Source organism: Corynebacterium sp. MSK204, assembly GCF_030229885.1.
GTDB lineage: Bacteria > Actinomycetota > Actinomycetes > Mycobacteriales > Mycobacteriaceae > Corynebacterium.
Genome location: NZ_JASPGQ010000001.1, coordinates 171,860 through 264,576, shown reverse-complemented (window position 1 = coordinate 264,576; position 92,717 = coordinate 171,860). Strand labels below are relative to the sequence as shown.

At 58.6% G+C, this 92,717-nt stretch carries 84 protein-coding genes, 7 tRNA genes and 2 pseudogenes (1 of these 93 cut by a window edge); 32 read left to right on the top strand and 61 right to left on the bottom strand.

Annotated elements, in window-relative coordinates; translation table 11 throughout:
- The first annotated feature begins 217 nt into the window (after positions 1 to 217).
- Both QP908_RS01280 and QP908_RS01275 read left to right on the top strand, forming a co-directional pair.
- Positions 218 to 709 (top strand): YbjN domain-containing protein, encoded by a 492-nt coding sequence (locus tag QP908_RS01280; RefSeq protein WP_005283185.1) that lies wholly within the window; start codon positions 218 to 220, stop codon positions 707 to 709.
- On the top strand, positions 702 to 1,223 hold the full coding sequence (locus QP908_RS01275) for a YbjN domain-containing protein (RefSeq protein WP_284771495.1): 522 nt from the start codon (positions 702 to 704) through the stop codon (positions 1,221 to 1,223). Before QP908_RS01280 ends, QP908_RS01275 begins: the two co-directional genes overlap by 8 nt.
- 134 nt (positions 1,224 to 1,357) lie before the next feature.
- Here QP908_RS01275 and QP908_RS01270 read toward each other — a convergent pair whose 3' ends face one another.
- The 16 genes from QP908_RS01270 to aspS form a co-directional block, all read right to left on the bottom strand.
- Positions 1,358 to 2,212 (bottom strand): PPK2 family polyphosphate kinase, encoded by an 855-nt coding sequence (locus QP908_RS01270; protein ID WP_284771494.1) that lies wholly within the window; start codon positions 2,210 to 2,212, stop codon positions 1,358 to 1,360.
- A gap of 90 nt (positions 2,213 to 2,302) precedes the next feature.
- A complete protein-coding gene (gene nusB / locus QP908_RS01265; RefSeq protein WP_284771493.1) occupies positions 2,303 to 2,941 on the bottom strand; it encodes a transcription antitermination factor NusB in 639 nt (212 codons plus the stop codon).
- Between the two features lie 9 nt (positions 2,942 to 2,950).
- Entirely contained in the window at positions 2,951 to 3,514 is a 564-nt protein-coding gene (gene efp, locus QP908_RS01260; RefSeq protein ID WP_023017433.1) for an elongation factor P, read from the bottom strand.
- Positions 3,515 to 3,653: 139 nt separating this feature from the next.
- A complete protein-coding gene (locus tag QP908_RS01255) occupies positions 3,654 to 4,760 on the bottom strand; it encodes an aminopeptidase P family protein (RefSeq protein ID WP_284771492.1) in 1,107 nt (368 codons plus the stop codon).
- Positions 4,761 to 4,893: 133 nt separating this feature from the next.
- A complete protein-coding gene (gene aroQ, locus QP908_RS01250) occupies positions 4,894 to 5,322 on the bottom strand; it encodes a type II 3-dehydroquinate dehydratase (protein WP_284771491.1) in 429 nt (142 codons plus the stop codon).
- Between the two features lie 2 nt (positions 5,323 to 5,324).
- On the bottom strand, positions 5,325 to 6,395 hold the full coding sequence (aroB, locus tag QP908_RS01245; RefSeq protein WP_284771490.1) for a 3-dehydroquinate synthase: 1,071 nt from the start codon (positions 6,393 to 6,395) through the stop codon (positions 5,325 to 5,327).
- Positions 6,396 to 6,450: 55 nt separating this feature from the next.
- Entirely contained in the window at positions 6,451 to 6,990 is a 540-nt protein-coding gene (locus QP908_RS01240; RefSeq protein WP_278724120.1) for a shikimate kinase, read from the bottom strand.
- Positions 6,991 to 8,202 carry a chorismate synthase gene (aroC, locus tag QP908_RS01235; protein ID WP_284771489.1) on the bottom strand — a complete coding sequence of 404 codons (1,212 nt, stop codon included), beginning with the start codon at positions 8,200 to 8,202 and terminating at the stop codon, positions 6,991 to 6,993.
- A 61-nt stretch (positions 8,203 to 8,263) separates the two neighbouring features.
- Positions 8,264 to 8,665 (bottom strand): prepilin peptidase, encoded by a 402-nt coding sequence (locus QP908_RS01230; protein ID WP_284771488.1) that lies wholly within the window; start codon positions 8,663 to 8,665, stop codon positions 8,264 to 8,266.
- Positions 8,666 to 8,736: 71 nt separating this feature from the next.
- Positions 8,737 to 9,555: a shikimate dehydrogenase gene (locus tag QP908_RS01225; RefSeq protein WP_284771487.1), complete on the bottom strand. Its 819-nt coding sequence runs from the start codon at positions 9,553 to 9,555 to the stop codon at positions 8,737 to 8,739.
- A 35-nt stretch (positions 9,556 to 9,590) separates the two neighbouring features.
- Positions 9,591 to 10,784: an endolytic transglycosylase MltG gene (mltG, locus tag QP908_RS01220; protein WP_284771499.1), complete on the bottom strand. Its 1,194-nt coding sequence runs from the start codon at positions 10,782 to 10,784 to the stop codon at positions 9,591 to 9,593.
- 37 nt (positions 10,785 to 10,821) lie between these two features.
- Positions 10,822 to 11,373 carry a Holliday junction resolvase RuvX gene (gene ruvX, locus QP908_RS01215; RefSeq protein WP_284771486.1) on the bottom strand — a complete coding sequence of 184 codons (552 nt, stop codon included), beginning with the start codon at positions 11,371 to 11,373 and terminating at the stop codon, positions 10,822 to 10,824.
- A gap of 9 nt (positions 11,374 to 11,382) precedes the next feature.
- A complete protein-coding gene (gene alaS / locus QP908_RS01210; RefSeq protein ID WP_284771485.1) occupies positions 11,383 to 14,067 on the bottom strand; it encodes an alanine--tRNA ligase in 2,685 nt (894 codons plus the stop codon).
- A 127-nt stretch (positions 14,068 to 14,194) separates the two neighbouring features.
- Positions 14,195 to 15,580, bottom strand: coding sequence for a replication-associated recombination protein A (locus tag QP908_RS01205; RefSeq protein WP_284771484.1), 1,386 nt, complete (start codon positions 15,578 to 15,580; stop codon positions 14,195 to 14,197).
- A gap of 31 nt (positions 15,581 to 15,611) precedes the next feature.
- Complete coding sequence (locus QP908_RS01200; protein ID WP_005279032.1) at positions 15,612 to 16,826, bottom strand: phosphotransferase family protein; 1,215 nt, start codon at positions 16,824 to 16,826, stop codon at positions 15,612 to 15,614.
- A gap of 125 nt (positions 16,827 to 16,951) precedes the next feature.
- On the bottom strand, positions 16,952 to 18,778 hold the full coding sequence (gene aspS / locus QP908_RS01195) for an aspartate--tRNA ligase (protein ID WP_023030669.1): 1,827 nt from the start codon (positions 18,776 to 18,778) through the stop codon (positions 16,952 to 16,954).
- Between the two features lie 241 nt (positions 18,779 to 19,019).
- On the opposite strand from aspS, the gene ypfJ reads away from it, so the two are divergent.
- From ypfJ to QP908_RS01175, 4 genes are all read left to right on the top strand, one after another.
- Complete coding sequence (ypfJ, locus tag QP908_RS01190; RefSeq protein WP_284771483.1) at positions 19,020 to 19,889, top strand: KPN_02809 family neutral zinc metallopeptidase; 870 nt, start codon at positions 19,020 to 19,022, stop codon at positions 19,887 to 19,889.
- A gap of 96 nt (positions 19,890 to 19,985) precedes the next feature.
- Entirely contained in the window at positions 19,986 to 21,098 is a 1,113-nt protein-coding gene (locus QP908_RS01185) for an LLM class flavin-dependent oxidoreductase (protein WP_284771482.1), read from the top strand.
- Positions 21,099 to 21,101: 3 nt separating this feature from the next.
- Entirely contained in the window at positions 21,102 to 21,770 is a 669-nt protein-coding gene (locus tag QP908_RS01180) for an FMN reductase (protein WP_284771481.1), read from the top strand.
- A 169-nt stretch (positions 21,771 to 21,939) separates the two neighbouring features.
- The gene (locus tag QP908_RS01175) at positions 21,940 to 23,349 is read left to right on the top strand and encodes an L-serine ammonia-lyase (RefSeq protein ID WP_284771480.1); all 1,410 of its coding nucleotides are present in this window, start codon (positions 21,940 to 21,942) and stop codon (positions 23,347 to 23,349) included.
- A 65-nt stretch (positions 23,350 to 23,414) separates the two neighbouring features.
- On the opposite strand, the gene hisS is transcribed toward QP908_RS01175, so the two are convergent.
- The 3 genes from hisS to tpx form a co-directional block, all read right to left on the bottom strand.
- Positions 23,415 to 24,698, bottom strand: a complete 1,284-nt coding sequence (gene hisS, locus QP908_RS01170) for a histidine--tRNA ligase (protein ID WP_284771479.1) — start codon at positions 24,696 to 24,698, stop codon at positions 23,415 to 23,417.
- A 5-nt stretch (positions 24,699 to 24,703) separates the two neighbouring features.
- The gene (locus tag QP908_RS01165; RefSeq protein WP_239268252.1) at positions 24,704 to 25,339 is read right to left on the bottom strand and encodes an MBL fold metallo-hydrolase; all 636 of its coding nucleotides are present in this window, start codon (positions 25,337 to 25,339) and stop codon (positions 24,704 to 24,706) included.
- A gap of 169 nt (positions 25,340 to 25,508) precedes the next feature.
- Complete coding sequence (tpx, locus tag QP908_RS01160; protein WP_239268254.1) at positions 25,509 to 26,006, bottom strand: thiol peroxidase; 498 nt, start codon at positions 26,004 to 26,006, stop codon at positions 25,509 to 25,511.
- Positions 26,007 to 26,162: 156 nt separating this feature from the next.
- Between tpx and QP908_RS01155 the strand changes: the two genes are divergently transcribed.
- Both QP908_RS01155 and QP908_RS01150 read left to right on the top strand, forming a co-directional pair.
- On the top strand, positions 26,163 to 27,047 hold the full coding sequence (locus QP908_RS01155) for a peptidylprolyl isomerase (protein WP_239275217.1): 885 nt from the start codon (positions 26,163 to 26,165) through the stop codon (positions 27,045 to 27,047).
- Positions 27,048 to 27,366: 319 nt separating this feature from the next.
- A complete protein-coding gene (locus QP908_RS01150; protein WP_284771478.1) occupies positions 27,367 to 27,714 on the top strand; it encodes a hypothetical protein in 348 nt (115 codons plus the stop codon).
- 102 nt (positions 27,715 to 27,816) lie between these two features.
- On the opposite strand, the gene QP908_RS01145 is transcribed toward QP908_RS01150, so the two are convergent.
- From QP908_RS01145 to QP908_RS01085, 13 genes are all read right to left on the bottom strand, one after another.
- Entirely contained in the window at positions 27,817 to 28,389 is a 573-nt protein-coding gene (locus QP908_RS01145) for a DUF421 domain-containing protein (RefSeq protein ID WP_410755690.1), read from the bottom strand.
- Between the two features lie 109 nt (positions 28,390 to 28,498).
- The gene (locus QP908_RS01140; RefSeq protein WP_239275215.1) at positions 28,499 to 30,583 is read right to left on the bottom strand and encodes a bifunctional metallophosphatase/5'-nucleotidase; all 2,085 of its coding nucleotides are present in this window, start codon (positions 30,581 to 30,583) and stop codon (positions 28,499 to 28,501) included.
- Between the two features lie 193 nt (positions 30,584 to 30,776).
- Positions 30,777 to 33,071, bottom strand: coding sequence for a RelA/SpoT family protein (locus QP908_RS01135; protein WP_284771477.1), 2,295 nt, complete (start codon positions 33,069 to 33,071; stop codon positions 30,777 to 30,779).
- 85 nt (positions 33,072 to 33,156) lie between these two features.
- A complete protein-coding gene (locus QP908_RS01130; RefSeq protein ID WP_239268264.1) occupies positions 33,157 to 33,702 on the bottom strand; it encodes an adenine phosphoribosyltransferase in 546 nt (181 codons plus the stop codon).
- Positions 33,703 to 33,752: 50 nt separating this feature from the next.
- Positions 33,753 to 35,528: an ABC transporter substrate-binding protein gene (locus QP908_RS01125; RefSeq protein ID WP_239268266.1), complete on the bottom strand. Its 1,776-nt coding sequence runs from the start codon at positions 35,526 to 35,528 to the stop codon at positions 33,753 to 33,755.
- Between the two features lie 72 nt (positions 35,529 to 35,600).
- The gene (gene secF / locus QP908_RS01120; protein WP_239268268.1) at positions 35,601 to 36,773 is read right to left on the bottom strand and encodes a protein translocase subunit SecF; all 1,173 of its coding nucleotides are present in this window, start codon (positions 36,771 to 36,773) and stop codon (positions 35,601 to 35,603) included.
- 2 nt (positions 36,774 to 36,775) lie between these two features.
- On the bottom strand, positions 36,776 to 38,659 hold the full coding sequence (gene secD, locus QP908_RS01115; RefSeq protein ID WP_284771476.1) for a protein translocase subunit SecD: 1,884 nt from the start codon (positions 38,657 to 38,659) through the stop codon (positions 36,776 to 36,778).
- A gap of 280 nt (positions 38,660 to 38,939) precedes the next feature.
- Positions 38,940 to 39,290: a preprotein translocase subunit YajC gene (yajC, locus tag QP908_RS01110; protein ID WP_239268272.1), complete on the bottom strand. Its 351-nt coding sequence runs from the start codon at positions 39,288 to 39,290 to the stop codon at positions 38,940 to 38,942.
- 89 nt (positions 39,291 to 39,379) lie between these two features.
- Positions 39,380 to 40,459 (bottom strand): Holliday junction branch migration DNA helicase RuvB, encoded by a 1,080-nt coding sequence (ruvB, locus tag QP908_RS01105; protein WP_239268274.1) that lies wholly within the window; start codon positions 40,457 to 40,459, stop codon positions 39,380 to 39,382.
- Positions 40,460 to 40,495: 36 nt separating this feature from the next.
- Positions 40,496 to 41,104, bottom strand: coding sequence for a Holliday junction branch migration protein RuvA (ruvA, locus tag QP908_RS01100; RefSeq protein WP_239268276.1), 609 nt, complete (start codon positions 41,102 to 41,104; stop codon positions 40,496 to 40,498).
- A 59-nt stretch (positions 41,105 to 41,163) separates the two neighbouring features.
- Positions 41,164 to 41,757, bottom strand: a complete 594-nt coding sequence (gene ruvC, locus QP908_RS01095) for a crossover junction endodeoxyribonuclease RuvC (protein WP_284771475.1) — start codon at positions 41,755 to 41,757, stop codon at positions 41,164 to 41,166.
- Between the two features lie 193 nt (positions 41,758 to 41,950).
- Positions 41,951 to 42,706: a YebC/PmpR family DNA-binding transcriptional regulator gene (locus tag QP908_RS01090; RefSeq protein ID WP_023022595.1), complete on the bottom strand. Its 756-nt coding sequence runs from the start codon at positions 42,704 to 42,706 to the stop codon at positions 41,951 to 41,953.
- Positions 42,707 to 42,799: 93 nt separating this feature from the next.
- Positions 42,800 to 43,678 (bottom strand): acyl-CoA thioesterase, encoded by an 879-nt coding sequence (locus tag QP908_RS01085; protein ID WP_239268278.1) that lies wholly within the window; start codon positions 43,676 to 43,678, stop codon positions 42,800 to 42,802.
- Positions 43,679 to 43,821: 143 nt separating this feature from the next.
- On the opposite strand from QP908_RS01085, the gene QP908_RS01080 reads away from it, so the two are divergent.
- Positions 43,822 to 45,216 carry a DUF2029 domain-containing protein gene (locus QP908_RS01080; RefSeq protein ID WP_239268280.1) on the top strand — a complete coding sequence of 465 codons (1,395 nt, stop codon included), beginning with the start codon at positions 43,822 to 43,824 and terminating at the stop codon, positions 45,214 to 45,216.
- A gap of 4 nt (positions 45,217 to 45,220) precedes the next feature.
- Here the strand turns inward: QP908_RS01080 and QP908_RS01075 are convergent, their stop codons facing one another.
- The 15 genes from QP908_RS01075 to QP908_RS01005 all read right to left on the bottom strand — a co-directional run bounded on the left by QP908_RS01075 (position 45,221) and on the right by QP908_RS01005 (position 54,393).
- Positions 45,221 to 45,682 carry a hypothetical protein gene (locus QP908_RS01075; RefSeq protein WP_239268307.1) on the bottom strand — a complete coding sequence of 154 codons (462 nt, stop codon included), beginning with the start codon at positions 45,680 to 45,682 and terminating at the stop codon, positions 45,221 to 45,223.
- Complete coding sequence (locus tag QP908_RS01070; RefSeq protein ID WP_284771474.1) at positions 45,682 to 46,785, bottom strand: glycosyltransferase family 4 protein; 1,104 nt, start codon at positions 46,783 to 46,785, stop codon at positions 45,682 to 45,684. Before QP908_RS01070 ends, QP908_RS01075 begins: the two co-directional genes overlap by 1 nt.
- Positions 46,785 to 47,687: a phosphatidylinositol mannoside acyltransferase gene (locus QP908_RS01065; RefSeq protein ID WP_239268284.1), complete on the bottom strand. Its 903-nt coding sequence runs from the start codon at positions 47,685 to 47,687 to the stop codon at positions 46,785 to 46,787. Before QP908_RS01065 ends, QP908_RS01070 begins: the two co-directional genes overlap by 1 nt.
- Before the next feature lie 84 nt (positions 47,688 to 47,771).
- Positions 47,772 to 48,380: a phosphatidylinositol phosphate synthase gene (gene pgsA, locus QP908_RS01060; RefSeq protein WP_239268287.1), complete on the bottom strand. Its 609-nt coding sequence runs from the start codon at positions 48,378 to 48,380 to the stop codon at positions 47,772 to 47,774.
- Positions 48,373 to 48,942, bottom strand: a complete 570-nt coding sequence (locus QP908_RS01055; RefSeq protein ID WP_005283324.1) for an HIT family protein — start codon at positions 48,940 to 48,942, stop codon at positions 48,373 to 48,375. The genes pgsA and QP908_RS01055 overlap by 8 nt, the downstream gene beginning before the upstream one ends.
- Positions 48,929 to 50,992: a threonine--tRNA ligase gene (gene thrS, locus QP908_RS01050; protein ID WP_239275209.1), complete on the bottom strand. Its 2,064-nt coding sequence runs from the start codon at positions 50,990 to 50,992 to the stop codon at positions 48,929 to 48,931. Before thrS ends, QP908_RS01055 begins: the two co-directional genes overlap by 14 nt.
- A gap of 77 nt (positions 50,993 to 51,069) precedes the next feature.
- A complete protein-coding gene (locus QP908_RS01045; protein ID WP_239268293.1) occupies positions 51,070 to 52,296 on the bottom strand; it encodes a Dyp-type peroxidase in 1,227 nt (408 codons plus the stop codon).
- A 2-nt stretch (positions 52,297 to 52,298) separates the two neighbouring features.
- On the bottom strand, positions 52,299 to 52,970 hold the full coding sequence (locus QP908_RS01040; RefSeq protein WP_239268296.1) for a copper chaperone PCu(A)C: 672 nt from the start codon (positions 52,968 to 52,970) through the stop codon (positions 52,299 to 52,301).
- Positions 52,970 to 53,542: a copper resistance CopC family protein gene (locus QP908_RS01035; RefSeq protein ID WP_239268297.1), complete on the bottom strand. Its 573-nt coding sequence runs from the start codon at positions 53,540 to 53,542 to the stop codon at positions 52,970 to 52,972. The genes QP908_RS01040 and QP908_RS01035 overlap by 1 nt, the downstream gene beginning before the upstream one ends.
- A 223-nt stretch (positions 53,543 to 53,765) precedes the next feature.
- Positions 53,766 to 53,841 (bottom strand) — tRNA-Gly (locus QP908_RS01030).
- A gap of 38 nt (positions 53,842 to 53,879) precedes the next feature.
- Positions 53,880 to 53,951, bottom strand: a tRNA-Val gene (locus QP908_RS01025).
- Positions 53,952 to 53,977: 26 nt separating this feature from the next.
- Positions 53,978 to 54,048, bottom strand: a tRNA-Cys gene (locus QP908_RS01020).
- A 30-nt stretch (positions 54,049 to 54,078) separates the two neighbouring features.
- Positions 54,079 to 54,154: transfer RNA gene (locus tag QP908_RS01015), tRNA-Gly, on the bottom strand.
- Positions 54,155 to 54,192: 38 nt separating this feature from the next.
- Positions 54,193 to 54,264 (bottom strand) — tRNA-Val (locus tag QP908_RS01010).
- A gap of 53 nt (positions 54,265 to 54,317) precedes the next feature.
- Positions 54,318 to 54,393 (bottom strand) — tRNA-Gly (locus QP908_RS01005).
- Between the two features lie 257 nt (positions 54,394 to 54,650).
- On the opposite strand from QP908_RS01005, the gene QP908_RS01000 reads away from it, so the two are divergent.
- The 5 genes from QP908_RS01000 (at position 54,651) to msrB (ending at position 58,044) form a co-directional block, all read left to right on the top strand.
- Positions 54,651 to 54,725 (top strand) — tRNA-Val (locus QP908_RS01000).
- Between the two features lie 87 nt (positions 54,726 to 54,812).
- Positions 54,813 to 55,715: a DMT family transporter gene (locus tag QP908_RS00995; protein WP_239269816.1), complete on the top strand. Its 903-nt coding sequence runs from the start codon at positions 54,813 to 54,815 to the stop codon at positions 55,713 to 55,715.
- Between the two features lie 45 nt (positions 55,716 to 55,760).
- Entirely contained in the window at positions 55,761 to 56,459 is a 699-nt protein-coding gene (locus QP908_RS00990; protein ID WP_284771473.1) for a pyrimidine reductase family protein, read from the top strand.
- A gap of 6 nt (positions 56,460 to 56,465) precedes the next feature.
- The gene (locus tag QP908_RS00985) at positions 56,466 to 57,617 is read left to right on the top strand and encodes a glycosyltransferase family 87 protein (RefSeq protein WP_284771472.1); all 1,152 of its coding nucleotides are present in this window, start codon (positions 56,466 to 56,468) and stop codon (positions 57,615 to 57,617) included.
- Between the two features lie 10 nt (positions 57,618 to 57,627).
- Positions 57,628 to 58,044, top strand: coding sequence for a peptide-methionine (R)-S-oxide reductase MsrB (gene msrB / locus QP908_RS00980; protein WP_005278963.1), 417 nt, complete (start codon positions 57,628 to 57,630; stop codon positions 58,042 to 58,044).
- 86 nt (positions 58,045 to 58,130) lie between these two features.
- Here msrB and hemQ read toward each other — a convergent pair whose 3' ends face one another.
- Positions 58,131 to 58,832 carry a hydrogen peroxide-dependent heme synthase gene (gene hemQ / locus QP908_RS00975; protein ID WP_284771471.1) on the bottom strand — a complete coding sequence of 234 codons (702 nt, stop codon included), beginning with the start codon at positions 58,830 to 58,832 and terminating at the stop codon, positions 58,131 to 58,133.
- Between the two features lie 150 nt (positions 58,833 to 58,982).
- On the opposite strand from hemQ, the gene QP908_RS00970 reads away from it, so the two are divergent.
- Entirely contained in the window at positions 58,983 to 59,657 is a 675-nt protein-coding gene (locus QP908_RS00970; RefSeq protein WP_284771470.1) for a DUF3000 domain-containing protein, read from the top strand.
- A 1-nt stretch (position 59,658) separates the two neighbouring features.
- The gene (locus QP908_RS00965; protein WP_284771469.1) at positions 59,659 to 60,879 is read left to right on the top strand and encodes an HRDC domain-containing protein; all 1,221 of its coding nucleotides are present in this window, start codon (positions 59,659 to 59,661) and stop codon (positions 60,877 to 60,879) included.
- Here the strand turns inward: QP908_RS00965 and dxs are convergent.
- From dxs to dut, 5 genes are all read right to left on the bottom strand, one after another.
- Positions 60,876 to 62,774 (bottom strand): 1-deoxy-D-xylulose-5-phosphate synthase, encoded by a 1,899-nt coding sequence (gene dxs, locus QP908_RS00960; RefSeq protein WP_284771468.1) that lies wholly within the window; start codon positions 62,772 to 62,774, stop codon positions 60,876 to 60,878. The genes QP908_RS00965 and dxs overlap by 4 nt on opposite strands.
- A gap of 106 nt (positions 62,775 to 62,880) precedes the next feature.
- Positions 62,881 to 64,137 carry a class I SAM-dependent RNA methyltransferase gene (locus QP908_RS00955; RefSeq protein ID WP_284771467.1) on the bottom strand — a complete coding sequence of 419 codons (1,257 nt, stop codon included), beginning with the start codon at positions 64,135 to 64,137 and terminating at the stop codon, positions 62,881 to 62,883.
- Positions 64,130 to 64,837, bottom strand: a complete 708-nt coding sequence (locus QP908_RS00950; RefSeq protein WP_284771498.1) for a DUF3159 domain-containing protein — start codon at positions 64,835 to 64,837, stop codon at positions 64,130 to 64,132. Before QP908_RS00950 ends, QP908_RS00955 begins: the two co-directional genes overlap by 8 nt.
- Before the next feature lie 29 nt (positions 64,838 to 64,866).
- Positions 64,867 to 65,838, bottom strand: coding sequence for a DUF3710 domain-containing protein (locus tag QP908_RS00945; protein WP_284771466.1), 972 nt, complete (start codon positions 65,836 to 65,838; stop codon positions 64,867 to 64,869).
- Positions 65,839 to 65,850: 12 nt separating this feature from the next.
- Complete coding sequence (gene dut / locus QP908_RS00940) at positions 65,851 to 66,324, bottom strand: dUTP diphosphatase (protein WP_023022645.1); 474 nt, start codon at positions 66,322 to 66,324, stop codon at positions 65,851 to 65,853.
- A 103-nt stretch (positions 66,325 to 66,427) separates the two neighbouring features.
- Between dut and QP908_RS00935 the strand changes: the two genes are divergently transcribed.
- Complete coding sequence (locus tag QP908_RS00935; RefSeq protein WP_284771497.1) at positions 66,428 to 66,898, top strand: DUF3093 domain-containing protein; 471 nt, start codon at positions 66,428 to 66,430, stop codon at positions 66,896 to 66,898.
- 702 nt (positions 66,899 to 67,600) lie between these two features.
- Here the strand turns inward: QP908_RS00935 and QP908_RS00930 are convergent.
- Positions 67,601 to 67,891 (bottom strand): DUF4193 domain-containing protein, encoded by a 291-nt coding sequence (locus QP908_RS00930; RefSeq protein WP_023022651.1) that lies wholly within the window; start codon positions 67,889 to 67,891, stop codon positions 67,601 to 67,603.
- Positions 67,892 to 68,002: 111 nt separating this feature from the next.
- Positions 68,003 to 68,889: pseudogene (locus tag QP908_RS00925) on the bottom strand (inositol monophosphatase family protein).
- On the opposite strand from QP908_RS00925, the gene ppgK reads away from it, so the two are divergent.
- Positions 68,888 to 69,646, top strand: a complete 759-nt coding sequence (gene ppgK, locus QP908_RS00920) for a polyphosphate--glucose phosphotransferase (RefSeq protein ID WP_239269826.1) — start codon at positions 68,888 to 68,890, stop codon at positions 69,644 to 69,646. The pseudogene QP908_RS00925 and the gene ppgK sit on opposite strands and share 2 nt — an antisense overlap.
- Before the next feature lie 197 nt (positions 69,647 to 69,843).
- Positions 69,844 to 71,322 carry an RNA polymerase sigma factor gene (locus tag QP908_RS00915; RefSeq protein WP_239269827.1) on the top strand — a complete coding sequence of 493 codons (1,479 nt, stop codon included), beginning with the start codon at positions 69,844 to 69,846 and terminating at the stop codon, positions 71,320 to 71,322.
- Between the two features lie 148 nt (positions 71,323 to 71,470).
- Here the strand turns inward: QP908_RS00915 and QP908_RS00910 are convergent, their stop codons facing one another.
- On the bottom strand, positions 71,471 to 73,234 hold the full coding sequence (locus tag QP908_RS00910) for a DEAD/DEAH box helicase (protein ID WP_239269828.1): 1,764 nt from the start codon (positions 73,232 to 73,234) through the stop codon (positions 71,471 to 71,473).
- Positions 73,231 to 73,482 (bottom strand): DUF3039 domain-containing protein, encoded by a 252-nt coding sequence (locus QP908_RS00905; protein WP_005278940.1) that lies wholly within the window; start codon positions 73,480 to 73,482, stop codon positions 73,231 to 73,233. Before QP908_RS00905 ends, QP908_RS00910 begins: the two co-directional genes overlap by 4 nt.
- A 138-nt stretch (positions 73,483 to 73,620) precedes the next feature.
- Between QP908_RS00905 and QP908_RS00900 the strand changes: the two genes are divergently transcribed.
- The 9 genes and pseudogenes from QP908_RS00900 to galE all read left to right on the top strand — a co-directional run bounded on the left by QP908_RS00900 (position 73,621) and on the right by galE (position 83,289).
- A complete protein-coding gene (locus QP908_RS00900; RefSeq protein ID WP_284771465.1) occupies positions 73,621 to 74,004 on the top strand; it encodes a DUF3099 domain-containing protein in 384 nt (127 codons plus the stop codon).
- 48 nt (positions 74,005 to 74,052) lie between these two features.
- Positions 74,053 to 75,629, top strand: a pseudogene (locus QP908_RS00895) (DUF7782 domain-containing protein).
- 51 nt (positions 75,630 to 75,680) lie between these two features.
- The gene (gene dtd, locus QP908_RS00890) at positions 75,681 to 76,124 is read left to right on the top strand and encodes a D-aminoacyl-tRNA deacylase (RefSeq protein ID WP_126319197.1); all 444 of its coding nucleotides are present in this window, start codon (positions 75,681 to 75,683) and stop codon (positions 76,122 to 76,124) included.
- A gap of 360 nt (positions 76,125 to 76,484) precedes the next feature.
- Positions 76,485 to 77,879: an SLC5/6 family protein gene (locus QP908_RS00885; RefSeq protein ID WP_284771464.1), complete on the top strand. Its 1,395-nt coding sequence runs from the start codon at positions 76,485 to 76,487 to the stop codon at positions 77,877 to 77,879.
- A 37-nt stretch (positions 77,880 to 77,916) separates the two neighbouring features.
- Positions 77,917 to 79,290: an L-serine ammonia-lyase gene (locus QP908_RS00880; RefSeq protein WP_284771463.1), complete on the top strand. Its 1,374-nt coding sequence runs from the start codon at positions 77,917 to 77,919 to the stop codon at positions 79,288 to 79,290.
- A gap of 128 nt (positions 79,291 to 79,418) precedes the next feature.
- A complete protein-coding gene (locus tag QP908_RS00875; RefSeq protein ID WP_023022681.1) occupies positions 79,419 to 80,183 on the top strand; it encodes a helix-turn-helix transcriptional regulator in 765 nt (254 codons plus the stop codon).
- A gap of 193 nt (positions 80,184 to 80,376) precedes the next feature.
- Positions 80,377 to 81,390, top strand: coding sequence for a sigma-70 family RNA polymerase sigma factor (locus tag QP908_RS00870; protein WP_005278926.1), 1,014 nt, complete (start codon positions 80,377 to 80,379; stop codon positions 81,388 to 81,390).
- Between the two features lie 234 nt (positions 81,391 to 81,624).
- Positions 81,625 to 82,302: a metal-dependent transcriptional regulator gene (locus tag QP908_RS00865; RefSeq protein ID WP_023017369.1), complete on the top strand. Its 678-nt coding sequence runs from the start codon at positions 81,625 to 81,627 to the stop codon at positions 82,300 to 82,302.
- Positions 82,303 to 82,305: 3 nt separating this feature from the next.
- A complete protein-coding gene (gene galE / locus QP908_RS00860; RefSeq protein ID WP_284771462.1) occupies positions 82,306 to 83,289 on the top strand; it encodes a UDP-glucose 4-epimerase GalE in 984 nt (327 codons plus the stop codon).
- A 9-nt stretch (positions 83,290 to 83,298) separates the two neighbouring features.
- On the opposite strand, the gene QP908_RS00855 is transcribed toward galE, so the two are convergent.
- On the bottom strand, positions 83,299 to 84,384 hold the full coding sequence (locus tag QP908_RS00855) for a DUF4192 domain-containing protein (protein ID WP_284771461.1): 1,086 nt from the start codon (positions 84,382 to 84,384) through the stop codon (positions 83,299 to 83,301).
- A 260-nt stretch (positions 84,385 to 84,644) separates the two neighbouring features.
- On the opposite strand from QP908_RS00855, the gene QP908_RS00850 reads away from it, so the two are divergent.
- Together QP908_RS00850 and QP908_RS00845 are read left to right on the top strand one after the other, a co-directional pair.
- Complete coding sequence (locus QP908_RS00850) at positions 84,645 to 85,664, top strand: PAC2 family protein (RefSeq protein WP_284771460.1); 1,020 nt, start codon at positions 84,645 to 84,647, stop codon at positions 85,662 to 85,664.
- Between the two features lie 34 nt (positions 85,665 to 85,698).
- A complete protein-coding gene (locus QP908_RS00845) occupies positions 85,699 to 88,242 on the top strand; it encodes a DEAD/DEAH box helicase (protein WP_284771459.1) in 2,544 nt (847 codons plus the stop codon).
- Positions 88,243 to 88,362: 120 nt separating this feature from the next.
- Here QP908_RS00845 and ahpD read toward each other — a convergent pair whose 3' ends face one another.
- Together ahpD and QP908_RS00835 are read right to left on the bottom strand one after the other, a co-directional pair.
- Positions 88,363 to 88,887: an alkylhydroperoxidase, AhpD family gene (gene ahpD, locus QP908_RS00840; RefSeq protein ID WP_239269837.1), complete on the bottom strand. Its 525-nt coding sequence runs from the start codon at positions 88,885 to 88,887 to the stop codon at positions 88,363 to 88,365.
- Positions 88,888 to 88,991: 104 nt separating this feature from the next.
- Positions 88,992 to 89,585 (bottom strand): peroxiredoxin, encoded by a 594-nt coding sequence (locus QP908_RS00835; protein WP_023017366.1) that lies wholly within the window; start codon positions 89,583 to 89,585, stop codon positions 88,992 to 88,994.
- Between the two features lie 162 nt (positions 89,586 to 89,747).
- Between QP908_RS00835 and QP908_RS00830 the strand changes: the two genes are divergently transcribed.
- Positions 89,748 to 90,695 (top strand): hydrogen peroxide-inducible genes activator, encoded by a 948-nt coding sequence (locus tag QP908_RS00830; RefSeq protein WP_239269838.1) that lies wholly within the window; start codon positions 89,748 to 89,750, stop codon positions 90,693 to 90,695.
- Between the two features lie 64 nt (positions 90,696 to 90,759).
- Here the strand turns inward: QP908_RS00830 and QP908_RS00825 are convergent, their stop codons facing one another.
- A complete protein-coding gene (locus QP908_RS00825; protein ID WP_284771458.1) occupies positions 90,760 to 91,692 on the bottom strand; it encodes a hypothetical protein in 933 nt (310 codons plus the stop codon).
- Between the two features lie 121 nt (positions 91,693 to 91,813).
- On the opposite strand from QP908_RS00825, the gene hrpA reads away from it, so the two are divergent.
- On the top strand, positions 91,814 to 92,717 hold the 5' end (the start) of the coding sequence (hrpA, locus tag QP908_RS00820) for an ATP-dependent RNA helicase HrpA (protein ID WP_284771457.1). Its footprint extends 2,999 nt past the window's final position; only the first 904 of its 3,903 coding nucleotides appear in the window; it begins with the start codon at positions 91,814 to 91,816; its stop codon lies off the right edge, out of view.

Genomic DNA, 92,717 nt, shown 5'->3' with positions numbered 1-92,717 from the left:
AACCAGAAACGAAGAAAAAATCGCTGCCTAACCGCTAGGTAGCTCTACTACGTGTCCACGATTTGCGGGCAACCCCAGTCACGTACTTCGGTCCGCGTGCCGGACTGTGAACAAGACCTGCCGCAATCCTCACTTGCCAGAAAGCGCCGGTGTAGTTAGGTAAACTAGAAAGGGTTGACCATTATCCCCGATTAGTACATGGATTGAGACTACTTACGTGTCTGAAGAACCAACCCTGTATCCCGATACGCCCATTGAGGATGTCACCCTCGAGCGCATCGGTGAGATTTTTGACTCCGAAAAGCTCGAGTACCGCGTAGAAGAACAGACCGTCGGCGAAGGTGAAACGGTAAAGATCCTGCGCACCGGCTTTTCCAATATCGCTATTGCCCTGCAGGTGCGTGACGATGTCCTCGTGGCGGACTCCGTCTGGCGCGGTAATGCCCCAGCCTCGGAGGGCCCACAACTGCTCATGGTTCTCAACAAGTGGAACCAACAGCACTTCGCGCCGACCCTGCGCTTTTTTGAATCGTCCGAAAATAATCTGGCCGTCTCCGGCGTGCGCGAAATCAACATTTCCCATGGCCTGTCCCGCAACCAGATCGGTGCCTTCGTGATGTCCACCTTGGACTCCATGCTGCAGTCCATGGCTTTTGTTGAAGAGCACTACCCACAGCTTGTCACCTGGGAGGAGCATAACCATGACTAATGCATCCACCGCATCTACCGAAAACAATTTGCCCGAGGTCGATCTGGACCGCGTCGTTGCTGCCATGGGCACCTTCGATATTGAGCTAACCAAGGTGGAAGGCGAAATCGACGCCGCCACCGCCAACCTCAATGGCCTGCCCACCATGTTTGCGGTCTTGGATTCCGTTATCATCGTGCGCTGCGACGTGCCAACCGATGCCTCGTTCTCCAAGGCCGATGCCGGGCTCTTCCTCGCTGCCAACCAGATCAACTCTGTCGCATTCGGCGCGCGAGCCGTTATTTCTGAGCACGACGATATGCTCGTCGTCCGCACCGAGCGCGATATTCCCGCCGCCGCCGGAATGACCGATGAGCAGCTTACCACCGCTTTGAAGAAGGCCGTCGACGCCGTCATCAACGGCCAGGACGCCATGGTGTCTGCCGCCGAGGAAATGGCCAAGCTCGGATCTGAAACCGCTGCGAAGGCCGGAAACGGCAGCGAGGAAAACTCCACGCCGTCCGACAACGCTTAAGCCGCCTTACCTATGGCCTTCTCCCCCGCACTTGTTTCGCCCCGCCTCGCGCATTCGCGTGCTAGGGCGCGGCGACGGTGCGGGGATTTTTGGGGCGCCTTGCCCTCTTGGGCTCTAGGCGCCGCGGCTAGTGCCTAGTCCGCGTCGAGGATGCGCTGCTTTTCTGCCTCCGGATCGAATTCGGGCGCAGGCCACGACAGGTTCAGGTGCCGCAGTGCATCAACAATGAGGTACTTCAAGGCCATGCGCGCGTATTTCTTATTATCCGTGGGGATAACAAACCACGGCGCCCAAAGCTCATCCGTCCGGCGGATGGCATCCTCATAGGCCGCCATGTATTTATTCCAATAGCCGCGCTCTTCAAGATCTGAAGGATCGTACTTCCAGTACTTATCCTCGCGCTCGGTCCGCTCAATGAGGTTTTCCTTTTGGAACTCCGGCGAGATGTGCAAAAAGACCTTCAAGATCTTTACCCGCTTTCCGGCGAGCTCTTGCTCATACTCACGAATCGCCTCAAAGCGGCGGTCGATCTCTTCCTCATCCACCCACTCGTGCACGCGTTGAATCAGCACGTCTTCGTAGTGGGACCGGTCAAAGGCCACGACTTGCCCAGGAACCGGATCGTGTTTGCGGATGCGCCACAGGAAATCGTGTTTCATTTCCTCTTCCGTCGGCTTGCCAAAACCGACGGTCTTCGTGCCCTGCGGATCAAAGACGGAAAAGACATGGCGAATGGCCCCGCCTTTGCCGGAGGTATCCATTCCTTGCAGGACTACTAAAAGCGAGGGTGCATCATCGGCATGCGCCCTGCCATTAGCAAAAAGGCGCTCCTGCAAATCATAGAGCTCATCGTCATAGTGTTTGAAGCGGTCTTCTAAGTCAGACTTTGAGCCATCGAATCCTGGAGTCGCCGTGGGATCGACATCGGCAAGCTGAAAGGTCTTTCCGGCGCGGAGGTCGAGCGCATCTTTGATCTTAAATTTACCCATGGCAATCATTGTACAAACGCCACGGTTGGGGCCGTGCGAACCGGCTGTCTCCCGCGGCATAGCGCAGCGGGAGACGGGGAACGGTTTGATTTAGGAGTTTTCCTCTTCCGCGTCTGCTTCCGCTTCCGCAGCCGGGGCTGACTCTTCGGGCTCCTCTGACTCCCCTGGCGCCTCTGCGTGCGTCGAAGCCGCAGGGTCCGCATGGGAGTCTTCGGATCCCGCGGCGTCGCTTTCTTCCTCATCGCCGCCGTTATTCATCGGGCTTAGCTCGGAACGAGATTGCGCGACGTCATCCAAGACCGCGTGGATATACGGTGCGGCTTGATCGTGGGAATACTGCGAGGCCAGCTCCACGCCCTCCACGACGGCCGTCGCGGTGGGAACATCCGGATTAAACAATAGCTCCCAGACCGAAAGGCGCAGGATAGCGCGGTCGACGGCGGGGATGCGGTGCAACTCCCAATTCTGGGAAAGGTAACGCGAGATCGTGTCATCGATAGCGTCTAGCTCTTCTGCTACGCCTTGGACGATGACCTTGGTGTAGTCCGCGATGGGCGCTACAGCGTGGCGATCCTCGCGCGCCAAAGCAACGCGATCCTCAACAATGGCGACGGGATCGACGTCCCGGTTCTCCGCTTCATAGAGGATATCCGCTGCGCGCCGGCGCGCCCGGTAGCGCGCGGTATGCCGTTTATGATTGATATCCCGCTTAGCAGTGTTATCAGACAAGATAAGGCCCTAGTTGTTGACGCGGGACAGGTACTCGCCGGTGCGGGTATCGATCTTTAGTACATTGCCGATTTCAATGAACAGCGGGACCTGGATCTCGGCGCCGGTCTCGAGCGTGGCGGGCTTGGTGCCGCCGGAGGAACGGTCACCCTGCAGGCCTGGCTCGGTGTGCTCTACCTTGAGGTCGACGGAGATAGGAAGCTCCGCGAACAATGCCTCATCCTCGTAGAAGGAGACCTGCACGCGCATGTTTTCCAGCAGGAAACGTGCGGCATCGCCGAACTTATCCGGCGAAAGCTCAAACTGCTCGAAGGTCTTTTCATCCATGACGACATAGCTGGTGCCGTCGTTGTACAGGTAGGTCATGTCGCGGCGGTCCACCGTGGCGGTTTCTACCTTGACACCCGAGTTCCAGGTCTTGTCCACGGTCTTTCCGGAGACGACGTCCTTCAGCTTGGTGCGCACGAATGCTGGGCCCTTGCCCGGCTTAACATGCTGAAACTCGGTGATCTGCATCAGCTTGTTGTCAATCTTGAGAACGAGTCCGTTCTTGAAATCAGTAGTATCAGCCATTGCGGTTAAACTCCCGAATATTGTGGTTGAAAGGTTGAAAGCAAAGTATAAGCCTACCGGATAGCCCGCACCCGCAGGCCACCGGTACCCCCTAAAATCTCTTCCCAAGAAAGGGAGGAGCCGCAGGGGCCAAGCCTACCTATGCGGGCAGCTCAGTAAAGTCCTTGGAGGCGGCGGTAATGATCTTCGGGGCTCCATCGGTAATAATCAGCGTATCTTCGATGCGCACGCCGCCCTTGCCCGGCACATACACGCCCGGTTCGATGGTCAGCGTCATCCCTGGCGCCAGCTCGCCCTTACCGGTCGTGGCGGCAAAGGGTGCTTCATGCACGTCCAAGCCCACGCCGTGCCCGGTGGAGTGGACGAAGTAGTCGCCGTATCCGGCATCGGCGATAACGTTGCGGCAGGCGGCGTCGACATCGGAAAGCGACGTGCCCGCTACCGCAGCCTCGACGCCGGCCTGCTGGGCGCGCAGCACCACATCGTAGATCTCCTTGGCAAAGTCGTTTGCCATACCCACGACATAGGTGCGGGTGCAGTCAGAGTTAAATCCGCGCAGGTGAGCGCCAAAATCGATGGTAACCAAGTCCCCATCCTCGATCACGCGATCGTCCGCGCCGTGGTGTGGCATGGCAGAGTTCGGGCCAGAGGCCACGATGGTATCGAAGCTCACTCGCTCGGAACCTAGGATGCGCATGCGGAATTCCAGATCGGCGGCAACTTCGCGTTCCGTGCGACCCGCCCGCAGCTCGCCGGCGGCAAGAAGGTCTTCCAAGGCCTGGTTAGCAAGCGCCGCGATCTCCTCCAGCTTTTCTAGCTCTACCGGATCCTTCGTGATGCGGATGTCCTCGATGATTCCAGAAATCGGCACCAAGGTGACCCCATCCGGTGCGGAATCCTTCAGATCTTCCAGTTCCGACACGGACATGTAGTCGGCTTCGAAGCCGACGCGAACCGGGGTCTCATCCTTGTCGAATTGCTGTAGGAGCACCTTGCCCACAGAACGGCCCTCGACCGCCTCAAGATCCGGAACTTCCTGGGCAATCTGGGTGGTATAGCGGCCATCGGTAGCCATCAACGCGGAGAGATCCTTGCGCAGCAGCATCCCGCCGTTGGAACCGGAAAATCCGGACAGGTACCGGACGTGGATCAAGTGGGTTACCAATACCGCATCAATGCGCTGACCGGCTAATTCGGCGGCTAGCTTCCGGCGGCGGTCACTGAAACGGGTATCTGCAAGTGCCATAAAATCATCCTTTGCGGGAACGTAGTGAAGCTTAAAAATTTATTCTTCCACTATAACTATTTCCGCGGCACAGGTGGCTAGGTTCGATGCCTTCTTTCCATCTGCGCCCGAGGGGCATCGGTCTGGCCGGTGATTATTGGCATAGATAGTCCACCGCGGCGCAGTACCCAAAGACTCCCAAACCGGCGACGACGCCGCGGGCAATGGGGCTCAAATAAGAATGGTGCCTAAACTCCTCCCGGGCGTGCACGTTGGAGATATGCACCTCCACGAAGCCGGCGCCATCGGCAATCTCTGCCAGGGCGTCGCGCAGAGCAACGGAGGTATGCGTCAGCCCACCTGGGTTAATGATGACTGCACTTCCGGCATCGGCGGCCTCGTGGACCTTCTCAATGAGCTCGCCTTCAAAATTCGACTGGAAAAACTCGACCTCTGCCCCGTGCTTCTCGGCACGCTTGGAAACCAGTTCTTCGACATCACTTAGCGTCGTGGAACCATAGACGTCCGGTTGGCGCTTGCCCAACCTATTTAAGTTCGGGCCATTGAGAACAACGATTTTCATATCTACTCCGTAATGGCGGCATACGCCGCTTCTAGTTCTTCGCGCGTGGGGCCCTCTATCCGCGTCGTCGCACCGATTCCGGTCAGCGCCACGAAGCGGATCTTCCCGTCGCGGTTTTTCTTATCGTGGGTCATCGCCTCATATAATTCCGCGAATTTCCCGGGTTGATACGCCGTAGGCAGGCCGATATTGGTCAGGATGCTGCGGTGCAATTCCACGAGTTCCGCATCTATCAGGCCTCGCTGGTGGGAAAGGTGGGCAATGAACATCATGCCTACGGCTACCGCATTGCCGTGGCGCCACGCATAGTTTTCTTGCCTTTCTATGGCGTGGCCAAAGGTATGCCCATAATTAAGGGTCTCGCGCAGCCCGGCTTCCTTGAGGTCTTCTCCCACCACCGCTGCCTTCACCGCGATGGAACGCTCAATCAATTCCGGCAGGACACCGCGTGGGTCAAGGCAAGCACCTGGATTTTCCACGTAGCGTTCCACGATGACCGGATCATGAATGAACCCGGTCTTAATGATCTCTGCGGAACCAGCCACGATTTCTGCCTGTGGGAGGGTGTCTAGGCGTTCCAGATCGACGAATACAGAATCCGGCTCGTGGAAGGCGCCGACGAGGTTCTTCCCGACCTTCGTATTGATTCCGGTTTTCCCGCCCACCGCGGCATCAACCATGGCGAGAAGGGTCGTAGGAACCTGAATGACCTTAATGCCGCGCATCCATCCGGCGGCGACAAAGCCTGCCATATCCGTAGTTGCCCCGCCGCCTACACCGATGACGACATCGCTGCGGCTAAAACCCGCCTCACCAAGGCGGTCCCACACGTTTCCCACCACGCTCAGTTGCTTGGCCGCCTCAGCATCCGGCACCTCGCACAAGACGGGGGTGACGCCCTGCGCTTCTACGGATTTCGCGAGTTCTTCTGCGGCGGTACGCAGGGCAGGCTGGAAGATGACCGCCGCCTTATCGGCACCCGTGTCCGCACAACGCCGCGCGATATCTTCGCTAAGACCCGCTCCGATGCGGACCTCATACGGGCTCGGTCCGTTAACGGCGATGGTGAGCATTGGACTGTCCTTTCTACGCAGCGATAACCTGCAGGGATGCGGGTGGGGTTCCCGGCTAGAGGGTTTCTAAAAAGCCCAGGATATCGCCCACGACCTGCTGCGGGGAGCGAGTATCCGTGCGTACGCGAAAATCGGCCACCTCAAGATAGAAAGGCCTGCGCGTTTCCACGATTGACCGGTAATGTTCAACCGGGTTATCCGCCGCCAGCACCGGGCGATTGCGGTCGCCGGCCGTGCGGCGCGCGCCTTCTTCTGCGGAAATATCGAGGAAGACGACGGTGTGGCGCTCCAGAAGCTCGCGCGTGGAGGCCGTCATCACCGCGCCGCCGCCCAGGCTTACTACCCCACCCTTCTGCAAGGCTTCAGCGACATGTTCGGCCTCGAGCTCGCGAAACGCCGGTTCGCCTTTCTCACTAAAGACCTCGCCGCAGGGTTTTCCCTCGGCCATTTCAATTAGGTGATCCGAATCCACCAGATCGCAATTCAGCGCATGCGAAAGCCGGCGGCCAATCGTGGACTTTCCCGCCCCGGGCGGGCCAATCAAAACGACGCAAGGATGTGGCTGTCCCGTTACATCGGTTGGCGTTGTCATCATTTACTCCTGGTTAAAGGCGAGTCGCTGCGAAACGTATTCTTCATATGCAGCAATGGCACGGCAGGTCTCGCTCAAGCTATCCCCGCCAAATTTATCTAAAACTGCGCGCGCTAGCACGAGTGAGACCATGGCCTCAGCCACAACTCCTGCTGCCGGAACGGCGCAAACATCTGAGCGCTGGTGAATTGCGGTGGCATCGGCACCGGTTTCCATATCGATCGTCTGCAAGGCGCGCGGCACCGTGGAAATCGGTTTCATAGCGGCGCGGACCCGCAATTGCTGCCCGTTAGTCATGCCGCCTTCCAAGCCGCCGGCCCGGTTGCTCAGGCGAGTTACGCCATCCTCGGTGCGGACCATCTCATCGTGGGCTTCGGAGCCGCGTCGACGCGCTTCATCGAAGCCATCGCCGATTTCTACGCCCTTGATGGCCTGAATACCCATCAATGCTCCAGCCAGCTGTGCGTCCAAGCGGTCATCGCCCGAGATGTGTGAGCCGAGGCCAATGGGGAGGCCATCGACGATTACCTCGACGATGCCGCCCAAGGTATCTCCCTGCTTCTTTGCGGCTTCGATCTCTGAAATCATCGAAGATTCGGCATCCTTACCAAAGGCGCGCACCGGAGAGTTATCGATGTCCTCGATATCCGCAAAACTGGGGGAAGGACCGGCATAGGGCTGCGATGCGCCGATAGAAATCACGTGGGAAAAGACCTCAACGCCCAACGTTTCCCGCAGGAAGTTCCGCGCTACGGTCGCGGCGGCAACCCGCGCAGCGGTCTCGCGCGCAGAAGAACGCTCCAAGATGGGTCGGGCCTCGCTGTGGTTATATTTCACCATGCCCGCAAAATCGGCGTGGCCTGGGCGCGGACGCTGCAAGGGCGCACCTCGGCCCGAATTCATCGCCTTTGCTACGTCCTCATCCTCCATATCGATGGGATCTGCGGACATGACGGTGGTCCATTTCGGCCATTCAGTATTGCCGATCATGATGGCAATCGGGCTACCAATCGTCAGCCCATGGCGGACGCCGCCGAGCAGCGTAACCTCATCGGCCTCGAACTTCATGCGCGCACCGCGGCCATATCCTAGGCGGCGCCGCGCCAGCTGATGAGAAATCTCAGCACGGGTAATGGGTACTCCGGCCGGCATGTGCTCCACCATGGAGATAAGTGCCTGGCCGTGGGATTCACCAGCGGTAGTCCAACGAAGCATGCGGGTATTATCGCACGGCACCTATGCACACGGAGCAACTAGGCACCCCAATATATTCGCCTCACCCCTCAAAGAGGGGATACGCGGCCATAACCAGCCCAGCCGATAGCACCATCGAGGGCCCGTGGGGCACACCGCCCTTGGCCCGCGCGATGCCGCTTGCGAGCAGCGTGAGTACAGCGGAACCGCCGCAGGCGATAATAACCCCCAGTGGGCCTGCCGTGGCACTAACGAGCATGCCCAGCGGCAGGGCCAATTTAATATCTCCCCCGCCGATGCCGGCGCCACAAAGCGCCACTAGGAGGTATAGCAATGGCCAGGCTAACCCACCCCAAGTGGCAAAGGTGACCGATAACACCCCAACGGGGATGGTCAGTGCATCGGGCAAGCGCCGCTCGCGAATATCCCACCAGCACAAGGCGGCTGCCCACAGGCCATAAAGTATTCCCCCGAAAATCCCCATGGCATAAGGCTAAGCGCCGCTTTGCCACTCTTCATGGCAAGGCGGCGCACATGGGCGTATCCCCAGCGTGCTTAGAGGTTGCGCAGGCGAAGCTCTTCCTGCAGGGCCGCGACCATTTCTTCGCGCGGTGCGGAAAGCCCGGTGAATTGCTCAAATTGGCTAAACGCTTGATGCGCCAGCATGACGTGCCCACCCACGGTGAAGTAGCCATTCGCGGCGGCGCAGGCGGCGAGCGTCGTAGGCCACGGGTGATAGATCACATCGAGCACTGGGGCGTGGGCAAGCTGGAAGCGATAATCCTCCAACGCAGCCGAAGGCACGGTGGAAATAATCAAATCCGCGGAGCGGGAAAGGTCCTCGAGGTCATCGTCAAAGGTTGCATACTGCAAATTGAGCCCGAGCCGCTCGGCCAAGGGCTGCAGCTCCGCTTGGCGGTTGGAACGGTTCAAGATGGTGACCTGATCGATCCCGCGTTCTGCCAGCGCCCACAGCGCCGGGCGGGAGGTTCCGCCCGCGCCGATGATAAGCGCCTGGGAGACTGGGCGGAGCCCAATGAGTTCTTGCAGGGCGCCGCGCACGCCCTCGGTATCGGTATTATCCGCGCGCCACCCATGTTCGGTGCGCACCAAGGTATTGGCGGACCCGATAAGCCGTGCCCTATCACTTTGTTCCTCTGCTACCTCGAGCGCGGCGAACTTACCGGGCATGGTCACGGAAAAGCCGCGGTACTCGGGGCCGCATTCTTCCAAGAATGGGGCAAGGGTATCGGCCGTCACCTCAAAGCGGGTATAGGACCACTCCTTGAGCCCCACTGCGGTATACCCCGCGTTGTGCAGGATAGGCGATAACGAGTGTGCGATGGGGCTACCGAGTACTGCGGCGCGCGGCATGGAGAGCGTCTACCTTTCTGGCTGCGGCCTAGTGCCTACTCAGCCGGTTGGTCCGAGGCGGCATCGCCGTTGCCGGCTCCTGCTCCCTCACCCTCGCGCTGAGAGTCAAGGACGCCGGAGCGGATAGCATCGTCCACACGGTCCAGGTGCTCATCGTAGGTATCGGAGAACACGGTGGTGCCGTCCTTATCCACGGTGACGAAGAACTTCCAGTTACCATCGGCAGGTTCTTCCATCGCGCGGATTGCCTCATCAGAAGGCGAGGAAATCGGGGTATCCGGAAGGCCTTCCTTAGCGTAGGTATTCCACGGAGTCTTCTCACCACGCGCCTCATCGGTGGTGGCCAGCTCGACATCCTCCAGACCGTAGTTCACGGTGGAGTCGAACTCGAGGCGCATGGGCTCGTCCAAGCGGTTCAGGATAACGCGGGCTACCTTGTCGAATTCGCCGGCGGGTGCCTCACGCTCCACCAAGGAGGCAGAGGTCAAAAGCTCGTACGGCGAAAGCCCAATGGCCTTGGCGCGGTTTTCGATATCGGTTTCCTCATAACGCTTGGCAGAGCGGGTAATGAGATCCTTCAGGATGTCCTTGGCGCTCATATTCGGGTCCAGAACGTACTGGCCAGGGGCAATAAGGCCCTCAATACGCTTCGGGTCATTGCCGCGTTTCTTAATGGCATCCAGTGCCCAATCCGGTGCGCCGAGCTCCTTAGGATCGGTTTCTGCCGCCGCCTTTTCCAGCTCTTCCTTCTCCAAGCAATTGCCGTCATCGCAGCTGACTTGGGAAATCAAGGAGTAGATACCGAAGCGCACGTCACCGCCGACGACCTTGACGTCCTCCAAGGTCGCACCGCCTTGAACCTCAAGCATGTCCACGCGGTTGTTTTCATCAAGCAACGCCTCTACCGCATTCGCCGCGCTCATTTCTTCTTGCAGCCGGTAGAAGCCAGGTTGAATCTGGCTGGCGCTGTGGTTCATCGATGCCGCGGAGTCGAATGCCTCTTGGGTCTTGACCACATTCTTTTCCACGAGCGTGGGTCCCAGCTCGGACATGGAGGATCCTTCGGGGACCTCCACCAATTGCGTGGTGCCGTTTCCGGCCCCTTCGTAGTCGGCCGAAGAAGTGCCGATGCGTACTCCGATGTAGATCAGAGCTCCTAGAATGACGATGACGGATGCGACCACCACGGCGATGCCGCGCTGGCGCCGCTTGACGTACTTATCATCCATCGATCGCCCGAGGCGTTGTTGGTTACGGCTCACGTGTTTAGTCTCCTGAGTTTGAAGGCTGGGCTACTGCATCATCCGAGCGGAGCGCGTTAGCACGCCCATCCAGCCAGGACTGTAGTATTTCCACCGCTGCAGCTTGGTCAATGATTTTTCTGCCCTTCTTTTCGGACACGCCGGACGCGCGCAGCGCGGTGGTTGCCGCTACCGTCGTCAAACGTTCATCAGCCAAGCGTACTGGTGGTGGAACTTTATCTATATTTTCATCTTGATTCAAGCGGCGTCGAATCCGAAACGCAATTTCTTTCGCGTGTTTTACACTTTTTGACCCATTTCCGTGTAAATCACGCGGCAAACCAACAATGACTTCTACCGCGGAATATGCCTCAATAAGCTCGAGAATTCGATCAATGTCTTCTTGATCGCGGTCTTTGAAGCCGGTCTTCCTGGGAACGGTTTCCACAGGGGTAGCGAGGGTGGCCTCGCGGTTGGATGCCGCGACGCCAATTCGCACTGTGCCCACGTCGAGTGCTAATCGGCGGCCCTCGCCTGGGTCATCCACTCCGGGGGAATCTGGTTCAACCTTTGCCACAATGAATCCTTATCGCGACTGCAACAGATCCTTGACGGCCTCAAAGCCCCGCTGCGCACCTTCCGGCGCGGTACCAGAGCCCTGCGCCATGTCTGGCTTGCCGCCGCCGCGGCCGTTGACGTATTCGCCAAGGCGCTTGACGATGTCCCCAGCTTTCACGCCCTCGTCCACCGCCTTGCCCGTAGCGGCGGCAATGAACGGGAACTTGCCCTTATCCACCGCGCCGAGCACGATGACCGCGGCCGTATCCTTCATGCGGTTGCGGATATCGGTGGCCACGGTCCGCAGGTCGCCGCCCGAGGTGCCATCGGGAAGCTGGAGCGTAATGGTCTTGATGCCATTGACCTCGGTAGCCGAGTCGATGATTTCAGAGGCGCGCGCGGTCAGTTGCGCCTTGCGCAGGCCCTCAATTTCCTTTTCGGCCGCCTTGAGCCGCTCCGAAAGCTGCGAAATCCGCTCCGGAAGTTCCTCAGACTGCACCTTTAGCTCGCGGGATACGCCCTCTACCAGCGCGGTTTCCTTGGAGTAGTACCGGAAGGCATCCATGCCGGAGTAGGCCTCAATGCGGCGGGCGCCGGAGCCCACCGAGGACTCGCCAAGCACGGAAACCAGTCCAATTTCTGCCGAGGAACCCACGTGGGTACCGCCGCAGAGCTCGATGGAAAATGGTCCGCCGATTTCCACCACGCGCACCTGGTTGCCGTAGTTTTCACCGAACAGGGCCATGGCGCCCATCGCCTTGGCCTCTTCCAGCGAGGTCTCAATGGTGTTGACGGCCATATTGGAATCGATCGCCTGGTTGGTAATAAGCGCGATTTCTTCCATTTGTTCCTGGCTCAACTGCTCGGTGTAGTTGAAGTCAAAGCGCAGGTAGCCCGGGCGGTTCAGGGAGCCCGCCTGCACTGCGGTGGGTCCCAGCACCTGCCGCAGGGCCGCGTGGATGAGGTGGGTAGCCGAGTGGGCCTGGGTCGCACCGTGGCGCCACTTCTCATCTACGGAAGCCTCAACGGACATGCCCAGGTCGAGCCCACCGGCGGTAACGGAAGCCTTGTGTACCCACAGCTTCTTGCCAATCTTCTGGACGTCATTGACCTCCAAGAGGGATTCGCCCGCGGAAATGCGGCCGCGGTCAGCCATCTGTCCACCGGACTCAGCGTAGAGCGGCGAGTGGTCCAAAATGACCTCAACCTCATCGCCCTCGTGTACCTCGTTGACCTTTTGGCCATCTTTGACCAGCCCGATGACGTTGGCACCCGAGACCAGTTCCTCATAGCCGGTGAATACGGTGGGGTTATTATCCACCCAGTCGCGGTACAAGGAGAGGTCGGTGTGACCGTGCTTCTTGGCCTGGTTATCGGCCTTGGCGCGGCGGCGCTGCTCGCCCATGGCGGCATTAAAGCCGTCCATGTCCACGTCAAGGCCGGCCTCTTGCGCCATTTCCAGGGTGAGGTCGATGGGGAAACCGTAGGTATCGTGCAGCTCGAAGGCCTTGTCACCGGAGAGCACCTTTTGGGTCTTGGCGCGGTGGGTGGAGCGCAGGTCCTCCACGGCTTCATCGAAAAGCTTGGTGCCAGACTCCAGCGTCTTCAAAAACGCCTTTTCCTCGTTGATGGCCACGCGCAGGATTCGCTCGCGGTTATCCGCAATCTCTGGATAGGACGGGGTCATGGTATCCATGACGGTATTCATGAAGCGCTCCATGGTAGCGCCCTCGGCACCCAGCAGCTTTGCTGAGCGAATGATGCGGCGCAGCAAGCGGCGCAGGATATAGCCCCTACCCTCGTTTCCTGGGGTAACACCATCCAAGATGAGCATCATGCCGGTGCGGGAGTGGTCAGCCACCACGCGGAAGCGGATATTTTCCTGCTGCGTTGCCTTCTCGCCGTAGGTGGCGCCGGTAAGCTCCTCGGCGACGTCAATGACCGGGCGCAGCAGGTCGGTCTCGTAAACGTTGTCTACACCCTGCAAGAGGCAGGCGACGCGCTCGATGCCCAAGCCGGTATCGATGTTTTTCTTCGGCAGCTCGCCGACGATCTCAAAATCGCCCTTTCCGGTTCCCTCGCCGCGCTCATTTTGCATGAACACGAGGTTCCAGATCTCCATGTAACGGTTATCGTCCGCAATCGGGCCGCCGTCCTTGCCGTATTCGGGGCCGCGATCGTAATAGATTTCCGAGCAGGGGCCACACGGCCCCGGCACGCCCATGGACCAGTAGTTATCTTCCATGCCTAGGCGCTGGATGCGCTCTTCTGGCACGCCGATCTTATCGCGCCAGATTTCCGCTGCCTCATCATCATCGAGGTACACGGTGACCCACAGGCGCTCCGGATCCAGGCCAAACCCGCCGTCTTCTACGTCTTTGGTCAGCAGGTTCCATGCATTGGAAATGGCGCCTTCCTTGAAATACTGACCAAAGGAGAAGTTGCCCGCCATTTGGAAGAAGGTGTTGTGGCGGGTGGTAATGCCCACCTCCTCGATATCCAAGGTGCGCACGCACTTCTGGATAGAGGTGGCAAGGCCTTGCGAAAATGGTGGGGTCTGCTGGCCCAAGAAATAGGGCTTGAAGGGCACCATGCCCGCGTTAACGAAAAGCAGGTTAGGGTCATCCAGGATCAAAGAGGCGCTGGGGACAACCTCGTGACCAGAATTGACGAAGTGCTGGGTAAACCGTTCCCGGATCTCATGAGTCTTCACGAGCAATAATCCTAACTGTCTAAGCTTTTATCTTCCATCAAGAAGCTTTCTAACCCACCCAACTTTACCTACAGGTAGGCAGGCTGTGCCCATCGGTGGGGCCAAAACCGGTCGAGCCGGTTCGCACTTAGCGGCGCTTGCCGCGAAGTATCCTGCGCAAACGGCCAATATAGTCAAAGATTCGCTTTTCCGCACCGTGCTCGGTGGGCTCATAATATACGGTGCCCTCGAGCTCATCGGGCAGGTATTGCTGCTCCACTACCCCGCGCGGGTCATCGTGGGGATAGGAATACCCCGTGGCATTTCCCAGCCGCTTGGCGCCCTCATAGTGCCCATCACGCAGGTGCGGCGGCACGTGGCCCACCTTGCCGGCCGCGACATCGGCCTGCGCCTTAGTAATAGCAGCGATGACGGACGGAGATTTCGGCGCCGTCGCCAAGTGAATCGTTGCCTGCGCCAGTGGGATGCGCGCTTCTGGCAAGCCGATCAGTTGCGCCGCCTCTGCAGCGGCAACGGCGACTTGCAAGGCGGTGGGATCTGCCATGCCAATATCTTCTGAGGCGTGAACCATCAGGCGGCGGGCGATAAACCGGGGATCTTCGCCGGCTTCCACCATGCGCGCTAGGTAGTGCAGCGCGGCATCGACATCGGAGCCGCGGATGGACTTGATGAACGCAGAAGTCACGTCGTAGTGCTGATCGCCGTCACGGTCATAGCGCACCACCGCCCGATTCACGTTATCCGTAATCGTGGCCGCGGTGATCTCGCCGCCATCGTCGACTGCTTCCGCGGCCGCCTCGAGGTAGGTCAGGCTGCGCCGGGCATCGCCACCAGAGAGCACGACAAGCTGGTTGAGCGCCTCATCAGTAATGCTTAGCTCGCGCTCGCCTAGCCCCCGATCGCTGTCTAACGCGCGGCGGGCTACGCCCTTAAGATCCTCCTCGCTCAGCGAGTGCAACTGCAAAAGCAGCGAGCGGGAAAGAAGCGGCGAGACGACCGAGAAGGATGGGTTTTCGGTCGTCGCTGCAACCAGCAGGACCGTCCGGTTTTCAACCGCCGCCAGCAAGGCGTCTTGTTGGGTTTTGGAGAAACGGTGCACCTCATCGATGAAAAGGACCGTTCGGCGGCCGTGGATGAGTTCCTGCCGGGCGTGGGTAATGACTTCGCGCACCTGCTTCACCCCTGAGTCAAGGGCGGAGAGGCCGACGAAGTTTTGGCCCATCTGGCTGGCTATCAGCGAGGCAATCGTCGTCTTGCCAGTACCCGGCGGCCCATACAAAATGACCGAAGCCTCGCCGGACCCCTCGACCAAGCGGCGCAGCGGCTTGCCGGGGGCAAGGAGGTGGTCCTGGCCCACGACCTCTTCTAGAGTCTGTGGGCGCATGCGAGCGGCCAAGGGCGAACCGGAGTGCGTGGCAAAGAGATTGGCTGTGGGAAAAGACGATGGCGAGCCTTCGCCGCCCATAGTGCCACCGGCATTGGGAGAGGCGCCGAAGAGAGAATCCTGGCTCATGTGGTTTTAGCTCCCCAGAAAGGTGTAGTGATTATTCGTCGTGGACGCGGCGGGCAACGATGGTGCCAAACTCCGCGATGGACGTGCACGGTGCGGTCCCGCATTGGGCGGCGTAGCGCGCGAGCGCGTCAAAGGTTTCGTACAAATCTTGGCGCACCAATAGCTCGTCCTCATTAAAAGGGCCGCTTTCCGGCGGGCGCAGGATCGAACGCTTTGGGTCATGGACAATCTCCGCGTCACCGCTAGCAAGGGCAACCAGTCCCTCAATTCCGCCAGCGTGCATCGTGGTCACGCTCGACAAGGCCCAGCCAATGAGGGAAGCGACGATAAGCCCGTGCAGTTCGTCTTCGTCGGCAAAGCGCGGCCACACCTCAGATACCTCGCGCGACCATGCGGCGAGGAATATATCTGCTTCCTTATCCGTAATTGGCTTAGAAAACAGGAACTGCGGGAAGCCCGCGATAACGCACGCGACGTCAAAGCCCACGTTCCTAAAACCGGCCCATTCATAGTCCAAGAAGTGCAGGCGCTTGGAGACGATGATGTTATCCGGCGATAAATCGAAGGGAGTAAAGGCCCTATCCTTGCCGGAGGCGAGGGATTCAGCGGCTTGATCGGCTAAACTGCGGAAGCTTTCGGGGGCTTCAAGCCCCGCCTCATCAAGCAGGCTCAGCCCGATGCCGATGGAGCGATACAGGGACTGATCGCGCACAGATTGGTGATCGGCGTATTCCGGGTTATGCCGCAAGGTGCGGTTGAGCAGGGTCTCGAAATCCTGCTCATGATCCGCGGTGCCTACGTGGATATGCCCCAATGCCGTGCCCAAGGAGCGCAGGATCCGAATGCGATCCTCATCGCCGGATTCTAAGAGCACATCCGCAAGGGTCTCGGCCTCCCCCAAATCCGTCAGGACGATGATGCGCCGGTCTAAATCATGCGCAAGCAGCACCGGCCCTGGGCGCACGTCTTCTGCTAAGGCGGTGGTGAATTGATAGGCCACGACCTCGCGCAGCATTGCCGCGTCATCCACGCCGTAGCCGGTGACCGGATTGTATTTGATGACCACAGAGCGATGCGGCAAAAAGGCGCTAGGGGCAACCTTCGCGCGCAGGACTAAAGCATTGCCGGATCCGCCTAGATCCTCAATGTCTGACATTTCCGGCGTGCCACCAAAGCGGCGCGACAACATTTCCGATGCGGCACCAATGACCTCATCGGCCGAAAGCACTGTCTGTGTATCAACCATAGTTCTATCCAGTATGCCCGCCAACACAAAGCGGGGGCTACACCCTCGCCGCACAAGTTTCCGCTGCGGCGAGGACGCGCGCCCCGCTTACCCTAAAAATGGTGTCGTGATAGCGAGCCTAAGAGCTAGTTCTCCTGCTCTGATTTCGCGGCCTTAGCCTCTTCGCCGTTCTTTTTCTTCTCCGGCTTGAAATCCACGCCGGTCTCCTTGCGCTGTGCGGCAGGGATGGGCGCGGGGGCATCGGTAAGCGGATCCACGCCGCCACCGGACTTCGGGAAGGCAATGACGTCGCGGATGGAGTCAAAGCCGCCCAAGAGGGACACGATGCGGTCCCAGCCAAAGGCGATGCCGCCGTGTGGAGGTGCGCCGTAGGAGAAAGCGTCAAGCAAGAAGCCGAACTTTTCTTGTGCTTCCTCATCGCCGATGCCCATGACCTCGAAGACACGCTTTTGCACATCTTCTTGGTGGATACGGATAGAACCGCCGCCGATCTCGTTGCCGTTGCAGACGATGTCATAAGCGTAGGCCGTGGCCTCGCCCGGGTTCTCGTCGAAGGAATCGATCCACTCCGGCTTCGGCGAGGTAAAAGCGTGGTGCACCGCGGTCCACTTGGAGTGGCCCAAGGCCACGTCGCCGGAAGCGGTGGCATCGGCAGAAGGCTCAAAGAGCGGGGCGTCAACGACCCAGGTAAAGGCCCAGTCACCTTCCTTGATGAGGTCGAGCTTCTTGGCGATTTCACCGCGGGCCGCACCCAGCAGCGCGCGGGAAGACTTGGTATCGCCGGCGGCGAAGAAGATGGCGTCACCAGGCTTTGCGCCCACGTGCTCGGCGATGCCCTCGCGCTCCGCGTCGGTGATGTTCTTGGCTACTGGCCCGCCCAAAGTGCCATCTTCTGCAACGGTGATGTAGGCAAGGCCCTTGGCGCCGCGCTGCTTGGCCCAGTCCTGCCATGCATCAAACTGGCGGCGCGGCTGCGAAGCACCGCCGTCCATGACTACGGCGCCGACGTATTCGTTCTGGAAGACGCGGAAGGTAGTGTCCTTGAAGAACTCCGTGCACTCGACGATCTTGATGTCGAAGCGCAGATCCGGCTTATCGGAGCCGTAGTACTTCATGGCATCGGCATAGGTCATGCGCGGGATCGGGGTCTGAATGTCATAGCCGATGAGCTTCCACAGCTCTTTGACAATCTCTTCACCAAGCGCAATGACATCGTCTTGATCCACGAAGGACATCTCCACGTCTAGCTGGGTAAATTCCGGCTGGCGGTCGGCGCGGAAGTCCTCATCGCGGTAGCACCGCGCGATCTGGTAATAGCGCTCCATGCCCGCCACCATCAGCAGCTGCTTGAACAGCTGCGGCGACTGCGGCAGCGCGTACCAGGAGCCCGGCTTCAGGCGGGCAGGGACCAAAAAGTCGCGGGCGCCCTCAGGGGTGGAGCGGGTCAAGGTAGGGGTTTCGATTTCGGCGAAATCGTGCTTATCCAGCACGTTGCGGGCCGCGCGGTTGGCAGCGGAGCGCAGGCGCAGGGCCTTTGCCTGGCGCTCGCGGCGCAGATCCAAGTAGCGGTACTTCAGGCGGGTCTCCTCGCCTACCTCGCCAGAGGCGGAAGGATCATCTACCTGGAAGGGCAGCGCTGCGGATTTGTTGAGCACCTCCAGGTCGGTGACGTTGACCTCGATGTCTCCGGAAGGCAGGTTCGGGTTTTCGGAGCCTTCTGGGCGCGGTTCCACTACGCCGGTTACCTTGACGCAGTATTCCGAACGCAGGTCGTGGGCGCGCTCTGCCACATCGGATTCGCGGAAGACCACCTGGGCAATGCCGGAACGATCGCGCAGGTCAATGAAGATCACGCCGCCGTGGTCACGGCGACGAGACACCCAACCGGTTAGGGTTACGGTCTCTTCTGCCAGTTCTTTGCGGAGCTCACCGGCCAAATGGGTACGCAGCACTATAATTCAATCCCTTCTGAAATGGAGTTACTTGCGGGTCCAGCCACGCGTAAACAGCGCGCGCCCAACCAAGCACAAGACTAGGAACTTGGCCAATTCTACATCCCATCGCCGTTTCTTCTCCTATTAAGTCCATTTAAGGCACTAGGCATGGGTGCGAACCGGACGCCGCTGCCAGTACCGCGCATAAATGTGGCCGGTACGCACTGAAGACGCCGAAAAGGTGTGGCACTATTTAGGCATGACGTTTAAATCTGGTGCCGATTTCGATGGCCAGCGCGCAACCTCCGGCGGTGGCGGCGGCCTCGCTTTAGGCGGCGGCATCGGCTCCGTCATGCTCGTCGGGCTCTACCTCTTATTGGGAGGAAACCCCTCCGATATTGGCGCCCTCCTGGGCAATGAGCAGTCCCACTCCGGTGCCGATGATTCTGCCTTCGATCACTGCCAAACGGCAGAAGACGGCAATAAATACGATGACTGCCGGGTCATGTTTACCGCCATGAGCGTGGATAACGTCTGGACCGCCGAGCTGCCCGAGCAAGCCGGCATCGAATACACCAACCCTGGCCGGGTGATTTTTAATGGCTCCACCAATTCCGGTTGCGGCACCGCCTCTTCAGCCACGGGTCCCTTTTATTGCCCCGCCGACCAATCGGCGTATTTCGATACCACCTTTTTCGATTCCCTGAGCAACTACGGCGCGCACAATGCCCCATTCGCGCAGATGTACATCGTCGCCCACGAGTTTGGCCACCACATTCAGCAGCTCGAGGGCACGCTGCAGCTATCTGACTATAACGACCCCGGCGCGGATTCCAATGCGGTAAAGATCGAGCTCCAGGCAGATTGCTACGCAGGTATTTGGGCTTCTCATGCAGATAAGGGCGAGGATGCGCTGCTGGAACCGATTTCCCAGCAGCAGGTCGCTGACGCAGTCACCGCGGCGCAGGCTGTGGGCGACGATAATATCCAGCGGCGTTCCACCGGGCAGGTCCAACCCGATGCGTGGACGCACGGCTCCTCCGAGCAACGCCAGCGGGCTTTCCTTGCTGGTTATAATTCCGGCCGGATGGCTGAGTGCGACACCTTGGGGCGCGGGGTCTACAGCTAATTCCCGTCCCCCTCTTTACTCGTTTGGGAACAATCTCCCCTCCCACGTTGTTGACATGTCACGTACTATGATTATAGGTACGTAGAAAGGGACACCATGCAATTTGGCATTTTCACGGTCGGAGATGTGACCACCGATCCAACGACGGGCGAAACCCCGTCAGAGGCGGAGCGAATCCGCAATATTACGGAAATCGCGCTCAAGGCGGAAGAAGTGGGCCTCGATGTCTTTGCCACAGGCGAGCACCACAACCCGCCCTTCGTCCCCTCCTCCCCGACGACCCACCTGGCCTATATTGCGGCGCAGACTAAGCGCCTGCAGCTTTCTACCTCCACGACGCTAATTACCACCAATGACCCGGTAAAGATCGCGGAAGATTACGCCTTTTTGCAGCACCTTTCCGGCGGCCGTGTGGACCTGATGATGGGACGCGGCAATACCGGCCCCGTCTACCCGTGGTTTGGCAAAGATATCCGCCAAGGCATCCCCTTGGCCGTGGAAAATTACCACTTGCTGCGCCGCCTGTGGCGCGAAAATAGCGTCAACTGGGAGGGCAAATTCCGCACCCCGTTGCAGGCGTTTACCTCTACCCCGGCGCCCCTCGATGGCGTCCCGCCGTTTGTATGGCACGGCTCAATTCGCTCTACACAGATTGCAGAACAAGCGGCCTATTATGGCGACGGGTTCTTCCACAATAATATTTTCTGGAATCAGGAACACACGGCCAAGATGGTCACCATGTACCGGCGCCGCTTCGCCTCCTATGGCCACGGTCAGGCCGACCAAGCCATCGTGGGTCTCGGCGGCCAGGTATTCATTGGCGATACTGAAGAGGAAGCCAAGAAGTTCTTCCGCCCGTACTTCGATAACGCACCCGTGTACGGGCACGGGCCTAGCCTGGAGGAGTTTACTGACTACACCCCGCTGACCGTGGGTACCGCAGAGCAGGTTATTGAGCGCACCCTGAAATTTGCGGACTACGTGGGCGATTACCAACGCCAGCTCTTCCTCATCGATCACGCGGGCCTGCCGCAAGAAGTGGTGCTCAAGCAGATAGAAATTCTTGGCACTCAAGTCGTCCCAGAGCTCCGCCGACGCTTTGAGCAGCGGCGACCAGACCATGTACCCTCAGACCCACCAACGCATGCCACGCTCAAGCAGCACCCAGATTCCCCACACTTTCGCGTAAGCCCTGGAAAGGAGGACTAAACAATGCGATCTTTGGTTGTCCTCACGGCCGGGCTATCGGAGCCATCATCTACCCGGCAATTAGCTGAGACTATTGCAGAAGCCACCGAGGCAAAGATTTCCGCACGCGGTGAAGGCGTGAACACCCACATCATTGAGGTGCGCACCCTTGCTTCTGAATTGGCCACGGCCATGACCAATTGGGCGGCCCCGACGCCCCACTTGGATGAAGCGAAAGAGCTGCTGTCTACGGCCGATGGCTTTATTGCCGTCACGCCCGCGTTCCAAGGAAGCTACTCCGGGCTGTTCAAGATGTTTTTTGATGTTCTGGATTCGCACGCCTTGGAGGAACTGCCTACCATCGTTGCCGCTACGGGCGGTTCACCGCGCCACGCGCTCATCTTGGACTATGCGCTGCGCCCCCTATTGAATTACCTGCACGCCCACGTCGTTCCCACCGGCATTTTCCAGGCAACAGAAGATCTGGGCACCGCCGAGGGCGCGCGCATTCGCAGCCGCATCGAGCGCGCCGCCACCCAGCTTGCAGATCAGATGATCCGCCCAACGGATCGGGTCGCCGGGCTTGCCGATGCCCCTAAGCCCGGACCCCATTCCCGCCCCACTGGGATCGGAGTGGACGAGGAATTTCTGCCTTTCGAGGAAATTTTGTCCCAATACGACGGAAAGCACTAGCGCCGCAATACCTATCGCATATTCTAAAATTGATACATGTCACATATTTCTCTACGCTTGAATTTTAGAAATGTTCCACTTGAATCCCCGCGCCTGAGAAAATCTCTTTTTCATGCTCTTGGACTGATAACTCTCTTGCTACCAAGAAAGGTTTCTTAAGGCTTTCACCATGACTATTAGCGTTACTGACATTTTCGCCATCGGCATTGGTCCCTCCTCCTCACACACGGTTGGGCCGATGCGCGCCGCGAAGCAATTTCTAGAATCCCTCGATACCCATCCCGCCCGCGTCTCCGCGGAGCTGCGCGGTTCGCTTGCCGCCACTGGGCGCGGCCACGCCTCCGACCGCGCCGTCATTCTGGGACTCGCCGGTTGGGAGCCGCTGACCGTTCCCATCGATGCCGAGCCACAAGCCGGCGGCATAATCCCCAGTGAAGGCAACATCTCCGGCCCGTCCGGCTCCGTCGACTACGAAATTGCCTTTGAGAACGAGCCACTGCCCCAGCACCCCAACGGCATGATCTTCAAGGCCTGGGATGCTGATGGCACTATCTTGGCTGAAGACGAGCAGTACTTCTCCGTCGGCGGTGGCTTCATCCTCTCCCGCAAAGAGTTAGACGCGGAGATGGCCGATAGCCACGAGGTACCCGCCGGCGTTGCCGCAGCAACCGTAGAAGATACCGTGCCTTATGAGTTCACCACCGGTGAAGAACTGCTCAACCTCTGCGAGGCCAACGACAAAGATATTTGGGAAATCGTCCTCGCCAATGAGGAAGTACTTCATCAGGACGAGGGCGGCGCGGATTTTGTCCTGCGCCACTTGGACCTCGTATGGGACATCATGCGCGAATGCGTGACCGATGGCATTTCCACCAAGGGCCTCTTGCCCGGTGGTCTCCGAGTGCCGCGGCGTGCCCCCAAGATGTATGCGCAGCTGCTCGAGCAGAAAAATGACCCACACTCTGGATTTTCCGCCATGGAATGGGTCAACCTCTTCGCCTTAGCGGTCAACGAGCAAAACGCTGCGGGCGGCCGCGTTATCACCGCGCCCACCAACGGCGCCTGCGGCATCATTCCCGCAGTCTTGCACTATGCGCGCGATTTCCATGGTGGCTTCTGCCGCGAATCCGCACGCCGCTACCTGCTCACCGCCGGCGCAATCGGCATGATCATCAAACAAAATGCCTCAATTTCCGGCGCCGAGGTGGGCTGCCAGGGAGAAGTCGGCTCCGCCTCGTCCATGTCCGCTGCGGGAATGGCAGCACTCCTTGGTGCAACGCCTGCCCAGGTAGAAAATGCGGCAGAGATCGCCCTTGAACACAACCTCGGCCTTACCTGTGACCCGGTAGGTGGATTAGTGCAGATCCCCTGTATTGAGCGCAACGCCATCGGCGCGGTGAAATCCATTAACGCCGCCCGCATGGCGATGATGGGTGAAGGCACCCACCACGTCACCCTAGATAATGCCGTACAAACCATGGCGGATACGGGCCGCGATATGCTCTCCAAGTACAAGGAGACCTCCCTCGGCGGCTTGGCCAAGACGATGGGCTTTAGCGTTTCCCAGGTGGAGTGCTAATCAGTCAAAAGCACATAAAAGGGCGGCACCGAGTAATTTCGGTGCCCCCTTTTTTGATCCTGCGTTTAGCCTTCTAGATCCTGCCCCAGAATGGCAACCAGCTGCGATAGTTCAACATCGCGCTGTTCGTGGGCGGCCAAGTCCTTCACGGCGACGGTGCCATTGTCTAGTTCTTGGTCTCCCAAGACCAGAGCAAAGCGCGCGCCCGCGCGGTCAGCGCCCTTCATCGCCCCCTTAAGGCCGCGATCACCAAAGGACATGTCCGCGGCGATTCCCGCATTGCGCAGGTCATTGATGATCCCGGTCATGCGGCGCTTGGCCGCTGCGCCCAAGGCAATGCCGTAGACGTCCACGCGGGAATCACTGCCTTCTAAGGTGATTCCCTCCGCTTCAAGGGCGAGGATGGCGCGGTCGACGCCGAGGCCATAGCCGATGCCCGAGAGATCTTGGCCGCCAAGCTGCGCCATCAACCCGTCGTAGCGGCCACCGCCGCCAATACCGGATTGCGCACCCAGGCCATCGTGGACGAATTCAAAACAGGTCTTGGTGTAGTAGTCCAAGCCGCGCACCATGCGCGGGTTGATTTCGTAGGCAACACCCATATCATCCAGCATGCCGGTTACGGTCTCAAAGTGCTCGCGGCACTCGGCGTTGAGGTAGTCGAGCATCAATGGGGCATCGGCAAGCTGCTCCTGCATGTCTGGGCGCTTATCGTCCAAGACGCGCAAGGGATTGATCTCCGCGCGGCGGCGGGTTTCCTCATCCAAGTCCAGCTTAAACAGGAATTCCTGCAGCTTTTCGCGGTAGGCGGGCCGGCAATTCCGGTCGCCCAAGCTGGTCAATTCCAGGCGGTACCCGGAAAGTCCCAGGGCCCTATAGGAGCGATCCGCCAGGGCGATGACCTCCGCATCCAATGCGGGATCGTCGACGCCAATGGCTTCCACGCCAACCTGCTGAAGCTGGCGGTAGCGCCCTGCCTGCGGGCGCTCATAGCGGAAGAACGGCCCGCTGTAGTTCAGCTTTACCGGCAGCTGACCGCGGTCCAGATTGTGTTGAATGACCGAGCGCATCACACCCGCGGTGCCCTCTGGGCGCAGGGTCACTGAGCGATCGCCGCGATCTGCAAAGGTGTACATCTCCTTGGAGACCACGTCGGTAGATTCGCCCACGCCGCGGGCAAAGAGCGCGGTATCTTCAAAAATGGGCAATTCAATGTGCTGAAAGCCGGAAAGATGCGCCTGTTCCACCATGGTCTGGCGGACCTTATAAAAAGTCGCAGACTCTGGTGGGAAATAGTCTGGCACACCCTTCGGTGCGGACAGTGCCTGGAACCGCTTCTCTTCACTCATGGTCACTAGACTACCCCATGGGATTTTCGCAGGAATGGGTTGGTCGCCCTCTCCTGACGCATGGTCGAGGTTGGGCCGTGGCCGGGAAGAATGTCCAGCTTATCGTCTAAATCCCACACCGGTCCCGCCAATGAGTCCAGCATGGCCTGTGGATTAGAATCCGGCAGATCGACCCGCCCCATTCCCCCGGCAAAAAGTACGTCCCCGGTAAGGGCAAAAGTATCCGAAATGATCAATACGCACCCCGGCGAATGCCCAGGCGCGTGCTGGAGGGTAAATGTATGCCCGATTAGCTCCAGTTCTTCCCCACCGTGGAGTTCGCGGAGATCGGAAATGGGCACCATTCTCGAGGCGTGGAATAACTCCTGTGCCTGGGCGGAAACACCCTCCCCAGAATCCAACATGAACTTATCTGCGGGATGAATATAAACGGGGATATCGAGCTCCTGCGCCAAGTCACCGGCCTCGCGAGTGTGGTCAATGTGCCCGTGCGTGAGCACGATGGCTTCATAGTCATAGTCGTACGCTAGAACCTGCGACGTGGAATCCATGCCTGGATCCACGATGAAAGCGCGCTTTCCCTCCGCCGCGATATAAGTATTGGTGCTAAATGGGCCCGCGGTAAATCCTTGAATCTCCATGCTTTAAGTCTAACGAGACCTGCACCCACAGCGCTCCCGAACGCAGCGCCCCTCTGAACTCAAGGGCCCCGCAAGCATGCAAAAAGCACCCAGCCTTCACCCCCACAGCCACGGTGGGTTATGGGGAAAGGCTGGGTGCTAGATTTAAATATCCTGCCAGCTTAAAGCTTTATTGCAGGGCGGCAAGTGCCTTATCGTAGTCCGGCTCAGTGGTTACCTCTGGCACCAACTCGTTGTAGATGACCTTGTGGTCAGCGTCGGTGACCACAACGGAGCGTGCCAAAAGGCCCTTGAGCGGGGAGCCTTGCAAGGTCACGCCGAACTTCTCGCCAAAATCGGAGCGGAAATCGGAGGCGGTGTCCACGTTTTCAATGCCCTCTGCGGCGCAGAAACGATCCAGTGCAAAAGGTAGGTCGCGGGAGACGGACAAGACAACGGTGTTGTCCAAGCCCGCAGCCTTTTCATTAAAGGTGCGCAACTGCTGCTGGCACACGCCGGTATCGATGGATGGGAAAATCGAGATAACGAGGCGCTTGCCCTCGAAATCCTTTTTGGTGACCTCAGAGAGGTCGGTGCCAACGAGAGTGAATTCTGGGATGGACTCCCCTACTGCGGGAAGTTCACCAGCGGTTTGGGTAGGTTCGTCAGAAAAATTAACTTCAGCCATGGCCCCGAGCGTACTGATACTTTTGCTTCCCCGCTATAGCTCTCCGCTTATTGCTTAAGCCAATCCCCGAGCCAAGTCATCCCCATGGCCGCAAAGCCGCTAAAATCGTCCTAGTTGAGACACGTCACCGATAATCGCTAGAAAGGTTGTCCCACGGTGCCAGATAATAAAAAGCGCGGAGAAGACGCGCTGCACAAGCTCGACCGCGAACTAAAGTCCCGTGACCGCAAACAAAAGACTCGTCCTTTTGGCGTCGCCTTAGCCTCGCTCGTCGTCATCCTCGGCATCGCCGGAGGGATTTACTTCCTCTCCACCCGCGATGACTCTGAGGGCGAAATCCAGGCGGAAGATACCTCGGAAGCACAGACCACGCAGGAAGCACCCAAGGCAGAGCCCTTGAGCGGCAAGCGCGCGGAAGCCCTGCCTGCAACCGTCCAGTGCGAGTACAAGGACAATGGGCAGGATGGCCACGGTGCCAAGAAGCCCGACGGCAAGGATATATCCACCGAGGGCACTGTTACTGTATCCTTCGATACCACCCAGGGCCCGATCGAGATGGACCTAGACCGCGCCACTGCGCCTTGTACTACCCACGCCATTTCGGAACTGGCTGACTCCGGCTTCTACGATGACACCGTCTGCCACCGCATGACCTCCGGTGGCTTGAATGTGCTCCAGTGCGGCGACCCCACCGGTTCCGGTGCCGGCGGCCCGGGCTTCAGCTTTGCTGATGAATACCCCACCGATGAAACTGATGACGAGGACGCGCAGAACCCAGTTGTCTACCCCCGCGGCTCCGTCGCTATGGCCAATAGCGGCCCAGATACCAACGGCTCCCAGTTCTTCCTTAACTACGATGACTCGGAGTTACCTCCTAACTACACCTACTTCGGCACCATCACTGAAGAAGGCCTCAAGACCCTAGACAAGATTGCCGAGGCCGGCGTAGACACCGGTGACCAAGGTAGCAATCCAGGCGGCCAAGAGGATGGCAAGCCTGCAGAAGAGGTAAAGATCAAAAAGGCTACGGTAAAGGCCTAGTCTGCGGCATCGGCGCTTGCCGATGCCTCCCCCATTCCCTCTACATTTGCCTCACCCCAGCACACTGCACGAACTATATCGTGGCGTGGCGCTGGGGAATTTTCATATCCGATGCTTTTCCTTAAATACCCTTCTACCTCGCTTAGCTCCAGAAAGCACATCCTTCCCATTCACACCATCTGCATTAATCACCCCCTCCAAACACCCCCATTCCTTATTGATAATGTTTTTTATTAAAATTAGCTCGGGTAATTCAGACAGCTACGCAGCCGTCTAATATCCAAAAAATTTGAACACCACAAGCTTGACAGGAAACACAATGAAGCTTTTCTCCCGCAAGGCCTTCCTCGCCGGCGCAACCGCCCTATCCGTTACTCTCGCTGGCACCACCGTGGCCACTGCCGCGGAGAATGTGAATACCGTTGCTCAAGGCTCTTCTACTGCCTCCACCAGCACTCCTAGCCAGAACATTGATTCTGATGCAAACAAGAAAAACGACGCCAAGAATACGCAAGCCTCGTCTTCCAAGGACGCGAATCCTGAGTCCGTCAAGGCCTGGATCGAAGTCATTACTGCTGCTGTCGGCGCACTGGGCACTCTCTTCGCGTTCGCCAATAAGTACATCAACATCGATGACCTTCTAAAGAACTTCAAACTTCCTTTCTAGACGTTGATGCCTCTTGAGGGCGATTAACCGCCGTGCTCTTATTTATCTGCACGGCGGTTGTACGAAAAGTAGTCCTGAAGTTCTTCCCCCTCTATCAATTCTTTAAGACTCTTTGGCCTGTTTGATATACCCAGAGCCAACGAGGTCATTAAAGATATCTGGGTCTATGTCCTGACCATTCTTGATGACAGATATGTGCCCGGTGGGCTCTAAAACCATAATCTGAACGTCTTCCATGCGGGCTAAACCAGCCTTTCGCACCGCGGAATACACGTCAGAGCGAGTGATATGGGAAACGGTGAGATTATCGTCAATCATCTCGCCCTGAAAGACGATGAGGACTGGACGCCGATCTAAAAACCGCGTCCATTTCACTACCTTGCGAATGGTCCCGAATGCAGCTTCCAAGGCCATCAGTGTGGTCAGCCCGATAACACCCGCCGCTAGTGTAGGTGGAACACCAATGATCACACGCCCGGCAACAGCACCGAACATAATGATGATGATCGCGTCAGAGGCCGTCATGGAGGTCAATACGCGGGAACCAAAAAGCTTCACCAAGACCATAAAGGCGAGATAGATGCCTAATGTAGACAACATGACAACAGGAACTCGATGTAGCTCGATTCCTAGTTGAAAAGTAGCCTCGCGTAAAAACCGTTCAAAGATATCCACGGCTTTTGAGGTTACTAGGATGCACGACACAGCACAGAAAAATAAGCGCTTTTCCCCCTTTAAGCGAGGAAAAGCGCTTTTCGCGTATCCACAGGATTTGGATCCCTAATTAGATGTGAAAGGTCTTGCGCAGGTCATCAAAGATGGACCGCAGTGGTGCCGGCAGCACCTGGGGGTTCAAACCAATAAAGGCGATTCCTGCCGCTAGTGCCGCCACGATGGCAAGGGCTGCGCCGCCAATAGACGAGCCTTGCGGGAGCTTCGGGGAGTCTTCATCCTCTGAACCATCCTCTTGGGAGCCGGCCTCGTCACCGCCGGCTTCGTCCACTTTCACGGGCAGGATCGCTTGCGTGCCTGCATCGGTGGTGATTTCTAGGTTTTGGGAGCCCGTCAGGCCTTCTGGAACGTTAAGCGTCACTTGCGCACGTCCGCGCTCGCCAAATTGGTCATCGCCTTCCTGCTTGGAATTATCGATATTGGCGGTTGCTTCCTCATCACCAAGCTTCACCGTGACGGTCTTGGCCATGGGCTCTCCCTCGCTGGTGTAATTCAAGCTGGACAGATCGACGGTGATTTCTTTGCCCGGGGCAATGTCACCATCGATGTGGGCGCCAATCTGGCCCTGCCCCTTGCGGACCTCGGACTCACCGGAGGCGATGTAGTCGATCATGGCCTGGGCATCCATGTATCCCACATCGTTCTTGTCCTTGATGGAGCCTGCCTCAAAGTAGCCATCGCCACCCTTTTCGCTGTCGCTGGAGGCGAGGAAGGACGATAGCGCGATGGAATAGTCCTTATCCGCGTCGAGGGGCTCGCCATTGATGGTCACGGACTTGACGCGCTCGCCGTGGGATGCCGTGTGGTCATAGACCACCTGGACGTTATTGGACAGCCCCATGGCTAGACGCGGCCGACTGCTTCCATCTTGCCACTGGTTTTCTAAAGCGGTGATGAAGTCCTTGCCGGAGACCTTCGCGGTAATAACCGAGTTACCAAACGGCTGGACCTCAAAGATGTCCTTGTATGTGACATCGCCGCCCTGTAAATCGGCACGCACACCGCCGGCGTTCATCACGCCAAGATCAATGTCCTCGCCAACCTGCTTGCTCATGGCATAACGTTGCCCGTCAGCGATGAAGTTATTCAGGGTGGACTCGACACCGCGGTTGGAACCTGGCTTTTGCCCCTCATCGGAGCCGCGGAATAAGTCGGTTTCGACTGTGCCAGCGGTCTTCGAGCCTTTTACCTCGGCCTCATCCTGTGCCTTCTTAACGATGCCCGCAATCTCAGCATCCGGCTCTACCTGCGCCGCATCAGTCGCATCGTACTGCTTGAGCTCAATCTTCTTTACCTCGCCCGCGGCCTTGTCGAAGGTAATATCGGCATCGTTAAGCAGCTTGCCGTACTCGTAGCCTTGCGCCCACTGCAGTGGCAGGGCGCCGTCGCGCTCTTGCGTTCCCTGGGTGGTCTGGTGGGTATCGCCTCCAAAGAGGATATCGACGTCTTTGTTGAAGCCTTCTGCGTATTCCTCCGCGTCTTCGTGGAAGAGGGAGACCACGACATCTGCCTCGCCGCTTTCCTTCAAGCGGGTGGCCTCCTTATTCGTTGCCTCGACTGGATCGGTAAAAGTGACGCCCGGAATCTTTGCCGCAGATACCTTGAACTTGGTGTTCTGGGTGACGGTGCCGACGTAGCCGACCTTTACGCCGTCGATTTCTTCCACATGGGAGGCGTCCAAAAGCGGTTTGCCGTCTTTTAACACATTGGCGCCGAGGATGGGATAGTCAGAAGCGGGCTGGATACGGTCCGTTAGGTCCTCAGTGCCCTTGTCGAATTCGTGGTTGCCCACTGCGGTGACCTTCATCCCCATGGCGTTGAGCGCTTCTAGCGTGTACTTGTCATCAGAGATGGCCGAAACGAATGCAGATCCGCCCACGTTATCGCCCGAAGAGGTGAGGTTGAACTCTTGGCCTTCATTGACCTGCTTGATAAGCGATTGCAGGCGAGCCACACCAATCTCATCGCCCGCCTTAGCAGGGTCACTCAGGCCATCTTCCAAGTGGCCGTGCAGGTCAGTGATATTGGTGACCGAGATGGTGGTCGTATCCTCCTGCGCTAGGGCGTGTGTGCCGGAGAGCGCGACGGCGGTGGCGGTAGTAGCGGCCACCAACTGGCCAATGCGGCGGAACTGCATAGTTACTCCTGTGTCGTAGAAAGTATTCAGACAATATATACCGCTTTCTTAACCCATTCGCAGGAAGCATGAAGCCCGTGAAATGGGCTTTTACCTTTCTTCCGCCAAGAGTTCACGCAATCGTCACGTGCGCGTCGCCCGCGCGTTGCTCTGTCGAGCAACCGCACAGGGAGGTAGCCGGGCGGTCAGGCGGTTAGGCAGTCACGCGGTAGACGTCAAAGACGCCTTCGGTATTGCGCAACGTCGTCATCAAGGAACCCAGCTGTTTGGTATCCGATACAGAGAAGGTAAACCGCATCGTGGCAATTTGGTCCTCGCCGCGGTTAGAATTCATCGTCAACACATTGATGTTTTGATCACTTAGAACCCGCGTCAGCTCAGACAGCAGGCCCTGGCGGTCCAACGCCTCAAGCTGCAGAGTTGCGGAAAAGGCGCCGGTAGAAGAGGTGCCAGAGGACCACTCCACCTTCAGCATGCGCTCCGGCTCAGATTTGAGCTTTTCCGCGTTGGCGCAGTCCGCACGGTGCACGGATACTCCCCCGCCACGGGTGACAAAACCAAAAATGGCGTCCCCAGGCACCGGCTGGCAGCACTTCGCAAGCTTAGCCATGACATCGGGGCTTCCCTCCACCAAGATGCCGGTGCCGGAGGCGGAGTCCTTAGTATGCTGCGCGCGGGACTGCTCGAGCTCCGAGAGTGGGGTTCGGGAGGCCAGGGCATCCACGGCATCATCGCGGTCGCCGAACATGGCCACCAATTGGTTGGCCACGTGCTGTGCGGAGACGTGGCCTGCGCCGATGGCCGTGTACAGGGCATCGACATCAGAATAGTGCAGCTGTTCTGCCACCTGCTTCATGGAGCTGGCAGTAAACAGGCGGTGCATCGGCAAGCCGCCGCGCTGCACCTCAGAGGCCAAGGCATCGCGTCCGGCTTCGAGGTGTTCCTCGCGCCTTTCCTTGGCAAACCACTGCCGTACCTTCGCCTTGGCCCGCGGCGAGACCAAGAATTCCTGCCAATCGCGCGATGGGCCGGCGTTGGGATCCTTGGAAGTAAAGATTTCTACCTTGTCGCCGGATTTCAGCGGCGATTCTAGCGCCACCAATTTGCCGTTGACCTTGGCGCCAATGCAGCGGTGGCCGACCTCCGTATGCACGGCGTAGGCAAAATCCACCGGGGTGGAACCCGCCGGCAGATCCACCACATCGCCCTTTGGGGTAAAGGCAAAGATCTGGCGCGCCGTCAGGTCATAGCGCAAGGAATCGAGGAACTCATTGGGATCTGCCGCTTCCTTCTGCCAGTCCAGCAGCTGACGCATCCAGGCCATCTGGTCCACCTCTTCTTGATGCCCAGAATTCTTCCCCTTGGTTTCCTTATAGCGCCAGTGCGCGGCGACGCCGAATTCGGCGTTGTAGTGCATCTCGTGCGTACGGACCTGCACCTCTAGGGTTGCTCCGCCGTCCGCGAGCACCGTGGTGTGCAGAGACTGGTAGACGCCAAAGCGCGGGGAGGAAACATAATCCTTAAAACGCCCAGGCAGAGCCTGGTAAATGGAGTGCACGACGCCAATGGCGGCGTAACAGCTATTGATGTCATCCACCAGTACGCGGATGCCCACCAGGTCAAAAATCTCCGCGAACTCGCGGCCGCGCACGACCATCTTTTGATAGATGGACCAGTAGTGCTTCGGCCGGCCCATTACCTCAGCCTCGATGCCGTTTTCCTTTAAGGCGGCGCTAACTTGGTTGATGATTTCCTTCAAGGCGCGATCGCGCGAGGGCGCACGCTCTGCCACCATGCGGACGATTTCGTCGTACTTTTTGGGATAGAGGATGGCAAAAGACAGATCCTCTAATTCCCATTTCACGCTCGCCATGCCCAGACGGTGGGCCAAGGGGGCGATGACCTCTAGCGTCTGGCGTGCCTTCTTAGCTTGCTTTTCCGGCGGCAAAAAGCGCATGGTGCGCATATTGTGCAGACGGTCGCTGACTTTGATGACCAGCACGCGCGGATCGTTGGCCATGGCGACGATCATCTTCCGGATGGTCTCAGCCTCGGCCGCTGCACCCAAGGCCACCTTGTCCAGTTTGGTCACGCCATCAACGAGCCGGGCGACTTCTGGCCCAAAGTCGCGGGTCAGATCTTCAAGCGTGTAATCGGTATCCTCCACCGTATCGTGCAGGAGCGCTGCAACGATGGTGGTGGTATCCATACCAATTTCCGCGGCAATCGTGGCTACGGCCAGGGGGTGCGTAATATACGGCTCGCCCGACTTGCGGAATACTCCCTCGTGCAACCTTTCTGCGGTGTTATAGGCAGCGTTGAGTAGTTCCGCATCCGCTTTGGGGTGGAATTTCCGGTGAATGGACATGAGGGGATCGAGCGCGGGGTTAATCTTGACCCGCCCGCCGGTCAGTGACCGAGCAAGCCGGGCAGACATGCTCCGCATCCCGTTATTAACCTGGCGTTTTGCTGACTTATCCGTGGCCATCTCTACCGCCCTTCACAATGCCGCAGCCTGTACTGCTGGCTGCAGCGCCTTTCCAGATCGTGTGATCTAGCTTAGACACACCATCTTAGTCAGCGTCATCCAGCACAATGAGCGGCGGGCCCGATAAGCGTTCGCGTCCATTAAGACCCTTAACTTCTAGCACCACGACGTTGCCCGCGACCTCGGCGCCTGCAGACTCGAGCAGCAGCTTGGCGCCGTGGAGGGTGCCACCGGTGGCCAGGACGTCATCGACAAGCACCACGCGCTTGCCCTTCACATCGACGCCGCTGGCTGGGATCTCCAATGCGGCCGAGCCGTACTCCAGCTCGTATTCTTCGGTATATACCGGCGGTGGAAGCTTGCCCTTCTTGCGGATGGCCAAAATACCCAAGCCCAGCTTGTACGCCACGGCAGAGCCCAACAAGAATCCGCGGGCATCCAGGCCGCCGATAAGATCCGCGCCCAGCTCCTCGCAGGCGGCCGCGAGACCATCAACAACGGCCCGAAATGCCTCAGGATCGGCTAATACCGGTGTGAGGTCTTCAAAAAGAATTCCTTCTTCTGGAAAGTCCTGCACAAGGCGCACCTTGTCGCGCAAAGCTTGTGCTGCTGATTCATAGTGAGAAGTCATCATCTTCCTTGAGAATTAAATAGCGAGAATAAATTTAAAAACGAAAAGGCCTAGGCCTTCTCCACAGGTTCTTCTGCCGGCACGTGCCAACGATCCATATTCCAGCCGATGCCCGAGACGCCAGTGTACGGCAGGACACCCTCCACGTCGCGGTGAACGATAAACGCGCGCGGCTGCGCAGCGACTGGAATGGAGGGAACACTCTCCCACAGCTGCTCTTCCTGCTCCTTGAGCTGAACGGAATTTTTAATACTGGAATCAGCGGCGGAGTACTCGGTCAGCGGATCGACTGGGCCCAAGAAGGCATCAATGGTTGGCTGCCCCGATTCCGGATCAGGGTTGAGATAAAACTGCGATAGGTTCTCCGCCGCAGCATCCTCGATGGTAATCCCCGCCGGCTCGCAAGAGGCGCGCAGCGCATCAACCATCGCCTGATAGCGCTTATCCGGGCCAACGTAGCCCACCCTGATGGTGGACCCGTTCAACTGGCCGGCCGCAGCCATGTCCGTTCCCTCGTGGTCCTTCGCCACCGAGCCTAGCGTTTGGGCCACCGGATCTTGGACAGAGACGGTGCGCACATAAGCCGGGGGAACATCGACACCAGATATTTCGGAGCTCTTTTGTGCTAACGCCGCTTGGTCGACGCAAGCAGCAAATGCCTTTCTAGCAGAAGGCTCCGCAAAAATCCCGGCCTGCGACAGCGTCAACGTATCGGTTTGCAGGCCCACCTTGGTGATCGTCTCAAACTCGGCATTCTCTGTGCCCGCGGAGCCCTCCGCATTGGAGTCGCTTTCTTTATTCGAGCCAGATCCGTTTGTGGATTCTGAGGCGTCGTTGCCTTCCTCGGATTCTGCGTCCTTAACCGCGTTCCCTGAAAGCCAATCGGGCGCCGCGGTGGCGGAATCTGCCACCTTGAGAACGCCCTTATCCGCAAGTTCCTGTGCGTTGGCAGTACCCGGCCATATGACAAGGCGATCCAAGGCAGGTTTGTCGCCGCGATACTGCTCATTGGCTTTTAAAAAGACCTCGCCGGAATCACCAATCTTATCCGCGGTAAATGGGCCGTAGGACACCTGCAGCTGTGGGTCAAAGTCATCCTTGGCTGTAGAAAAACCATAGCGCCACAATTCCGCTACTGGCTGCAGCGCCGCCATGTCTCCTGCATGCAGGGCCGCGTTGAGATCCTCCATGCTCATGTCCGTCTTCTGCGCAAGCGCATGCGCAGGCATAACGGTGCCAGGGCCAAACATTTGGCGCCACCGATGTCCCTGGTCTTTCTGGAAAGTCAGCGTAAAGGCTTTGCTCTGCGGTGTGCACTCGATATCGGCGATGTCATTCATTAGTGGCATATGCGAGGCAAATTCAACCGGGTGCGTGCCAGCCGTATAGGAAAGCAGGTAATCATCGCAGGTGACGGGCGCACCATCGGAGAACGTGGCGTCATCAGCAAGCGTCAAACGCACGCTTTCCTGATCACTATCTGCTGCCGGCGGAAGCTCTTCGGTCTCTACCAAATCCGCATTGGGAATGAGCTGTCCGGAGGGGCCCGGCACAAAAAGACCGGGATAAAGCCGCGCCGAAAGTTGGGCCGCTGAGGTGGTGCTGCCGAAGGCGGTGCCCGCATTCGTCGTGGTCAGCTGAGAGTTAACCATATACCCGGGGTAGTTATAGGACTCCGGATCGGCGGGCGAGGCCTGGTCACCGCCCTCAGATTCCTCACTACTGCACGAGGCCGCTACCAGCGCCAGGGCGGAAAGCCCTGCTGCAACCGCCATGATTTTGGGACGGCGCCCCCACCACCGTGTGGTGCCTAATCTGCGTTCCACGGTACGCACAACCCCTTTTCTCCTAAAAAGACCAAGCCTTACTCTGCCTGATTATGCCGTGTTCAAGGGCATTTAGCGGCCCGGGCGCCACGTAGCACCTGTATGGCCGGAGGCACTGCTGCCGTGATCAGTTTGTTCTTCTGCCACTTCCTTGTGCGTCTTGGCCCCGACATCGGAAGGCGTAACCACCTTGCGCTTTGCAGAACCCGCGTCCGCCGGTTCACCGTCCTCAGACTTACCCGCGCGGTAATCCAGCACACGCTGCGTGTGCTGCTTGACGCGCTTAGTCCAATTAGCAAACGTCACCACCAACGGGGTAGCCAAGAAAATCGAGGAGAAAATACCCTCGATGACGCCGATGAGCTGGATCAGCGCCAAATCGCGCAGCGTACCGATGCCCATAAGCCATACGGCGATGACGAACAGCGCGATAATAGGCAGCGCGGAGATGATGGAGGTGGAAATGGAACGCATGACCGTCTGGTTAATCGCCAAGTTGGCGAGTTCCCCATAGGTCTTAGAACGTTGGCCTTCCAGCCCCGCCGTATTCTCATTGACCTTGTCAAAGACGATGACGGAGTCATAGATGGAGAAGGTCAGGACGGTGAGCAAACCGATGATGACGGCGGGAGAAACTTCAAAGCCGAAGAGGGCGTAGATACCGGCGATGACGATGCCATCGATAATCAGCGCCAAAATGGCGGCAAAAGCCATAATCTTTTGCAAGCGCACCGCCACATAGATGGTCGCTGCAACGAGGAATACGACCATGGCGAGGATCATGCGCTGCGTAATCGAGGAGCCCCACGATTCGGACACGGTGGAAGAACCGATGGCGTCTGGGGTGGCCTCCCCGTTTTCATCCTTCGGTTGGAATTCCTCGTAGATGGCAGACCGGGCGCTGTCTACCTCTTCTTGACTCAAGCGCTCCGAGGTGATTTCAAGCGTCTCAGAATCGCCGGCGCCGACGATGCGAACCTGTTCGGGTTCAACGCCGGTGGAGTCCTCAAAGACGGTAGCTACCTCGTCCTCTTTCAAGTCCCCAGCGGGCATGGACAAGGTGGTTCCTCCCTCAAAGTCGAGGGAAAGGGTAAATCCGCGAATCAGGATGGCGGCGATGGCGCCGACGAGGAGCGCGGCGGTAATCCCGTACCACCGTTTGGTGTGGCCAATGAAGTCATAGCCACGCTCGTCTTCATAGAGGCGATCTAAACGGGAAATCTTATTTTTAGTCGATACGGCCATGATTATTTCTCCTCATCTTCCGCGGCTGCTGAGGGCGAAGAACTCTCTGACGATTTGGCGCCAACGGATGCCGAATTTTCAGTGGAGCGCGCCTGCGACGCACCAGCGGCAGCGCGGGAATCTCCGTAGTAGCCGCGCTCGCGCCGCTCTTCAATTAGCGCATAAATTCCGCCCAAACCATTCATCGATGGCTTGGCTGCCGCTGGACGGCGGCCGATTATTTGCATTACCGGTGCCATGACCAAGAAGGAGACGACCAAGTCGAAGATCGTGGTCAAGCCCAAGGTGAACGCGAAGCCCTTTACCTCACCGATGGCGAGGAAGTAGACGATGACAGAACCGATCAACGTCACCGCGTTACCGGTCACGATGGTGCTGCGCGAGCGCTCCCAGGCCTTCTGCGTTGCGGACCTGAAGGTTCTGCCCTCTAAGAGCTCATCCTTGATGCGCTCGTAGTAGACCACGAACGAGTCCGCGGTTGCACCGACACCAATGACCAAACCGGCAATACCGGACAGGTCGAGCGAGTACCCGATCCAACGACCCAGCAACACGATGGCGCCGTAGGTCAGCAGGCCGGAGCCGAGCAGGAAGATGACGGACACACCACTGAGCGCTCGGAAGTAGTACAAGGAGTAAAGGATGACCAAAATCAAGCCTGCCAAGCCAGCCCACAGTCCGGCCTCGAGGGCTGCCTTACCCAGTGTCGGTGGAATGGACTCCACGGTGCCGCCGGGCTCGCCGTTTTCGCCGGCAAAGGACAGCGGCAATGCACCGTAGCGCAGATTATTGGCCAGGTTATTGGCTTCTTCTTGGCTAAATTCACCGTTAATGGAGGTAGCGGAACCGTACGGGGTAGCCCCCTGGATGACAGGTGCCGAAATGACGGCCGAGTCAAGGGTGATGGCAATCTGGTCGTTCAGGTGCTCCTGCGTAAGGTCAGCCCAGGTCTGGGAGCCGTTCGGGCCATCGCCAGTCTTGAAGGAGAAGCTGATCTCCATCTGACCGGACTGTGGGTTCAGGCCACCGTTGATCGGGGAATTGGTATCAATCTCATTACCTGTCAAACGGGTACCGTCTTCATCCTCAACACCGTTGAGCAACGGGGCTGGCTCCAAGACGTAGGGAGTGCCGCTGTCGTAATCACAGGTCACAAAAGGCTTGGACGGATCGTCCGCACCAGCCAGTGGGTCAGCGGAGCCCTGGCAGGTCAGGAGCGAAGAGGCCGCTGCTTGCGTTGTCGGATCGTCCGATTGGCGGTCCTTCAACAACATTTCGGTGACTTCATCGCGACGCTCTGTCTGCTCAATGGAGTTGGACGGCTCGTCCAAGGGCTTAGCGGAAACCTTCGGTGCCTTGACATCCTTCGGTTCCTTACCCTCAGCCTGCGCTTCTTGCTGGGCAACGGCATTGGTGACGTCTTCCAACTTCTTGTTGGCTTCGTCCTTATCTAGGACACCGTATTTGACCCAGCGGTTAGCCATATCCTCCAGCTGTTTGTCGAGCTTGTCCATGTCCGGCGCAGAGGGTTGCGCCACCGGGCGGAAGTACAACTGGGAGGTCTGCCCCACCGCCTGGGCTTGGGATGCATCCTCGCCCGGTACGGTGATGACGAGGCTATTGCCGTTGATGACGACCTCGGAACCAGAAACGCCCATGCCGTTCACGCGCTGTTCCAAAATATTGCGCGCCTGCCGTAGCTGGTCCTGGGTGGGGTCTTCACCTTGGGGCGCCAAGGTAACGCGGGTGCCGCCCTGCAGGTCGATGCCTAGCTTTGGGGTGGCTTGGCGGTTTCCGGTGAAAAAGACCAGCGCATAGATAACGACCACGATGAGTCCAAAAAGCGCGAGGGCGCGCTTTGGCCATTGGCGGTTCCTATTTTTCATAGCGCCTCGAGATGATGCGGACAACGATATTCTCCTGTGCACTGCAAACCAGGGTGATTAAACATTAAATACGGCCCGCCCGATTCGGCGCGGGCACGTTAACAACGCACAATCGTACGTCATGGAACAACATTTTCCTTAACAGGGTCCGCGATTCAGCGAAAATGTGTCAGGTTCTACGTTTCTCATAAGCCAATGGCGGGCCTAGAGAATTCCCCGCGCGTGCACAGGGAGTGCGCCCGCGTCTTCCTCCACAGAGGTCGCCGGCGCTAATAAGGAATTAACGGTCGTTGGAGTGCTCGCCCTCTTCGCCGTTGAATCCATCATCATTATTGCTTTCAGCGTTGTCTGCGCCACCGCGGTCAAGTTTCTGGGCCTCGCTTTCCGTGCGCACCACCGCCATCTTGTCAAAGGTGAGGGTAACGCCCGGGGAAACCTCGAGGTCCACGCTGGTATCGGTGGTTCCGCGCACCACGCCGTGTACACCGCCAGCGGTCACGATGCGGTCTCCATCCTGTAGGGAGTTTTGCAGCGATTGCATGTCGTTTTGGCGCTGGCGTTGCTTACGCATCGCCATAAAGGAAGGAATGATGAACAAAATGACAATGATGATGAGAAAGATGATTTCCATAACTTTCCAGTATGCCAGACCGTTTCGTTCACAAAAACCATGAGCCGGTTCCACCTCTGCGGCCGCACCAGCGAGGTGCCCACGCTTGCCTAAAACAACCCAATCGCGCCATCGGGCGGCGTCAGGCCCAGGTGCTGCCAGGCGGCCGCGGTGGCTACCCTGCCCCGCCCGGTGCGCGAAATCATGCCGGCGCGAACCAAGTACGGCTCGCACACCTCCTCCACGGTAGAAGGTTCCTCACCCACGGCGATGGCCAAGGTATTAACACCCACAGGCCCGCCACCATGGCCATTGATCAGGGCATTGAGGACGGCGCGGTCCAGGCGGTCCAGGCCCATTTCATCGACGTCGAATACCTCCAACGCCCCCTGCGCGGCGGAAAGATCGATGCGTCCGGTGCCATTGACCTCCGCATAATCGCGCACGCGGCGCAGCAGGCGGTTGGCAATGCGCGGGGTGCCGCGCGAGCGCGAGCCGATTTCTACGGCGGCATCATCATCGATGGCGACGTCCAAGATATGTGCCGCACGCTTGATCACATGGGTGAGATCCTCGGTGCTGTAGTACTCCATTTGGGCGGTAAAGCCGAAGCGATCCCGCAGCGGACCGGTAAGCATTCCCGCTCGCGTTGTGGCCCCGACCAACGTAAACGGCGGGATCTCCAAGGGGATCGAGGTAGCACCCGGCCCCTTGCCCACAATGACATCGATTCGGAAATCCTCCATGGCCATGTAGAGCATTTCTTCGGCGGGCCGGGCGATGCGGTGGATCTCATCGATAAAAAGCACGTCGCCTTCCATGAGGTTCGAAAGCATGGCCGCGAGATCTCCCGCTCGTTCCAGCGCTGGGCCCGAAGTCATGCGCAGCGAGGTGCCGAGTTCCTGCGAAATGATCATCGCCATGGTGGTCTTACCCAGACCGGGCGGTCCCGATAACAGGACGTGATCCGGGGTGACCCCGCGGTTCTTCGCGCCCGTGAGCACGAGGGACAGCTGCTCCCTCACCTTGGGCTGCCCAATGAATTCCGTCAGGGACTTGGGGCGCAGGGAGCGCTCGATATCGTGTTCTTCTGCGTGAGCGGTGGCTTCCACATCACTATTGTGCTGGGATTCGTGCGCCTTACTCATCCCCTCTGGGAGGTTGAACTCGGTGCGCTCAATATCGGACATGCTGTAGCCTTTGTGTCTTCTTGACGTCGTGTTCTTTTAGCCTTGCTTACCCAGCTGGGCCAGGGCCGCGCGCAGCAAGGTCGACGTATCCGCCGCAGGGGCTTCGGCGTATGCCGCCTCCACCACGGGGCGAGCCGCCTTCTCAGTAAATCCTAGGCCCAAGAGGGCTTCAGTGACACTATCGACAACTGGGTCACCGGCACCTGTTGCCTCCGGTGCAGCATCGGGCGCGGGAGTTCCAGCAAAGCGCTTTACCTTATCTTTTAGCTCCAGGGTAAGGCGTTGGGCCACGCGCTTGCCGACGCCCGGGATAGACTGCAGCGCCTTAACATCCTCCCCGCCAATGGCTGCGGCCAGCTCTTCTGCGCCCATGACGGATAACGCGGCCAAGGCCAGTTTGGGCCCCAAGCCGGACACGGATTGCAGCACTTGGAACATTTCGCGGTCATCGTCGCTGGTAAAACCGTATAAGGTCAATGCGTCTTCCTTGACCACCAACGTAGTCAGCACAAAGGCTGTTTCTCCGCGGCGCAAGGTTCCCAACGTCTTTGCGGTGGCTAAGAACTTATAGCCCACCCCGCCACATTCAATAACGCCGTGGTCTAAACCAATGTGGAGTACCTCTCCCCGCAATGCCGCAATCATTTTCTACCGTGCCTTCCTACCTGTGTGCGCTTTCAACATGACCTAATAATGAACAAAACTTAACCTGTGGGGTGTGGCGCGCTAGGGCTGAACACCCTCCCCCGCCCGCGGACGCCGCTGGTCTTTGCGCCAAGCCCTAACCCGGTACTATCCATTCTCACGATCGCTGGCGCGCGCCAGCAGTGGCAGACGGCCAGCGCCAATGCATCCGCCGCATCCGCAGGCTTGGGCGGCTCCGTAAGCCCCAGGATACGGGTGATCATGGTCGTCATTTGCTTCTTATCCGCGCGCCCATTACCAGAAATGGCCTTTTTTACCTCTGACGGGGTGTACATATAAACCGGAATATCCCGCTCGGCGGCTGCGAGCACAAGGACTCCTACGACGTGAGCAGTCTGCATGACTGTTGAGACCTGGCCGCGTTCGAAGACGCGCTCTATGGCAACCACATCCGGCGAATAATCGTCCATCCACTCCTTGGCCGCAACAGAGAGCCGCAGGAGCCGCTCGGTCAGATCCTTATCGCTCGGGGTTCGCACCACGCCCACGGAGACGGGAAGAATTGCGCGCCCGCGGCCTGCTTGGACTACGGACAGGCCACAGCGAGTGAGCCCAGGGTCGATGCCCATCACGCGCATGCCTTCGATATTCACACCCGCCCACTCCCCGTTCCGCGGCCTCGTCGTTTCTAGTCTTAATTCCCTATTATGTCTTACACACACATGTTCTACAACACGACGTGAATGTTAGGCTGTCCCAATAAAAACACAACAAAAGCTCGGCACCGGAATCTTCGCATGCGCGAAGTGCCGCCACCGAGCTAGTGCCCCACTATGTGCAGTATTCTTACTCTGCGTTGAGTTCTGCGAGTACCTCATCGGAGAGGTCCATATTGGTATATACGTTCTGGACGTCGTCGGATTCTTCCAAGACATCGATGAGGCGGAAGATCTTCTTGGCGTCATTGGCCTCGAGGGGAACCTCGACGGAGGCACGGAAATCATTATCGGAGTCATCGACCTCAATATCGGCTTCCTTGAGGGCCTCCTTGACAGCCTGCACATCCGTGGGTGCGCAGATGATCTCAAATTTCTCGCCCTGGTCCTTGACCTCTTCGGCGCCGGCATCGAGGACCGCCATCAAGACGTCATCCTCGCTCAGCTCACCCTTTTCCACCAAGACATACCCAGTGCGGGAGAACATATAAGCAACCGAGCCAGATTCACCCAGGTTGCCGCCATTCTTGCTCATCGCGGTGCGGACATCGGTAGCCGCGCGGTTGCGGTTATCGGTCAAGCATTCAATCAGCATTGCGACACCGTTGGGGCCATAGCCCTCATACATGATGGTCTCCCAGTCAGCACCACCGGCTTCTTCACCAGAACCGCGCTTGCGGGCGCGTTCGATGTTGTCATTGGGGACGGAGGCCTTCTTGGCCTTCTTAATCATGTCATCGAGCGTTGGGTTGGCCGCAGGATCACCACCGCCGGTTCGCGCCGCCACTTCAATGTTCTTAATGAGCTTGGCAAATTCCTTGCCGCGCTTGGCGTCATTGGCAGCCTTCTTGTGCTTGGTAGTTGCCCATTTTGAGTGGCCTGACATTAAGTCCCTTTCTAATTGGGTTCTAAATCTGGTGACAATTATACGTGCCCTGCACGAACTGGGAAAAGCGCCCCCCAGGATACGCAAGCTTTTCTAGACGTTATGCCAATTGCCGTGGGCGGAACCGCTGCCTAGGTCCTCATCGAGGAACCGCGTCAAGCCCTCCTGTTTGACCAGCGCGACGAGTTCGCCCTGTTCAGTGAATAATTTACCGCGCGCGATGGCCGTGCCTTGCGACGCTGTGGGCGATACCTGCTCATAAAGCAGCCACTCATCCACGCGGAAGGGGCGGAGAAACCACACCGCATGGTCAAGGCTTGCCAACTGGATCTTCTCCCCCTGGTGCGGAATGAGCGCCGACCGAATGAGGGTCATATCGGACATATACGTCAACGCAGCGCGGTGGAATGCGGGGTCACTCCCAAGCTCGCCGGTATTGCGGAACCAAATATGGCGATATCCAGCACCGGTTACCTCCGCGGCGGCATCATCGCGGCCTTCATCAGGGACCAAACGGATATCCCAATCGGTCCACTCCTTCAAGATGATTCGGGTGGAATAGGGCGCCCCGCCACCGCGGCGAGCGGCTTCATCGGGGCTTAATACCTGCGGTGCCACATCCTGATGTTCGGGACCTGCATCACCATCGCGGTGGAAACTAGCCAGCATAATAAAGACGAGGCGGCCATCTTGGACGACCCGAACCTCGCGGCTGGCAAAGGAACGGCCATCACGCAGCCTTTCTACCTGCAACTCCAGCGGGTTTTTCGTATCACCTGGGCCAACGAAATAGCCATGGAGGGAATGCACCTGCTTATCCTCCACCGTCCTTTGCGCCGCGGTAAGGGCCTGCGCTGCAACTTGGCCACCGAAGGTGCGTTCAATCTGCGAGGGAATCGCCGGGCCAGCAAAGACATCCGCATCTTGGGTGCTTTCTAACGCCAAAACCTCAGAAATGGTGCCCACAGTCATCCTTTCTTGTGCGCCTACTATGCGCTACATCACGTAAGTCTTCGTCTGTCTTGCCACCTTACTCCCCGGGGCAGCCCAACCCGGATGACGAGGAACCTGATTCGAACTACGCAACGGCCAAAATATTCCCTACAATCTTTTGGGTGAAAAGATTCGCGACAGTTCCTGCGGTATGGGTGGGGTGGGCTCTCGCCCGCTTGATATTGGTCTATTTTTTGAAGCTCGACCACAGCGCACGCGGCGATGTTGCCTATTATTTCGCCGGCCTTTTTGGCACCGATCCCACGCAGATGACCGAGTATCCTCACGCGGGCACGTGGCCCACCATCATCTTAAGCTGGTTCACCGGTGGAGACCGCGGCGTATTCTATATCGGCTTTACCATCATGACGCTGCTTGTCGATGCCGCCTTCCTCGCCCTCCTACTTCGCCACCACGAACGCAATAAGCGCGTTTTTCTCGCCGGCTGGTTCTGGGTCTTTTTTGGCACGGCTGCAGGACACGTCTTTGTGTGGCGCCTCGATATTTTTCCTGCCGTCGCCGTCGCAGGTGCCGCAGCGCTGCTTATTTCTCATCCCAAGACAGGCGCCGCCCTATTAGGCTTCGCTACCACCATGAAGCTCTGGCCAGGCGTCCTCGCAGCTGGACTGGTAGGGCGTTTTAATAGTTCTAATTCCTGGCTGCGATTGGCGTCCTTTTTCGGCTCCGTTGCTGCTCTTTCGGCGTTGACAGTTTTTACCTCCGGTATGGACCGACTTCTTTCCCCACTGAATTATCAGGGGGTGCGCGGGCTCCAACTCGAATCCGTTCCGGCGACATACTTGCTATTGCAGGCACACCTCACACCGGGTAAATGGCGTTTAGGTTATGCTCCGTCAAAGAGCTTCGAGATTTCTGGCCCGGGCGTCGATGCCGCCATCATGTGGAGCACCATCGCGACGGCCGGGATGCTGGTCTTCGCCCTGAGCTGGGCGCTATACCGCTTCTTCGCCGGAGGCTGGACCTCGCGAACGACGGTCGCCTTTTTCACCCTCATGGTGCTTCTACTCATAGCCACCAATAAAGTATTTTCGCCCCAGTACATCATTTGGCTCGGACCCCTATTCGCGGTGGTCGTACGCCAACAGCTCCCCGCCGGGTTTGTGCCCATCAAAATCTGTCAGGGTTTCCTCGCTGTATGCGCAGTTGCAGCGGCCGCGCTCGGCACCTACATCTACCCTTTCCACTATGACTACGTGTGGAAGTATGTAGGCGAAAACCTGACTCCGGTCTACGTGCTCGTCGCCCGCAACGTGCTCATCCTCGTCATGGTCTTCATCGCGCTCATTTGGTTCATCCTTGAGATAAGCCTGTCGCGCCGCATAGAAAAGGCCATCGTGGCAGCAAGCGACCCGGAGCAAGCCCAAGAAGCCGCCGCAGAGGCCGCGCCCTCACCAGATACCGGGCGAATCAATGTGCCGGGCTCCGACACCGCCGACGCGGACGCCTCCGAGCCTGACGCGAGCACCGATGACACTAGGGAGGTAACGCGCGGCTAAATTTTCAATCCGCCAGCATGTAGTCGAAGTACTCGGGCAATTTAGCGGTTCCGCCGAGGTGGAAAAAACGCACCGCTGGGCGCAGGCGCAGCGCGCGCGTATCGCTGACCGCCTCGTTATAAAAGCGATGCGCCAACTGGATGCGGCCTTCTGCATCCGCCAAGGCGGCCGGGCGCTGGCCTACCGGAAAATCGCGCACGATGGCCGCCGAAAGCTCGCGTTCTACCATGGTGCGGGCTTGAAAATGCCCATGCGAAAGCTCCGTGGATTCGGCCTTTTGCGCCAAGGCGGCAAGATCTGGGGACACAGCCGCAGTTACCGCTGCCCGGCGGTCCAGCGCCGCCTGCAGCTGCGCCAGCGCAGCGTCGGTTCGGATGTGCAGGAAGTTTAACCGCTGCGCGGTGAAAATGGCCCACGATCCCACAAGAATGAGAATAAGCAGCACGATGGTTATTTCTATCGCCATCATCGCTTCACCCTCACCTTCGTGCCATCTTGCACCGTTTCATAAACTTGCATGACCGCCGCGGCAACATGGTCCCAGTCATACATCTGGGCGCGTTGGACGCCATTGCGCACCAGGTGCCGCCGGTAATCGGCATCATCCAGGACCTGGTTGAGCACGCGTGCCAAGTCAGAGGCATCGCCAGTGCGGAAGAGCGCTCCCGCTGGCTCTTCCGATTCTGCGTTGCAGACCGCCTGGAACGCCTCCAAATCCGAAGCCACGACGGCCGCACCGGCGGCCATTGCCTCTACCAGCACGATGCCAAAGCTTTCCCCGCCCGTATTGGGCGCCACGTAAACATCGGCCCGGCCCAAGATCTGTGCCTTTTCTGCATCGCTAACGCGCCCAACAAAATCCACGCCCTCGACCTCGCGGGCGCGGCCGCCGCCCATAATGGTCACGCGGATATTCTTGTTGACCTGGTGCAATGCGGCTAAAAGGATATCCAGGCCCTTCCGCGGCTCATCGAGGCGGCCGAGGAAGACGACCTCGAGTGGGGCATCGGCAAGCGCGGGCTGGCTTTTCTTGCGCGCAAGCGCATAGACGGAGGTATCGACGCCGTTGGGAATCAGGACAGGATCGCCACCCAATTGCTCCACCTGCCAGCGCCGCGCCATATCCGATACCGCAATGCCACCGCGAATCTTTTCCAAAAAGGGTACGAGCAGCGGCTTTGCCAAGGTAAGAATGAGGGAATTGGCCGCCGAGGCGTGGTACGTCGCCACCATGGGGCCGTGTGCCACGGCCAAGGCGGTCATGGAAAAGCTCGGGGAATTGGGCTCGTGGATATGCAAAACGTCAAAATCGCCGTCCCGAATGAAGCGCTTGACCTTGCGCGTTACCTTCGGCCCCACCGACAGGCGCGCAACCGAACCGTTATACGCAATCGGGAAGGCAGGGCCGCCCTTGACCACGAAATCCGGCAGCGGTGTGGACTTCGCGGCGGGCCCAAGGACCTGAACAAAGTGGCCCTGTTCTATGAAAACGGTGGCCAGGTCAAGGATATGGGCCTGCACGCCACCGGGTTCATCAAAAGAATACGGGCAAATGATACCGATGCGCATTAACGGGAACGTTCCTTTCGCGCTTGCCGGCGCCGCTCCACATCCTCGTTCCATTGCGGCTGCAGCATGTGCCAGTCTGCGGGGTGGCGCCGAATGTTGGCCGCAAACCCATCCGCCATGCGCTGGGTGGTCTCCTGCACATCGGTGACCTCTACTTCTGGAGACACCGACAACCCCCAGCCATCGCCTTCAAACCAGGAGTGCACCACGTGGAGCGCTGCGCCGGTTTCAATGGCTAGCTGTGCGGGACCTGCCGCCATATTGGCTTCCTCGCCCATGAAATCTACCGTGACGCCGCTGCGGGTGATATCGCGTTCTGCCAATAGGCACACTACCCCTCCCTCCTCAAGGGCCTCCTTCAGCCGCGCAAAGGGAGGGACCGCCCCACCGGTAAGCGGCAGGACCTCAAAGCCTAATTCCTCGCGGTAATCCACGAAGGCATCAAAAAGCACCTCCGGCTTCAACCGCTCTGCCACGGTGGTAAATTGCCCGTAATGGCCCACCAAGAAAACCCCGGCCATATCCCAGTTGCCGGAGTGCGGCAGCGCCAAGATGACGCCGCGGCCAGACTGCGCCGAGGCATCAAAGTGCTCGAGCCCTTCCAAGCCCTTCATGAGGCGCTCGTGCAGCTGGGGATCCGCATGAATCGCGGGAAGGCGAAACGCCTCCATCCAATAGCGCATATAGGAGCGCATGGAATCGCGCACCAGCTGACGGGTGACGTTTTCTGCCCCCACCACGCGGGTGAGGTTTCTTCGCAGGCCATCCATGCCGCGCCCGCGGTCGCTCGCGAAATCCGCTACCCACCGGAAGATGGTGCGCGCTACCGGGTCGGGCAACCGGCGAACTACCTTCCAGCCCGCCAAATACCCGGCCGCTGCTACATCTTCTTTATCCCACATGGTGCCGGATCCTCCAGAAAAGTTAGTGCGCAAACCACGAACTAGCCGGAACGATAGCCCCTGCTGCGCCCATGTTCGCTTGATTTACATCTCGGCGTCTTGGCGCGCTGCAATGGCAATGCGCTGGTACACGGTAAAGATTGAGCCTACCGCCAAGATCCACAGCGATACCGCCGCAGCATACTCTACGCCCAAGCCCTCCAGGCCGATTCCGCCTAACGCGAGGATGAGGCGTTCTGGGCGCTCAATCAGTCCGCCCACCATGGTGAAACCAGAGGCCTCTCCCCTAGCCTTGATATAGGAAATGACCTGGGAGCAGACCAAGGTTATGAGGCAGGCCGCCACGGTCCATTTGGACGCGTCTGCGGTATACACCAGCCACCAGACGATGGCGCAGAATAACGCGCCATCGGTAATGCGGTCACAGCTTGCATCCAGCGTGGCGCCGAAAGCGCTCGATTTACCGGTCAGCCGCGCCATCGTGCCATCGAGCATGTCAAAGGCGGCAAAGAGGCCGGATAATACGGCGGCTATAAAGAGGTGGCCGGTAGGAATGAGGATCACCGAAATGGCGATGGTCACAATAGTGCCCACAACCGTGACCACGTTGGGAGTCAATCCCAATTTTAAAAAGGTCTTGGCTATAGGTTCCACCACCACGGCGGCGGGCTTTCGCCCATGCACGCTAAGCACGCGAGTCCTCCTCTTCCATGTCACGCCAACCCTCTGCCAGGACACGACGGGTGTCTTGCAGTAGTTGCGGTAATACCTTAGTCCCATCGAGGACAGTCATAAAGTTACTATCCCCGGGCCACCTTGGCACCACATGCAAATGCAGGTGGTCTCCCACCGAGCCGCCGGACGCGCGCCCCAGGTTAAAGCCCACGTTAATGGCCTCTGGGCGTGACACGCGCTTGAGCACCCGCACCGCCTTTTGGGCAAAGGCCATGAGCTCGTGGGATTCTTCCTCGGTGAGGTTTTCCAGCTCGGATTCCTTGCGGTACGGCACCACCATGAGGTGGCCGGCATTATAGGGAAACAAGTTGAGCAGCGCATATACCGTTTCACCGCGCGCGATGATAAGCCCATCCTCATCGCTGCCCTTCGGGGCTTCCACAAAGGGATCTTCGGACCGCTGCGCAATATAGGCCATCCGGTACGGCGCCCACAGTCGCTCCAACCGGTCCGGCTCACCGGCACCGGTATCGACGAATGTTTCCTCGCTTTGGCCCTTCTGCGGATTAGCGCCGGGCACGAATGAGCTCTTCTGTCGGCTGCTCGTTGGTGCGCTCTGCCACCCAGGTGGTAATGAGCTCAACGGCTTCATCAACTGGCACGCCGTTGACCTGCGTGCCATCCAAGAAGCGGAAGGAGACCGCACCGGCTTCCACGTCGCGGGCGCCGGCGACCAGCATGAAGGGAACCTTGCCCGTCGTGTGGTTGCGGATCTTCTTCTGCATGCGGTCATCGGAGGTATCTACATCCGCGCGAATGCCCTTGCGGCGCAGCTTGGCGGCGACGTCCTCCAGATGCGGGACGAAGTCATCCGCCACGGGAATGCCCATGACCTGATGCGGTGCCAACCACGCTGGGAATGCGCCCGCGTAGTGCTCAAGAAGCACTCCGAAGAAGCGCTCGATGGAGCCGAAGAGGGCCCGGTGGATCATGATCGGGCGCTTCTTCGTGCCATCGGATGCGGTATATTCCAGCTCGAAGCGCTCGGGCAGGTTGAAGTCCAGCTGCACCGTGGACATCTGCCAGGTGCGGCCGATGGCATCGCGGGCTTGGACGGAGATCTTCGGCCCGTAGAACGCGGCACCCTCAGGGTCAGGAACGAGCTCGAGCCCGGACTTTTCTGCCACGGACTGCAAGATGGCGGTCGAACGCTCCCAAATCTCATCGGAGCCGACGAACTTATTGGGATCCTTGGTGGAAAGCTCCAGATAGAAATCGGACAGGCCGTAATCCTCAAGCAGCGAGATGATGAAGTCCAGGACCTGGGTGAGTTCTTCTTCCAACTGCTCTTCGGTGCAGTAAATGTGGGCATCGTCCTGGGTAAAGCCGCGCGCACGCGTCAGGCCATGCACCACGCCGGACTTTTCGTAGCGGTAGACCGTGCCGAATTCAAACAGGCGCAACGGCAGCTCGCGGTAAGAACGGCCGCGGGATGCAAAGATCAGGTTGTGCATCGGGCAGTTCATCGGCTTGGCATAGTAGTCCTGCGGCTCCTTGACGGTATTTCCCTCGGCGTCGTACTCGCCATCGAGCTGCATCGGCGGGAACATGCCATCGGAGTAGAAATCAAGGTGGCCGGATTTACGGAAGAGGTCGCCCTTTGTGATGTGCGGGGTATTGACAAAGGAGTATCCCGCCTGCACGTGGCGGTTGCGGGAGTGGTTTTCCATCTCCATGCGCACGGTCGCGCCATTGGGGTGGAATACGGGGAAACCGGAACCGATTTCATCCGGGAAGGAGAAGAGATCCAGTTCTTGGCCCAAGCGGCGGTGGTCGCGCTTTTCTGCCTCTTCCACCATGGTCTGGTAGGCAGCCAGTGCATCCTTGGACTCAAAGGCGGTGCCGTAGATTCGCTGCAGGCCGGCGTTGGCCTGATCGCCGCGCCAGTAGGCGGCAGACGAGCGAGTCAGGGCAAAGGCCGGAATGTATTTCGTGGTGGGAACGTGCGGGCCGCGGCACAGGTCGAACCATTCCACCTCATTGGTGCGCGGGTTCACATTGTCATAGTGCGTCAGATCGCCAGCGCCCACCTCGGCGGCCTCGTCGGAGTCCGGGTCCACATTGCCCTTGTCCTGGATAAGCTCCAGCTTGAAGGGCTCATCCTGCAAGGCCTGTTCCGCCTCTGCCGTGGAGGCATAGGTGTGGCGCTCGAAGCGCTGGCCGCCCTTGATGATCTTCTTCATCCGTTTTTCCAGGTTCTTGAGATCCTCCGGGGTGAAGGGCTCGGCGGTCTGGAAATCGAAGTAGAAGCCGTTCTCAATGGACGGGCCAATGCCCAGCTTGGTGCCGGGGAACTCGGCCTGCACGGCCTGGGCCATGACGTGGGCGCAGGAGTGGCGAATGACGGCGCGGCCATCTTCCTCACAGGCGGCTACCGGGACAAATGTCGATTCCTCATCCGGGGTATGCGAAAGGTCATACAAGGTACCGTCCACGCCGCGGACTACCACGACCGCCTCTGGGCCCTTATTGGGCAGGTTCAGCTCGCGGAGGGCCGCACCAACCGCTTGCCCGGCTGGCACGGTGAAGGATTCGTAATTTACCGGTGCTGCGGGAATAAGTTCCGCCATATTCGCGCTCCTTTTTGCGCTCACGCAGATACGGCATACCTGGCCGCATCCACTAGTTAAATTTACGGATCGTCATTCTACAGGCCAGCATGCGTGCAAAGCGATTCCGCCCACCACGTTTCTTTGCCATCGCTGCCTTTAGTTCCCGGAGGGCAGAAATACATCGCCGAACCGATGTGGGTAAGCCACTCATTCAACAGGTCCGCCTCATCAAGGCGCGCCTGGATGGGTTCGAATTGCTTGGTGGGATCCTGCTGGTAACAGATGAAAATCTGGCCAATATTGGATAGTTGGCCATCCTTGTCATCCGGCGGCAGCTCGTAATTATAGGGGCGGCGCAAGATCTTTTGCTCCGGGTGGTCCTTGGGCGCAGTCGCGCGCGCCATGTGGGAGTTCTTATCAATGACGGGCAGGCCATACTCATCCGTGGCCTTAAAGTCCGCCTCATCGAATTCCTTATCACCCGTAAGCGGTGCCCCATTTTCCAGCTTGCGCCCCACCGCATTTTCGCGGGAGGAGCGGTCCAGCTTTTCCCAGGTATCGAGGTTCATGCGGATGCGGCGCACCACCATGGCCGCACCACCCTGCTGCCACTTCGGGCCATCCTCGATCCAGACCTGCTCCGCGAATTGTTCATCGCCGCGCGGGTTTACGGTGCCATCTTTTTGGCCAAACATATTGCGCGCGGTCGCACCCTTTTCGTGGCTGCCGTAGGCGTTGATAAAGCCCTGCTGCAGCCAGCTAACTTCGGCATAGTGCTCGCCTGAGCGCACCATGTGCCGGAGCGCATAAGTATTCATCAGCGGGTCATCGCTGCAGATTTGCAGGACGATGTCAGTTTGGCCCCACTTGTCTTCTAATTGGTCGCGGGAATAGGCACGGACATCGCCAAGCCACTCCGGCTTATCCACGCCCAGCAGGGAGAAAATGCGCTCGCCCAGCCCACACGTAATGGTGAGGTTCGCAGGCTGGCGCACCATTTCCGGTTCCAAGGTCCCCAACGGCGGCTGGCCCGTGCACAGCGCTCGCGCGTCCTCAGTCCACAGCTTCATCAGCCGGGCAAAGCCCTGCTTGCCGATGCCCTCTTTAAGATCAAAGCCCACCAAGTTCAGGTGCGCTTGCTCCGGCGTGTCAATGCCGGCCTGGTGTGGGCCGTCGAAAGCCACGGTGGCATCGGCAAGCGGGGGCTGCTCCTCCGCTTGAGCGTGTGGTGTTGATTTATCCGAGTTGCATCCCACCAGCGCAATGGCGCTGGTAGACACTGCAGCGCCGGTGAGAAATCCCCTTCTGCTGAATCCCGTCATAATTAGTGCTTGTGGTTTTCTTTCTCGTCGTCCTTGCTGGAGTGGTCGTGGCCAGAGTGATCGTGACCGGAGTGGTCATGGCCGGCGTGATCGGAGTGATCGTGGCCCGCGTGACCGTGGTCCATGCCCTCCATGTCGCCGTAGTCCTCATCGCCAGCGCCCATGGTGCGGGCCTGGATGGTGCCCAGGTCAAGCTCCTCGCCGTCAGACAGGGTGACCGTCATCTCGAGGGAATCACCAGGCATGATGCCCTCCTTCATGCCCATCAGCATGAAGTGGTCGCCGCCAGGAGCAAGCTCGTGGCTCTCGCCGGCCTTGACAACCAAGGGGCTGGACTTTTCGCGCATCTGGCCATCGACGGTCTCGTGAATCTGGTTCATCTCTGCGTCCAGGCTCGTGGAGAAACCGGCGATCTCGATGTCTTTATCCGAGTGGTTGACCAACGTACCGAAGATGGCGGTCATATCCTTGTCTTCGTTGGCGCGGACAACGGCGTCCTCGAAGGTCAGGTCCTTATCCGCTGCCGCAGTGGATTCGCTGGCTTCTGCAGTCGAAGATGCAGCTGAAGTCGAGTCCGAGTTGCTGGAATCGTTCTCGTTATCTGGGGAGCAACCGGCAAGAACCACGGCACTGAGGGATACGCCGGCAATCAGGCGGGAAATTTTCTTCGTCATTATTTGTGACCTTTCGAGTCGTTTCGACGGGTTTTTGCGATCAACAAAGCCAGAACGGCCGCTATGGCCAGCACACCGCCCACTCCCAGGATGATTTTCACCGAGGTGGGCATATCGCTCGAAGAATCTGCAGCTCCATCTGCATCTGCAGCGTCGGTGGAGGAAGCGTCATCGCTATCCCCACCTGTGACCGTAAATGAGACCCCACCGCGCGTGGCGTGTCCATCCGAGGAGGTGATGTTGTAACCCACCTGGTAGTTACCTGGGCCGGGATCGACATCATCTGGAGTCGTGATCGTCAGATCGCGTTCATCTAGCTCCGGCTCCTGGCTAAAGATCTGTTCCCCAGTGTCCTTATTGGTTACCGCAAAGGTGTTGAACTGGTCCTTTGGAATGCCGGAGAACTCCAAGGTGATTTCCTCAGGAAACTCCTCGAGCTGGTCGCCCTCCTTCACAGTTCCGCCCACGACGGAATCGTGCGCCAGTGCTACGGGTGCGGATCCGCCGACGATAAGCGCGGTAGCTCCCACTGCCACTGCCGTGCGGCGCAACCAAGGTACGCGATGGCTCATTTTCAGCTCCTTCAGTTCTGAATTTTGCGTGTGCATGCAAAGACATCCTAATCCCACCGAATGGCTTGGTGACAATCGTGGTCATCAGTGTGTCTCTTCAATAGTCGGTAACAGTATCTCTATAGTTCCGCACCGAAGCGAAAAAGTCTGCGATCTCCATCACTTCAGAAGAGTGGGGTGTGCCAGATACAAAAAAGCCGCCTTGCTAACAAGGCGGCTTGAATGGAGCGGATGACGAGACTCGAACTCGCGACCCTCACCTTGGCAAGGTGATGCGCTACCAACTGCGCTACATCCGCATGCGAAACCAGGCCCGGTTTCTAGGACAAAGTCCTTGTGCGCGATACTGGGATTGAACCAGTGACCTCTTCCGTGTCAGGGAAGCGCTCTCCCACTGAGCTAATCGCGCCCAATGCCCAAAGAGGCATTAAGTTGAGGTGGAAACGGGAATCGAACCCGTGTGCACGGTTTTGCAGACCGTTGCCTCACCACTCGGCCATTCCACCGTGGCGATACCGCCTCACACAATACAGTGCTGGAGCGGATGACGAGACTCGAACTCGCGACCCTCACCTTGGCAAGGTGATGCGCTACCAACTGCGCTACATCCGCATGCGAAACCAGGCCCGGTTTCTAGGACAAAGTCCTTGTGCGCGATACTGGGATTGAACCAGTGACCTCTTCCGTGTCAGGGAAGCGCTCTCCCACTGAGCTAATCGCGCGCTATTCATTTAGTTCCACTTTCCTCGGTGGCATAATACCCTCTAGAAAAGTGTGGAGCGGATGACGAGACTCGAACTCGCGACCCTCACCTTGGCAAGGTGATGCGCTACCAACTGCGCTACATCCGCATCGCGCCGCAGTGCTTCATGCTTTGCGGTGCGTAAACAAACATTATCGTGCTCCCTGCCAGTTTCCAAATCCCCAGCCCAGCACACCTATTGCGCGGCGTAAATCACTCACTTATCGGCGCTGTGAATTGCAGAGGTGTCATTTAACCCGCGCGTCAGCCTTACTAGGCCTTTCATCTTTAACCCCCATCTTCCACGCCCTCCATCCAGCCAATTAGGAAAATGGAACGCACCGGGTGTAAATTTATCCCCCGCAAGGTCCTATAGCTCAGTGGGAGAGCGTTCCGTTCACACCGGAAAGGTCACTGGTTCAATCCCAGTTAGGACCACCACCGCCCACTTAAGCTTAATTTTCTTCGCTTAGGTGGGCTTTCCCATTCAAGTGGGCTTTTTGTCTTATCTGAGTAAAGTGTCCACTCGTGTTGTGGATACTTTTGGGAATTCTTGCTGGTCTGGTCTTACCGATACAAACGCTGGTCAATACCCGCCTTCGCGCCTCCACCGGTACCCCGTTTTCCTCCTCGATGATTTCCTTCGCCGTGGGAACGGTCACCCTGCTTATCGTGGCCACGGCCATTACCGGCGGGGATTACGGCATTGCGCAGGCTTTTGATGAACCACTCTGGATTTGGTTCGGCGGTTTGCTGGGAGTTGTGGCTCTGACCGGAAATATTCTTCTCTTTCCACACTTAGGCGCGGTACAGACTGTGGTCTTACCCATTGCTGGGCAAGTCATCATGGGCCTTATAGTTGACCACTTCGGACTCTTCGAGTCCCCTCAATCTTCCCTCACGGCAGTGCGCGCCATCGGTGCCATTATCGTGCTTGTCGGCGTGATTGCAGTGGTAGCTACCCCGAGCGCGGCAACAAGTAGTGAGGATTCCGCGACCGCCCTGTGGCTCTGGCGGCTTGCCGGGTTTATCTTTGGCTGTTTTACCGCCAGCCAATCCGCTATCAACGGACATCTGGGCCAGGTCACGGGCTCTCCGGTCAGCGCTGCGCTGGTATCTTTCGCCGTCGGCGTTACCGCCCTGGTCATCGTCAATATCGTGTTGCGTTGGCGCCCCCGCATCGAGCGCCCAGAAGGAAAACCCAACCCGTGGTGGATGTGGATAGGCGGTGTATTGGGCGCGCTTTTCATCTTCGGCAACGCCGCCCTCGTTCCGCAGATTGGTACTGGCCTCACCGTCGTCGCCGGCCTGCTTGGCTCGATGTTGGGCTCGCTCATCATTGACCGCGTAAGCGGCGCCCCCATTAAATCCCGCCAGGTCCTTGGCATTGCCCTCCTCTTAACCGGTGTTGTACTCATTCGGCTGGTGTAATTAACGGGACCCTTCAGGCTCGCACAACCATTACACTGGCAGGACATGGACATAGCTTCGCTTTTAGGGCCCGAGCCCACTGACCTACCCGCCCTCCGGGCCAATATGGTTTCTACCCTCACCGGGTCTGCCACCATCAACGACCTTTCTGAGGCCATGGGCAATGACACCGATGGAAAGCTTTTCCAGGCCCTGCGTGGCTGGGCGGACGTTGTTTTTGTGGGTGGGCAAACGGTCAGGTCAGAAGATTATTCGGGAGTAGAGCAACACTCTCCCGATTCGCCTCCCGCCCCCATTGCCGTACCCACGCAAAGCTTGAAGTTTGATCCGAACTCGAAATTCTTAACCTACTTCACCACCGCCCCGATCTTCCTTGTCCCCCACGCGGCGCTGCAGAACCCGGAGGTCTCCACAAGGCAAGGCCCCCTTGAGGCGGCAGGCGCAGAGGTAATCGATGCAGGTGAAGGCACCATGCAGGACTATCTCCGCGTATTGCGGGAGCGTGGATTTCAACGCATCCTCTGCGAGGGTGGGCCAGGAATGCTCGGCCAGCTGGTGCATGTCGATGCCATCGACCAGATGTATCTCACCTTGGATCCCCACCTGTCCACCGGCGTGGAAAAGCCCGTGGCTACCTTTCATGGCACGCACTCCCACCGCCGAATGCACCTAGAAAATATTGCTGCAGATACTGATAGCACGGTGTTTCTGCGATACTCGCGCGCGTCTGAACCCGTAGACTAAAAGGTCGTGTCTGCTCGAATAAACGCCGCCGCATGGCCTATTGCCGTTCTCCTCGTCATTCAGCGCGTTTTCATCGTCGCGCGCAATGGGACGCTGACTGATGATTTCACGACGGTCTATAGCGCGCTAAGGCGCATGGTTGACGGTATTCCGGTGTATGAGCAGGCCTATAACCATGTGGATCCGTTGTATCTCTACACCCCGGGCGCCACGCTCTTCTTATCGCCTTTAGCGTGGCTCGATTTCGGCCCAGCGCGCGGCCTTTTCATCGTGGTCAACGCGGTTGCCATTATCGCCGCACTGGCGCTACTGACCCACGTGGTAGGTAGAAAGCTCACCTCACCGATCTTTCCGGTCTCAATTGCTTTAGCCTTCGCCACGGAATCTGTCACCAATACTTTGGCGTTTACCAATATCAACGGTGTGCTCTTATTTTGCATGGCGTTTTTCCTGTGGGCTTTTATAGAAGCAGAACGCACCCCGCAGCTCGCGTGGGTTTCCGGTATAGCCATTGGGCTAGCCATTTTGATTAAGCCCCAATTCGCGCCCCTCCTCTTCTTACCCCTAGTCAAACTGCAGTGGCGCAACCTCCTCGCGGGGCTGGGGATTCCGGTGGTGCTTAACGTCCTCGCGTGGCCGCTGGTGCCCGGTGCAAGCGGTTACCTGGACAAGCTTGTGCCCTATCTGTCCACGACCCGCGATTATGCCAATTCCTCCTGGGCGGGATTACGCGCCTATGTGGAATTTAGCCCCGTCCTCTACTGGGTGGTGTGGATAATCTTTGCCGCTTTGGTCGGCTGCGCGGTGCTTGGGCTACTGCGGTGGCGACAATCCGAACCGGTGTTTTGGGCGCTGACGACGAGTGGCGCGATTATGGTGGGGATCTTCTTCTTGTCCTCGCTAGGACAGCAATATTATTCAATGTGGCTATTCCCGCTAATATTCACCGTGGTCCTGCCGCGCTCCGTCTTTCACTCAGTGGGCGCATGGGTGGCCGCGTTCCTGTTCTTGGCGCCTGTGTCGTGGACGTCGCACGCGCACCCGGATGCTGGGCGGTGGATGAACTTCTTCTCCGGCACCGTGGGGTGGAGCCTGCTCATCGTCATCACCTTCGCCTGCGTTGCCGGATGGTGGCGTGCCACGCAAATAAAGGATTAAACTTAAAGTCATGACTGATTTTAAGCTCATTGCTGATGCCGACTGGCAAAAGCGCCTTAGCCCCGAAGAATATTACGTATTGCGCGAAGCTGGCACGGAGCCACCGCACGTGGGCAAATACACCGACACCACCACGGAAGGTGTCTACTCCTGCAAGGCCTGCGGCGAGGAGCTATTCCGTTCCACCGAGAAGTTTGATTCCCACTGCGGTTGGCCGTCCTTCTTCTCCCCGCTAGCCGGTGACAAGATTATCGAGCGAGAAGATAACTCCCTGGGCATGCGCCGCATCGAGGTTCTGTGCGCCAACTGCGAGTCCCACTTGGGTCACGTTTTCGAAGGCGAAGGCTACGATACCCCGACCGACCTGCGCTACTGCATCAACTCAATTTCCTTGAACTTGGAAGAAAAGCCCGTCGAGGAAAACTAGGATTTCACTACTCCGCGCAGTGAGATGAAATGACAGCGCTGGGAGCACCTATAAAGGCTGCCCCCAGCGCTGTTTTGTATCAAGACTTAAGGCAGAACCTTGATGAGTTCCGCGATGTCTTTTACGCGGCGTCCGGTGTGGAAAGGAATTTCCTCGCGAACGTGGTGGCGGGCTTCGGTATAGCGCATCTTGTACATCAGGTCCACGATGCGGTGCAGCTCGTCGGCCTCGAAGGCTAGCACCCACTCGTAGTCACCGAGCGCGAATGCCGGCACCGTATTGGCGCGCACGTCGGGGTAGTCGCGTGCCTGCATGCCGTGTTCCATCAGGATGCGGCGACGCTTTTCTTCTTCCATCGTGTACCAGTCATACGAACGCACGAATGGGTAGACGGAAATCCACTCCTTGGGCTCTTCCCCCATGATGAAGGAAGGCAGGTGGGATTTATTGAACTCGGCCGGCCGGTGCAAGGCGTTTCCAATCCAGGTCACCTCGCTTACCTGGCCCAAAGTGGTCTCTCGGCGGAAATCGCCAAAGGCCTTTTGGATATCGGAAAATTCCTCGGCGTGCCACCAGATCATGAAGTCTGCGGAATCGCGCATCGCGGTCAGATCGTAGACGCCGCGAACGGTGACCTTATTGTCCTTTTCTAGCTCCGCAAAGAATTCTTGGGCTTGGGAGATGATCTCCTCGCGCTCGGTGCCCAGGCCGCCTGGGATCACCTTAAAAACGGCGTGTTGGGAGTACTGCTGTACCTCGTTGAGTTCCTTGAAATCGAGCTTCGCCATTGCCTTCTCCTTTGCAGAAGCTTATTCGAATATTCGGACAAATCCATCATAAGTTGGAGTTACACCGATTGTCATCCCTCTCCCCTGTGTGCCTCCCACTATCGGCGCGCCTCCGCCAGCTCAAGGTAGCGAAACTATAGCTTTATCAAGGTGAGTAATTCCGAATCGACCACGCCCAGCGCCGGTAAGAATGCCGGAGGCAACTCCGGAGATGGCGCAACCTTTACCTCCCTACGCCGCAACGATGAGGCACAAGAGCCGACGACGCCACCGGCTTTTACTCAGGCGGTAGAGTCCATGCACGCGGCCACTCTTCGCCCTGAGATTAGCCTCGGGTCCATTCGCCCACCGCAGCGGCTAGCCCCCTTTAGCCACGCCATTGGCCTCGAGGTGGGCACGGAAGAGGAGCCCGATATAATTGCCACCGATTCAGAGGGCGATGCCTTCGGACGCCTCATCCTCCTCCATGACCCGGGTGCAGAAGAGGCCTGGGAGGGCGCTATGCGCTTGGTGGCGTATATCCAGGCCGATATGGATGATTCGGTTGCAGGAGATCCGCTGCTGCCGGACGTCGCCTGGCAGTGGCTCAATGAAGGCTTAGAAAAAGAGGGTGCAGAGCTTACCAACCTCGGCGGCACCGTCACCTCCACCGCCTCGGTCCGCTTCGGGGAGATCGGCGGTCCCCCGCGCGCTTATCAGATTGAAATGCGCGCTTCGTGGACAGCGGAGGGACTAGATTTAGCACCGCACGTGCAGGCCTTTGCACAAGTATTAGCCAACGTCGCGGGCCTGCCGCCTGAAGGCGTTACTGAGCTCGGCCGCTAAGATGGTGGAATTTCGGGAGCGTCCGAAAGAGGGTATTCCGAAGGTTTTATCCACCCCGGCGGAATTTGCCGAGGCCGCCGCGCGGTTGCAGGCGGGTACCGGGGCCTTTGCCATCGATACCGAGCGCGCCTCAGGCTACCGATATGATGACCGCGCCTTTCTCATCCAGATACGTCGGCGCGGCGCTGGGACGATGCTCTTCGCCCCAGAAGGCCACCGCGCGGAGTTAACCCAGGCGCTGGCCCCAGTGCTCAATGGGCAGCACTGGATCATTCACGCCGCCCCCTCGGATATCCCCTCTCTTGGGTGGTTGGGGCTTTTCCCCGGCACCATCTTCGATACGGAATTAGCCGCCCGGTTTGCCGGCTTTCACCGCACCAACTTGGGCGCCATTATCGCGGAGCTTTTCGATGTCCAGCTGGAGAAAGGCCACGGCGACGATGACTGGTCCATCCCGCGGTTGAGTGAAGAAATGCGCGCTTATGCCGCGCTCGATGTCGAGCTCCTGCTGGAACTAGCCACGACGCTGCGCGATATCTTGGCTGAACAAGAAAAGCTGGAGTGGATGCTGGAGGAGTGCGCGGCGATCGTCGCCAAGCATGCACACGACACCGCCCCGCAGCCAGGCTCTTGGCGCGATATCAAGGGAGTATCGAGCTTAAAGAATGGGAAGCAGCGCGCCGCGGCTCAGTCTTTGTGGAAACTGCGCGATGATATTAGCCGGCGAACCGATACCGCGCCGGGGCGCGTGCTGCCCAATAAGGTACTGGTAGAGATAGCCCGGATCCAGCCCAGCACGCAGCCGCAGCTCACCCGCATCAAGGGGTTTCCGCGGCGGAGCAAAGGCGTCGCGCACCGCTGGTTGCTGGCCGTGCAGCAGTCCCAGAATATTCCACCGCGCGGGCGCCCGGGCCCGCTTCATGAGGAAAGAACCGTTCCTTCAAAATCGGTGTGGTCCAGGGAGTATCCAGAACTGTGGGAGGAGTATCAGCAGATCCGCGCCGCCGTTGGGAATATCGCCGAAGAACTCGGGTTGCCATCGGAGCTGCTGCTTCGCCCCGCTATCCTCCGCGCCACCGTGTGGGCGGCCATTGGCGGGAGCGGAACCATCAGCCAGCCAGGCGACGTGCCCGCCTTCCTAGAGCACGAAGGCGCGCGGTCGTGGCAGGTGAACCTCGTTGCACCAGCGTTGATCGCGAGCCTATTTTCCCAGCCGCATTAAGCGGTCAGGTTTTCTACCCACTCGGTAATCGATGCAGAAATGAGCTCTGGGCTTAGGCCGAACTCTTCCAATACCTCGCCGCGGGAGCCGTGCTTGGGGAAATACCCAGGAACGCCGAGGCGGCGGACTGGGGTATCCACCTCGGCCGCGCCAAGAGCCTCAGCAATCATGGACCCGATGCCGCCGCGAATGAGGCCGTCTTCTACCGTCACCACCAGATCGTGATCTGCCGCCATAGCGATAACGGAACTAGCCACCGGGGCGACCCACCGTGGGTCAATAACCGTGACGTTAAGACCCTGCTTCTCCAGCTCTTGCGCTGCCTTGATGCTGCGCGCGGACATCGCACCGATAGAAACGATGAGGACCTCGGGGATATCTTCGCCCGCGTCGGCCTCGCCGTAGTAGAGGATATCGACGCCATCGGCAAGCGTATCCACGGCTTCCATATCGGGCAGCAAGTTTCCCTTGGGGAACCGGACAACCGAGGGCCCAGAATCAATGTCCAGCGACTCGTGGAAGAGCTCGCGCAGGCGCGCACCATCGCGCGGGGCGGCGATGTGCATACCTGGGACGATGCTCATTAAGGACATATCCCAAATGCCGTTGTGGGAGGCGCCATCAGAGCCCGTCACACCGGCGCGGTCGAGCACGATGGTCACCGGCAGCTTGAGCAAGGCAATATCCATGATGACTTGATCCACGGCCCGGTTGAGGAACGTGGAATACACAGCCACCACGGGGTGCATCCCACCCAAAGCCAAACCGGAGGCAGAGGCCATCGCATGCTGCTCGGCGATGCCCACGTCAAAGAACCGATCCGGGAAGCGCTCCTGGAAGGGGGCCAGCCCCGTAGGACCCGCCATGGCTGCGGTGATTGCAACGATGTCATCGCGCTTTTCCGCCGCCGCAATCAATTCTTCAGAAAATGCGGCCGTCCACCCCGGCTGCTTGGTGCCCTTGGCAACGCCGGTCACTGGGTCGATAGCGCCCGTCGAGTGCATCTGATCCTTCGGCTCATTGACCGCAGGCGCGAACCCGTGGCCTTTTTCCGTGACCACATGCACGATGATGGGGCCCTCATAATCGCGGGCATAGGAAAGCGCATGCACCAAACCATCGATGTCATGGCCGTAAATGGGACCAATGTATTTAATGCCCAGCTCAGGGAAAATCTCCGTGGGCAAGACGGTGGACTTGACGCCTTCCTTCATGGCGTGGAGTGCATCAAAGGCACGCTCGCCTACCCACCCCATGGACTTCAGGCGGCGCTTGCCCTGCTCCATGAGCTCGTCGTAGCCATGCTGGGAACGAATGCGCCCCAGGTTTTCAGAAATGCCGCCAATGGTGGGCGAATAGCTGCGCCCGTTGTCATTGACCACGATGACCGCATTGCGCTTTTTATCTTCAGAGATATTATTGAGCGCTTCCCAGCACATGCCGCCGGTAAGCGCGCCATCGCCGACAATGCCAATGACATTGCGGTGGCCTTCCCCGCGGATCTTGAAAGCCTTAGAGAGGCCATCCACGGTCGATAGCGAGGCGGAAGCATGCGAGGATTCCGTCCAGTCATGCTCGGACTCACCGCGGTCCGTATAACCGGACAGGCCGCCCTTTTGGCGCAGGGTATCGAATTGGGCCGTGCGGCCAGTGAGCATCTTGTGCACATAAGACTGGTGGGAGGTATCAAAGATGATGGGCTCGCGCGGGGAATCAAAGACCCGGTGCAGCGCAATAGTCAATTCCACCACGCCCAAATTGGGCCCCAAGTGCCCACCCGTCACCGAAACCTTATCGATGAGGCGCTGGCGAATATCCGCCGCAAGTTCCTCCAACTTTTCTGTAGGCAGTGCCTTCAGGTCTTGCGGCGAGTTAATGGTATCCAAGATAGTCATGGAGCGGCCTTCAACTCCTTCTGTGCTTAGTTCTTCCTATCCACCGTACCCGTGGTCCGTATTTTCTTTTATATCGGCTTAGTAATTCAGGCGGGGTATTTTCGCATTAAACGGCATCCTGCACCGGTTTATCCGCCGCCTCATCTGGGGTAATAAGAGCAATAACCTCAAAGTGATGGGTGCCGGGAAAGGCATTGACCAGCGCCATTTTCTCAGGCTTGTACCCAGCGCTTTGCCACAGGGACAGATCGCGGGCGAAGGTCGCTGGATCACATCCCACATGCACCACGGCCTGGGGCTTTGCCTCCGCCACGGCGCGGATCACCTGCTCGCCCGCCCCGGTTCGCGGGGGATCAAGCACCACGGCACCTGGTTGGGGCAATTGCGCGGCAACCTGTTCTACCTTGGCGGATTTCACCGCAATATCAATATCGCGCAACCCCGGTTGCGTAGACGCCGTTGCAGCAGGCGAATAGTCCACGGAAATGACTTTCCCGCCGGTGGCTTCTGACAACGCGGGCGCGAATAGCCCGACGCCGCCGTACAAATCCCAGGCGATCTTCTGCTGATAATCCCGGCCGGCTAGCCACTGCCCTGCCACAGCGCTATAAATCTCCGGCGCCGCCACATGCGCTTGCCAAAAGGCCGTGGCGGGGAAGGAAAACTCGCGGCCACTGACGTGTTCAACCACCGTGCCAGAACCCTCGATAACCTCACGAATGGTCTCCACGCGCCTGCCTCGCGGGGCCTTGCGCGTTTCCACCACATGCCGGTTACCAGAGCCATCAAGAACCGCGACGATTTCGGCCCCAGGGGTAAAACGCCGCGCGCCATCCCCAACCAAACCATCAATTAAGCCATCTGCTAATTGGCTACAGCCGACGGAAGTGACCAGCTCATTCGAGCGGTACTTCCGCAATCCGGCGCGGCCTTGCTTGTCGACGCCCAACCGGACCCTCGTTCGCCAACCCCGTACCGGCGGCAAATCGTGTTGCTCAATGGTGAGGGACCCAAGCCCCTCAATGCCGCTGCGGCGCAGCTGTTCGCGGAGAACGTCCATCTTAATGGCTGGTTCCGCTGCGGGATCCAACTCAGCAAAATCACAGCACCCGGCGCCTAGCTCCGCGGCGGGACAGCTACTGGGTACGCGCAGTTGCCCTGCGGTGACGATGCTATCGAGTTCGCCTTTGATAAAAGACTTTTTCACCTTACCGGCGGTTGCGCGAACCGTGTCACCAGGAAAAGCCCGGGGAACGAAGACGACGCGCCCATCTGGGGCATGGCCTATGCCGAGTCCACCATGGGCCATGCGGTCAATGGTGACCTCTACGGTGTCCCCGCGAGATACTGCGGACTCATTCATTTTCTGCCTCGAGCTCTTCTGTACTGCGATCTGAATTTGTGGCAAGTGCGGCATTTTCTGCCTCTTCTACCGCGGCGTCCGCACGGCGCACCATCCACACGGTTAATGCGGTTACCAACAACGTCAAGGGCCAGCCCATGACGATCCTGGTAATTCCCAATGCGGTAGTCTCGCCGGCGTCATAAATCGCGCGCTGGATGATAAACCGCGCTAAGAAGATAACGGCCCAGCCGGCGGTGGCGATGGAATAGGCCCTCCGCGCAAGCTTTACCTTCTGCCAGGCCATATCATCGCCGTTCAAGCCCTTCCAGATAACGCCTACGGCCGGCCACCGGAAAAGGATGGAGAGCGCTGCGGCGATAAACAAGGCCAGTGACATCCAAATGCCGTATAAAAAGTAGCCTTTGGCATCGCCGGTAAACCAGGCGATGGCGGCGCAAATGGCCACGCCGATAAGTCCAGATATGGCCGGCTGAATGGTCTGTTTGCGAACGATGCGCCAGATGGCGATCACTACCGCCACGCCCAGCGCGGAGATGAGCGCTGGGGTGAGGCCATAGAGGCTGTTGACCGGAATAAGGACGACGATGGGCAACGTGGCCGCGACGAGGCCGGGAAGGCCTCCCATTTGTTCCAACAGAGTTGGCTCAGTATCGCGGTCCTGGTCGTCGCTTAGCTGAGGAGCCTGCGGCTCCGGCAAAGAGTTACTCACGTAGCGTTCTGCTTTACTTACTTATCGGTATCGGGGTTAGACCCCTTGTCTTTGTCATGTGCGGGAGATTCATTGTCCCCCTCGGGTGGCTGCGCGCCCAAATCGCGCAGTTGCTTTTCCGCCTCCGCCTCAGCTGCGGGATCGGGGCCGCCTACCCCGTTTTCTGGGTGGCCTTGAGCCGGCTGACCCTGGGTATTTGCGCCGGATTGTTCCTGCTGGCGCTTTTCCATGGCTTGTTTAACCTGCTCCACCAGCTGCTTTGGCATGATGACCGGCAGTGCATTGCCCGCCAAAATGGGATCCTCACCGCGGTAGACAAAGGTACGCGATGTGACGTCGCGCGCGATCTGCGCCAAATCTTCTTCAAGTCCGGTGGGTGCTGCAAGAGTTAAGCGCAGCATCCACCGCGGGCCCTCGGCGCCAATAACGCGGAGTTGGCCGCTGTCATTTTTACCGACGATTTCCAGCCCCCAAGGGCCTTGCTCGGTGGTAACGGAAAGCCCATCGCGGCTCATGCCTTCCTTGATTTCTTCCACGGATTCTGCCCACTGACCAGGCTTGCGTGGAGCTGCGAAGGCAACGGGAGTAATACGGCCAGCCTTGGTGACAATGTGCAGCATCTTCGGGCCTTGTTCACCCATTTCCACCTGGACCTGGGAGTCCTTTGGCAGCGGAATGCGCATCGAACCAAGGTCAAGGATGCCAATGGAGGAATCAGAAAAGTCAAAGTCTTCGATATTGACGGAATCGCCATCGAAGGGCCCGGTTTCGCCGTTCACGGCATCGTGGGCAAACTCCGTTGGCACCTGTCCCGATGCTGCGGCGGCATCGGCAGCCGTATCTTTTACGGATTCAAAAGAATTCGAGTCAGCCGAAGCCGATCCTGCGGAATCAGCAGCAGGCTCTTGCGACTGCGACTGCTGAGAGTTCTCCGGCTCTTCCTTTCGGCCGTCATCGTTTTTCTTTTTTCCAAATGGCCAAATGCCCATTTTTAATCCTTCCTATACCCCGGTTGATCCGTAGCCGCCGGTACCGCGGTCGGTCTCATCCAAGTCTTCTACTTCGCTAAAATCCATTAGTTCTACACGCTGTACCACGAGTTGAGCGATGCGCATGCCGCGCTCTATCTCGATCGGGGTGTGGGGATCGTGGTTAATCAGGCACACCTTGATCTCCCCGCGGTAGTCAGCATCCACGGTACCCGGCGTATTGACAATGGACAGCCCGTGTTTAGCTGCTAGGCCGGACCGCGGATGGATTAATCCCACGGTGCCGAGCGGTAAGGCCATGGCGATACCGGTGCCGACAAGGGCGCGTTCGCCAGGCTGGAGAGTAAGCGCCTCGGCGGCGTAGAGATCGGCGCCGGCGTCGCCCCGATGCGCCCGAAATGGCATCGGGAGCCCTTTATCGAGGCGCTTAATTTTTACGTCTCCTACTGGCGTTTGTTCCTGCGGTAGCGAATTCGAATCAGTCACTTAGCCAATCCTACCTGCCCCAGTCGGTTCATTCTGTGCCTGGAGTGGACTAGAATGCCTAAGCGTGTCTGATATTTCTGCTCCTCAACCCGCTGCCCCGAAAGTGTTGTATCGCGAACGCCAGTGGGTGCCGTGGTACTTCTGGATTTTTGCAGCAATCGTTGTGGCTTTAACCTCAGCCACGGCCGGACTTAACCGCTCTGTGTGGTGGACCGTCATTCCCGCAGTCCTGCTAGGCGCCATCGCTATCTGGGTCCTCATCACGTGGTCTGGGACCGTTGTGCAGGTAGAACAAGATGAAGATGGAACGCGGTGGTTGCTCGTCAAGGATGCACAGTTGCCCAATGAGGTTGTCTCTCGTTCGATTACCGTTCCAAAGTCTGCGCGCCATAACGCACTGGGCCCGCAATTCGATCCGGCCGCATTCCTGGTCTCCCATGCGTGGATTGACGAGCACGCCATGATGGTCCTCAATGATCCGGAGGATGACACCCCATATTGGCTCATTGCCTCGAAAGATCCAGACCAACTGCTCCGCGCCTTCCTGCCGGAGCAGCACGCAAAAGGTTCGTAGATTCTAGGGAATCGCTGCTTTTTAGAAGGCGTCACCTGTGAGAGTGCCGTTGGTGTTTTCGTTGCTACTGCATCCCCCGAGCAAGCCCGAAAGATAGAATTAAAAAAGAATTTCGGTCGCACCTTACGCGGGTTCTTGTACTGTCTGTGAACAGTTGGACTAGGAGGAGATCTCAATGGGTTTCGGAGGAGCTCTACGCAGAACTCAGAAAGATGGGAAACCCTGGATACCTCCGTGGTGGTTTTCCTTTGTGCTACTGCCACTAATGGTCATCGCTGAATTCTATGTCAGTCAAGTAACTGGTTGGCGTGGAGTGTCCTCATCAGGCGTAGAGGGGGTGGCCTGGAGCGAAGTAAGCTCTGACGGCATCTTCCTTCACGTAGTGGGGTACATGGCTTTTTACTTCGTTCTAGTCTTGCCCATCTTCCTGGGTCGTAGATACCTACGGGAGAAACGGCAGAAGCAAGGCAGCGTACCGGATGGAAAGAGCAAAGGCGAGCAGCCCTAGATAGAACCGGATGACTGAGAGGATTTACCGCCCTCAGAAAGTAGAGGCCCCAGGGAGTTAGGTCCCACGCACATTGGGTGTCTGCTAAACAAGGAAACTTCAAACCCCGCCGCGTTTACCATTGCAAACTGCGGCGGGGTGAATCTTTATTTGGATTGTGCGCAATATCGACTAGCTAGGCCAATACCGGCTGCTTAGGCACAATCCTTACAGATGGGCATGCCATCTTCTTCGTGCGAATAACGCTTATTGGACTGGACCAAAAAGCAGGATCCGCAGGTAAATTCGTCTTCTTGACGGGGAACGACCTGTACGTTGAGTTCCTCGCCGGTCAGGTCAACTGATGGCGGTTGGAATGCTTCGACGATTTCGCCATCGTCATCCATGCCGTTGCTTTCGGGCTCAGCTGCTTTCAGTCCCTCTAAAGAGTCAGTTTCAAGTTCTTCTTCTGCGCCGCGGCGCGGTGCGTCATAATCGGTGGCCATAATACACGCCCCTATTAGTCGAGTTGCTTTAGGAATAGTTGTTTATCGATCGCGCATAGTAAAGGACAAACACCGATATGTCATCCTGCTGCTAAAAATTTCTTAGACCCTTCACCCCCGCATCGCCTCCTTAGCGCCATGTGCTGCCAAAAGATCCTCAAATGCGGGTGCCAAATTCACCCCCGCGGCCCAGGTTAATTCACCATCAGCGGACCCCTTGTCCAGCCCTGGGTGATGGACCTTCGCACCCGCCTCGCGGGCAATGAGAGCACCGGCGGCAAATCCCAAGCGTTAATGCCGTGCTCAAAATAGGCATCTACGCTCCCCTCGGCCACGCGGCACAGATCGAGGGCGGCTGCTCCAATGCGGCGGATATCGCGGACCTGCGGCAGCAACTTGGTCAGCAGCTCCGCCTGTTGCTTGCGCCGCTGTGCGCCATAGCCAAATCCCGTCGCAACCAAGGAAAGCGCGGGGTCATCTTGTTCACCGCACCGTAGCGAAGACCGCGTGCCATCCGCAGTGGCAACCGTGGCACCTTCGCCGGCCGCTGCGGAATACACCTGCCCCCGCGCCACATTGACCACAGCGCCTGCTACCAGGCGGCCATCGTATTCCGCGCCGATGGAGACCGCGTAGTCCGGAATGCCGTAAAGGAAATTGACCGTGCCGTCGATGGGGTCCACAATCCACCTGACCCCGGTCGTCCCGTCGAAGCTCGCGCCTTCCTCACCTAATAGGCCATCGCCAGGGCGGCTTTCCTTAATCGTGCGCGTAATAAACTCCTCGGTGGCGGTATCGACCTCCGTCACCGGGTCGACGGCGCTCGATTTTGTCTGGGTATGTGCCGCAATACCGTCTCCAGCAACCAAGTCGGCGCGGTGCGTGCGGATAAGTGCGGCCGCGCGCACGGCGGTAGATTCCGCAAAATCTCGCAGCTGCAGAAAATCTATGTCATGATCCATGCCAACCATTGTGCCTTCTTCTACACTTGCGAGCATGACTACTCATACTGGCCACTCATTTGGCATCGATATCGGCGGCTCAGGCATTAAGGGCGCAGAAGTCGACCTCAAAAACGGTGAATTCGTGGGCCCGCGGCTGAAGATCCCTACCCCACAGCCATCCACACCACATGAGGTAGCCACGGTGGTCGCCCAAATTGTGCGCGAAAAAGAGTGGGACAAGCCCGTCGGCATCACCTTGCCCTCGGTGGTGTCGAACCACACGGTGCACTCCGCTGCCAATATCTCACCTGAGTGGATAGGCGTGGATACCACCGAGTTGTTTTCGCGTTATCTAGACGTTGACTTTGTGGTCTTAAATGATGCCGATGCCGCAGGCCTTGCGGAAGTCGCGTATGGAAACGAGTTGGCCAAAACCGGATCCGTCATCTTTTTGACGCTGGGAACCGGCATCGGGTCAGCCTTCTTCCTCAACGGTCAGCTCTTCCCCAATACTGAGCTTGGCCACCTCATGGTGGGAACTGACGAGGCCGAGGCGATTGCGTCCTCCGCCGCCAAGGAACGCGAAGGACTGAAGTACAAGGAGTGGGCGCCTCGGCTCAATCGTGTGCTGCAGGAATACGAGAAATTATTTAATCCCCAGGCTTTCCTCATCGGGGGTGGCATATCTCGCAAATTCCACAAATGGGGCCCCCACTTAACTATTGATACCCCCGTAATGCCTGCACAGTTGCAAAATCGTGCGGGTATTGTAGGTGCAGCGATGGCGGTATTAGAAGGCCTAGAGCCATAAAATCGCCGTTGCAGTAACCCTATCTACCGGCATTGTGCAAAAATCGCCTATACTGGGCGGTCGATCCAAAATTGCATGGCTCTCGGGCGTGTCTGACCTGCATAAGGCCTACACCCGCTAGCATTTCTTAATGCTATTGCCACCCTGTGCGGGTGCGGTGAGCTATTCCCATCAAGTAGTAAGTCGAAAGGGCGTACGTGGCAGCCACTGATTCTTCAGACCAGGCACTCGGCGAGGACGATAAGTCTGTCGAGGCATCTACTCCTGCAAAGAAGACCGCCAAAAAGACGGCAAAGAAAACGGCGAAGAAAACCGCCAAGAAGACAGCTAAAAAGACGGCGAAAAAGACTGCCAAGAAAACGGCTAAGAAGACCGCCAAGAAGTCAGCGAAGAAATCAGCCAAGAAAGCTGTCAAAAAGACCGTGCGAGCCTCTGCGGCGGAACCGCAAGACTCCCCCGCAAACTCCGCGGAGAAAGCACCGTCGGAAGCTGAGGACGCAGAGGATCAGCTCGACGCCGTTGAGCAAGACACCCCTGCGGAAGACGTCGACTTCGACCCCACCCATGAGGACATCGAAGAGGACGAATTCGATGCCCCCACTGACCTCGATGAAGACGATATTCAGGAAGAGTTGGGCGAAGAAGAAGACGAGGACGAAGTAGAAGATACATCCTCGGTCTGGGATGAGGAAGAATCCGTCGCCCTGCGCCAGGCACGCAAGGATGCTCAGCTGACCGCCTCCGCCGACTCCGTGCGTGCGTACCTCAAGCAGATCGGTAAGGTTGCCCTGCTGAATGCTGAGCAGGAGGTCTCTTTGGCAAAGCGCATCGAGGCTGGCCTGTACGCGCAGCACCGCATGGACGAGATGGAAAAGGCTCGCGCGGAGGGCGATAAGGCTGCCAAGCTCTCCCCCATGGAAAAGCGCGACCTGCGCAGCATCGCAAGGGACGGGCGCAAGGCTAAGAACCACCTGTTGGAAGCCAACCTTCGCCTTGTGGTCTCCTTAGCCAAGCGCTATACCGGCCGCGGCATGGCTTTCTTGGACCTTATCCAGGAAGGCAACTTGGGCCTTATCCGTGCGGTGGAAAAGTTCGACTACACCAAGGGCTATAAGTTCTCTACCTACGCCACGTGGTGGATCCGCCAGGCCATTACCCGCGCAATGGCTGACCAGGCCCGCACCATCCGCATCCCGGTTCACATGGTGGAGGTCATCAACAAGCTGGGCCGCATCCAGCGCGAGCTGCTGCAGGACTTGGGCCGCGAGCCCACCCCGCAGGAGCTGGCAAAGGAAATGGACATCACCGAAGAAAAGGTGATGGAAATTCAGCAGTATGCGCGTGAGCCCATCTCGCTGGACCAGACCATCGGTGATGAGGGCGATTCTCAGTTGGGTGACTTCATCGAGGACTCTGAGGCCGTCATCGCCGTCGATGCCGTGTCCTTCACGTTGCTGCAGGACCAGCTCCAGGACGTGCTGACCACGTTGTCTGAGCGCGAAGCTGGCGTCGTGCGCCTGCGCTTCGGGCTTACCGATGGCATGCCGCGCACTTTAGACGAGATCGGCCAGGTCTACGGCGTTACCCGCGAGCGCATCCGTCAGATCGAGTCCAAGACGATGTCGAAGCTGCGCCACCCCTCTCGTTCGCAGGTATTGCGCGATTATCTCGACTAACTAGATCGCCCGCCCCGCACAGCATTAAGGCCGCACCACCGTGGTGCGGCCTTTTAATGTGCCTACTACCCTCCTGCGGGGCTGGCGCGGCGACAGCGGCGCGCCGCCAGCTAGCCGGCCAGCAGCCAACCAGCCACAAGGAGGCACGCTACCACTTGCGCAAGTAATTGATGCGCTCGCGCAGTTGGTCCGCGCTGCATAACGCGGTGGGCGGCCCACCGCAGGCCTTGCGGACCTCGGTATGGATGGCACCGTGCGGCCGGCCAGAGCTTTGCGCAGCGATGGAGACCACCGTGTTGAGCTCCTTGCGCAGCGCGCCGAGCTCATCCACCACACCGGTTTCCTCTGCGGAATCGGACTCTTGCTGCTTCGCGGCGGGCGCATGACCCATGCCGTAAATCTTGCGGCGGTGGGCCTCTTCTGCCTCGGCTGCCCGGCGCGCTTTTTCCTCAGCCTCGCGACGGTCCATTTCCTCGGATTGCTTCTTGCGCAGTAGGTCTTTGACCTGGTCGGCATCGAGGAGCCCGGGGATGCCAAGGAAATCGGCTTCTTCATCAGAGGTCATATCGCCGGTATTAAACTGCGATCCGTTATAGAGCAGGCCAGAGAATTCGGCTTCGGCGCCTAAGGACTCGTAGGACTTTTCCAGCATGTCCGGTTCGGTCTTTTTCTGGTTTGCCTGCTCGAGTAGCTCGTCGTCCCAGCCTTCTTTCTCGGTCTTTTCTTTGCCCAGGACGTGGTCGCGGGATTTTTCCATGTGCTCTGCAAGGCCGAGCAGCACGGGGACGGAGGGCAGGAATACCGAGGCGGTTTCACCCGGCATGCGGGAGCGCACGAAGCGGCCGATTGCCTGGGCGAAGAACAAGGGGGTTGACGCGGAGGTGGCGTAAACGCCCACCGCGAGGCGGGGCACGTCAACGCCCTCGGACACCATGCGTACGGCAACCATCCATTCATCGGTGGAGTCCGCAAATTCTTGAATGCGGTCCGAGGAGCCTGGGTCATCGGACAAAATGACCGAGACTGGGGTATTGGAGAGTTGCTTGAGGATTTTCGCGTAGGCGCGGGCGGTGGTGGTATCGGAAGCGAGCACGAGCCCGCCGGCATCCGGCATATTGCGCCGCATCTGCATGAGGCGGGTGTGCGCCGCCTGCAGCACGGCGGGGATCCATTCGCCCTTGGGATCGAGCGCGGTGCGCCAGGCGCGCGCGGTTTGTTCCACGTTCATGATGTCACCCAGGCGCGCGGAGTGCTCCTCCCCGGCGGAGTCCCGCCAGCGCGCCTCGCCGGAGTAGGACAAGAAGACGACGGGGCGCACGACGCCATCGGCAAGCGCATCGCCGTAATCGTAAGTGTGGTCGGCGCGCGAGACCTTGTGGCCTTCCCCATCGTCCTCATAGCGCACAAAGGGGATGGGTGATTCATCGGAGCGAAACGGCGTACCGGTCAGCGCGAGGCGGTGGTTGACGTCGTCGTAGGCCTCCTTGACGCCATCGCCCCAGCTTTTGGCATCACCGGCGTGGTGGATCTCGTCCAAGATCACCAAGGTGCGCCGCGCGGAGGCAACGGCGCGGTGCTTGAATGGGTGCATGCCCACTTGGGCATAGGTCACCACGATGCCATCCATGCTGGGGTTGACCGCAGAGGAATTCGTGAAGGCAGGATCCAAGGCCAAGCCCACCCGCGCGGCGGCGGCAGACCACTGCGTCTTCAGGTGCTCGGTCGGCACCACAACGATGACGCGCTCTACCGTGCGATCTTCCATGAGTTCCGTCGCGATGCGCAGAGCAAAGGTGGTCTTACCCGCACCTGGGGTCGCCACGGCCATAAAGTCTTGTGGCTTGGTGGCGAGGAATTTATCGAGGGCTGATTGCTGCCACGCGCGGAGGTTCGTCTTCTTAAACGTCCTCACTTGCGGCGGAGACCCTTAAAAACGCGTTCGCAATCGGGGCATACCGGCGAGCCCGGCTTTGCTTGTTTGGTTACCGGGAAGGTCTCACCGCACAGGGCAACGACGTACTTGCCGTTGACCGCGGAATCGAGTATCTGATCCTTTTTGACGTAGTGGAAGAACTTCGGCGTGTCATTATCCGTCGTCGAAGTGTCTTCACGAATATCTGGCCGTTCAATTGTCTTCGTAGTCGTAGTCACGCACCCCATTTTGCCGCATCTGCATCGAACTTTGCGAGTCATGCGTCTACTCTTGGAGAATATGCACACTCTACGCACTCCATTGCCGGCTCTCCTCTCCCCTCTTGTAGGGTTACGCGCCGCGCTCCAGGGAGGTGCGTAATTTAAGTGTTTGGCAAAAAGGAACGTTTTCTCATCACGGATGCCAAGCTCTCGCCCGCACAAGATCGCAGGCGCCGGGAGCTGTGGTACGGATTTTTCCAATTCCTGCGCGTGCCGTCCCTGCTCATTGCCGGGGTCTTTTTATACCTGCATTGGTGGCTGCTCGCGGCGATTATCGTGGGCGTGACCTTTCCTTTGCCGTGGATTGCCGTGGTCATTGGCAATAGCCGCGGGGAGAAGAAGGACAAGCGCGATAAAAATGTCTTTAAACCCGCGATGAATCGTCAGCTATATTCGCAGTATCAGAACCAACAGATTTCCCGCGGCGGCTCCAAGGCAATCGAATCTCAGCATTCCGTTATTGACCATGACGATACTGCCTCCGATTAGGCGCATAACCCGCATGAATAGCACGACTGGAAAGGATCTTCTCCCAGCATGACGTCCTTTGGCCCTCATTTCGATGCCGCCGCGGTGCGCGATCTTGCCCCAGAGCTAGCGGAGGCTTTTTCGCAGGCCGGTTTTACTACCGATGGTTTAGCGGGGCATTTGGGCCCGGAGCTTACGGAGGCCCTCTACCGCGGTGAGCCTGCCGCGGTGGCGCGCGGCACCGCCGGCAATACCAAGCTGGATACGCTCATCCGCTTCTTCCTGCTGCATGAGCATCTGCCTGCCACGCTGCTTGCCGATGCCCTCGGGGCCCGCCTTGCCGCCAAGCTCCTAGATGCCGGCGTGGCGCTTTCCGATGATTGCGGCAGCATCTACATTGCCCTCGATATCCGGCCCCATATCATCGTCGGCTCCAACCGCCTCGTCTTTTCCGATGTCGATGCCTCGCTGGTGAGCCACGTCCCCGGCGCGGATCACGTCTTGGGTGTCGGGGCGGCAAGCCTCTCACTCTTGCAATCGACGCCGGTAAGCCCGGTATCAACGGTGCTCGATCTGGGCACCGGTTCGGGAGTGCAATTGTTGGGTCAGCTCGAGTGCGCGCGCAGCATTACCGCGACAGATGTCCACCGGCGCGCGCTTGATTTGGCCGGCGCCACCGTCGCTGCCGCGGGGGCTAGTACAGAGGTAGAGCTTGTAGAGGGCTCGTGGTTCGAGCCCGTTGCGGGGCGCACCTTTGACCGCATCGTGGCCAATCCCCCGTTCGTCGTTGGCCTTCCCGAGGTGGGCCATGTCTATCGCGATTCTGGCTTGAACTTGGATGGGGCAAGCGAATTGGTTGTTTCTCAGGCCGTTGACCACCTCGCCCCGGGCGGAACCGCGCATTTGCTCGCCGCCTGGGTGCATACCGGTGGGCAGACTTGGCAGCAGCGCGTGGCCTCGTGGCTGCCGGATAAGGGTGTGGCTGCCTGGATCATTCAGCGGGATGTCGCCGATCCTTCCCTCTACGTATCCACGTGGCTGAAGGATGAATCGTTGGATGTGCGCAGCAACGAGGGCAAGGCGCGCTCTAAGGCCTGGCTGGATCATTTCCACCATCACGATGTCACGGGTATCGGGTTTGGGTTCGTCGCCATCCAAAAAATTGCCGAAGCCGCACCCTCCGATATCTTGGCTGAAGAAATGCCGCAGTACTTTAGCGACCCATTGGGACCCGAGGTGGAGGAATACTTCGCCCGCGTGGCATGGCTGCGCGACTTGGTTCCTGGTGAGCTGGAGGGAAAGCACTTCCAGGTGCGCCCACAGGTGGCGAAAGAAGAAGTCAGTGTGGCCGATACCGATAATAAACAAGGATTTAGCCGGGCGGTTATCCGCCTGACGCGTACCGATGGTCCCGGTGGAGCCACGAAGTCGATGAACACTTGGCAGCAATCGTAGCTGGCCTTTCTCCCCACGGGCTCAACCTTGGAGAGACCGTTGGCCTGTATGCGGTGGCGCACGGCTTCGATGAGACAGAACTGACCGCGGCCGCGCTTCCCGCCATCATCGATATGGTTCGCCATGGCCTGCTCATCCCCGCCGATCTGTTGCTCGAGGATGACGCTTCCCCGGCTGCCTACACCGATTAGCGCCGAATAACACTGAAGAGCACTGAATAGCCAGGAAAGGAAGATACAAGCATGCGCGCAGTCCTAACCCGCGTATCCGAAGCAGCCGTCACCGTTGCGGGCGAGACCGTCGGCGCCATCGACTGCCCTGAGACGGGTGGGCTTTTAGCCCTCGTCGGTGTCTCCCGAGAGGATTTAGCCGATTGGAAACCGCGTGCAGAAAAGATGGCCCGCAAGATAGCGGAGCTGCGCATCCTAGACGGTGAAGTATCGGTTGCCGATGCCGGAGCCCCAGTCTTGGTGGTCAGTCAGTTCACGCTGTATGGCCGCACCGCCAAAGGGAGGCGCCCATCATGGGCCGATGCGGCCCCGGGAGAAGAGGCCGAGCCGGTCATCGAGTACATCATCGAGCGACTCCGCGAGCGTAATATCGCGGTCGAATCAGGCCAATTCGGGGCTATGATGCGCGTATCGTCCGTCAACGAGGGGCCCTTCACGGTTTTGGTCGAGACCTAATTTCTTCTCCCGCATTTTCTCTTTATCCGGCGCCTACCTGCACGAGTGCCCGCCCACGCCCGCGGCTATCTATGAGCCAGATCGCACAACCGCCCACTTTGTTCAACAATGCATATCTCTGGGTGCCGCGCAAGCTTTTTTAGAGTGATAATTAACCTACTCAAAATGTAATAATTTATTATCAAACAGCATTACCGTGGGCTTATACTTAACGTGTAACGAAGCGAATGGGCTGGATACAAGCTGAAAGATTAATTTCAGGCCCTTGCCCGCGCACGCTGGTGAGAGAAAATATTTTCTCACTCCAGGGTGACAGGAGCCCTCAAGCTTCGGTCAACCCCATGCAGAGGAGGAAAGAAAATGTCCCACAAGCTCTTGCGCCACGGACAAGTCGAGCACCCGGAACACGACGCGCAGATTCCGGAACAACTACCCGCAGAAGAAAAGCCACCCGCTGACGGCATAGAGACCCCCTTTGCGGGGCAAGAAGGCGCCCCAGCGTGGAATAAGGAAGACACCGTATGGATGCTCTCCCTATTCGGCACCGCCATTGGTGCCGGCGTGCTCTTCCTTCCCATCAACGCGGGCATCGGCGGCATCATCCCGCTTCTTATCATGACCGTCGTCGCCTTGCCGATGACCTATTGGGCCCACCGCGGCATGACCCGCCTGGTCCTCTCCAGCTCAAAGCCAGACGGCGATCTCACCGACGTCGTGGAGGAACACTTCGGCGTTAAAGCCGGCGTGTTGATGAATATCCTCTACTTCCTCTCCGTCTACCCCATCCTGTTGGTGTACTCGGTAACCATCACCAACACGGTGAACTCCTTCCTGGAACACCAGCTAGGTATCACCCCTCCAGATCGCTGGCTTACCTCGCTTGTCCTCGTAGGCGGCCTCATCCTCGTTGTGCGCATGGGCAAAAACGTGGTCGTCCACGTCATGTCCTACTTGGTCTACCCGTTCATCGGCATCTTGGTGCTGCTCTCGCTGTACCTCATCCCCAAGTGGAATACCGCACTCTTTGACAGCTTCGACCTCAGCGTCGCACGCGAAGCCTCTGGACACAGCATGGGCATTACCTTGATGCTCTTGGTCCCAGTCATGGTCTTTTCCTTCAACCACTCGCCCATGATTTCTTCCTTCGCCGTCGACCGCCGCCAGACCTACGGCAAGTACGCGGAATACAAGTCCCGCAAGATCTTGCTCCGCGCGGAAATCCTCATGGTCGTCGTCGTGATGTTCTTCGTCTTCTCCTGCGCGCTGAGCCTATCGCCTGCGGATATGGCCGAGGCCAAGGAACAAAACATCACCATCTTGTCTTACCTGGCCAACCACTTTGACAACCCCGTCATCCAGTGGATTGCCCCCATCATCGCCATGATTGCCGTAGCCAAGTCCTTCTTGGGCCACTACTTGGGCGCTGCAGAAGGCTTCGAAGGCCTCCTTGTCAAAGGCAGCAAGAATGCTAATAAAGATGATGCAGAATCCAGCCACAAGCTCGACACCATCACGCTCGTCTTCATGCTGGTTACCGCATGGCTCGTTGCCTGGGCGGATCCTTCCATCCTCGGCATGATTGAGACCCTATGCGGCCCGACCATCGCCATCATGCTGTTCCTTATCCCGATGGTCGCCATCCACAAGGTCCCAGCGCTCGCCCGCTTCAAGGGCAAGGCCTCCAACTACTTCGTCTTCATCATGGGCCTCGTTGCCCTCGCCACCATCATCTACTCCATCGTGCAGGCTTTCTAAGCAGCACCCGCTTCTCAGGATTTTCCAGGAGAAAACCATGTTCATCAGCATCTTCGATATGTTCAAGATTGGTATCGGCCCCTCAAGCTCACACACGCTTGGGCCAATGAAAGCCGGCAAGGCCTTCGTCGATGAGCTCAAAGAAAAAGGCCTCATGGATAAGGTCACCCGCGTCCAGGCTAACGTCTACGGCTCCCTGTCCTTGACTGGTGTGGGCCACTCCACCGATAAGGCCATCCTGTTGGGCCTGGCCGGCGAAGAACCAGAAAGCGTCGATATCGACGGCATCTCCGCCTTCATGAAAGAGGTCAACCAGAGCGAAACGCTCCTGCTCGGTGGCACGCACACGGTGAGCTTCCCCAAGGACGGCGGCTTTTACTTCCACGATGAATACCTCCCCATGCACGAAAACGGCATGTGCCTTATCGCCTTTGCCGGCGAGGAAGACATCCTGCACAAGACCTACTACTCGGTAGGCGGCGGGTTCATCGTCAAGCAAGAAGACTTCGCCATGCGCGGCCAAGATACCGTCGACGTTCCATTCGCTTATTCCAGCGCGGAAGAACTACTGGCGCTGTGCGAAACCAATAATATGACGCTGCCGGAGCTCGGTCGGGCCAACGAACGGGCGCTGCACAGCGACGAGGACATCGACGAGCACCTGCGCAAGGTCCGCGATGTCATGTACACCGGCATCAAGCGCGGCTCCACCACCGATGGCCCGCTCCCCGGTGCCCTGCTCGTACCGCGCCGCGCCGCCGCCCTGAAGCGCAGGCTGGAACAATCCGACCCGCACGATGGCCTCAACATTTTGAGCTGGGTGAATATGTTTGCCCTGGCCATTTCGGAGGAAAATGCCGCGTGTGGCCGCGTCGTCACCGCACCCACCAACGGCGCATGCGGCGTCGTGCCTGCGGTGCTGGCCTATTTCGATGAATTCGTCGAGCCGGTTACCCCGAGCATGTTCGCGGATTATATCTTCGCCTGCAACCACATCGCCGCGCTCTACAAGATGAATGCCTCCATTTCCGGTGCGGAAGTAGGCTGCCAAGGAGAAATCGGCGTCGCTTGTTCCATGGCCGCGGCCGGGTTGGCCCAACTGATGGGGGCAACGCCGGAACAGGTCTGCGTGGCGGCCGAAATCGGCATGGAACACAAATTGGGCCTGACCTGTGACCCGGTCCTCGGCCAGGTGCAAGTCCCTTGCATCGAGCGCAATGCCGTAGCGGCGGTAGACGCCATCACCAGCGCACGCATGGCCCTGGACCGCGAAAGCAAGCCGTGTGTCAGCCTCGATGAGGTCATCTGGACTATGTACAACACCGGCAAGGATATCAACGCCAAGTACAGGGAAACCTCACAAGGCGGCCTCGCCCTTGCCGTCCACCCACCTATCCCGGTATGTGGTTAATGCCGGCAACCTAGGCTCCGGAAAGAGCGCCCTAAAAGGAGGCGAGTACTTGGGCACGGCCGGGTACTCGCCTCCTTTGTCGTTACTTTGTGGTACCTTATCAATAATCTGACAGGAATTATAAGGACATGCTTCAGCTGATGAATCTTTCTAGCAGCCATGCCCCCGAAGAAAACTTCCTCGAGCAGTACATACCACTCGTCGATTTCCTCGGTCAGGCCATGGGCCCCAACACCGAAATCGTGCTCCATGATCTCGATGTACCCGATAAATCCATCATCGCCATTGCCAATGGGCACATTTCCGGCCGCGAACTAGGCGGCCCGGTCACAGACTTTGCGCTCTGGTTCATGAAACAGGGCGACGCCGCGGCCGTTCCTATGATGACGGGGTACCGCGCGGTCAATAGCGAGGGAAAAGTCTGCCGCTCCTCGAGCTATTTCCTGCGCGATGCCACCGGCCATATGCGCGGCATGCTTTGCATCAATGTGGAATTATCCGAGCTTATCCAGATCCGCGATGCGGCTAACGCGTTGATAGGCGGTACCGAGCCGGCCATCGATAAGGCGAAGGCCTTCGGCGGCTACCCCGGCACCACCGCACCGCAGCGCACTCCCGCCCCGGAAGCACCCGCGCAGAAAAAGCCGGAGGCACCTTACAGCGAATCGCTGCGCTCCAACGTCGAGCATCTCTTGGACTCCATGCTGGATTCCGCGATTTCTACGCACTCCACCCCGGTCGAGTCGATGCAGCGCCACGAACGGCTAGAGGTCATCGCTTCCCTCGAGGATGCTGGCTTCTTCCTCCTCAAAGGCGGCATCGCCGCGGCGGCCACCCGGCTCGGCGTATCTGAACCCACGGTCTATCGCTACCTCGTACAGGTCCGCGGCTAAGACTACCCCGCCACGTGGATGTAGCATTTTTACTGCATTCACGTGGCACATGCGCTTGCCGACGCCCCCAAAAAGGTGGGGCACGCCGCCCGGCACGTCGCTGTTTTAAACATTTCAGGATGGGTGGGAACTAAATGCGTCCTCACACCGTTGTACTTTTTGAAACAGGCGACAATTTCAGGAGGCTGAAAAGATGACGAATCCATCTGCCAACACCGCCAATGGCACTTCGACTGCCACTACTGATGAAGAACAGGAAGTAGACCGCGGGTCTCGCCGCAATCAAACCAATGACAATCCCTCCGCGGACTTGGTACGCGTCTACCTCAACGGAATCGGTAAGACCGACCTGCTCAGTGCCGAGGACGAGGTTGAACTCGCGCAAACCATCGAGGTAGGCCTGTACGCAGAATACAAGCTCAATAATGCAGAGAAGCTGACGCGCGCAGAAAAGCGCGACCTGAAGATCTTGGCCCGCGAAGGCAAGAAGGCCCGCTCCCACCTGCTGGAGGCAAACCTTCGCCTCGTAGTCTCCCTGGCCAAGCGTTACACCGGCCGCGGAATGCCGCTATTGGACCTCATCCAAGAGGGAAACCTGGGCCTCATCCGCGCCATGGAAAAGTTCGATTACGCCAAGGGCTTTAAGTTCTCCACCTACGCCACGTGGTGGATCCGTCAGGCCATTACCCGCGGCATGGCCGACCAATCGCGCACCATCCGCCTGCCAGTCCACCTGGTGGAACAGGTGAATAAGCTTTCCCGCATCAAGCGTGAGATGTATCAGTCCTTGGGCCGCGAGGCGACCAATGAGGAGCTGTCTGAAGAATCCGGCATCGATGAGAACAAGATCGAGATGCTGCTGCGCCAGTCCCGCGATCCCGTCTCGCTCGATATGCCCGTCGGCACCGATGAGGAAGCCCCATTGGGTGACTTCATCGAGGATGCTGAGGCCACCGATGCTGAGACCGCCGTCGTGGCCTCCATGCGCCACTCCGATATCCGCGGCGTCATCGACACCCTAGAAAAGCGCGAGCAGGACGTCATTCGCCTGCGCTACGGCTTGGATGACGGCGTGCCACGCACCCTTGACCAGATTGGTCGCCGGTTCGGGCTCTCCCGCGAACGCGTACGCCAAATCGAGCGTGAGGTCATGGCAAAGTTGCGCGATGGCAACCGCGCCGACCGCCTGCGCGAGTACGCGCTATAGAACTTTTCGCCTCCTGAACCTTATTTAATCGCGACCTCGACTGTGCCGCCGAGAAATTTCCCAGTGCGCTTTCGAGGTCGCGTTCTCTATGCAAGCGGCGAGCGAAAACTCGTCTCCTTAAAATCTCTCCAGCAAACTTAGGGCGACTTAAGCTAGTCTGGATACAGAATGTAAAAAGCGCTGTCTGCTTTGCGCACGGCACGCATTACTGTTTTCAAAGAAAGGGATGCCCACGTGAGGGACCTCGTTGATACTACTGAGATGTACCTTCGAACCATTTATGAATTGGAAGAAGAAGGCATCACTCCCCTGCGCGCCCGGATTGCGGAACGCCTAGAGCAATCCGGACCTACCGTATCCCAAACCGTTGCTCGCATGGAGCGCGATGGCCTCCTCCACGTTCGTTCGGACAGGAGCTTGGATCTAACCGAAAAGGGACGCGAACTGGCTACGGCAGTGATGCGCAAGCACCGACTCGCGGAGCGTTTGCTTACTGATGTCCTCGGACTCGATATCAGCAAGGTCCACGATGAGGCCTGCCGCTGGGAGCACGTGATGAGCGAGGAGGTGGAAAAGCGCATGGTATCGGTCCTCGATGACCCCAGCCGCTCGCCTTTTGGCAACCCCATTCCGGCGCTGGCAGAACTGGGCTTCCAGGTCCCCGAGCCATCGATCGGGACGAGGGCTATCGATCTCCCCGATGGCGAAGAGAAGTCCGCCAAGATTATCCAGATTAACGAGATCTTGCAGGTGGATGAGGCCACCTTCCGGGAACTCGCAGAGGCTGGCATCCGCATCGGTACCGAGGTCACCGTGGTCAATAATGGCGGCACGATTTCGCTTACCACTCCCTCGGGTAAGGTCATCACCTTGGCAGATGATCTCGCACACGCCGTGCGCGTGGAGGTCTAGGCCATGAAGCTTTTGGTTACCGGCGGTGCTGGCTATGTCGGAAGCGTGTGTTCCGCAGTCCTCGTTGAGCAAGGCCACGACGTCACCATTATCGATAACTTTTCTACGGGCAATAGGGATGCCGTGCCGCCCTCGGCCCGCGTGGTAGAAGGCGATGTGGCCGACAAAGCCGCAGAGGTACTGGGTGAGGGTGGCTTCGAGGGCGTCCTCCACTTCGCCGCCCGCTCGCTCGTCGGTGAATCCGTGGAAAAGCCGGACGAATATTGGCAGCACAACGTCGTAACCACGTTGCGCTTGCTCAACGCCATGCGCGATAACGATGTCAAAAGCCTCGTCTTTTCTTCCACCGCAGCCACCTACGGCGAACCGGAGCAGGTCCCTATTACTGAGGACATGCCGACCCAGCCCACGAACCCCTATGGCGCTAGCAAATTGGCTATCGACTACATGATTACCTCTTTTGCACAGGCCTTTGGGCTCGCGGCAACGTCCCTGCGCTATTTCAACGTCGCTGGCGCCTACGGCTCTATCGGCGAAAACCGCGAGATTGAAACCCACCTCATCCCCATTGTCCTGCAGGTTGCTCTGGGGCACCGCGATAAGATTTTCATGTTTGGCACGGATTGGGATACCCCGGATGGAACGCCGGTGCGCGACTACATCCACATCCGCGATCTTGCCGATGCCCACGTGCTTGCCCTCCACAGCAATGCCCCTGGCACCCACCGGATCTATAACTTGGGTTCCGGGGAGGGATACTCCGTCAAGCAGGTCATCGAGATGTGCCGGAAAGTCACCGGCCACGAGATCCCGGCGGAGATCGCCCCGCGCCGTGCCGGAGACCCAGCCACGCTGATTGCCTCCTCAGATAAGATCAAGCGGGAGCTGGACTGGAATCCCCAGCGCACCGACCTGGAAACCATCGTGACCGACGCGTGGAATTTCACGCGCCAGCTGGGCGATCGGGCGCATTCGGCGCGGCGCTAAAGCGCGGGGCTACACAAAGCCATCGGCATCAATACCTGCTGCCTCCCGCGCCGCGTCACAACCGCGGCTCAGGCTGGTAATGAGGCGTTCTCCCATTCCGCTGCGATAGGCCTGGGCGATGAGCTGGCTTAAATTGTGCCCCGGTGCCTCATCGATGGCGACGGTAAGCGCCGGGCCGGCATAGAGCCCGAATTTCTGCGCCACCTGGGTCGCGGCAAATAGCGCCAGCGCGTTAAAGCGGATGGTGCCGCCAAAGGTGCGCGCCGTGGCGAGGAGCAAGGTACCGGCCGCGTGCGGGGATTCGACGAGGTCCCGGATGACCAAGTCGCGCATCCACGTCGTCGACATCCACATCGCTCCCACGCAGAGTAATTCTTCGTTGTCTAGGGTCTCTTCCAGCGTCTCTACCTCGCTTAATACATACTGCACATCCGCGATGAGGTGTTGGACCACCCGCGTTGGATCCGTTGTGCCGTAGCCGTGGCCGGCGCGCATCTGCCGCGACAATTCCTCAGCGCAGCGCTGCATGGACCCGATTTCTTCGTGCCCGAAGTAAGGGTTGTGCGGGGCGAATTGTTGGACAAGCTCGTCGCGGGAAAGCTCCGGCAAGGTGCCGTTTTCTACGCAGGCGCGCATAGAGGAACTGGTGGAAATAGCGGGAATGGTTCCCTCAGTCCACGCCTGCATAGGGCCCTTGCCATTTCCGGTGCTAAAGCCAAAGACGAGGTCGTAGGCGGTGGACGTTGCAATTTCTTCTACCAGCCAGCAGGCATCGATTCCGGTGCCCTCGTCATCTTCGAAGTGGTAGAGCGATTCGATCATCTCCCAGAGCTCTACTTCCTCGCGCTGGGAAATGATAAAGCCTAGGACTACTTCCGGGTTGCCGCAGTGAAAGGCGCTCATGATTTCTGGCAGGGCGGCGGGGACATCGGACAAGTCTATGCGCGCGACAGGACCCATGGTGCGGCCTGCTGGGGTTGGTTCGATGGAGATGAGCACGATGGACTCTGCTGGGAAGAATCCGAGGATTCCTGGAATATTGGCAAGGATATCGCCGGGTGTACGGATGGGCTGTAGTGGTGTTGTGATCTTCATGGCTTCTAGCTTCGGGGCCCGCGGCAACTGCCGAAAGCCCAGCGCGGGCAGAGGGCCGAAATCTGTGGATAAGGTGGGTGGAAGGGGGCATCGGCAAGCAGTTATGCACAGGCCCGCCGCACCGGCCCTAGCGCCGGTTGCCTCGTTAGGGCATAATGGGTTATTTAACTACTCCGCGAACACTGAACTGAGTGCGTGTGGGAATAGTGCGGTCCTGGCGGTCGTTGATCTAGATTAAGAGACCAAGGAGGTAACACATCATGCACGAAGAAGAGCGCAGCATGTACGAATTGGAGTACCCCGCTCCGGTGGTCAAGGACAATTCCGGTGAAGGAAAAGGCCCCACCATGATTGTTGCCATGCACGGCTATGCCGATGCGGGCCAGGCCGTTGAGTCGAGCGCCGATCACCTCAAGGCCGCGCTGGAAAACCGCCAGCTAGCCTCCTTTAACTCTGATGAGCTCATCGATTATCGCTCCCGCCGCCCCGCCGTCACCATCGATAATGACCGGGCACTCGAGGTAGAACCCATGGATTTGGGCTTGAAGGTGCTCCGGGATAATTCCGGCAAGTCCTTCCTCCTTCTGTCTGGCCCCGAGCCGGATATGCGCTGGGACGCATTTACCACGGCGGTGGTCAAGCTGGTGGAGAAATTCGATATTGAAGACACCATCATGCTCTACGCTGCGCCGATGCCCGTACCGCACACCCGCCCCACCGTGGTCACCGCGCACGGTACTGCCTCCCGCCTGACGGACAGCATGGTCAAGATGGATTCGACCATGATGGTTCCGGGCGCCGCGGCGCTCTATATAGAAAAGGCCCTAGCGGATAAGGGCCGGACGGTGGCGGGCTATACCGCGCACGTGCCGCACTACTTGGCCGCGTCCCCCTACCCGCAGGCGACCCTGGAGCTCCTTGGCTCTGTGGCTAAGGCCGCCCAACTCAATATCCCGCTGGGCAGCATCGAGGCGGATATTTCCCGCGTCGAGGGCCAGCTGGATGAGCAGGTCAATGGCTCCGAAGAGATTGAGGGCGTGGTCCAGCAATTGGAGCAGCAGTACGATGCCTTCATGGAACGCTACCGCCAGGAGCACCCGCAAGCCATCATGCCGGGCGAGGAAGCCGTGCCCAGCGCTGAGGAAATCAGCGAAGAATTCGAAGCCTTCCTCGCCTCGCTCGATGAAGACGATAGCGAGGAGATTATTCACACGGATATCGATGACCGCGAAGACTCTGCCGACGATGACGATGACAGAGACTTAGGCGACGATATCTAACGAACCCGCCCCCATCGCCGCTAAGGTGGTGGGGGTGAACTTATCTCAACAGCTGCCAGATTTAACGGAAGTCCCCGAGTCCCTCATCGATGAGGCCATTTGGGATACTTTTAACTCGTGGACCACCAGCAAGGGAATCAATCTATATCCCGCGCAGGAGGAGGCCTTGCTCGGTATCCTGGCCAGAGATAACGTTATCCTCGCGACCCCAACGGGTTCGGGAAAGTCCATGGTGGCCAACGCCGCCCACTTCATCGCCCTCGCCCGCCGGCAGCGGAGCTTTTATACCGCGCCCATTAAGGCGCTGGTAAGCGAGAAGTTCTTTGCGCTGTGTGAAATCTTCGGCGCGGAGAACGTGGGCATGATGACTGGCGATGCCACCGTAAACGGCAACGCCCCCATCATCGCCGCCACCGCCGAGATCGTTGCGAATATCGCGCTTCGCGATGGCGCCGAGGCCAACATCGACCAGGTGGTGATGGATGAATTCCACTACTACTCCGATCCTGATCGCGGCTGGGCATGGCAGGTGCCGCTCCTAGAACTGCCCAAGGCGCAATTCCTCTTAATGTCGGCCACGCTAGGTGATACCGACTGGCTGCAGGAAGATCTCACCCGCCGCACAGGGCGCGAGACCAATCTGGTGGCTGGGTCCACCCGCCCGGTGCCGCTGGATTTCTCGTATGTTTTTAGCGCGGTGCACGAAACCATCGAAGAGCTACTCGCTCATAATAAGGCGCCCATTTACGTTGTGCACTTTTCCCAGCGCGAGGCCGCCGAACGGGCCCAAGCCCTGACCTCGCTGTCTGGCATCATTAGCAAAGAGGAAAAGGAAAACATCGCTGAAGAAATCGGCGGGTTCCGCTTTACCACTGCCTTTGGCAAAGACCTCTCAAAGTTGCTTCGCAAGGGCATTGGCATCCACCACGCGGGAATGCTGCCCAAGTACCGGCGGCTTGTGGAGCGCCTCGCGCAACGCGGCCTTCTCAAGGTCATTTGCGGTACCGATACCCTGGGAGTGGGCATCAATGTGCCCATCCGCACCGTATTGATGACCGGCCTGGCCAAATTTGATGGGCAACGCCAGCGCATCTTGAAATCCCGCGAATTCCACCAGATTGCGGGGCGCGCTGGGCGTGCGGGCTACGACACGGAAGGCACCGTCGTCGTCGAGGCCCCCGAACATGAGATTGAAAATGCCAAGGCCCGCAGGCGCATTGGCGATGACCCGAAGCGGCTCAAGAAGCTTAAGAAAAAGTCCGCACGCGAGGGCGAAGTCTCTTGGTCCGAGAAGACCTTTGCGCGGCTGACGGAAGCAGAACCAGAGCAGTTGACCTCGCAATTCCGGGTCTCGAATTCGATGCTGCTCAATGTCTTAGCCCGCCACGGCGATGGTTATGCGCATATGCGCCACCTCTTGCGCGATAATCACGATCCCCGCAGCAAGCAGAATAAAGATATCCTCACCGCCCTCGACCTCTTCCGTGGATTGGTGGATTCCGGGGTGGTCCAAAAATCCACCAAGGGGCTGGATATCTACGGCCGCCCCTACCACCTCGTGCGGGAGTTGCCGCGCGACTTTGCCCTGAACCAGCCCCTCGGCCCCTTTGCCTTGGCCGCGCTCTCCCTGTTGGACCCGGAGGCGGAAAGCTATCACCTTGATGTGATCTCGGTCTTTGAGGCGATCCTCGATGATCCCCGGCAGGTGCTGCAGGCCCAGCAGAAGAAGCGGCGCGGGGAGGAAATTGCCGCCCTCAAGGCGGACGGGGTGGACTACACCGACCGCATGAATATCGTGGAGGATATTACCTGGCCCAAGCCCCTAGAGGAGCTGCTCGAGCAGGCCTACGATACCTTTGCGGAGACCAATGCGTGGGTGAAGGAATTCGAGCTGCGGCCCAAATCCGTGGTGCGCGACATGGTGGAAAACGCCATGACCTTCTCAGACTTGGTGGCCACTTACGGCTTAGCCCGGTCTGAGGGCGTTATTCTCCGCTACCTCACCGATGCCTGGCGCACCCTCAAACAGTCCATCCCCGATGAATATACGACGCCCCAAATTGAAGACATCATTATCTGGTTGGGCGAGCTTATCCGCCAGGTGGATTCCTCGCTTGTCGATGAATGGGCGCAGATGGTCGGCGAGGACTCCCCCATCGATCAAGATACGCTCGACCGCGAGCTGGCCTTCGGCGTCGAAGATCCTACTGCGCTTACCGCTAACCGACGCGCCTTTGGCATCATGGTGCGCAATTACATGTTCCGCCTCGCGCAACTCTTCGCGCTGGAGGAAGAAGACCGCCTGGCCGAGGTATTGGATTATCTGGACGAGGTCCCCGATTTTGGCGCCGTCTTGGATGACTACTTTGACGAATACGACGATATTGATACCGGCCCTGAGGCGCGCGGCCCGGAGTACTTCCGGTTGGAAGAATCCAGCTCCCGCAGCTGGCCCGTGCGGCAAATTATCAAGGACCCGGCAGGAGATCGCGCCTATCAATTCGTCGCCACGGTCGATCTGGATGCCTCCGATGAAGCCGGTGAAGTCCGCCTGTCGGAGTTGCGCGTCGAGTATTAATCACACGCGGGTTAGCTAAAACGATAAAAGCCACCCCCCTGCGCTGCACCCGGAATCCTATGGGAAACCGAAAGCAGCGCGCGGGGGTGGCTTATTCTCAAGGCTAATTAAGCAGCGCTTTTAGCGTGCAGCCTCAATCTGGACGGCCTGTGCGACTGCCTGAATGACAGAAGCAACCTTGATGGCCTCCCAGACCTGCTCCTTGGTCGCGCCAGCATCGTTGATCTTCTGGGTGTGGGCGCCCAAGCAGTGCTCACAGCCGTTGATAGCGGACACGGCGATATTCCACAGCTCGAAGTTAGCGTCTTCCACGCCCGGCTTGGAGATGAAGTTCATCCGCAGGCCGAACTTAACCTGTGCGTAGTCATCGCCCAACCAGCTCTTGGCGCGGTAGGCAACGTTGTTCATTGCCATCACGGTGGCAGCGCCGTAAGCGGCGTTGATGGCTTCCTCAGAGAGGTGCTCTTGCGCCTCTTCCGCGATTTCAGAAATCACGGTGTCATTGCGGGTAGCTGCCGCCGAGGCCAGCAGGGTGCCCCACAGCTGCTCTTCATCCAGCTCGGTGGTGCGGGTCAACGCGCCGAGGTTGAGCTTCTGATCCTTGGCGTACTCAGGCAGTGCTGACTTCAAGTTCTCGATAGACACAGTCTTTCTCCTTCTCAATCTTTTCTCAGTAACTTAAATTGCAAGTCGGGTGCGGGCCCTCCCCGCCTCATGGGGCGGGGACAGCGCTCACGCGTAACTAATGCTTAAAGCTGGGACTGAACGACGTCCATCTTGTCGATGTTCTTCGTTGGGTCATTCTTCTCCCAGTTGCAGGCGCAGACCTCTTCGGACTGCAGTGCGTCGAGGACGCGCAGGACCTCGTCAACGTTACGGCCCACAGCGTCCGGGGTAACGGAGACGAACTGGATGACACCATCTGGGTCGATGATGAAGGTTGCGCGGTCAGCAACGCCGTCAGCGTTTTCTACGCCCAGTGCGCGAATCAGGTCGTGGCGCACGTCGGAGAACATCGGGAACGGAACGTCCTTCAGGTCCGGGTGGGTTGCGCGCCAGTTGAAGTGAGCGAACTCGTTATCGGTGGAGCCGCCCAGCACCTGGGTGTCGCGGTCCTGGAACTCTTCGTCCAGCTTGCCAAAGGCAGCGATCTCGGTCGGGCACACGAAGGTGAAGTCCTTGGGGTAGAAGAAGACGACCTTCCACTTGCCCTCGTACTTGTCCAGAGAAACCTGCTCGAAGTAGTCCTCTGGCTGGCTAGCGTTAACGTTGTGCAGGTCGCCGCCGGTTAGGGCGGTGAGGTCGAATTCTGGGAACTTTTCGCCAACGGTCATGATAGGCATGTTCTTCAACTCCTTCTTAAAAGGGTAATCTTTTTTAAGTTTCCGACAGTCCTGTGCCAAGGACCACGGGCCGGACCCTCTCCGGCCCAACACCAAAGACAATACCATTAATTCCGGTCACGTCAATAGCTAATCCTATAGATAAATGTTAGAGTGATAGGCATGCATAATAAAGAGTATCGACCAACACTTGCCCAGCTGCGCACGTTTGTCACCGTGGCGGAAAATAAGCACTTCGGCACCGCTGCCGCGAAGCTGGAGATCTCTCAGCCTTCCCTCTCCCAGGGCCTGGTAGCGCTCGAGCAGGGGCTCGGCGTGCAACTCATCGAGCGCTCCACCCGCAAGGTCATCGTAACCTCGGCCGGCGAAACGCTATTGCCCTATGCCAAGTCCACCCTCGAGGCCGCCGATACCTTCCTCGCGCACGCCCGCGGCGCCCATGGCACGCTGTCCGGCCCGCTGACCATCGGCGTCATCCCAACCATCGCCCCGTATATCCTCCCGGACTTGCTGGCGATGATTACGGAGACCTACCCAGAACTTGAGCCGCGCTTTGTGGAGGAGCAAACCCAGCACCTCATCGCGCGCCTGCGCAACGGCAACCTCGATTTAGCCGTCCTCGCCTTGCCTTCAGAGGCCACGGGCATGGTCGACAGCCCTCTGTACACCGAGGACTTCGCCCTCGTCAGCCCACCCGATCACCCCATCGCCGGGCGTACGGACGTCCAGGTTGCGGAGTTGCGGGACTTGGATTTGCTGCTGCTTGACGATGGCCACTGTCTCCGCGACCAAATCGTCGATCTCTGCCGGCACGCCCACGTCAACCCGGCAGAGGCAACGAATTCCGTCACGCGCGCCTCATCACTGACCACTATTATGCAGTTGGTCATGGGCGGGCTCGGCTGCACCCTTATCCCCAAGTCCGCTTTGGCCACCGAATGCCACGGCAAGAACCTCGGCATAGCTTACTTTGACCCCGATGTCACCGCCGAGCGCGAAATCGGCCTCGTCTTCCGCTCCTCTGCCGCACGCAGTGAAGAGTTCCGCGAATTCGGTACCCTGATTACCGCCGCTTATGAAAATGCCCTCGCCCGCTCGCTCGAGCACTAAATCGCCACACACGTTGAAGGCCACCGAAGCAATACCTCGGTGGCCTTCAACAATAGTTAAGCGCTTACGCAGCTTGGCCGGTCGCGCGGCCCGCACACTGGCGGAACAGATAAGCCGTAGACAGTACCGTAACCGGTACGGCGACAATCAAGCCAACCAGTAATAGGATGCCGCCGGAAATGGTGATCAGCGCGTTGAGCACCGTCAGCAGCAAGAGCTGGCCGTAGTTTCCTTTACCGGCCTTAAACCCGTTCTTAATGGCCTGGCCAACCCCGTCACCGTCGGCTGCAAACCACTGCATCAGCATATAAAGCGGCTGGATGAATAGGCCGATGAGAGCCACTACAGCCATGACTCCGAAAAATCCCGCCATGGCTTCCAATGCCTCGTCCTCGGTGGCGTTGGTGCCCGCGTCTGGGCCGAGGAAAATCGAGCCACCAACGAAGATGAACATTACTACCGAGGTAATAATGCCGATGATGATCATGATCGCCAGCGGCTGCCACCACCGCACTTCCTTGCCCACATAGCTCCACCCAGTGCGCGGATCATCGATCTGGAAGAGCGCCAGCCGCATCACCAACAAGGTGACGACGGCCATGATCACGTAGGACACGATCTGCACAATGGATCCCGCACCGGAGGCATCCGCACCCTCTGCGGGAGCAACGGCTATGCTTACGCCGGAAAAAGCGATGACAATGACGCCAACGAGCAAGGCACCGAGGATCCACAATTTCCAATTCTTAGATACCGTGCGAAAGGCCCACGAAATCGAATCAATGGCCGAGGGCTTTCCGGTAAACCCGCCGGAATTTACGGTATTATCCTGTGCTTGGTAGCCCGCATATCCTTGGTTTCCGGAGCTTTCGTGGCTGCCACTCTCGTGGCTGCCGCCATAGGACGGCAGGCTTCCGTAGCTCGGCTGATCTTCTGGGTGGTCAGTCGGTTCATAGCGCGGAAAATCGTCATTTCCACCGGATTTATCGTCGTTCATCAGCGGTGCCTTCCTTCTGCATTCGGGTTGGGCGCAACGAGAAAAGTATCGTTGAGATAAGTGCTTTCACAATAGCAACTTTTTCCACTCCACGTAACCGGGGTAAGCTCATAGATTAGCCATGACACAGCATGAAACCACGACGTCGCAGGCTCCTAGCCGCGATGAACTTTTTGCAGCATTAGACAACGTCACCATCGCCGAGGCCCGCAGCTTCCGCCGCCGCCTGTCGAAGGCACGCGCCCCCAAGGCCCTGCGCGAAATCGGCCAGGATATCCAGGCTGCCGCAGATCGCCTCGCGCTTGTCGATGCCGCCGTCCCCCAACTCACCTACCCCGATTCCCTGCCAGTCAGCGCCCGCAAGGACGATATCGCCGCAGCGATTGAAGAAAACCAAGTCGTCATCATCGCTGGCGAAACCGGTTCTGGTAAGACCACGCAGATCCCCAAGATCTGCCTCGACATCGGCCGGGGCCGCCGCGGCCTTATCGGCCATACGCAGCCGCGCCGCATCGCCGCGCGGACCGTCGCCGAGCGCATCGCCTCCGAGCTCGACCAAGACATTGGGGAGTCGGTGGGCTACGCCATCCGCTTCGATGACCAGGTCTCTGATAACACCGCCGTAAAACTCATGACGGACGGCATCCTGCTAGCGGAAATGCAGCGCGATCGCTTCCTTAATAAATACGACACCATCATTATCGATGAGGCGCACGAGCGCTCGCTGAATATCGATTTCCTCTTGGGGTATCTCAAGAGGTTGCTTCCCAAGCGGCCCGATCTCAAGGTGATCATCACCTCCGCAACCATCGATCCGGAAAGTTTTGCCGAGCACTTCGCCCAACCCAATGGCACCCCCGCGCCCATCATTGAGGTCTCCGGGCGCACGTACCCGGTAGAAATCCGCTACCGTCCCCTCGAATTCGAGGCCGGTGGAAAGCTGGTGGATCAAGACCCGCTCGATGGCTTAACCGAGGCCATCGAGGAGCTCATGGCAGAAGGCGACGGCGATATCCTCTGCTTTT

Excerpts from the sequence above, each read along its gene's own strand:
- QP908_RS01275 (WP_284771495.1), top strand. The coding sequence starts at position 702 with ATGACTAATGCATCCACCGCATCTACCGAAAACAATTTGCCCGAGGTC.
- QP908_RS01270 (WP_284771494.1), bottom strand. The coding sequence starts at position 2,212 with ATGGGTAAATTTAAGATCAAAGATGCGCTCGACCTCCGCGCCGGAAAG.
- efp (WP_023017433.1), bottom strand. The coding sequence starts at position 3,514 with ATGGCTGATACTACTGATTTCAAGAACGGACTCGTTCTCAAGATTGAC.
- QP908_RS01255 (WP_284771492.1), bottom strand. The coding sequence starts at position 4,760 with ATGGCACTTGCAGATACCCGTTTCAGTGACCGCCGCCGGAAGCTAGCC.
- aroQ (WP_284771491.1), bottom strand. The coding sequence starts at position 5,322 with ATGAAAATCGTTGTTCTCAATGGCCCGAACTTAAATAGGTTGGGCAAG.
- aroB (WP_284771490.1), bottom strand. The coding sequence starts at position 6,395 with ATGCTCACCATCGCCGTTAACGGACCGAGCCCGTATGAGGTCCGCATC.
- QP908_RS01240 (WP_278724120.1), bottom strand. The coding sequence starts at position 6,990 with ATGATGACAACGCCAACCGATGTAACGGGACAGCCACATCCTTGCGTC.
- aroC (WP_284771489.1), bottom strand. The coding sequence starts at position 8,202 with ATGCTTCGTTGGACTACCGCTGGTGAATCCCACGGCCAGGCACTTATC.
- QP908_RS01230 (WP_284771488.1), bottom strand. The coding sequence starts at position 8,665 with ATGGGGATTTTCGGGGGAATACTTTATGGCCTGTGGGCAGCCGCCTTG.
- QP908_RS01225 (WP_284771487.1), bottom strand. The coding sequence starts at position 9,555 with ATGCCGCGCGCCGCAGTACTCGGTAGCCCCATCGCACACTCGTTATCG.
- mltG (WP_284771499.1), bottom strand. The coding sequence starts at position 10,784 with ATGGATGATAAGTACGTCAAGCGGCGCCAGCGCGGCATCGCCGTGGTG.
- QP908_RS01205 (WP_284771484.1), bottom strand. The coding sequence starts at position 15,580 with ATGAGCCAGGATTCTCTCTTCGGCGCCTCTCCCAATGCCGGTGGCACT.
- QP908_RS01200 (WP_005279032.1), bottom strand. The coding sequence starts at position 16,826 with ATGGTTGATACACAGACAGTGCTTTCGGCCGATGAGGTCATTGGTGCC.
- ypfJ (WP_284771483.1), top strand. The coding sequence starts at position 19,020 with ATGACGTTTAAATCTGGTGCCGATTTCGATGGCCAGCGCGCAACCTCC.
- QP908_RS01185 (WP_284771482.1), top strand. The coding sequence starts at position 19,986 with ATGCAATTTGGCATTTTCACGGTCGGAGATGTGACCACCGATCCAACG.
- QP908_RS01180 (WP_284771481.1), top strand. The coding sequence starts at position 21,102 with ATGCGATCTTTGGTTGTCCTCACGGCCGGGCTATCGGAGCCATCATCT.
- QP908_RS01175 (WP_284771480.1), top strand. The coding sequence starts at position 21,940 with ATGACTATTAGCGTTACTGACATTTTCGCCATCGGCATTGGTCCCTCC.
- hisS (WP_284771479.1), bottom strand. The coding sequence starts at position 24,698 with ATGAGTGAAGAGAAGCGGTTCCAGGCACTGTCCGCACCGAAGGGTGTG.
- QP908_RS01165 (WP_239268252.1), bottom strand. The coding sequence starts at position 25,339 with ATGGAGATTCAAGGATTTACCGCGGGCCCATTTAGCACCAATACTTAT.
- tpx (WP_239268254.1), bottom strand. The coding sequence starts at position 26,006 with ATGGCTGAAGTTAATTTTTCTGACGAACCTACCCAAACCGCTGGTGAA.
- QP908_RS01150 (WP_284771478.1), top strand. The coding sequence starts at position 27,367 with ATGAAGCTTTTCTCCCGCAAGGCCTTCCTCGCCGGCGCAACCGCCCTA.
- QP908_RS01140 (WP_239275215.1), bottom strand. The coding sequence starts at position 30,583 with ATGCAGTTCCGCCGCATTGGCCAGTTGGTGGCCGCTACTACCGCCACC.
- QP908_RS01135 (WP_284771477.1), bottom strand. The coding sequence starts at position 33,071 with ATGGCCACGGATAAGTCAGCAAAACGCCAGGTTAATAACGGGATGCGG.
- QP908_RS01130 (WP_239268264.1), bottom strand. The coding sequence starts at position 33,702 with ATGACTTCTCACTATGAATCAGCAGCACAAGCTTTGCGCGACAAGGTG.
- secF (WP_239268268.1), bottom strand. The coding sequence starts at position 36,773 with ATGGCCGTATCGACTAAAAATAAGATTTCCCGTTTAGATCGCCTCTAT.
- secD (WP_284771476.1), bottom strand. The coding sequence starts at position 38,659 with ATGAAAAATAGGAACCGCCAATGGCCAAAGCGCGCCCTCGCGCTTTTT.
- yajC (WP_239268272.1), bottom strand. The coding sequence starts at position 39,290 with ATGGAAATCATCTTTCTCATCATCATTGTCATTTTGTTCATCATTCCT.
- ruvB (WP_239268274.1), bottom strand. The coding sequence starts at position 40,459 with ATGTCCGATATTGAGCGCACCGAGTTCAACCTCCCAGAGGGGATGAGT.
- ruvA (WP_239268276.1), bottom strand. The coding sequence starts at position 41,104 with ATGATTGCGGCATTGCGGGGAGAGGTACTCCACATTGGTTTAGACCAC.
- QP908_RS01090 (WP_023022595.1), bottom strand. The coding sequence starts at position 42,706 with ATGTCAGGCCACTCAAAATGGGCAACTACCAAGCACAAGAAGGCTGCC.
- QP908_RS01085 (WP_239268278.1), bottom strand. The coding sequence starts at position 43,678 with ATGACTGTGGGCACCATTTCTGAGGTTTTGGCGTTAGAAAGCACCCAA.
- QP908_RS01075 (WP_239268307.1), bottom strand. The coding sequence starts at position 45,682 with ATGGCGATAGAAATAACCATCGTGCTGCTTATTCTCATTCTTGTGGGA.
- QP908_RS01070 (WP_284771474.1), bottom strand. The coding sequence starts at position 46,785 with ATGCGCATCGGTATCATTTGCCCGTATTCTTTTGATGAACCCGGTGGC.
- QP908_RS01065 (WP_239268284.1), bottom strand. The coding sequence starts at position 47,687 with ATGTGGGATAAAGAAGATGTAGCAGCGGCCGGGTATTTGGCGGGCTGG.
- thrS (WP_239275209.1), bottom strand. The coding sequence starts at position 50,992 with ATGGCGGAACTTATTCCCGCAGCACCGGTAAATTACGAATCCTTCACC.
- QP908_RS01045 (WP_239268293.1), bottom strand. The coding sequence starts at position 52,296 with ATGACGGGATTCAGCAGAAGGGGATTTCTCACCGGCGCTGCAGTGTCT.
- QP908_RS01040 (WP_239268296.1), bottom strand. The coding sequence starts at position 52,970 with ATGACGAAGAAAATTTCCCGCCTGATTGCCGGCGTATCCCTCAGTGCC.
- QP908_RS01035 (WP_239268297.1), bottom strand. The coding sequence starts at position 53,542 with ATGAGCCATCGCGTACCTTGGTTGCGCCGCACGGCAGTGGCAGTGGGA.
- QP908_RS00990 (WP_284771473.1), top strand. The coding sequence starts at position 55,761 with ATGGACATAGCTTCGCTTTTAGGGCCCGAGCCCACTGACCTACCCGCC.
- msrB (WP_005278963.1), top strand. The coding sequence starts at position 57,628 with ATGACTGATTTTAAGCTCATTGCTGATGCCGACTGGCAAAAGCGCCTT.
- hemQ (WP_284771471.1), bottom strand. The coding sequence starts at position 58,832 with ATGGCGAAGCTCGATTTCAAGGAACTCAACGAGGTACAGCAGTACTCC.
- QP908_RS00965 (WP_284771469.1), top strand. The coding sequence starts at position 59,659 with ATGGTGGAATTTCGGGAGCGTCCGAAAGAGGGTATTCCGAAGGTTTTA.
- dxs (WP_284771468.1), bottom strand. The coding sequence starts at position 62,774 with ATGACTATCTTGGATACCATTAACTCGCCGCAAGACCTGAAGGCACTG.
- QP908_RS00955 (WP_284771467.1), bottom strand. The coding sequence starts at position 64,137 with ATGAATGAGTCCGCAGTATCTCGCGGGGACACCGTAGAGGTCACCATT.
- QP908_RS00945 (WP_284771466.1), bottom strand. The coding sequence starts at position 65,838 with ATGGGCATTTGGCCATTTGGAAAAAAGAAAAACGATGACGGCCGAAAG.
- QP908_RS00930 (WP_023022651.1), bottom strand. The coding sequence starts at position 67,891 with ATGGCCACCGATTATGACGCACCGCGCCGCGGCGCAGAAGAAGAACTT.
- ppgK (WP_239269826.1), top strand. The coding sequence starts at position 68,888 with ATGACTACTCATACTGGCCACTCATTTGGCATCGATATCGGCGGCTCA.
- QP908_RS00905 (WP_005278940.1), bottom strand. The coding sequence starts at position 73,482 with ATGGGGTGCGTGACTACGACTACGAAGACAATTGAACGGCCAGATATT.
- dtd (WP_126319197.1), top strand. The coding sequence starts at position 75,681 with ATGCGCGCAGTCCTAACCCGCGTATCCGAAGCAGCCGTCACCGTTGCG.
- QP908_RS00885 (WP_284771464.1), top strand. The coding sequence starts at position 76,485 with ATGTCCCACAAGCTCTTGCGCCACGGACAAGTCGAGCACCCGGAACAC.
- QP908_RS00880 (WP_284771463.1), top strand. The coding sequence starts at position 77,917 with ATGTTCATCAGCATCTTCGATATGTTCAAGATTGGTATCGGCCCCTCA.
- QP908_RS00875 (WP_023022681.1), top strand. The coding sequence starts at position 79,419 with ATGCTTCAGCTGATGAATCTTTCTAGCAGCCATGCCCCCGAAGAAAAC.
- QP908_RS00870 (WP_005278926.1), top strand. The coding sequence starts at position 80,377 with ATGACGAATCCATCTGCCAACACCGCCAATGGCACTTCGACTGCCACT.
- galE (WP_284771462.1), top strand. The coding sequence starts at position 82,306 with ATGAAGCTTTTGGTTACCGGCGGTGCTGGCTATGTCGGAAGCGTGTGT.
- QP908_RS00855 (WP_284771461.1), bottom strand. The coding sequence starts at position 84,384 with ATGAAGATCACAACACCACTACAGCCCATCCGTACACCCGGCGATATC.
- QP908_RS00850 (WP_284771460.1), top strand. The coding sequence starts at position 84,645 with ATGCACGAAGAAGAGCGCAGCATGTACGAATTGGAGTACCCCGCTCCG.
- QP908_RS00835 (WP_023017366.1), bottom strand. The coding sequence starts at position 89,585 with ATGCCTATCATGACCGTTGGCGAAAAGTTCCCAGAATTCGACCTCACC.
- QP908_RS00830 (WP_239269838.1), top strand. The coding sequence starts at position 89,748 with ATGCATAATAAAGAGTATCGACCAACACTTGCCCAGCTGCGCACGTTT.
- QP908_RS00825 (WP_284771458.1), bottom strand. The coding sequence starts at position 91,692 with ATGAACGACGATAAATCCGGTGGAAATGACGATTTTCCGCGCTATGAA.